The sequence below is a fragment of the Serratia sp. CY52157 genome (assembly GCF_052168495.1).
In the GTDB taxonomy this organism is placed as follows: Bacteria; Pseudomonadota; Gammaproteobacteria; order Enterobacterales; family Enterobacteriaceae; genus Serratia; species Serratia ureilytica.
Map to the genome: position 1 here is coordinate 786,204 of NZ_JBJNMO010000001.1, position 115,343 is coordinate 901,546.

Genomic DNA, 115,343 nt, shown 5'->3' on the forward strand with positions numbered 1-115,343 from the left:
CATTCTGTGGGTTCTCATGGGCGACTTACTCTGCGTTAGAGGAAGCCGCTGTAAATAATGCGGAAAGAATTCGATCTGAAATAGATGCTTCTGCCCAGAAGTTGGAGGAGACAGTAAGGTCAATACAGGACTTACTAAATTTACAGATAACAGCATTCACACAGCAGCGTGACCTAGTCGCAAAAGATTTCGATAGTGTGCTTTTTAAGGCTCTCACAGCAGCAGAATCTAAGTTCTCAATCATAAGTGAAGTGGCTTTGCAGTTGGTAAATTATGGCGTATCAAAAGATCTTAGTTTTACGGCTGATGATGCAGCTCTGCTGTTACGGTTTAATGAAGCAAAAGGGATTATTGCTACAGCTAAAAAACCAGAAAAGGATGTGCTCCCTTTAGACTGGTCATCTAGCTTAGAGATGGCTTTCTTGAACGCATCAGATATAATCTCACTTAGTGTTTCGGATTTTGAAAATAAAGAATCCTATCTCAGAGCCGCTCATTCTAAATTCAAAAGCGAAGAGTACAAGTCCAAAGTAGCGGAGCTTGATAAGCTCAGTTCTAGGATTGAAGCTGGCAAAAAAATAAAAGCAAAAATTGTTAAGCTTAGGAAGCAATTGGACGACACTGCGAAGCAGTATGCGAAAAAGACTATTGGTGATATAGAGCTGTTATTCCATATATATAGTGGAAGACTCATACAGAATTATCAGCGTGGGTTAGGTTTGTTTATAGTGAGCGGTAAAGGAGATATACTCAAATTCAATACTGCGCTGAAGTCTGATCATGATGCAATCCTGTCTATGAGTAGTGGGCAAATCGCATCATTAGGTTTGGCATTTTTCCTAACATTGAATAGGGTATATGCGCTTAATCCATTTATACTGATTGATGATCCAGTACAGTCAATGGATGAGATTAACATTGCTTCATTGAGTGATTTGTTACGGGTAGAGCTTTCAGATCGTCAGATTTTGTTGTCAAACCATGAGATGGAAGTGTCAACATATATGCGGTATAAATTCAAGCGCGCAGGATTGTCTCAAGCATCTGTTTCTATGTTGCCAAGAAATATAACAGAATAAATGTGTTTTAAGAGTGCGCCTTACAATTAATTTTTTGAGGCGCATATAATCGAACTCATTGTGAGTGATGTGTCCCTTGCATGATCCGCCTGGCAGCCTTTGCTGCTTGGACATCGACCCAATACGTGTTTCCCGGTCTACTCGGTAGTGACGTCTAGTAGGCCTGACGACCCGATGGCAGTATCATTGGCGGTGCTAACGGCGAAAGAGAAGGGTATCGACAGATTCCTGGGGGCATCACTTGCTTTTGCATCAGTCCCTGAATGATTGTTTTTAACATAATATACATTATGCGCACCCATGTGGTTATACGTGGATTCTGGCGTCCTGGCTTGATCATGGGGTTTTCTCCTGTGGCCAACCATTTCAACGCACGTTGCTCATGCCGTTGAACGAATTCGTTTTTCAGCTGGTCTTAAGCCGTCGAGTTTTCGCTGCAGGCTTCATTGCCATTGCCGCTTATTGCTGCGCGACACCATGATGTTTGCGCAAAAATCTCTGAACACCCAATGCCTGTCGCCTGTTCACTTCCTGCAGTAAATGCATGCATGTGAGGCATGCGCTTGCCGCTTCCCAGGATTTCGGCACTTGGCATTCCAACGCCGCTTAACCTCCCAGCAAAATTATCAATCGTTGGTTTGGCCGTCAGCCAACTCTGCCGATGTGATGGACTGCCGTTAACACGCCAGCCAATATCTCGCGAAGTTTCAGCTTTATCACGTTCCACCCACTGAGGATCATAGATAAATGCGTTCTGCCATTAATGATGACCGGGCATGCTTATAGCGACACATCTCTGCGGATATTGAGGCGAAATCCCCCCGCTTTTTTGATCGCGCTACGTGAAATCTGATAAAACATGGCTACTGCGACACTGCAGATTTCACCAAAACACGCCATAAAAATGAACAACTTCTGCCTGCCAAATGCGTACTGGCGTTCGTCTTCACCGTTTCCGGTGGCCTTCATGGCGTTGGCTATACTGAATGGGAACATTCTTCCACACTCCAGGACATCCCCATGTTTGACCATGTGAAATTTGGCGTCAGCGACTTTGCTCTGAGCAAAGCGTTTTTCCTTAATGCGCTGGCGCCGCTGGGCGTAAAGATCGTTGCCGAAGGTGACCCCGATTATGGCGTTGAGCTGTGTCCCGATCGGGGTAACGTGTCATTATGCCTGTTTCAGACCGATGAAAAACCGGCGCATCTGCACCTGGCATTTACCGCAAGCAGCCGTGAACAGGTCGATGCGTTCTATCACGCCGCGTTAAGCGCCGGCGGCAAAGACAATGGCGCGCCCGGTTTACGCCCCAATTATCATGCCCACTACTATGCGGCGTTTGTCATTGGTCCGGATGGCCATAATATCGAGGCGGTTTGCCACAACGCAAACGACTAGTTTTTCCCTTTTAAAACAGAAAATTACACAGAGGTAAAGATTCTGAATTTAACATAATGCATAGCGACGGTGTCACTATTAGTTACCCCGTCACGTCAATCCACTCCGCTCCCGTGATGCCGGCCAGCCGCTGTGGCGCAATTCTCACGCCAGAGTTATCGCTGCCGCCTGCCGGAAGCACTTCATCGAAAGCGCGCAGGCTATGATCGCAGTAGATCCTCACCGCCTCCGGTGCGGCAAAGGGACAAACGCCGCCGGGCGGATAGCCGGTTAATGCTTCAACCTCTTCCGCCGGCAGCATACGCGCCTTCACGCCGAAGAATTGCTTGTACTTCTTGTTGTCGATTCTGGCAGTTCCCGCCATCACCAGCAGCACCACTTCGCCGTTAACGCGAAACGAAAGCGTCTTGGCGATCTGCCCGCTCTTCACGCCAAAGGCTTCTGCCGCCAGCGCCACCGTTGCGGTGTTCTTTGCCAGCACCGTCACCGTCGTCTCCGGTGCGTGCTCGGCCAGAAAACGCTGAACGCGTTCTATGCTCATGCCCTGCCTCCTGATATTGCTAAGCCATTGATAATGCCGAAGTGATGGTTTCGGTTTTAACATCGCATGCTAAAAATGAGAATCAAAATTGTTCAAATCGCTGGATCTGAACAAAGCTTTAAGGGGCCAATGGCCTTTTTACCCATCATTTTTCATGGAGATGCCTGCATGACCACGCAAACGACAGCAAGGCCCTCAGCGGCCGCAGTGGCCGTCTATGAATGGCTCAACCCGATACCTTACGGATTTTTCACCGCGGCGCTGATTTTCGACATCATTTATGCCTGTACCGCTAATATTCAGTGGGTCAATGGCGCAAGTTGGCTAATTGCCATCGGCCTGATTTTTGCCATCATTCCCCGCCTGATTAACCTGGTACAGGTATGGTTCGGCAGCGCTCGGCTGCGGGGATCGTCGGTCAAACTCCATTTCTGGCTGAATTTGCTGGCCATCGTTCTCGCCATTATCAACGCTTTCGTGCATAGCCGGGATGCGTATGCCGTGGTGCCCCAAGGCCTGGTGCTGTCTGCGATCGTGGTCGCGCTGCTCAGCCTGGCGAATATTCTGCTGGCCCTTGGCGCCCGCGCAAAATAAGGAGGTTTTCATGAAGCTCTCATCTCTGGCGCTCACCCTTTCCGCCGTTTTGGCCTTGGCCGGCTGCGATAACAGCGCCGTCATTTCGCCAGAGCAACAAATTGGCCCGGACCCGACGTTGCCGGCGGCGCAAGACTTCCTGATCCCGCCGATGCAGGTGCCTAAGGGCATTGGCTGGCAACAAGATCAGACGCCGAAAGTGGCGGAAGGCTTGAAAATCGATAAGGTGGCAGACGATTTGCTTCATCCGCGTCAGTTGCTCACGCTGCCCAATGGCGATGTGTTGGTCGTGGAGGCCAACGGGCCGGGCACGGAAGCGGTGAGCACGCCCAAGCAGCTGATCGCCGGCCTGGTGAAAGGCCAATCCGGTAAAGGCGGCAAAGGGGGCAATCGCATCACCCTGCTGCGCCCGACCGCCGGCGGCAACTGGGAAAAGCACGTCTTCCTCGAGGGGCTCGATTCCCCGTTCGGCGTCCAGTTGATTGGCAATACGCTGTACGTGGCCAATACCGGCAATATCATGCAGTACGCCTATCAGCCAGGCGAAACGCGCATCAGCGATCCGGGCAAAGAACTGGCCGATCTGCCGGACACCATCAACCATCACTGGACCAAGGCCCTGCTGGCCAGCCCTGACGGGAAAAAGCTGTATGTCGGCGTCGGTTCCAACAGCAACATCACCGAAAACGGCCTGGCCGTAGAGTACCGGCGCGCCGCCGTGCTGGAAGTGGACACCGCCTCCGGCGCCAGCCGCATCTTCGCCAGCGGCCTGCGCAACCCGACCGGGCTGCAGTGGGAGCCGCAAAGCGGCAAGCTGTGGGCGATTGTCAACGAGCGTGACGAAATCGGCGCCGATCTGGTGCCGGATTACCTGACCTCGGTGCAAGACGGCGGTTTCTACGGCTGGCCTTACAGTTATTTCGGCCAGCACGTCGATCGACGGGTACAGCCGCCGCGGCCGGATCGGGTGGCGAAAGCCATCAAGCCGGATTACGCGCTCAGCTCGCACGTCGCGCCGCTGGGGCTGCTGTTCTACACCGCGAGCGCTCTGCCGGCCGACTATCGCGGCGGCGCTTTTATCAGCGAGCACGGCAGTTGGGATCGCTCGCCGCTGAACGGCTATCGGGTCAGCTATGTAGCGTTTGAGCAAGGCAAACCGGTCGGCAAGCTCAAAGCGGTGGTCACCGGCTTTGTCTCCGATGATGAGAAGGAACTCTATGGCGCCCCTGTGGGGCTGGCTGTCGACAAGACCGGCGCTTTGCTGGTTGCGGATGACGTCGGCAATACTGTCTGGCGCGTCAGCGCGAAGTAAGGTTACGGGCGGGTTCCGGTGAACTCGCCCGTGACATTGTCACTCACTCCTCTGCGCCAGCCAGATCGTTCTTCCCCCGCAGGCGGGATCTTCCACGATATGGTCGACCACGCGGAAGCCGTTCTCCTGCAATAAACGCCTATACTCTTCCGGCGCCAGGCTGGCGTGAAACAACGGCTGGCCTTCGAAGCTGCCGATCGCCACGCCGTCTGCAGGGCCGCTGGTGAACATCAGTGCGGCATGCGGATTGGCATGCCGTCTGAACAGCGGAAACATGCGGCGCTGATCGTCGCGCGCCAGATGAAAGAAACTGTCCCAGGCCAGCAGGCCGTCGAACCGGGTCGCCAAATCCAGCTGGCGCATATCCATTTGCCGCCACTCCTGCTGTGGAAAACGCTGCCGGCAGCGCGCGATCATCGCCTGCGCACCGTCGATGCCGGTCACCCGATGCCCCTGTTCGATAAAATAGGCGGCGATCGGCGCGCCATTGCCGCAGCCGAGATCCAGCAGCTGCGCGTTGGCCGGGGTAAGCTGCAAAAAGCGGTCGAGCCACGGCCGTTCAAACAGCGTGGTAGGTCTGAGGCGTTCCCAGGCGGCGGCATGTTCGTCATAAAGCGGAATAATCGTGCTCGCCAGTTTTTCCGTCATTAATATTGTCCCCGTCACGTTATTGGCGTAAGAAAATAGCCTTTGGTCAGAATTAAAGCGCTTATCCGATAATATATTCATCAACAGAGCGTTGACCTGAAATAAAAGGTTTTAACATTTCGACATAAACCAGTACAATTCCCTCCCCTGTGTTAACCCTTTTTTAGGTTGATTGTGTCGTTAATTCAGCCCCCTGCATCACGTAACCGGGCCGCCGCCTGGTTAGGGATGTTCGCCATTCTGATGTTGTTCATTGCGCCGGTGGTCTCGCGATCCCTGGAGCATGCGCGCGCCGGAAGTGCTGAAACGACCGTCATGGCGGACTGCGGCATGGCGATGCCGATGCATCATGAGATGCATTCGCCGCCGGCCGCGCCGGAAAAGGCCGCATCGCCGATGATGCAGCACGGCGGCGGCCACCACAACATGGCGATGATGATGGACGACAGCGCCTGCGGCTACTGCGTGCTGTTGCTGCACGCGCCGCTGCTGGACGTGAGCCACGCCCCGCTGTTCTGGTCTCAATCTCTGGCCTCGCGCCCGCCGCCGACTCATTATCTCGTTCCCCTGTTTGCCCACGTCGTTCATACCGAATTACAGCCGCGCGCGCCGCCCGTCTCTTTCCTCTGATTTAACAATACCCCATTGCCGTTTCTGTATTGCCGTTGATCGTTTCAACATGGCGGAATTAATACGCCCAATGGTTATGCATTGAGACGACATTATTAGCCCGGTTATTTCCACGTTGAGGGAATTAACCCCCGTATTTTCCGATGGTGATTTTCACCAGGCATCCCCACGCCTGAATAAATCGCCGGAGAATAATGGAAAAAAGTTAGCTTAAGGAAAGATGATGTTTAAACCCGCTTATAAAAAGCACGCCGTCACCCGCGCAATCACCACCGCCATGCCGCTGTTCCTGCTGGCCGGCCACGCGGCGCAGGCGCATCAGCACCCTGCCAACACACAGGTTAATGATGGCGACGTGATCACCGTCACCGCACCGCTCTACTCTCCGCTGACCATCGTGACGTCACCAAAAACCCCGCGTCAGCCGGTGCCCGCCAGCGACGGTTCGGACTATCTGAAAACCATCCCCGGTTTTTCGCAGATCCGCAACGGCGGCACCAACGGCGATCCGGTATTTCGCGGCATGTTCGGTTCGCGGCTGAAAATTCTCACTGACGGTTCGGAGATGCTCGGCGCCTGCCCATCGAGAATGGATGCGCCCACCTCTTACATCTCGCCGGAAAGCTTCGATCTGCTGACCATCACCAAAGGGCCGCAGACGGTGCTGTGGGGGCCGGGTTCGTCGGCGGGCACGGTGCGTTTCGAACGTGAACGTCCGCGCTTCGACAAACCGGGCATCAAGGGCAACGCCAGCGTGCTGACCGGCTCCAATGGCCGCTGGGACGAGAATATCGACGCCAGCCTCGGCGCCGAACAAGGTTACCTGCGGGTGATGGCCAACAAGTCGCGCGCCAATGATTACCAGGACGGAACGAATACGCGCGTGCCGTCGCGCTGGGACAAATGGAACGGCGATCTGGCGCTCGGCTGGACGCCGGATGCCGACACGCTGCTGGAAGTGACGATGGGGCGCGGCAACGGCGAAGCGCGCTATGCCGGCCGCAGCATGGACGGTTCGCAGTTCAAACGCGAAAGCCTGGGCATGCGGGTGGAGAAATCCAACATCGGCGAGGTGCTGGATAAGTTGGAAGCGCAGGTCTACTACAACTACGCCAACCACGTGATGGACAACGTGACCCTGCGCTCGCCGGGCAGCGGCGGCATGGGCGGCCATGGTGGGCATGGCGGCATGAACATGGGGGGCCACGGCGGGCACATGATGTCTTCCGGCATGACGATGCAGCTCGATCGCCGCACCATCGGCGGCCGCGTGATGGGCACCTGGCAGTGGCAGGACGTGAAGCTTGAAAGCGGCCTGGACACGCAGACCAATACCCACCGCAGCATGAGCCGCGGCAGCTGGGAAAAAGACGCCCAGTTCAACAGCTACGGCGCCTTCGGCGAGCTGACATGGTCCACCAGCGAGCAGGATAAGCTGATCGGCGGCGCGCGTCTCGATCGCACCCTGGTGGAGAACTTCCGCAGCGGCAGCGATGTGGAACGTTCAGACACCCTGCCGAGCGGCTTTATGCGCCTGGAGCATACGCTGGCCGAGCTGCCGCTGATGCTGTATGCCGGCGTCGGCTATACCGAGCGCTTCCCGGATTACTGGGAGCTGTTCTCGCCGAAGCTGGGTCCGAACGGCAGCAAGGATCCGTTCTCCAGCGTCAAGAGCGAGAAAACCACGCAACTCGACATCGGCGCGCAGTACAACGGCAAGCGCTTCAACGGCTGGGTCTCCGCGTATGTGGGCCGCGTCGATGATTTCATCCTGTTCAAATACGATCCGCACAATGCGCGTCTCAGCCAGGCCGATAACGTCAACGCCAACATTATGGGCGGCGAAATGGGCATGGGTTATCAACTGAGCGAGCACTGGAAAACCGACGCCAGCCTGGCCTACTCCTGGGGGAAAAACACCAGCAACGGTCGCCCGCTGCCGCAGATCCCGCCGCTGGAGGCACGCTTGGGGCTGACCTATGAGTACGGCGACTGGAGCGGCACCGGCCTATGGCGTCTGGTCAGCAGCCAACACCGCGTGGCGATCAACGAAGGCAACGTAGTAGGCAAAGACTTTGCCGAAAGCGCCGGCTTCGGCGTGCTCTCCGCCAACGCCGCCTACAAGGTGAATAAAAACGTCAAGCTGAGCGCCGGTCTGGATAATATCCTGAACAAGACCTACAGCGAGCACCTCAACCTGGCGGGCAACAGCGCCTTCGGCTATTCGGCCAACAGCGCGGTGAATGAACCGGGCCGCACCCTGTGGGCTAAGGTTAACGTCACCTTCTAAGCCGTTCACCGGGCGATGGGCAACCGTCGCCCGGTTACGCGATATGCGATCCGGTTCTTAGGATATGAGTTTTAAGTTTTTCCCATTCGGTTTAGCGGCGATTACTATCACTCTCAACGTAATCAACGATCCGGAGGGAATATGCAAAAGCTCACTCGTTTTCTGGCCCTGCTCGGCGAGCTGATGATTGAAAAAGCCGAAGACGCCGCGCCGCAGGCTGCTCAGCCTGACGATCGCGACGACGCGCTGCCACCGCGCCTCGAGCGTGGCGTTGCGCTGGCCGACCGCTTCCTGTTCATGTAATTCCCGCGCTGTTTTTTGTCCCGCACGTTCCGGTATTTCATTACCGGACGCCTGCGTCTATCTTCTTTCGATGGTTCCAGCAGATTCCTTACGCCTGAAACCCCTGTGGAGGAGATAGCAACGCAATGAAGATCAGAACGATAACCCCGCAAGACGCTGAAGCGCTGACGCAGTTATTGAATGAGGTGATCAGAGCCGGCGGCACGACCGCGATAGAAACGCCCCTCACCCCAGCCGAGTTCAGCGAATGGTTCATCAGCGGCGACAATGCGCTGAGTTGCCAGGTCGCGGAGGTGGATGGCGTGTTGGTGGGCTTTCAGTCGCTGAGCGTTGACGATGCACTGCCGCCCGATACCGCAGATATTGCCACCTTTTCCCGCCTGTCGCCGAAGGTACGTGGCGTTGGCAGCGCGCTGTTTCCCGTCACGTTAGCGGCAGCGAAGTCGCACGGTTTCAAGCACATCAACGCCACCATCCGGGCGGATAACGTGGGCGGTCTCGCCTATTATCAAAAATGGGCTTTCGCGATTACGATCGTCTGCTGCAGGTGCCGCTCAGCGATGGCACGCCGGTCGACAGAATCAAAAAGCGCTTTTCCGTTTAATCAGCAGCCCCTGAAAGCGCATCTCGCGCCGGGGCAAGACGGTTTCGGCGTTCACATCAAGTAACCGGATGCGCACTCCCTGGCGCATCCGGGGAGTCTCGTTAATTCAGAGCGGCGAGAAATGCCCGATAGCCCTGCGCGCTGCTGTCCAACTCGTGCTGCTGAACCTGCTCTGCCGTCCCGTCCGAAGCGGCTTCCTTGCCGTAAAAGGCAAAGAACGAAGCATAGTCGGCCCGCACATAATCGGCGGTCACTTCAAACGGCCGGAAGATCTCCTCCAGCGAGTAGCGATAACGCCCTTCACGCGCGTAATCTTCTGCGCGCACGCCCGCCGTGACCGCCAGCGCCAGTTTCTTGTTCTGCATCTTATAGCCACTGCGAGAACCGTAGGCCCAGCCGTAGGTGAGCACGTCGTCCAGCCATTTTTTCAGCAGCGGCGGGCTGCTGAACCAGTAAATCGGGAATTGCAGCACGATGTTGTCATGCGCTTCAATCAACTGCTGTTCCCTGGCGACGTCGATCCGCCAGTCCGGATAGGCCTGATGCAGTTCGTGCACGGTATACAGCGCCGGATAGCGCCGCAGTTCCTCCAGCCAACGTTTGTTGACCACCGAATTCGCCATATCGGGATGTGTCACTACCACCAACGTTTTCATACTGATCTCTCCAGTCAGGTGTTTCGACGCATCTTAGGGTATGCTGACAGAATGTAAAATACGCACACTCACGACACATACTTACCCTGGAGAAAGTGTAAATGACCGCCGAATCCCACTGCAGCCCTACGGGCATCAGCCTTGAAGACACCGGTTATGGCTACACCCTGTCGGTGATCAACGGTAAATACAAAATGATTATTCTCTACTGGCTGGCGTTGTATAAGCCGGTATTGCGGTTCAACGAACTGCAGCGCTGCATCGGCACCATTTCGTACAAGACGCTCAGTTCGACGTTGAAAGAGCTGGAAAAAGACCGTCTGGTGGTGAGAAAGGAGTATCCGCAGATCCCGCCCAAGGTGGAGTACAGCCTGTCCGAGCGCGGGCGTTCGCTGATCCCGGTGATCGACATGATGTGCGACTGGGGGGAGCGGCACCGGCCGGAACAGCCGGCGCCGTGAGGGGTCAGTTGTCCGCCGCCGCTGAGGTTGCCGGAGCCGGCTCATCGTGCTCGACCAACGCGTCCGCCGGCCGGCACTGGCGCAGCGTGCGCACGCTGAAGGCCACCAGCACGCCGAGCACTGCGGCGAATGCGCCAAACGACAGCACGCTCATCAACGGGGTAAATACCCTGCCCAGCACGCCGAGCCCCAGCGCGCCGATCGAATCGCCGGTCACGTCCTGCGCGGTGCCGAGGCTGTTCACCCGCCCCAGCAGATGATCCGGCGTATTGCTCTGGATCAGCATGAACTGCAAGAGCGAGGCGATGGCATTGGCGTAGCCGTAGCACACCAGCGCCAGCAGCGCCGGCGCCAGATGGCTGAACAGCCCCAGTGACGCGATGGCGGTGAACGCGACGATAGCGGCGATCAGGATCAGCACCCCAGGGCGAGAGAAACGCCCCACCCAGCCGCTGGTCAGCGCGCCCAGCATCGCACCGAGCGGCACTGCGGAGTACATCAGGCCGATAGAGGACGCGCCGACGTGGTAAGCGTCCTGCGCCAACGCCGGGAACAGCACCCTGACGGCGCCGACGATGCTCATCAGCATCCCCAGCAGCACCACCGAGCCGACCACCTTATTGCGCCAGACAAACTGGAAGCCGCTGGCGAGCGCGCGCAGCGGGTGTTCCGGCTCCTGCTGCTGCGGCAGCAGCGTCGGCAGGCGCACCAGCGGGACCAGGGTGCCCAGCGTCCCTGCCGCCGCGACGGCGAAAGCGAGACCGACGCCGCCGAACACGATGATGATCCCCCCCAGCGCCGGCGCCAGGATCGCGCCGATGCGCACCGTCACCATGCTCAAGGCCCCCGCCGCCGCCAGGTTTTCGCGCCCGACCAGCAGCGGGATCACCGCCATCAGCGCCGTCATGCCGAGCGCGCCGAAGAACCCGTCCCAGGCAGCCAGCAGGTAGAGCGCCCACAGCGACGGGGCCGGCGCGAAGGCGTTCAGACTCAGGGCGACAAAGCCCAGCCCGCAGGTGCCGCGCGCGAACAGGATCAGCTTGCGGCGATCGTAGCGATCGGCGAGCACCCCGCCCAACATCAGGCCGATAAACATGCCTACGCCGTCCAGCGCCACCGCCACGCCCACCTGCAACGTGGAGCCGGTCATCGCCTGGATCTGAATCGGCACCCCCACCGCCAGCATGCCGAGTGAAAACACCGACAGCATGCGGGCGCAGAAAATCGCACGAAAATGCGCATTGCTTCTCAGCAAACTGAAATCAAGAAAAAAAGAAGGTCTGGCCATAGTGTCCTGCATATCATGTTTTAGTACGGGCCGTGGCGCACGCCCCGGCCCGGTTGCGTTATACCAACCCGTATTGCCGCGTCAGCAGCGAATGCAATAGCGGCCCTAGCGTCTCCAGCGAGGCCGGCGACAGAATGTCCGCGTGCTCGCAACCTTGGTGATGACAGATCAGCCGATCCAGATACGGCGCCCACACGGCGTTGATGTCCATCAATGGCGGCAGCGTCCGATCGGCGACAAACAGCGTCGCCGTGCCGTGGAAACGCTGACTGCGCGCTTGAGAAAGGAGGCGCACCGCGTCACGATAGTTGGCGACGATGCTGTCGAACATCGCCGCCTTCTCCGCCATCAGCGTCGGATCGCCATGATCTTCCGCCATAAACTCGGCCTGTTCCTGCGCCACCTCCTTCTGCGCCTCTTCCTCGGTGGGGCCGGTCCAGTCCTGGCCTTCCGGCGGATAGGTATCCAGCATGCCGAGGAACGCCACCTCTTCACCCTGCTGCTGCAGACGCGCGGCCATCGAATGCGCCAGCGTGCCGCCGAGCGAATAGCCCAGCAGGTAGTAAGGCCCCTGCGGCTGCAGGCGGCGCAAAGTGGCGAGATGACGATCGACCATCTGCTCAATGTCCTCGCAGGTGGCGATGACGCCGTCCGGTCTTGGCGACTGCAGACCGATGATCGGGTAACTCCCCGGCAGATACCGGCTCAGCCCCGAGTACTGCCAGGCGAAACCGGAAGCCGGATGCAGGCAGAACAGCGCCGGGCCTTGGCCCGCCCGCAGCTGCAGGCACTCGCCGACGCCACGGCTCTCGGCCGAGCCGGCGGCCTGCGCGTCATCGAGCAGGTGCGCCATTTTCTCCAGACTGCGGGCGAACATGATCTGCCCGACGCTCAGCGGCCGGGTGACGCGCCGACGCAGCTCCGCCGCCAGGCGCATCGCCAGCAGCGAGTGGCCGCCCAACGCGAAGAAGTCGTCGTCGGCATACACCGTCTCGCGCCCCAGCAGTTCGCTGAACAGCGCCGCCAGCAGGCGCTCGCTGTCGCTGTGCGGCACGCGGCCGCTCTGCGGGCTCAGCTGCGGCCGAGGCAACGCCTTGCGATCCAGCTTGCCGCTGGCGCTGAGCGGGAAGCTGTCGGTCATGACATAGCTGACCGGCATCATGTGCGCCGGCAAACGCGCCTCCAGCGCCTGATGCAGGACGGCGGTATCCAGCGTCACGCCCGGCTGGGCGATCAGCCAGGCGACCAACTGCCGCATATCGGCGCCGCCCAGCCCCGTCGCGCCCTCACCCAGTTCGATGGCGTGCACCGCCGCCTGCGCTACTCCCGGCTGCGCCAGCAGCGCCTGTTCGATTTCGCCCAGTTCGATGCGCTGGCCGCGGATCTTCAGCTGATCGTCGCTGCGCCCCAAATACTCGACGCTGCCGTCTTCCAGCCAGCGGGCGATATCGCCGGTGCGATACATGCGCGCCCCGTTGCCGGCGGGATCGGCGACAAACCGCTGCGCCGTCAATCCCGGCCGATGCAGATAGCCGTCGGCCAGCTGAATGCCGCGCAGGTAGAGATCGCCGGCGCAGCCGACGGGCACCGGCCGCAGCATGGCGTCGAGAATGCTCAGTTGGGTGTTCCAGACCGGTTTGCCGATCGGCACGCCGGCGCCGCTCACCGCCGCCAATGCCTCGCCGGACGCCGGTTGATAGGTGACATCAACCGCCGCCTCCGTCGGGCCATACAGGTTATGCAGCGGCGCGGCGACCAACGCCTGGTAGCGGGATGCCAGTTCACACGACAACGCCTCACCGCTGCAGAACACGCGTTTCAGGCTGGCGGCGGCGCGCTGCGGCGCACGTTCGTTCAGCGCCTCAACCCAGATAGCCAACATGGACGGAACGAAATGCAGCGTGGTTACGCCATAGTCGTCGATCAATGTCGTCAGCGCCTGCGGATCGCGGTGCGCCTCCGGCGGCGCCATCACCAGGCGCGCGCCGACCATCAGCGGCCAGAAGAACTCCCAGACGGAAACGTCGAAGCTGCACGGCGTTTTCTGCAATACCACGTCCTGCGCATCGAGCGAATACTCATGCTGCATCCAGAACAGACGGTTGACGATCGCCCGGTGGTTCACCACCACCCCTTTCGGCCGCCCGGTAGAGCCCGAGGTATACAGGACGTAGGCGGGATAATCGCCGTTCCCCGCCGGTGCGCGCTGCATCGGTTCGCGCCCGCTGTCGTCCAGCGCATCGAACCGCAACGTCGGCGCCAGCGCGGCAAAACGGGCATCCAAGGCGCTCTCGGTGATAATCAGCCGTGGCTTGGCGTCTGCCACCATGTAGGCCAGACGCTCATCCGGGTAACCGGTATCCAGCGGCAGCCAGGCGGCGCCGGTTTGCACAATCGCCGTCAGCGCCAGGCTGAGGCGCACGGAACGCGGCAACGCCACCGCGACGATATCGCCCGGCTGAATGCCCGCCGCCGTCAGCCGTTCGGCCAACAGCGCGGCCTGGCGCTGCATGTCACGGTAGCTGAGGGTGTGCCCGGCATCCAGCAACGCGATGCGTTCCGGCGTGCGCCGAGCTTGATCGGCGATCGCCTGATGCAAGGTGGTGTCCGCTACCGCCTGTGCGGTGCGGTTGACCGCCGCGATCAACGCCTGTTCCTGCGGGGTTTGCAATTGCCAGCGCGGCAACGGCAGATCCGGTTGCGCAATCCATTGTTGCAGCAGCGCCATCAGCCGCGCGGCGAAGCGTTCAGGCTGCGGCACCGAGTCACGGTACTCCATCAGCAGACGCAGACGCTCGCCCGGCAGCACCAGCAACGTCAGCGGATAGTGGGTATAGCCTTTGTTGCGGATGGCGTCGCAGCGCAGGGAACCTGTGCCGCCGAGCAAGGCGTCGTTGTCCGGGTAGTTCTCCACCACCAACAGCGTATCGAACAGCGTGCCCGCGCCGGCCAGGTGCTGGATCTCACCCAATCCCAAATCGTCGTGCTCCAGCAGTTCAATCTGCCGGTGTTGCAGAGCGGTCAGCTGTTCCGTCAACGGCCGGCCGTTTTCCAGCCGTACGCGTACCGGCAGCGTGTTGCTGAACAGGCCAACGTGCTCTTCCACGCCGTCGATCTGGCCAAACCGCCCGGAAACCGGCGAGCCGAACACCACGTCCTGATGGCCGCAACAGCCGGCCAGCTGCAGCGCCCAGATGCCCTGCATCACGGTATTGAGCGTCAGCCCGCGTTCGCGGCACAGGGTCAGCAAACGCTGTTCCTCCGCCGGCGGCAGCGTCATTTCCAGCTCAAACACGCGGTCGTCCTGCGTCTCGCCAAACAGCAGCGTTGGCCGTACGTCCTGCAGCGTCTCGCGCCAGATGCGGCGCGAGGCGTCGGCATCCCGCGCGGCCAGGCGGCGCACGATATCGGCATAGTTCGAACGCAGCGGCGGCAACGCCGTTATCCCTTCACGCAATGCGAGCATCAGATCGTTGAGCACCACCGGCGTCGACCAGCCATCGACGATCAGGTGGTGGGCATTGAGGAACAGCGTGCAGCGTTCGCTCTCGCCGTGTTTGACCCACAGCGCATGCAGCATCGCGCCCGGCTGATTAAACAGATCGCGCCGCAGTTCTTCCTGCTCCAGCTCATTCAGCGCCTGCATTTCTTGTTCGGCGGACAGCGGCGGCAGCCTGTGGCTGTCCAGCGGCCAATGGCTTTCCTGCGGTATCAGCTGCAGCGGTTCGCCCTCGCGGTTGAACCGGGCGGCCAGCTGCGGATGGCGGCGGATCACCGCATCCAGCGCCTGCTGGAGCCGTGGCGCGTCCAGTTCGCCGCAGAGGCTCAGGCGCGTCAGCGAGTTATAACTGCCGCCCTGCTGCGCCGTCTGGGCATGGAACAGCAAGCCGTGCTGCAAGGGCAACAGCGGCAGCGCATCGGCCAACGGCCCATACTCCCGCTCCCAGGCGCGCAGCGTTTCATCGTCGACGTTCGGTTGGGCGATCTCGGCCGCCGTCAACGTTGCCGCTGCGCGTTCGGGATGCCGTTCGGCAAACTCGCACAGCGCACGCACGGCCTGCTCGATGCCCCTATGCAACGCCTCGATGTCGCTCGCGCTGAAAATCCCCTCCAGCCAGCTCCAGTTGATCGCCAGACACGCGCCGTCGCGCCGCTCTTCGACAAAGATGTTCACTTCCAGCCCGTAACACAGCGCCTGCTGCGTATCCTGCGCTACGGCGAAGGCGTCTCGGAAACGGGTCCGGCTGCGCTGCGGCGTCCAGTGTCCCTCATCCTGGCCGAAGCGCCCGAGGTAGTTGAACAAAATCTCCGGCGCATTGCGCTGCGCCAGCGCGGCCAGTTCGTCACGCTGCGGATGCAAATAGCGCAGTTGACCATAGCCGATGCCGCGATCGGCCACCGCACGTGTCACCCGTTTCACCGCGCGCACGGCCTCGTGGTGTTCGGCGTCATGCAGTTCGATGCACAGCGGGTACTCCGCCGTCAGCCAGCCGACGGTGCGCGCCAGATCGAGGCTATCGTCCAGTTCGGCGCGGCCGTGCGACTCCAGCGAAAAGCGCAGCGAAGCGGCCTGGAAATGACGCCGGCAGGCCAGCGCCAGCGCGCACAGCATGATCTCTTCGACCTGAGCGCGGTATCCCTGCGGCAAGGCGCCCAGCAGCGCGGCGGTCAGCCGGCTGTCGAGCAGCGTGCGCCGTTCGCTCACCGAAGCGAGACGATCGGTCTGCGGATCCAGCGCGCGTCGCCCCAAGCGCGGCACGCCGTCCGCCAGCATCTGCCGCCAGAACGGCAGCTCGGTTTCCCGGCGTTCGGCGTCGGCCCGTAAACGCGCGGACCACTCATAGAGCGAGGTTTCCTCCGGCGGCAGCGCGATCGGCTGCCCCTGCATGGCGCTGTCGGCCGCTTGCCGCAGTTCGTCGAGCAGGATGCGCCAGGAAACGCCGTCAACCACCAGGTGGTGGATCGCCAGCACCAGCCCGAGGCTCTGCCCGTCACGCTGCAACAAGATGGCCTGCATCATGTTGCCCTCGGCCGGATTGAGGCGCGCCAGCGCGGCATCAAACGCCTGTTCCGCTACGGTTTCCAGATCGTCGGATACGGGATGACGCTGCATCAATTCACCGGCGGCGGCGGTTTCAACCACCAACTGGCCGTCGCGGATCCGCGCGCCCAGCGCCGGGTGTGCCGTACGCAGCTGTTCCAACGCATAACGCAGCTGTGCCGGTTGCAATTCGGCAGGCACGCGCAGGAAAACGCCGTGCGCGAAGCGACGATGCATGTCGCCCGTCTCGGCAAACCAGTGCAGGATCGGCAGCCCGTCGATCGGCCCTTGCTGCACGCTGCGCGCGGCCTGAGATCCAACGGCCAGCGGATGCATCGCCTGCGCCATGCGCGCGGGGGTGTGCAGCGCGAAGATCTCACGCGGCCGCAGCAGATACCCGTTGCGCCGCAGGGCGGTGCCCAGCCCCATCGCCGAGATGCTGTCGCCGCCGAGCGCGAAGAAATCGTCGTCGGCGCCGACGCGCTCCATCCCCAACAGCTGGGCCATGGCGCGGCAAATCAGCCTTTCCTGCTCGGTGGCCGGCTCGCGCAGGCTTTGCGCCAGCGTCTCCTGCGGTTTGGGCAGCGCCTGACGGTCAATCTTGCCGTTAACGTTAAGCGGCAGCTCCGGCATCACCACCAGGATCGCCGGCACCATGTAATCCGGCAGACGCTGCGCCAACTGCCCCAGCAGCTCGCTCTGCAGCGCGGGTGAGACGCGCCGCGCGTCATCCTGCACTGAGCAGTAACCGATCAGGCGATAGGTGGCGCCGATCCGCTCGGCGATCACCACCGCCCGCCCCACGTCCGGCAAGGCAGCCAGCGCGCTCTCCACTTCACCCAGCTCGACGCGGAAGCCGCGCACCTTGATTTGGTGATCGGTACGGCCAATGAACACCAGCTGGCCGTCCGCGCTCCAACGCATCAGATCGCCGCTGCGGTACATCACCTCGCCGTCGGCGAACGGATTGGCGACAAAGCGCGCTGCCGTCAGATCCGGGCGGCGCAGGTAACCGCGCGCGATGCCCTTGCCTGAAATGTACAGTTCCCCCGCCGCGCCGATCGGCACCGGCTGCAGGCGACTGTCGAGCAGCCAGACTTCGGTATTGGCCAGGGGGCGCCCGATCACCGGCTGGTCTGCGGCCGTGACCGGCGCGCCGAGGGTATCGACGGTGTATTCGGACGGGCCGTAATAGTTATGGATCTCGACTTCCGGATGCTGCCGCATCAGGTTCCACAGCGTCGGCGTCGCCGCCTCGCCGCCGATCATCACAAACGCCGGCAGTGGGAACTGTCCCTTCAGCAGGCCGCAATCCACCAACTGCGAGAGGAACGACGGCGTGATGTCCAGCAGATCGATCGGGGTCTGTTGGGTCTGTTCGAGCAGCGCCCAGGGGTCGCGGCGCAGCTCTTCATCGAAGATAACCAGTTCGCTGCCCATCATCATGCAGAACAGCGGCTCCCAGGAGGAGTCGAAAGAGAACGAAGCGGTATGCCCGGCGCGCAGACGCCGCCCGCGGCGAGCCTGGAATTTTTCGATCGCCGGGCCGAACAGCGAGGCCTGATGTGACAAGAACAGGTTCAGCAGCCCGCGGTGCGTGGACATCACGCCTTTGGGTTTGCCGGTCGAACCGGAGGTGTAAATCATGTAGGCCAGATGCGCCTCGTTCAGCGGCACGCGCCGCTCTTCGTCCGATATCGGCGCGGCCTCGGCGGCCGCACAGCGCGCCCGGCATTGCGCCTCATCGAGGCACATGATCTGCGGCAGATCCGGCATGTTGGCCCGCGTGTCGCTGTGGGTCAGCAGCATCACCGGCCGCGCGTCGTCGCACATCAGCGCCAGACGTTCACGCGGATAATCCAGATCGAGCGGCATATAGGCCGCGCCGCTGGCCAACACGCCAAACAGCGCGACCAGCGTGTCCACCGAGCGCGGAATGCCGATGGCGACCACGTCTTCGGCGCCGATGCCGCTTTCGATCAGCACGCGCCCCAGTTGCATCACCCGTTCACTGAGTTGACGGTAGCTGAGGCGCACATCGCCGCAGGTCACCGCCAACGCCTCGGGCTGTCGCTCAACCTGACGCTGGAAAGCGTCCATGATCGACACCATGCCCGCCGGCGGCGTCAGCTCAGCGCCGCGCCCCCAGGCCGCGAGTTGGCGCAGCTCCCCTTCGCTGACCAGCGCCAGTTGACCGTTCGGCTGATGCGGCCGCCGCGCCAGTTGCTGCAACCAATGGCCAATGCGCTCCGCATGGCCTTGCAAGGTGCGCGGCGCGTATTTGGCAGGGTTGGCCACCAACGACAGCGTCAGCACGCCGCTTCGAAAACCGATCTCAAACTCGAGGTCGTCGACCGGCCCCATCGCCAGCGTATGGGTAACGGCCGCTTGACCGTCGAAGGACAAGTCGCTGTGGTAAACCTTGACGTTGACCACCGGGCCGTACAGCTCCTGATGGCCGCCGATCAGGCCGAGATCGCGTTTGATCTGCTCCGCCTCATAGCGTTGATGGCGCCGCACCTGTTTGATTTGCGCCGCGGTGGCCTGGCAGACGTCCGCCAGCGACATCTCCGGCGTCACGTTCAGCAGCAGCGGCAGCACGTTAACCACCGGGCCGATCGCCGCCAGCGCCTGCGAACCCATGCGGCGCATGAAAGGAAAACCGATGGAGAGCCGGGTTTCGCCGCTCATGCGCGCCAGATACATCGCCAGCGCCGCCGTGACGATATCGGCCGGTTGCAACGACTGCAGCGCCGCATCGCGCAGCGCTTCGTCAAACAGCGACTCCGGCAGCACCAGCGCCTGTTTGAGCGGCCGAGCGCCCGGTTCGACCTCGCGGTTTTCCGTCGCCAATGACAGCGGCGACGGCAGATCGCGCAGATGCTGCCGCCAGAATTCGGCCGCCCGCTGGCGTGCGGCCGACGTTTGCCATTGCTGAAACTCTTCCACCACCTTGCCGAACGGGGTAAACGGCGAGGCCGCCGGCGACAGCCCGTGGCGCAGCGCGCGGTAGATATCGGCGATCCGGCGGGTGATGGCCTCGAAGCTGAAGCCGTCCAGGGTCAGATGATGAAAGCGCTGGTACCAGAACCAGCGATCGGCGCTGATGCGGATCACCGCATGGCGATAGAGCGGGCGCTCGCCGTCCGCGGGCAGATCCTGCGCCAGATCGTCGTGCATCAGCGCCAGCGCCGCCTGCTCGGCGTCTGGCCGCGCGCTGAAGTCAAACCACTCCGGCGCCAGCACCCGCGCGGGATCCGCGTTCAGCGGTAAACGTTGCACCGGCTGGCCGTCCTGCGCCTCAAAGAAGCGCGCCTGAACCGTATCCGCCTCTGCCAGCCCCTGGCGAATCGCGCGCTCCAGCGCCGAACGATCGATATCGCCGTGCAGTTCGGTGTAGTGCGCCACGGCAAAGCTGTTGCGCCGCAGCGCGATTTGGTCGGCAATCCAGATCCCCGGTTGCGCCGCAACCAGCGGATAATCCCGATACTCGACCTGAGTATCCGGCAAAGAAAGCGTTTCTGACATGGTGTCTGTCCTTTTCCTCAAACGGAATGTAGCGATGTGGCTGTGCGGCGATTAACGCGGCGCATCCGCCGCTTTCAACGACGCCGGCCGCATGTCCTGCCAGTGCGCTTCGATATAGTCGATACATTCACCGCGCGACGCCGGCCCCATCAACACGCGCCATCCCGGCGGCGTATCGGCAAACTGCGGCCACAGCGAGTACTGCTGTTGCGCGTTGACCAACACGGAGAAACGGAGACTTTCGTCATCGAACGGGTTTTGTTGTTCCTGAGTCATTTGCCTTACCTGTCTGTCAAAATGTGGAATTACTTCATTGCGGAAAGCAGCCGGCGCACGCCGTCCACCAGACCGCCGCGCCAACAGAGCGCGTCATGTCCGCCGGAATACACGCGGTAGTCGGCACGATGCCCGGCCGCCGTCAGCGCCTGGTGCATCTGGCGATTGACGAATTCGATGTCCGCCTCCCGATCGCCGGCTTGCTGAATCACGGTGAGCGTCGGCGCGGTCGCGCCGCGCTGCCGAACCTGGCGTATCAACCAGCCTTCCTCCAACTCATGGCGTTTTTCGAACTGGGTAACGAATTGCACCGTGGGCCACCAGAAGGAGCCGGACTGGCTCAGCACATGGCCGAAGCGCTCGGGCCAGTGCAGGCCGGCGTATAACGCCGCCAGTCCGCCGTAGCTCTGGCCGGCGACCACGGTGCGCGCCCCCTCTTCGCTGAACGGTTCGCGCCGCTGCGCCTGCGGCAGCAGTTCGTCGATCACCGCCTGCCAAAAGGCGGCGTTGCAAGGCAGCTCGTTTTCCCGGTGTTCGCCATCGATCGCATCGATCAGCAGCCAGCACGCGGGCGGCAGATGCCCTTTTGCGGTCTCGTTCTCAATCACCGGCAGCAATGCGTGCCTTTCGATCCAGTTCTGGCCGTCGAGCAGCAGCACCAGCGGGCGGTTGGCGTTGTCCGCCGCCTCGCCGCCGGCATACAGCCACACGCGCCGCCGGGTGCCCAGCCGTTCGCTGTGCCAGTGAAAAAGCTGTAGCCGCGCTTCATCCAACGGCCGATCGGCGGCCTGCCAAGCGCTTTGGTCGTCCGCGTCCGGCCCCTGAGCCAGGGAAACGGCGCGCGGGCGATAAGCCGGCCCCAGCGAGGTGCGATTCAGCGGATCGGCGATCGCCAACGGAAACAGCGATACCCACCAGGCGCGCTGCTGGCGATCGCGCAACGTTTCGTCGTCGCTGAAGACGGGAGGAAGATCCCGCGCCGTAATCGGGATCAGGCTGTAACTGCCGCGCCAGCGGCGATCGACAACGGCCGCGCCGTACCAAACGTCGGTGCCGGGGAGCCTTTTCAGGCTGCTGGGGGTCGTGCTGTGATGGTCGGTAATGCCGTTGATATCGGCATAGACCCGGCATATCGGCGAGTGCCGCTCGTCGCCGGCAGGATCGCGCCATAGCCAGGTCATTCTGACGTGCTGTTCATCGTGCGCGTCGACGACAGGCGTGCCATGAGCGGCAACCTTCTGCCACCATGCGGGTTGCCCCGCCGCCGCCTCACGCAGCCAGTGCGCCGCCAATCCCTCATGGCCGTGTTCTGGCCTCTTTTCCGGCAAAAACTCCATAGCGCCCCTTACATAACGTGCGTGACTTTTACAAAACCTGACAATCGTATTGATACTCATTATCATTTTCAATACTATTTGTCGGATTTTTGCCGTCGTGCAAACGCGACGTCTCCGCGTCGACGAGGGAAAGCGTATTCATCGGCATTGCGGGGTTTATCAGGGTGGCATTACACACAAAAGTAGGCATGCAGGAGAGATAATGAATATTAGAAACAAAGGGATAGAAAACGATAGCGCAGAGGCGATGTCCGCCAACCGGCTGTTGCTGGGGGCGACGCTGGCGCTACTGCCCTTCGCGCAAAACGCTTTTGCCGCGGCGGACGAGACGATGGTGGTGACTGCCGACGCGCAGAGCAGCGTGACCGCGCCCGTCAAAGGGATCGTCGCCAAAGAGAGCGCCGCCGGCACCAAAACCGCCGCCCCGCTGAGCAAAACCCCGCAGTCCATCTCGGTGGTGACGCGCGAGCAAATGAACGACCAGGAACCGGCGTCGGTCGCCGACGCCTTGAACTACACCAGCGGGGTGATCACCACCTATCGCGGCAATTCCAATCGCAATGACGAAGTGATCAGCCGCGGCTTCCGCTACGCGCCCAAGCTGCTCGACGGCCTGCACTTTGGCCTCTCGAGCCAAAACGGCGGCGCCGGGCAGATCGATCCCTGGTTGCTGGAGCGTGTGGAAATGGTGCACGGCCCGGCCGGCGTGCTTTACGGCCAGGTCAGCCCCGGCGGCGTGGTGGTGATGACCAGCAAACGCCCTACTGCCCAGAGCATTCACGAAGTTAAATTCAGCACCGGCAACCGTCATCTGGCGGAAACGGCGTTCGACTTTGGCGGCAAACTCAACGACGACAACACCCTGTTCTATCGCCTGAACGGTATCGCCAGAACCGAACATGAGTTTGTCAAAGACAGCAAGCAGCAACGGGTGGCCATCGCCCCGGCCTTCACCTGGCTGCCGAACGAAGACACCAGCTTTACGCTGCTGACCAGCTACCAGAACGATCCGAAAGCCGGATCGCGCAACTTCCTGCCGCGCGCCGGCACGCTGTTCCCGACCAGCGCGGGCTATGTGCCCTATGACTTCAACATCAGCGAACCCAGCTTCAACAAGTCGCGGCGCGAGCAGGCGTCGATCGGCTACAGCCTCGAGCACAACTTCAGCGATGCGCTGTCGTTTACCCAGAACCTGCGTTTCACCCACCGTGATGAGGACTATAAATATCTGGTTTATAACGTAAACTCGAAGGTCAACGACCACACCGTCACCCGCATGGCGCAGCATGAAACGCAGATGACCAACGAGTTTGGCGTGGATAACCAGCTGAAGGGCCTGTTCGACACCGGCGAGGTGAAACACACGGTGCTGGGCGGATTGGATTACCGCTACAGCCATATCGATTCGAAGATGTATCGCGATCGCGGCAACGATTACCCGATCGACTGGGCCAACCCGGTTCGCCCCAGCATCGATGGCAGCACGCTGGCGCTGGCTTCCAGCGATTTGAAGACGCTGAATCAGGTCGGGGTGTATCTGCAGGACCAGCTGGCGTGGAATAACTGGAACCTGCTGCTGTCCGGCCGTCAGGACTGGTCGCAGGTCAACACCCGCGATCGCACCAGCGGCGGCAAAGAGCAGACCTACAACGATGCCCAGTTCACCGGCCGTGCGGGCCTGCTCTACGCCTTCGACAACGGCATTTCGCCGTACGTCAGCTACAGCACCTCGTTCGATCCTAACCTGTACCCGAGCGCGCCGGGCGCCGACCCGCTCAAGCCGACCACCGGCAAACAAACCGAGGTGGGCGTAAAGTACCAGATCCCGGGCGGCAACACCCTGCTGACCCTCTCCTGGTTCGACATCACCCAGCGCAATGTGGCGTCTTACAACCGTCTCACCTCCGCCTACGAGCAGATCGGTGAGGTGAAATCCAAAGGGATTGAGGCGGAAGTGCACGCTCAGCCGACGCCGGAGATCAAGCTGATCGCTGCCTACACCTACACCGACGTGGTGACCAAAGACTCTAACGCGGCGGACGAAATCGGCCACAGCCCGGCGGGCATTCCACGCCACGCGGCGTCCGCCTGGGGCAGCTACAGCTTCCTGAGCGGCGCGTTCAACGGCCTGACCGTCGGCAGCGGCGTGCGTTACATCGGCGATGCGCCGGCCGACGCCACCGGCCAGTACGACGTGCCGCACTACACGCTGTACGATGCCATGGTGAAATATGATCTCGGCCAGGCCTCGCCGGCGCTGCGCGGTGCGGCGCTGCAGCTCAACGTGCAGAACCTGACGGACAAGAAATACGTTTCATCCTGCAGCGGCGAGTACGCCTGCTTCTACGGCAGCGGCCGCAGCGTCATCGCTTCGGTGAACTACCGCTGGTAACGAAAAGGGGCGGCCAGCGCCGTAATGCGTGTCAGTTAGCGTTTTTCTGAAGGTATTGGTGACGTATTTCGGTCGATAAATGTGAGATGCACCATGAAACTCATGCGCCTCGACCGAGCAAGGGACCGTAGGCGCGGTCCCTTGCAACCCGCGTCTTTGCCCTATCAGACGGTTGGCTTTGCCAACTGCCCTCTCTCCGCCATACCGCATTGAGGCCGGCTGCGACAGGCGTCCCTGCCTGTCTCACCTGAAACCGCCGTCCATGGCGGTTTCGCCTAATGCGCTATGCCTACGTTCGGCGTCTTCAAGGGCGCCCAACACCGCGCTCATCTCCAACTTCTCTACCACAACCTCATAAGCGACAGATTTCCCGGTAGCTGCCAGCTCATGTGTTGACCTTGGGCGCGCATCACCGGCTGCCGAGCAAGACGGCGTTGTCAGGGGCAACCGGCCAGGGAAGGCCGGTTGAGGCGAGACTAACAGGGACGTTTGTCGCAGCCGACCCGCCCGACAATGCAGACGCGACGAGGGTATCCGCATAGCGGACAGACGGTGTTAAGCGAAGGCGCGGGTGGAGGGGCCGCGCCTTCGGCCCCTCCAATTGCCGTTCATTGTGGTAACAGAGAAATTCGGGGTATTTACGGCAATTTTTCCTGCACGGCGCTGACAGAGACCGGATAAAAAATGCCAGTCAGGTTTACGGCCATCGCCGCCCCTTTCTTCCACCTTTCCCGCCGCGTTTACTCTTGCTTCAATTCCCGCAGATGCTTGTACACCGTAGCGCGCCCCATCGACAACACGTTGGCGATATAGTCCGCCGCGCTTTTGGCCTTGAACGCCCCCTGATGATAGAGATCGCTGACCAGCCGCCGTTTCTGTTCGCGGCTCAGCGCGCCGAGCGCAGCGTTCTCGCGCCGCAGCCAGTCATGCAGGAAGGTATTGATCTTCTCTTGCCAGTCGTCTTTGAACAGCTGTTGCGGCTGCGGCTGCAATCGCGTGACCGACAGGAACATATCCAGCGCGTTGCGGGCGTCCTCGAACATCGCGGTGCTCAGGTTGATGCACAGCAGATAGCTGGGGTTACCCTGCTCGTCGCGCGCGGCGATGCTCACCGAGCGCATCTTTTTGCCGTCCCAGTTCAGCTTTTCGTAGGGGCCGGTCACGTTGGCGCCGCCATCAAACGTGAAATCTTCCAGCCCCGCGTCGTCGCCCGGTTTGCGCTTCGACAGGTTGTTCGCCAGGTAGGCTATCTTGTTGGCGGCCAAATCGTGGATCACCACTTCCGCATTCGGGAAAAACAGGGCCGCGATGCCGTCGGCGACCGACCGCAACAGTTCAAGTTGAGAAGAAGAATTCGCCACGCTGGGGTGTCTCCGTATAGCCCGGTTTGGTTTGTTGTTCAGCCGCTTAGCATACCGCAGTTGCCGCCGCTTGCCGAGCGGATGGCGTTGGTTCCCCCCTCACTACCGGCTGCGCCGCAAGTGACCTTTTATCCCGACGGGGGGGCATGATTTGCCATTGCCGGTCGCCGGCGAAATAACGCCCGCCCCTTCAAAGAGAAAACGGAAATAGGTTAACCACGCCGTTCACATACCGTTTTTTTATTTAAAAACCGCCCCTTTGCCAATGACATTAATAACCGCACCATCGTTATTGAATTATTGCCTCAGGCCGTTGGTAAGTTGATTAGCAAACTCCCTTATGCAAGAAAAATCTCATACAAATCATCATGTTTTGCATAAAGCAAAGCGCCGATTCAGATTATTCCTAATTATTTATTTCAGACATCAGGAATAAATTTAACCTGCAGTACTGCAATAAGGATGCAGCTTAATTTGAGTTGTATAAGCAATTTAATTTAAAGGACTTTTATTATGAATTATGAATCCAAGGCGGTCTGTTCCGCCAACAGCTACATTATTGAAATTTCAAGTTTTAAACTGCCGGCCTCACTCAGCCCTGAAGCGTTTGCCGTATTGGACAAACGCGTTGAAGAGGAATTTATCTCGAACCAAAACGGGTTTATTTCGCGTGACTCGGGCATCAGCGTAGACAATGAGCCTCGCTGGGTGAACATTGTAAAATGGGAGACGCTGTTGGATGCGGATGAAAACATCTACCAATTTACGCAAGCTTCCGCGCCGGCGTCCGTCAAAGAATATCTGGCGAGTATCGGCGCTGAACCGGTGGAATTACAACGCTATCAGCATACCGGCGCCTAATGCGTATCGGATGACCACGCCACCGCGGCGCGGTCTTCTTTAAACGAAACGCTGATTCGCCAAACCAGAACGGGTGGCCGGCCGCTCGCGGTCACCCGTCCGTTTCAGGTGAACACGCTTTTCAGCCCACTCTCTGCCGCAATACAGTAAAACAACCCCGAATCACGCTTCTCGCTGCCCAGGCAAAACGCGGCGGCAGACGGCGTTTTAACAGGATTTTAACGCTGCCGAGGGGAAACGCCATTGTCAACATAGCAGTTAAATAAAATGAAACTTTTTGATCACATTCAAGCTTCTGAAAAATAGATATAAAGGGTTTTTATGCGTTTTATATGCATAAAGTATGCATGTGCCCGCTAACGCCCGGCGAAAAGTAATTAACTATTCATTTACCGCCCTGCAGGCGGCGAAAAACCGTCCGCTGGCCCGATGAGCGGGGGGCTAACAACCGGCATAATTAGTGGTAAATTTAGCGGCGCAAAGTGTTATGCGCTTGCTAATCCACGGTTAAACGAAATAAATACCTCTAAAATATAAAGGTTGGTTATGGAAAAGCTATCCTACGCTTCAGACAGCAGCACCACCGCTTGGGCTACATATCTGCAACAAATCGATCGCGTCGCCCCTTACCTCGGCGACCTCTCACGCTGGGTTGATACGCTGCGTCACCCTAAACGCGCTTTGATTGTCGATATCCCGCTGCAGATGGACGATGGCACCATCCGTCACTTCGAAGGCTTCCGCGTACAGCACAACCTGTCGCGCGGGCCGGGTAAAGGCGGTATCCGCTTCCACCCTGACGTCGATCTGAACGAAGTGATGGCCCTGTCCGCCTGGATGACCATCAAGTGCGCCGCGGTCAACCTGCCGTACGGCGGCGCCAAGGGCGGCATCCGCGTCGATCCGTTCAAACTGTCTGAAGGTGAACTGGAGCGACTGACCCGCCGCTACACCAGCGAAATCGGCTTCATCATCGGGCCACAGAAAGACATTCCTGCGCCGGACGTCGGCACCAACGCCAAAGTGATGGCCTGGATGATGGATACCTACTCCATGAACCACGGCACCACCATCACCGGCGTGGTAACCGGTAAGCCAATCCACCTCGGCGGCTCCCTGGGCCGTGAGAAAGCGACTGGCCGCGGCGTGTTCGTCACCGGCAGCGAAGTGGCCAAGCGTCTGGGCGTGCAGATCGAAGGCGCCAAAGTGGCGGTGCAAGGCTTCGGTAACGTGGGCAGCGAAGCGGCTCGCCTGTTCGTCGGCGTCGGCGCTCGCGTCGTCACCATCCAGGACCACTCTGCAACCCTGTTCAACGCCAACGGCATCGATCTGGCCGCGCTGACCGAATACCAGGCCAAGCACAAGCAGATCGCCGGTTTCCCAGGCGCCAGCGAGATCGAAAGCGAAGCGTTCTGGTCGGTTGACATGGACATCCTGATCCCTGCGGCGCTGGAAGGCCAGATCACCCGTCAGCGCGCCGAAATCCTCAGCGCCAAGCTGGTGCTGGAAGGGGCTAACGGCCCAACCTTCCCAGAAGCGGACGACATTCTGCGTTCCCGTAACATCACCGTGGTTCCGGACGTTATCTGTAACGCCGGCGGCGTAACGGTCAGTTACTTCGAGTGGGTGCAGGACATGGCGAGCTACTTCTGGAGCGAGTCCGAGATCAACGAGCGTATGGACAAGATCATGACCGACGCGATGGTCCACGTCTGGAACAAGGCCGCAGAGAAAGAGTGCAGCCTGCGCACCGCCGCTTATATCGTGGCTTGCGAGCGCATCCTGACCGCACGTAAAGAGCGTGGCATCTACCCAGGTTGATGCCCGTTTCCCGGCCTGCCCCGGCAGGCCGGATTTTCCTCAGCGCAAACAGCGTTTCAACACCTTACCGGTACTGGTCATCGGCAAGCGTTCGACAAACTCGACGATACGCGGATACTTGAACGCCGCCAGCCTCTCCCGGCTCCAGGCGATCAGCGCCTCTTCCTCGATCGGCTCCTCCGTCTCTTTCAACACCACCACCGCTTTGATCTCTTCACCCAGCGAAGGATGCTCGACACCGATCACCGCCACCAACGACACCGCCGGATGGCGAATCAGCGCCTCTTCAATCTCGCGCGGATAGACGTTGAACCCGCCGCGAATGATCATGTCCTTGGCCCGATCGACGATGAAATAGAAGCCGTCGGCATCGCGGCGCGCCAGATCGCCGGTGCGGAACCAGCCGTTTTCCAGCACTTCCGCCGTCGCCTCGGGACGGTTCAGATAGCCTTTCATGATGTTGTAGCCGCGCACCGCGATCTCTCCCACCTGATCGACACCGTCGATCGGTTGTCCGGTGACGTCGAGCAAGCGAACCTCCACGCCCCAGATCGGTTGGCCGATAGAGCCGGGTTTGGTCACGCGGTGCGGATGGTTAAAGGTGGCGACCGGGCTGGTTTCCGACAGCCCATACCCTTCGAGAATGTTGACGCCGAAGCGGCGCGAGAAATCCTCCAGGATCTGCACCGGCAGGCTGGCCCCGCCGGACACCGCCATACGCAGCGTGCTGCGCAGGCGCTCGATATCCGTATGCTCATCCAGTGCATTCAACAACGCCCAATACATGGTCGGCACGCCGGCAAAAAAGGTAATGCCGTGCCGCTGCATCAGCGCGATGGCCTGCGCGGCGTCGAAGCGTTCGACCAGCACCAGGGTGGCGGCGGCGGAAAATCCGGCATTCATCTGCACCGTCGAACCAAACGTGTGGAACAGCGGCAACGTCACCAGATGGCGATCGGGATCCGTTTCCGAGCCGTCGAACAGCCGCACCGATCCCAGCGCGTTAAGCACCAGGTTGGCGTGGGTCAACTCCGCCCCTTTGGCCCGGCCGGTGGTGCCGCTGGTATACAGCACCACCGCCGTGTCGCTTTCGAGCGTCGCGGCCGAAGCGAACTCGGTGGCCTGTTCGGCTATCGCCGTGCTGAAACGTTCGCCTTCGAGCGGCAGCCGATCGCCGATGATAAACACCTCACGGCATTGCTCCGCCTTCGCCGCCGCCCGCAGCGCCTCTTCCCCCAACGGCAGGCCGCTGCTGCCTTCGAAGCAAAACAACGCCACCGCCGCCGAGTCCGCCAGGTAATAGTCGAACTCTGCGCTCTTAAGCAGAATATTGAGCGGCACCACCACCGCGCCGCTTTTGAGAATGCCGTAATAGATAGCCGGAAACTCCGGCCGATTGGGGCAGGCCAGCGCCACTCGCTCACCGGGCTGCACGCCGCGCGCGACCAGTAAATTCGCCACCCGGTTGGCCATTTCATTCAGCGCCCGATAGCTGAGCGGTATATCGTCCTGTATCACCGCCGGCCGTTCCGGCCAGGTGCGCGCACTTTCTTCAAGCAAGGTAGCCAGATTCAGCATCGGGGATCCTCCCTGGGTTGAGCGGCGAGAAAGCGCCGCAGTATCACGAGTATAGATAGGCGCTTTGCGGTTCGCATTCCCAGGGGCGCTGGGCTATACCTTAGGCATTCCCCCTCCTGCAGGAGTTGTGATCATGAGCAAGAAAAAAATCCTGATGCTGGTCGGCGACTACGCCGAAGATTACGAAACCATGGTGCCGTTTCAGGCATTGCAAATGCTTGGCCATTGGGTGGACGCCGTGTGCCCCGACAAAGCCGTCGGCGACTACATCCAGACCGCGATCCACGACTTTGACGGCGCGCAGACCTACAGCGAGAAACCCGGTCATCGTTTCACCCTGAACGCCGACTTTGCCGCCGCCAAAGAAGAACACTATGACGCGCTGTTGATCCCCGGCGGTCGGGCGCCCGAATACCTGCGCCTGAATCCCGACGTGATCGCGCTGGTGCAGGCGTTCGACGCCGCCAAAAAACCGATCGCCGCCGTTTGCCACGGCCCGCAGCTGCTGGCGGCGGCCGGGGTGTTGAAGGGCCGCACCTGCAGCGCCTACCCGGCTTGCGCCCCGGAGGTGCGGCTCGGCGGCGGCCACTATGCGGAGATCGGCATCGATCAGGCGCACGTCGACGGCAACCTGGTCACCGCCCCGGCCTGGCCGGCGCATCCGCAGTGGCTGGCGAAATTCGCCGAGCTGCTGGAGCAGTAACCTGGCGCTAGCGCAATTGCTCGATAAGAAAATGGATGTCGTACAGCCAGCGTTTGGCGCGCGCCGAGCGCACCAGCATCGATACGCACAGCGGCCGGGTGTGTTCTTTACAGGCGGAGGGGGAAAACCAGCGCCCGGTATTGCTCGGCGGCTGGAAATACAGCTCGTGGTTGTAGTTGCTGCTGTCGACGCCGAAGGTATCGAAGTAGCGGCGCATCAGCGTGTTGGAGTCGCTGAACGACAGGTTGAGCGCGGTGTTAATCTCGGTTTCCGGGGTGATGACCGCCCCCTTCTTCTGCCGCCCTGGTGTGTTGAATGCGGCGATAAGCGCGATGACCTGTTGCTGAATGTCTTCTGCCATGACGACCTCGAGCCGATATGAAGAAAAGGTGAATGCAATTATCTGTCTGACTCTGCCCGCCGCGGCGAGTTCGGGCCGCCGCGCGGGTTTTCCGTTTCTTTACACTTTCCATAAGTAAACCGCGCGCCGCCCAATTCGCGGCGCGCGCGGTCGACGGTTAGCGGCTGAGCGCCGCCTTATCGGCGATGACGCCGTCCCCCTGCCGCTCGGCGGCAACCCCGCCGCCCAACACTTTATACAGGGTCGCCTGATTGTCGTACGCGGTCTGCTGTGCGGCGATCAGCGACTGCTGCGCCGTATACAGCGTGCGGTGCGCGTCCAGCAGCGTCAGGTAGCTGTCCACGCCCTGGCGGTAACGCAGTTCGGCCAGGCGATAATATTGCTGCGCCGCCGCCACATAGCCGGTTTGCGCCGCCAACTGTTCCTGCAGCGTGGCTTTGCGCGCCAGCGCGTCGGCGGTTTCCTGAAATGCCGTCTGCACCGCTTTCTCATAGGTGGCGACATACAGGTCTTTCTGCGCCTGGGTGTAGTGGAGCTGAGCCGTGTTATAGCCGCCGCTGAAGATCGGCAGGCTGATGCTCGGGGCGAACGACCAGACGCCGGCGCCGTGGCTGAACAGCGCCGAGAGTTCACCGCTGCCCACGCCGCCGCTGGCGGTCAGGCTGATCGACGGGAAGAACGCCGCACGCGCCGAGCCGATGTTGGCGTTGGCGGATTTCAGATTATGCTCGGCCTGCAGCACATCCGGCCGCGTCAGCAGCACCTGCGAAGACACCCCGGCCGGCAGATTGCGCATGATTTCGCCGAGCGCATCGATACCGTCGGGCAGCAGGTTTTCCGGCACGCTTTGCCCCACCGCCAAATCCAGCGCGTTTTTCGCCTGCGCGGCGAGGGTGGCGTAGCTGGCGGCGTCCGATCGCGCCTGTTGATAAACGGTTTCCGCCGACGCCACGTCGACCAGCGACGAAATGCCGTGCTGTTGATTGTTGCGCGTCACGTCCAGCGAACGTTTGGCGCTTTCCATCGTCTGCTGCGCCACCGCCAGATTGCTGCGCTCGGCCGCCACCGCCACCCAGTCGGTGACGATATCGGCGATCAGCGTCAGACGGGTGCTTTTCGCCGCTTCCAAGTTGGCCAGATAGGTTTCGAACGCCGCCCGCGACAGGCTGGCGTTCTTGCCGAACAGATCCAGCTCGAACGCGCTGACGCCGCCCTGCGCTTCGTAACTCTGGCTGATGGCGGTGGCATTGCCGTTGCCGGTCAGCGAACGCCCGCGGCTGCCGTCGGCGGTGGCGTTGATCGTCGGGAACAGCGCCGAGCGCTGCTCACCGTACAGGGCGCGCGCCGAAGCGATATTGGCGATCGCCTCACGCAGATCGCGGCTGCTGTTCAGCCCCATCGCCACCACCTGCCGCAGCCTGGCGTCCTGCACATAGTCGCGCCAGGCGACGTCCGGGTAGCTCAACGCCTGTTTGCCGGCGGCCTCGCCCTGCGGCAGGTTGGCGGGCACCGGCGCCGCCGGGCGCTGGTAGTGCGGATCCAGCGACAGACACCCGCTCAGCAGCAGCGGTAAAGTTAACATCATGACTCGTTGCAACACGTTATTCTCCTGCCTGCGACGGCGAGTTGGTGGGCCGACGGGTAAACATGCGGCGCACCAACACATAAAACAGCGGTACGAAAAAGATCGCCAAGGCGGTGGCGGTGATCGTGCCGCCGATAATGCCGGTGCCGATGGCGATTCGGCTGTTGGCGCCGGCGCCGCTGGATACCGCCAGCGGCAGCACCCCGGCGGTGAACGCCAGCGAGGTCATCAGGATCGGCCGCAGGCGCATGCGCGCCGCGTGGACCGCCGCGCCAATCAGCGTTTCCCCCCGCTGGTGCATCTCCTCGGCGAACTCGACGATCAAAATGGCGTTCTTCGCCGACAGCCCGATGATGGTGAGCAGCGCCACCTGGAAGTAGATGTCGTTTTCCAGCCCGCGCAGCGTGATCGCCAGCAGTGAGCCCACCACGCCCATCGGCACCACCAACATCACCGCGAACGGAATCGACCAGCTCTCATACAGCGCCGCCAGGCACAGGAACACCACGATGAGCGAAATCGCGTACAGCGACGACGCCTGGCCGCTGGTCAGCCGTTCCTGATAGGACAGCCCGCTCCAGGAGTAGCTGCTGCCGGCGGAGTATTTCGCCGCCAGTTTCTCCATCTCGCTCATTGCCGTACCGGAACTGACACCGGCGGCGCCCTGCCCGGTGATCTCGAACGACGACAGCCCGTTATAGCGCGCCAGGTTCTCCGGCCCGTAGATCCAGTGCGAAGACGCAAAGGCGGAGAACGGCGTCATGCTGCTGGCGCCCGATGCATTGGTGCCGCGCACAAACCAGCGGTCGAGGTCTTCCGGCTTGGCGCGGTACTGCACGTCGCCCTGCATATAGACTTTTTTCACCCGGTTGCGGTCGATAAAGTCGTTGATGTAGGTGCTGCCGAACGCGCTGCTGAGGGTGCTGTTGACGTCCGCGGCGCTCAGGCCGAGTGCCTGCAGTTTGCCGTTGTCGATCGCTACCTGCAGCTGCGGGGTGTCCGGCAAGGTGTTGGCGCGCACCGCCAGCAGCGCCGGGTTGTTGCCGGCGGCGGCGACGATCTGATCGCGCATCGCCTGCAGCTCGGCGCGGGTGGTCGCCCCCTTGGCCTGCAGCTCGAAGGTAAAGCCGTCGGATTGGCCAAAGCCGTCGATCGCCGGCGGGCTCATGGAGAACACCTGGGCGTCGCGCAGCGAGGCAAAGTGCGCCATGGCGCGTTTGGCGATGGCGTCGGCGGTGTTTTCGCTGCCGCCGCGTTGGCTCCAGTCTTTGAGGCTGACGAACGCCATGCCGGCGTTTTGCCCGCTGCCGCTGAAACCGAAGCCGTTGATGGTGAAAATGGTGCTGACGTTGGCCTTTTCCTGGTCGAGAAAATAGGCGGTCACCGCCTCGCTCACCGCCGAGGTGCGCGCGTTGGTGGCGCCGGCCGGCAAGGTGTACTGCACCATCACCGAGCCCTGATCCTCGTTGGGCAGGAAGCCGGTCGGCAAACGCAGATACATTACGGCGGCGGCGATCAACAGCAGGCCGTACAGCAGCAGATAGCGCGTTGGCCGGTGGATCACTGCGCCGACCTTGTCGGCGTACTTCGCCTGCAGCCGGTCATAACCGCGGTTGAATTTGCCCAGCAAGCCTTTGTCGGTCTGCGCGTCGTGCGCGGGTTTCAGCAACGTGGCGCACAAGGCCGGCGCCAGCGTCAACGCCAGCACCACCGACAACACCATCGAGGAGACGACGGTGATCGAAAACTGGCGGTAGATCACCCCGGTGGAGCCGCCGAAGAACGCCATCGGCAGAAACACCGCCGACAGCACCAGCGCGATGCCGACCAGCGCGCCGGTGATTTCGCGCATCGATTTCTCCGTCGCCTCGCGCGGCGGCAGCTTATCCTCGTGCATCACCCGTTCGACGTTTTCCACCACCACAATGGCGTCATCCACCAATAGCCCGATCGCCAACACCATGCCGAACAGCGTCAGGGTATTGATCGAATAGCCGAACGCCGCCAGCACGCCGAAGGTGCCCAGCAACACCACCGGCACGGTAATGGTCGGGATCAGCGTGGTGCGCAGGTTTTGCAGGAACACGAACATCACTACCACCACTAACGCCACCGCTTCAAACAGCGTTTTCACCACCTCTTCGATCGAGATGTTGATGAAGTCGGTGCTGTCTTTCGGGTAGGCCACCTTGTAGCCCTGCGGCATGGCGCTTTGGTATTCCGCCACCTTGGCCTTTACCAGCTTGGCGGTGCTCAGGGCGTTGGCGCCCGCCGCCAGCTTGACCGCGATCCCCGCCGCCGGGTGGCCGTTGAGGTGCGCGCTGGCGGAGTAGTCTTCGTTGCCCAGCTCAACCCGCGCCACGTCGCCCAGCCGCACCAGCGCCCCGTTGCTGTCGCTTTTCAGGATGATATTGCGGAACTGTTCCGGCGTTTGCAGCCGCGACTGCGCCTTCACCGTGGCGGTCAGCTGCTGGTCGGCGGCGGCCGGCAGATCGCCTATCTTGCCGGCGGACACCTGGGTGTTTTGCGCCTCGATCGCCGTCTGCACGTCGGAAGGCATCAGCGAAAAGCTCGCCAGTTTGGTCGGATCCAGCCAGATGCGCATCGCGTATTCCGAGCCGAACACCTGTACGTCCCCGACGCCCTCGATGCGCGACAGCGGATCCTGCAGGTTGCTGACCAGATAGTCGGAGATATCGGCCATCGTCGCCTTGTCGCTTTCGTCATACAGCCCGACGATCAGCAGAAAGCTGCTCTGGGATTTTTTGACCGTCACGCCCTGTGCGGTGACGGCGCTCGGCAGACGACTTTCCGCCTGCTGCACCTTGTTTTGCACCTGCACCTGAGCGATATCCGGATCGGTGCCCTGCTCAAAGGTGACGTTGATGCTGACCGAGCCGCTGGCGCTGCTGGTCGACGAGAAATACAGCAGGCCGTCCAGGCCGGTGAGCTGCTGCTCAATCACCTGGGTGACGCTGTTTTCCAGCGTTTCCGCGTCCGCGCCCGGGTAGGTGGCGGAGATGGCGATCTGCGGCGGTGAGACGTCCGGGTACTGCGAGACGGGCAATGAATTGATCGACATCAGACCGCACAGCATGATGATGATGGCGATCACCCAGGCGAATACCGGACGCCGGATAAAGAACTGCGCCATATCACTGCTCCCCGCGTTGGGTTTTGTCGACCGAGACGTCTACCGGCTTCACCGCAGCGCCGATCGTCACCTTGCTGGTGCCTTCGACGATCAGGCGATCGCCGTCGTTCAGCCCGCTGTCGATCAGCCAGTTACTGCCCACCACCCGTTCGGCGCTGACGGTGCGTTGCGCCACTTTGTTTTGCTCGTTTACCACCAACGCGGTGGCTTCCCCTTTGGCGTTGCGGGTGATGCCCTGCTGCGGCGCCAGGATGGCTTTGGGATCGACGCCGTTATCCACCGTGGCATGGACGTACATGCCGGGCAACAGCTCATGTTCGGGGTTGGGGAACACCGCGCGCAGCGTGACCGAACCGGTGGCCTCATCCACCGCCACCTCGCTCAACTCCAGCTTGCCGGCGTGGGCATAAGACGTGCCGTCCTCCAGCTTGATGGCGACCGGCGTGACCGCACCGCGCTGCAAAGCGGCCTGCTGACGGCGCAGTTTAAGCAACTGGGCGCTGGACTGGGTCAGATCGACATAGATGGGATCCAACGCGCGGATGGTGGCCAACGCATCAGTCTGGCCGGCGGTGACCAGCGCGCCCGGCGTCACCGACGAAATGCCGATGCGGCCGGCGATCGGCGCCCGCACCTGGGTATAGGCGAGATTGATGCGCGCCGTTTCCAGCGCCGCCTGATACTGCGCCACCGACGCCACGGCCTGCAGATACGCGGCTTTGGCGTCGTCTGCGTCCTGTTTGGAAACGCCGTTCTCTTTCACCAGCGCCGCATAGCGCTGCGATTTGAGCCGGGTGGATTGCACCGTGGCCTGAGCGTTTTTCAGCTGGGCGGTGGCCTGATCGTAGCTGGCCTGATAGCTGGCGGGGTCAATTTGATACAAGACCTGCCCGGCTTTCACCTCGGCCCCTTCGGTAAACAGCCGCTGCTTGATGATGCCGTCGACCTGCGGCCGCACGTCGGAGGTCATGGTGGCGTTAACCCGGCCGGTCAACTCGCTGCTCAGGGTTACAGACTGGCCTCGCAACGTGACGACGCCGACCTCCCGTTCACCGCCTGCGCCCGTCGGCGCGCCGGCGTTTTGCCCATCGCAGGCGGCCAGCGACAGCGAAAGCCCCAGCGCCAAAAGCGTTTTCCTCTGCATTGCAATACGATCCTATTGAGAATGACTATTCTCAATATATCGAATGCCGGAATGCGCTTCTGAAAGGGTTGCGTAAGGATTGCGTAAAATCTTTTCGAAGCGGAAAACGGTGGCGCAATCTCGTTCAGCGTGGTTTCAGCACATTGGCGCAGCGGTTTTTAGCCCATGCAATAAAGCGTTCCACTTCAGCCGGGGGCGGCGCCGCTTCAGTTGTATCAGGCTCTTGCTCCCGATGAGCATCGCTCGCCGGCTGCTTGCAGCGATAAACCAGGCCATACAGGGGATGGCGCCCATCGTCGGTTTGATAATAATTGGCCACGCGGGCGAACGAATAGTAATAATAAGGCGTTGAATGTTCTTCGCCCCGATAAACGTTTTGCGTGCCGCCATCGTAGAACGTCACGTTGGCGGTCTTTTCCATCAACCGATCCAGGTCGTCGATCACCTGCTCAGTGCAGCGGTTTAATTCACGCCGATCTTGTTCATTCAATTTATCGGCATAGTCGTCGGCGCAGCGGGTGATATAACCTTCATACTGGAGATTGTCGGCGAGCTTAAGTTCGAAATAACGGTATGAGCGCTCGGCGATCTTCACCCCCTCACGCTCCTGAATCAGCTTCGCATCCTGAATAAGGTACACCGCCGCCGGATCCTGATTCTCGAGCGTAAGCATGGCCGCAGTGGCCCCTCCAACGGGCGTCAAGAGCGCCCCCATAAGCAGGGACAACCGTGTGATTAAACGAAAGTCCATTGTTTTAGCGTCTTGGTCCATCATAAATTTCGTCATCTTATCTCGTCAGCGGCGGCGTACCGAGCGCCGCGTGGGATTTTTAGGGTTTAACCAGTCTAAACACCGTTTTGGTGTGCCAATAGTAGTCGATCGCTGCCGAAACAGTCGGCATCCAGCCGTCCGGCTCATAGGGAACGAAGCCGGAAAAACCCAGCCTGCGGGCAGAGACCTGGAACCCCGCGGCGGAGAAAATACGCGCATAATCGTCCAGAGAACGATCCTGCACCACGGTATGCGTCTGTTCAGCCACCCTTTCGCGCCATTGCGGCCACAGCGGGTTGTCGGTGTGGCAACCGGTCACCGCATAATAAACGCCGCCCGGCTTCAGCACCCGCAGCATATCGGCGGCATGCTGCGCGATATCTTCAATCAGGTAGATGACTTCATGACTGAAGGCGATATCGCAGTGGTTCTCATAACCCGTCAACCGCGTGTCGGTCTGATAAACGATCGGCAGGTTTCCTTTCAGGCGGTTGGCTTGTTCGACGGATTGGCGGGCGATATCAACGCCAATCCCCTCACTAAATGGCCGAATTTGATGCAACAGGCGCAGAAAACCGCCCTGATTGCAGCCGAAGTCCAGCACCCTGACGCCGGACAGTTCGCGTTCCGGCACCAGGCTCAGCAGATGCCGCCAGATGGGCGCATGGCCTGCAGCCATAGCCTGTTCTGCGTGCGGATCGCGATACCAGGTGGGAATGCTCAAGGGTGAGTCGTTCATTATGGCCTCCTTAGGTGACTCTGATCAGCCAACCACACCCGATGATGACAAACAACCGCACGCGCATTTTTTGAACATTCACGGGTCTGGTTTGCCAGGCGCCGGCAGTTGGCTGGTCACGCAGTGAATGCCGCCGCCGCCGGCGGCGATCGCGTCGATCTCCAGTTGCACCACCTTGCGCTGAGGATAGAGCGCCGACAGCAGCGCAAACGCCGCCTTGTCCGCCTGCGGGTCGCCAAACTCCGGGGCGATCACCGCGCCGTTGATAACGAAATAGTTGATGTAGCCCGCCGCGAAATCGGGATTGTGTCGGCTGAAACGGCTGTCGCGCGGTGCCTGCGGCGGCGAGAGCGTATGCACCTGCAGCGTGCGGCCATCGGCGTCGGTCGCCGTCTTGAGGATCGCCAGATGCGTCTGGGTGACCGCATGATCGTAAGAGGTCGGGTCGGTGTCCAGATTGGCCACCACCACGCCCGGCCGCACGAAACGGGCGTAAAAATCGACGTGGGCATCGGTGATGTCTCGGCCTTTAATGCCCGGCAGCCAGATAATTTTACGCAGGCCGAGCATCGCCTTCAGCTCCTGCTCAACCCGATCCCTGCTCCAGCCCGGGTTGCGGTTCGCATTCACCCAACTGCTCTCGGTCATGATGCCGGTGCCGCGCCCATCCACTTCAATGCCGCCGCCTTCGCCTACCAGTGCGCTGCGGCGCGGTTGAGCGACGCCGTATCGCCTGGCGGCAAACCCTGCCAGACGCGCATCCCTGGCATGCTGCTGCTTATCGCCCCAGCCGTTGAAGTTGAAATCCACCGCGCCCAGTTCGCCGGCATCATTGACGACGAAATTGGCGCCGATGTCGCGCATCCAGATATCATCCAGCTCGGTGACGACATAGCTGACGTTGTGACTACCGCAGATGGCCTCGGCTAATTGCCGTTCACGCTCGCGGCAAAAAACCGTCAACGGCTGAAATTCGGCGATGGCGCGGGCGATACGCCCCTGTGCCGCCCGCACGTCCGCCGTGAAGTCGCCCCAAATCGCGCGCTGCGCGCCGAACGCGATAAACGCCCGCTGTTGCGGTTCCCCTTCATCCGGCAAGCGCCAGGCCGGATTAAGCGCAGCTTTTGCGTGACCGCGTAACGAAATACCCAATGATGCCGTCAAGCCGACGCCGGCCACCGCCGAAAGCTGCTTGATAAAGGTGCGGCGCGTTGACATAAACACCCTCTTTTAATTAATTTAAATTCAACTGGTTAACCGGTTTTTTCGCTCTCCGGGAATTGAATCTCATGCTAGTCTTCCCCTGCCGCTGCGACAAACGATATATTTAGTGGATATCTGATTAGACAGGCTTATTGATAATGTTAAAACACTGGCCCCCGTTAAGCGCATTGCGCGGATTTGAAGCGGCGGCGCGTCTGGGCAGTTTTCATCAGGCCGCCGAAGAGCTGCACCTTACCCAGTCGGCGATCAGCCAGCAGATCCGCAGCCTCGAGGCGTTTCTGGAACAGCCGCTGTTTTTCCGCACCGGCCGCAGCGTGACGCTGACCGATGCCGGCCACGATCTGTTCAGCACCGCGCAGGTGATGCTGCAACAATTGGCCGTCGGCATTCGTCGTCTGGACCAATACCGCAAACCCAATCAGTTGATCGTCAACACGACGCCGGCCTTTGCCCGCCACTGGCTGACGCCGCGGCTGGGCGAGTTCAACCAGCGGCATCCGCAGATAGATCTGTGGCTCTTCACCAGCTTCGAGCCACCGGATATGGCGACGGACAGCATCGACTTGGCGATCCGCGACGATCTCAGCGCGCAGGCGGACTGCACCTTTAAGGTTCTCTGCACCGACCGGCTTTATCCCGCCTGCCACCCCAGCCTATTGGCGCTGGCGGCGGAGCAGCGCGTCACGCTGCACGGCGAACGCGAAATGGACTGGAGCCACTGGACGGTGGCGGGCGGCGCGCACGTCGGCCAGCGCGACAGCGGGCTGAATTTCTCCGATCCCGGCCTGCTGCTGGATGCCGCCTGCCAGGGGCTGGGCATCGCGTTGGTCAGTCAGCTGCTGGCGCAGCAAGCGCGTGACGCCGGGTTGCTGCATCCGTTAACCGAGCAACGCGTGCGCGGCGCCAACTGGGCGTGGCTGCTGCATCGCGACAGCGAACACAATCCGCTCGCCCGGCACTTCTGCCAATGGCTGCAATCGACGCTGCCGGCCGACGCATAACGCGCCACATCACGATTTGCTACTCTGGTCAGGCGGCCCCGCCTGACCGCTGCTACTTTCAATAAAGCGCCGCAACAGCCCGAATAAAACGCGCTAACCCGCTGTTTCAAAAATAATTAGTTGAATTCACCTGATAACTGAACATCGCTAAAAGGATCTTCTATGTCTGCCGGTTTATTGAAAACGATAGCTCTGAGCGTGACCCTGGCCTGCACCGTTCCCGCCGCCTTTGCCGCCGATCTGACCGCCGGCGCGGTCGCCGCTCCGGATCAGTATGGCGCAAAAGTCGCCGCGCACATTCTGCAGGCCGGCGGCAACGCGGTTGATGCGGCGGTCGCCACCGCCTTTACCCTGGCGGTCACCTACCCTGAAGCCGGCAATATCGGTGGCGGCGGCTTTATGACGCTGTACGTCGACGGCAAACCCTATTTCCTCGACTACCGCGAAGTGGCGCCCAAGGCCGCCGGCAAAACTATGTATCTGAACGAGAAAGGCGAAGTGATCGAGAATCTCAGCCTGGTGGGCAGTCGCGCCGCCGGCGTGCCGGGCACCGTGCTGGGGCTGTGGGAAGCCCATAAACGCTTCGGCAAGCTGCCGTGGGCCGAGCTGCTGACGCCGGCGATCGGCTACGCCCGGCAAGGTTTCACCGTGGCGGGTCAGCAGTATCAGTACCGCGAAGACGCCAACAAGCTGTTTGCCGGTAAAACCAACTTCGGCGACTATTTCGGCGCCATGAAGCCCGGCACGGTGTTCAAACAGCCGGAGCTGGCCGCCACCCTTGAGCGCATCGCCAAATCGGGCGCCGACGATTTTTATCACGGCGAAACCGCCCGCCTGCTGGTGGCGCAAATGCAGCGCGACAACGGGCTGATCGGCGCGGCGGATTTGGCCGACTATCGGGTGAAATGGCGTGAACCGATGCGCATCAGCTGGCGCGGCAACACCGTGTATACCGCCCCGCTGCCCAGCTCCGGCGGCATCGCGCTGGCGCAGCTGCTGGGGATAAAAGAAGATCGCGCCGCCGACTTCAAGGGCGTGCCGCTGAACTCGGCGCGCTATATCCACCTGCTGGCGGAAATCGAAAAACGCGTGTTCGCCGATCGCGCCGACTACCTCGGCGACCCGGATTTCACTAACGTGCCGGAAGCGCAGCTGATCGCCCCCGACTACCTGCAAAAACGCGCCGCCGAGATCAACCCGACGGCGATCTCGCCGACCGAGCAGGTGCGGCCGGGGCTGGAAAGCCACCAAACCACCCACTTCTCGATCGTCGATGCGGCCGGCAACGCGGTCAGCAACACCTATACGCTTAACTGGGACTTCGGCAGCGGCGTGGTGGTCAAAGGCGCCGGTTTCCTGCTCAACGACGAGATGGACGACTTCAGCGCCAAACCCGGCGTCGCCAACGCCTTTGGCGTGGTGGGCAGCGACGCCAACGCCATCGAGCCGGGCAAACGCATGCTCTCCTCGATGAGCCCGACCATCATCACCCGCGACGGCGACGTCACCCTGGTGATCGGCACGCCGGGCGGATCGCGCATCTTCACCTCGATCTTTCAGGTGATCAACAATCTCTACGATTACCATCTGCCGCTGGCGCAGGCGGTGGCCGCCCAGCGCGTGCATCACCAACTGTTGCCGAAGGACACCGTTTATTACGACAGCTTCGCGCCGCTGACCGGCAAACCGGCGGACGAGCTGAAAGCCATGGGCTACACCCTCGAAGATCAGGGCTGGAACATGGGGGATATTCAGGCTATCCGCATCGATGGCCGCACGCCGGAAACCGCGTCCGATCCGCGCGGCCGCGGCGTGGGGCTGGTGGTGAAAAAGTAACCCTCCGGCGGCCCGCCTCCGATTAGACGGGCCGCCGCTCTCCCCGCACAGATGGCCGCTGTCTCCTTTTTCACTCATCTATACTGAATCGACAGGCCTGCGTTCAACGACGGCGGCGCCTGCGGTCCGTCTTGGACGATAAGGATAATATTCATAGTAAATCAATCACCTGCATTTATCGTAAGCGGTGTCGGAGGCAATCAATAATGGCGAAAAGACGAGCAGTGCCCGGGGTTCATCCCTACGATGGGCCCGCCGGCGGTTGGGGCGCGCTGAAAGCGACGGCCATCGCCGTGCGTACACAGATGGATACCCTGGAGGCGCCGGTAACGCTGATGCGCACCAATCAGCCCGACGGGTTTGATTGCCCGGGATGCGCATGGCCGGATAAAGAACATCGATCCACCTTCCAGTTTTGCGAAAACGGCGCCAAAGCCGTGACTTGGGAAGCGACCAGCAAACGCGTGACGGCCGAATTCCTGGCGCAAAATACCGTGACCTCACTGCTGCGGAAAACCGACTATGAACTGGAGGATTATGGTCGCCTGACCACGCCCCTGTTCTATGACGCCGGGACCGACACGCTGCGCCCGCTGGCCTGGGATGAGGCATTTCAACGCATCGCCGCCGTTTTGCAGACGCTGCCGCCGGAGCAGGTGGAGTTTTATACCTCCGGCCGGGCGTCCAATGAGGCGGCCTATCTGTTCCAGCTGTTTGCGCGGGAATTTGGCAGCAATAACTTCCCCGACTGTTCCAATATGTGCCATGAACCGACCAGCGTTGGCCTGCCCCAGTCGATCGGCATCGGCAAAGGCACCGTGTCCCTGGACGACTTTGACAGCGCGGAGCTGATTATCTCCATCGGGCACAATCCGGGCACCAATCACCCGCGCATGATGGGCACGCTGCATGAGCTGGCGCGCAAAAAAGTGCCGATTATCGTGTTCAATCCGCTGCGCGAGCGGGCGCTCGAGCGTTTCACCGATCCGCAAAACGTCATCGAAATGGCGACCTACAGTTCGACCCCTATCGCCTCCACCTACTATCAGGTCAAAGCCGGCGGCGACGCCGCGGCGCTCAAAGGCATCGCCAAAGCGCTGCTGCAGTTGGATGACGAACATGGCAATGCGCTGGACCACGCCTTTATTGCCGAGCACACGGAAGGTTTTGCGGATTTCGCCGCCGATCTGAAGGCCACCGGTTGGGATGCGATTGAGGCGGAGAGCGGCCTGGCGCGCCGGGATCTGGAACAGGTCGCCGCCGCTTACGCGAAATCCAACGCCACCATCGTGACCTACGGCATGGGCATTACGCAGCACAATAAAGGCACCGCCAACGTACGCCTGATTGCCGATCTGCTGTTGCTGCGCGGCAACATCGGCAAACCGGGCGCCGGCATCTGCCCGCTGCGCGGCCACTCCAACGTGCAGGGCAACCGCACCGTCGGCATCACCGAAAAACCCTCGGCCGATTTTTTGGCGAAGCTGGAAACGGTGTTTGGCTTCACGCCGCCCAAAGCCCACGGTCACGATGCCGTGAAATGCATGCAGGCGATGATCGACGGCGCCTCGAAGGCGTTGATCTGCCTGGGCGGCAACTTCGCCGTGGCGCTGCCGGACCCCGAGCAGAGTTTCCCGGCGATGAAAGCGCTGGAATTAAGCGTGCATATCGGCACCAAACTCAACCGCAGCCATTTGTTGGTGGCGAAAGAAACCCTCATTCTGCCCTGTCTGGGACGTACCGAACTGGACATGCAGGCCGGCGGGCGACAATCGGTGACGGTGGAGGATTCGATGTCGATGGTTCACGCCTCGTCCGGCAAATTAAAACCGGCGTCGGAGCTGTTGCGTTCGGAACCCGCCATTGTGGCCGGCATGGCCAAAGCGGTGATGCCCGCCAGCAAGGTGCCCTGGGATGAACTGATCGAAGATTACGACGTGATCCGCGATTTGATCGAAAAAACCATCCCCGGCTTCGACGATTACAACGCGCGCATTCGCCAACCCGGCGGTTTCCGCATGCCGCTGCCGCCGACTGAGCGCCAGTGGCCGACGGCGACGGGCAAGGCGATGTTTTCCGTATTCAACGGGCTGCATGAGGACGAGACAACGGCAGACAAAGACACGCTGCGGCTGATCACGCTGCGCAGCCACGATCAGTACAACACCACCATCTATGCTCTGGACGATCGCTACCGCGGGGTCTTCGGCCGGCGCGACGTGCTGTTCATGAATGACAGCGATCTGCAACGTTTGGGGCTGGAACATGGCGACGTGGTGGATCTGGAAACGGCGCTGCCCGGCAGCACCCAGCGCCTGGAAGGCATCACGGTGATCGCCTACAACATCTCAGCCGGTTCGGTCGGCGCCTACTACCCGGAGGCCAACGTGCTGGTGCCGCTGCATTATATCGATGAGGAGAGCGGCACGCCTTCGTATAAATCGGTGCCGATCCGCGTGAAGTTGAGATCCAAAGAGGTGCGCGCGGTCGATATCGCTTGACGGAAGCGGTTTGAGCCTTTCTCCGCATGGAGAAAGGCTTCTCCCCCTTTAGACCTGCGCCACCAACACATTAACGTTGGCGGGGAAAACCAAGCCTTCTAATGCGTTACCGCTGTCGGAGGTCACCAGATAATCGACCTCGGGCCATTTGGCCACCAGCGTCATCGCATGCCCGCGCAGCTTATTTTCGTCGGCCAGCACGATGCACTTGCGGCTCTGGGCAATCATTTTGCGCGCGATGGCCGCTTCATTGACGTTCTGATCCATCACGCCGGTCTGCAGATTGACCGCGCCGGCGCCGATGATGGCGTAGTCGGCGAAAAACGCCTCGATATTATTCAATGCGATCGCGCCCAGGCACGCCATTTTGGAGTCGATGAACTGCCCGCCGATCAGCACCACGTCAATGGAGTCATTTTCCAGACAGACGTTGGCGATAAGCGGCGAGTTGGTGATGACCGTCAGTTGATCGATCGTTGCCAACTGCCGGGCAAACTCCAGCGTGGTGGAGCCGAAATCCACGAACACCGTATCGCCCGGTTGGAGCAGCGTCGCCGCTTTCTCCGCGATGGCGCGCTTCTCGGCCTCGGCGATTTTGGCCCGCTCGTTGAATTCATGCTCGAATTTAAACTGGCTGCTCACTGCGCCGCCGTGGATCTTCTTGATCAGCCGATAGTCTTCCAGCTTGTTCAGGTCGCGCCGAATGGTTTCCTGCGAAACCTGGAATTTATCCGCCAGCTCATTCACGTAAACCCGGCCGTTGGCCTGGATCAGCGCCAGTATTTCATTGCGCCTTTCCACGGAATTAGAGATATCCATTCACATTACACTCGCTGCCTTTAGTAAGAGTGACTGCCTCCGCCGAGACTTGCGGCGTTAACTGACGGAATACTACGGGTTTCAGGGCGTTAGACGCAAGCCGTTGCCGTCGTTCATCCTGCGGATTCGATGCTGATGTGCAGCGCATCACGCTCAGCCTCGGCTGGCAAGACGATATTGCGCAGCAGGATCCGCCGTTCAGGCAGGCAACGATGCGTTTTGCGGTACAGCACTTTTTCCCCCAACCGCACCACCACCGAACCGGACACCGCCTGTTCCACGCGCATATTGATCGTGACCGTGGCGGGATTGCCGATCAGCGCCACACGGGCGGGCGCAGTCAGACGTATCCGTTCGTCGTGCCGCACCGGCAGGATTTGCCGCGCCGGCGGCAGCGTGCGCTGCAGCGAATGGGCAACGGCCTCGCCGACGCGCAGCCCTTCCTGATAACACTGATCGCCCATGTCCGCCGGGTGCAACATGTTGCCGACGGCGAAATAGGTGGCGTCGGAACAGCGGCCGAACTGATCGGTCAACGGACAGCCGCTGTCCGGCCGCTGCGCCAGGTGGCTCTGGCGGATCAGCGTATACTCCCCAGTGAAGCGGCCGGTGAAGATCAGGCTGTCGCAGGCGATGCGCCGTTTCTCCCCCTGGCGATTTTCCACTTCTATAGATTCAACCCGATCGCGGCCGGCAATATCGGTCACACGCGAATAGTAGTGGATCGGCACTCCCATCAGACGCGCATAGAGCGCGCTCAGACGCCAGGCGACGGGTCTGCCGCCGCTTTCAATCATGGCGACGGCGCGCACGCCGGCGTTACGCAGCGTCCACAGCGCGGAGAAACTGACCAGCTCGGTGCCGATCACCACCGGCGCCTTGCCCGGCTGCAGCCCGCGCAGATAGACGAACTGCTGCAGTGCACCGGCGGTGAGTACGCCCTGCGGCCGCAGCCCGCTCACCAGACGCGGATGGCGCGGCGTCTCGCGCACGCCGGTCGCCAGGATCACCCGCTGCGCTTTCAAGGTGCTGACGCCGCGGCAGTCCGTGATGGTCAGCTCGCCGTCCGGCTTGATGGCGAGCACCGTCACGCCGGTACGGATCTCCACCTGCCCGGCGCGCGCCAGTATTTTATCGACATAGGTGGATCCCAGCATCGGCCTATAAAACGTTTGCAGCCCAAAGGTGGGGTGCCGACAGTGTCTGGGCACACCGCCCGCCTGCCGTTCCCGTTCCAGGAGCACCACATCCTCGATCCCCGCCTGCCGCAACGCGGTCGCCGCTGCGATCCCGGCCGGCCCGGCACCGACAATCGCCACCTGATACTCAGTTTTCATCAATGCTCCCTACGGCCAGCGTCTGGCCAAAACGATCGCCTACCATTTCCGCCACCCGGCTGCTGCAATAAAAACCGTTGCAGCGCCCCATCATCACGCGCGTGCGGCGCCGCAGCCCGCCGATGCACTCTGGCGGCACGGCGGAATCGAACGCCGCCTCGATCTCCCGCTGGGTCACCAGCTCGCAGTGGCAAACGATGCCGCCGTTGTCCGGGCGCGCGTAATCGCGCAGCGCGTAGTCGGCAAGCATCGGCATTTGCGGCCAATACACGGTCTCCGGCGTTTTTGGCGTGAAGCACGGCGTAAAGTGGTCGCGATAGAGCTGTTCCACATATTGCGCGATGCCCAGCGCCGCCGTCAGGCCGGTGGAGCGAATGCCCGCCACGCAGATCCACTGCCGATCGGGATAGTGCTGAATGCGGTAGTGTTTCTGTTCAGTCGCCGGGCGTAATCCGGCATAGCTGGCGGTCACGCTGTAATTCGCCAGCGTGGGCAGCAGCCGGGTGCCCTGTTCGATCAGCTCGCGCATTTTGGTTTCGTCCACCGTCGCCGTCTCGCGATCCTGCTGTTCTTCGGCGGTCGGCCCGAGCAGCAAATTGCCGAAGATGGTTTTCGACAGCAGCACCCCTTTGGTGATCGCCGTCGGTACCGGCAAGATAATGGCGTTGACCTGCCCGGCGGCGGCCTTGTCGAACACCAGGAACTGCCCTTTGCGCGGGCGAATTTCAAACTCGGGCTGATGGCAGAAACTTTCTACCCGGTCGCCCTGATTGCCGGCGCAGTTGATGACGATTTTGCCGTGAAACTCGCCCCGGTTGCTGGTTAGCCGCCAGCCGGTCGGCAAGCGTTCGGCGCCTGTCACCTCGGTATTGAAGCGATAGTCGCCGCCGTGTTTAACGCCCTGCGTCAGGTAAGCCAGTGGCGTGCTCCAGGGATCGATCACGCTCTCGCCCGGCACCTCTACCGCCGCCAACGCGCCGGGCGCCAGCTGCGGCTCACGGCGATACAGCTCGGCGGCGTCGATCTGCGCCACGTCCAGCACGCCGTTGTCGTGCGCCTGTTGCACAATCGCGGGCAGCGCCGCCAACTGCTGCTCGTCCCAAGCCACGACCAGCGCGCCGGTGGGCAACAGCGGCAGATTCATTCGTTCACGGATGGCGATAAATTCCCGGTACCCGGCCTGCATGCAATGCAGTTCCAGGCTGCCGCTGGGCGCATCGAAGCCGGTATGCAGCAGCGCGCTGTTGGCTTTGCTGGCGCCGGACAGGATATCGCCCCCTTTTTCCAACAGCAGCGTACGGGCGCCCATCAGGCAGAATTTGCGGAATACCGCACACCCGACCACACCGCCGCCAATCACGACAATGTCCCAACCCGTTTGTTCTTCCATCATGCTGATGTCCCGTTTTGATGTGATAACCACAATAAAACCACACAATAACCGCATTTGAAATGACAAAAACAACATAACTCCCAAAAAAAAGCCGCAAAAGGCGGTGATAAGCAAAAAGTATGAGGTCGATCACGCGGGGTTATTTTATCTTGTGATTTATGTTGCTTTTGTGTGTGAAATTGAAGATAGATTATTAAAACAGACACACAACCAACACCAGGCACAATAAAAAAACAAAACCTATAAGAGAGCGAAGCAATGATGAATCAACGTTATGCCGCGATTGATCAGGGGACCACCGGCACCCGGGTCGTGGTGTTCGGCGAAGACGGCAGGCACCATTCACCGGCCAGCATGCCGCACAAGCAGATCACCCCCAATCCGGGCTGGGTGGAACACGACGCCCTGGAGATTTTGGCGAATATCCGCCGCTGTCTCAGCCAGTGCGACATGGTGGATGCCATCGGTTTAGGGCATCAGGGCGAAAGCCTGCTGGCCTGGGACGCCGACAGCGGCCTGCCGCTGTACAACGCCATCGTTTGGCAAGATCAGCGCACCGAGCCGGAGATCCAGCGGCTGAAACGCGAAGGCGTTGAGCCGCTGGTGACGGCGAAAACCGGTCTGCCGCTCGATACCTACTTCTCAGCCAGCAAGATGGGCTGGCTGATGAACAACGCCCCGGGCGCCAGGCAATTGGCGCAACGCGGCCGCCTGCGGCTCGGCACCATGGACGCCTTCTTCCTGTTCCACCTGTGCGGCCGGCATCTTACCGACTATAACTCGGCCTCGCGCACCTCGTTGTTCAACATTCATACCCTGCAGTGGGATGAGGAGCTGTGCCGTTTGTTCGGCGTGCCGATCGACAGCCTGCCCGAGGTCAGAGACAACATCGGCCACTTCGGCGACGTCGCGCTCAACGGCAAACCGGTGCCGCTGACGGCCTGCATCGTCGACCAGTTTGCCGGCACATACGGCCACGGCTGCCATCAACCGGGGCAGATGAAGATCACCTTCGGTACCGGCGCCTTTTTACAGGCGATCACCGGGCCGCGCCCGATCGATGCCGGCGAGTCCGGCCTGTTGCCCACGCTGTGCTGGAAGCTGCCCGACAGCGAGCCGGTGTATGGCCTGGACGGCGGCGTTTATAACGCCGCCTCCGCCATTAACTGGGCGAGAAAGATAGGCCTGTTCAACGATTTCGATGAATTCGGCGACTTCCCCTCTCAGCCGGCCATCGCGCGCGGCCTGGCCTTTGTGCCCGCGCTCTCCGGACTGGCTTGCCCGTACTGGGACCGCTCCGCCGCCGGGATGTGGGCCGGGCTGTCGCTGGAGACCGAGCGCAAGGATCTGCTGCAGTCGATCCTCGAAGGCATCGCCATGCGTTCCGCCGAGGTGATCAACGCCATGGATAAACTGAAACCGATCGGCGACAGCATTTCGGTGGACGGCGGCCTGTCCGCCAACCGCTATTTCACGCAGTTTCTCGCCAACCTGATCCAAAAGCGCATCGTCTCTCCCGCCAATAAGGAGATCACCGCCCAAGGCGTTGCGTTGTTGGCGCGTAAAGGACTGGGGGTGGAACATCCGCTCAAGGTGCTCAACCGCTATGAAGTGACGGAACCCGCCGAGGTCGATATGGCGGGCTGGTTTGCCCGCTATCAGGAAATCATCGCGCGCTCGCGCGGCTTACGTTCATCGCAGGAGGAACACCATGGCTGAGTTCGGTAATTTCATCATCTATATCATCATGGCCGGCACTCTGATCGGTGCGCTGGCGTCGATCGCCAAACCGGAAGGCGAGCTGGGACGCGAATTCGTCAACGGCATTCACGCCATCGGCCCGGTGTTTCTCGCCCAGGCTGGCATCATGGCCGCAATCCCGATCATCTCTTACCTGATCATGTACAGCATCGGCCCCTTCTTCTCGGCGCTCGGCTCCGACGCCTCGATCGCGGCGCTGGCGGTGATCGCCGTGGACATGGGCGGCTATCAGCTGGCCGACGCCATTGCCGCCAACCGCGATATGTGGATCGTCGCCATGTTGGTGGGCTACACCTCGGGTGCCAGCATCGTGTACCTGATCCCGGTCGGGCTTATCATGCTGAACCGCGACGACCATAAATATCTGGCGCTGGGTGCCATGGCAGGCCTGATCAGCATTCCGTTCGCCGTGCTGATCGCCCTGGTGACCATCACCTTCAATAACCTGCCGGTCAGGGAGATTATCTCCACCACGTCACCTGCCGCGCACTATCTGCAGCTGGACTTGCTGCAGGCGCTGCGGCTGCTCTCCCCGCTGTTCGCCCTGTGCTTCCTGCTGGCGCTGGGGCTGAAGCTGCGGCCGGCGGCGATGGTGAAAGGATTCCTGATCTTCGGCAAGGCGGCGGATGCCTTTATCAAGCTGGTGTTGGCGCTGTGCATCATCGAGCATTTTACCGGTGTATTTAAAAAGGTGTTCGGCGGCTGGGTATTCGATCCGTTATTTGCCGACAAAGACGAATTATTCCGCGCTATCGAGATCGCCGGTTATATCGGCATTATGTTGGCGGGCACATTCCCCATTTGTTATTTATTCCAGCGCTATTGCCGCAAGCCGATGCATTTCATCGGTAAAAAGCTCGGTTTATCGGATACCGGCGCGCTGGGCTTTATTATGGTATTGGCCAATATCATCGCCGTTTATCACCTGTTCAAAGGCATGCGCGCCCGCGATAAGGTGCTGTGCGTGGCCTTCGGCATCTGCGCACAGGCCACGTTGGGCGATCACCTGGCGTTTACCGCCAACTTCCAACCTTCGCTGGTGTTGCCGATCATGATGGGCAAATTCCTCGGTGGCATGATCGCCGTGCTGATCGCCATAAAAATTTCGGTGCCGGAGGCTGAATTGCTGGAAAAAGAACAGACGCAAAGGCAATCGACGGCCATCGCCGCCGCCGCTCGTTAAATTTACCCCTAAGCCATAAAAATAAACGGGGCGCCGCCTCACGGTGAAGCTGCGCCCTTTTTTCGTCCCTGACAACAATTATTGAGAGAACAAACGCTAATGAGAAAAATATTTTTAGCCTGCCCCTACAGCCACACCGACGCCAACGTCGTGCAGCAACGCTTTATCGCCTGCAACGACGTCGCCGCCGCTATCGTGCGAGCCGGCAACGCCGTTTTTAGCCAGGTCAGCATGTCGCATCCGATCAACCAGTGTTTGCAAGAGCTAGACAAAACCGCCATCGGCAAGCTGTGGGCGCCGATCGACGCCCTGTTCATGGCGGCGATGGATGAATTGATCGTGCTCGACTTGCCGGGTTGGCAAGAGAGCGGCGGCATCAAGCGCGAGATGGACGCTTTCGCGGCGCGCGGTTGCCGCGTCAGCCTGTGGTCCGAGGTCGCAGGCGAGTTCAACTGAGGCGTGCGCCCCGCCGCTTGGCGCGACGGGGCATCGGCTTATTTGCCGTTGGCCAATTCACCGTACACCACCTGGCCGCGGAAACCGCGCCGCACCTGCTGGAACAGCTCGCGGAACGCCGGGTAATCCTGCGCCTGGCACAGCGCTTCCTTGCCGCGAATGGCGTTCACCTGCAGGCGGTGATTGACGGTCACCTGCTGCCCGTCGCGCCGCCACTCGACGCGATAGTCGCCCGCCGCATTGCGGAATTGCCGATCTTTCGGAATAGCGATGATCGGCACGTTGGCCGGCAGCTGCAGACGGTAGGTTTCGTCGTAGCGCTGCGCGGTGCAGTAGAACGGCGTTTCGTTGCCCGGCGCCGCCGTGGTGGTATACAGCGTGCGGAACGATTTGCCGCCGGGCGGGTTGGGCAACGTCATGCCGCCCACCACGCCGAAATCGACGTAGTCGTCCGCCTTGAAGCGGAAGCGATAGCCGAACTGCTTTTTGAGATCCAGCGGATCGCTGTTCATCGCCACTTCGCCGTTGCCGTCGATGCCGGAAGCGGACATGATTGTCGCTTCGGCCTGCGCCCGATTCTGACGGTTGATCTGCGAGAAGTAGCCCCGCAGGTCAATTTCTTCCACTTCGCTCAGCCGGCGCTCGGTCTGTCCGCGCAGATTGCCCGCCTTGTCGAACACGAAATCGACGTTCAGCGCGCTCTTGACCGGCTGCTCATCGCTGCCCGGCGTGCGCGCCAGCCTGGCGTCGCGCGTCAGCAGCACCGGCGCGCCCAAATCGCCCTCCGGCAGTTGCCCGAAACGCGCCCAGGGATTGGTGGAATCGAGGTACAGTTTGAATTCCGGCACGTAGGTGATGGCGTGATTGAAGCGGCCAAGCAGCGGCACTTTAGGCAGTATCGGGCCTTCATCCATGCCGATCAGCACCGGCGAGCTTTCAATGCCTTTGGCGGCGAGCAGCGCCTCCAGGATCACCACGTGATCCTTACAGTCGCCGTAATGGTTATCGAGAATGCTCTGCGCCGAATTCGGCTCCAGCCCGCCGTTGCCCAGGTACACCGCCACGTAGCGAATGTTTTGCGCCACCCAGCGATAGAGGGCCTCCGCCTGCTCGCGCCGATCGCTGATACCGGCGGTGATATTGTCCGCCAGCGCCTGAATGCCCGGCGTCACCTTCGCCGCCGCGCCGGCCTTCAGCTGGTAGGCCTTGGCCAACTGCGGCCACTCGCGGTAGGTGCTGGCCATGATGGTCGGGCTGAAGGTCCAGCTGTCCGCCGCCCAGTTTTGCGCCTTCATCGGCGCGCTGCGCGAATAATGCCAGCGCCAGTGCGCCTGGCCGTTGCGGATCTGCGGTTGGTCCCCGCCCTCGACGCCGCGCGTGAAGATATGCATCGGCAGCTTGGCCGGCGCCTGCAGGGTCACTTCGGCGTCGTCGAACTGATCGAAAACGCTGAAGGTCTCCCACAGGCCGAAATAGTCAGGGAAATACGGGGTGTTCTGCGTGCGGCGCAGTTCGTACACCACGCGCGAGCCCGGCGCCAGATTGGAGAACACGATGACGCGCACCTTGCGATCGGCATACAGCGGCGCCGTGGCGCTGGAATAGCTTTCCTGGGTATAGATGCGATCGGGCGCCACATCGTGGCGCTGGCCGTCGGCGGTCAGCGTATAGGCGGCGACCACCTCCAGCGTTTCCATTTTCTCGCTGTAGCTCAGGCGGATCTGGCTGAATTTTTCGACCGCCGCCTTGGTTTTCAGCAACACTTCGTAGCTTTCCGTCTTCACGTTAGTGGCGTTGGCGTTAACGCGATAATCCGCGCGATAACGCACGAAGCTGAAATCGTTGTTGGCCGTGTCGTTCTGGCCCTGATCCGCCGCGGCGGGCGGTGCAGCGGCCAACACGGTGGCCGGGTGCGTCGCCGTCAAACCGGCGAGTAACAGTATGGAAGGAATAGCGATTTTCATCTTCGGTCCTTGAAGGGCAACAAACGGCGACGCCGGGCTACGCGCCTGCCCCGGCGTCAAAACAGGCGGGCACACTAATATAATTGAGAATCATTTTCAATAAACGAACCGTCAACGCCGTGCTAGCCCTGCTCGATCAGCATCACAGCGGTGGTCTCCGGCTCCAGGGCCTCGAAAACGTGCTCGCGATCGGCGGAGTAACTGATGTAATCCCCGGCGCTCAGCTCCAGCGGCTGATCCGCCGGCCCGAGGCGCGCCCGTCCACTGCTGATGATCACATGCTCGACGGTGCCCGGCGGATGCGGCCGGGAAAGTTTGACTTCGCCGGGCTGCACCCGCAGCCGGTAAATGTCGCGCTGCGCGCCCGGTGGACAAGTGGCCAGCAACGTGGCGGCGTAGTTGCCCTGCTCTGACACCGCCGCGGTCCCCTCATGAGCGCGGATCACTTGCACCTGCCTGCTGGGTTGCGAAATCAGTCGGCTGACCGGCACATCCAGCGCCATCGCCAACGCCCACAGCGTTTCCAGACTGGGATTACCGCTGCCGGCTTCGAGCTGCGACAACGTGGACTTGGCGATACCCGCGCGCTTCGCCAGTTCGGTGACGGACAGGTTCAATCGCTCCCGCTCACGGCGGATTGCCGCCGACAAGAGGCCGATCGGCGTGATGTTCTGCATTAGGCTCTCGCTCATTGTTCGTTATACCATTCATTTGTTCGACTTGACGAACGCCGTCAACCATGTTCATCATAATGTTCGATTGTTCATTTTAATGATTAAGCGACTTCACCACAAGTACGGTCAGGCCGCGAGGGAAACGACATGAAAACGAAAACGCGCGGCGCAGTGCAAATGATCCTCGCCATGACGATCTCCGGCACCGTCGGTTGGCCGGTGATCGTGTTAGGGCAGCCGCCCGCCACGGTGGTGTTTTGGCGCTGCGCGTTCGGCGCGCTGGCGATGCTGGCCACCTGCGCCGCGCTTGGGCAACTGAAATCAGGCGCCATCAACCGGCGGCAGCTGGCTTTCGCCGTCCTGGGGGGCCTCGCGCTGGTGCTCAACTGGATGCTATTGTTTGCCGCCTATGCGCATGCCTCGATCGCTGTCGCCACCGTGACCTACCATGTTCAACCGTTTATGTTGGTGGCGCTGGGAGCGCTGCTGTTCGGCGAAAAACTGACGGCTAATCGGCTGGGCTGGCTTCTGCTGGCGTTCGCCGGGATGGTGTTGATCGTCACCGGCCGGCAGAGCGGTGGCGGCGATGGCGACTATCTGCTGGGCGTAGCGCTGGCGCTCGGTGCGGCCCTGATGTACGCCCTGGCGGCGGCGATTGTCAAACAGCTGGCCGCGTTGCCGCCGCAGCTCATCGTGTTGATTCAACTGACCGTCGGCGCGCTGGCGATGGCGCCGTTCGCCGGTCTGGCCCGCCTTCCCGCAGAACCGTTCGACTGGCTGCTGCTGGCGACCCTCGGCCTGGTGCATACCGGGGTGATGTCCACGTTGCTCTATGGCGCTATCCAGAAAATCCCCACCGCTCTGGTTGGCGCGCTGTCGTTTATCTACCCGGCAGTGGCGATCGTGGTGGACTGGGCGGCGTTCGGGCACCGTCTCAGCCTGTTGCAGTTGCTGGGCACGCTGGCCATTCTCGGCGCGGCCGCGGGCATGAACTTCGGCTGGCGATGGGCGCCCGCCGCGCACCGGGCCGGTAAAATCGGTTAATCCCGTCCGACGGGCAAGCTATGCACAATAAGGCATTCGCCTTGTGTTCGGCGCGGTGCTATTTATTTAAACCGTGTAGGGTAGAAGGAGTGTTCTATGTGGCATCACCGCCTGCAACGGCGCATCCGTTTCAGTTACTGGAACGAACTGTGCGTCATAAAAAAATAAGGGAAGGCGCAAGCCTTCCCTTTTGTCATTCACCGTTCAGCTCAGAAGCGATCGGTTTTCACCACCTCGTCGAACGGCAGCTTGCCGATGCGCGGGTAAGGTTGCCCCGCCGCCTTGCCGATAGCGACCATCAGCGCGATCTGATAATGCGCCGGCTTATTGATAATCTCGCCCACCGCGTCGAAATCAAAACCGTCCATCGGGCAAGAGTCGTAGCCCTGCGCCTTGGCCGCCAGCATCAGCGTCTGGGCGAAGATGCCGCTGCTGCGCATCACTTCGTCGCGCTGCACCTGCGGCTTACCGCGATAATACTGATCGACGGCCGGGATCATGAATTGCTGCACCGGCTCCGCCGCGTCGGCCCAAACGGTTTTTACTTTCGATTCCCAACTCGACAGATCGCCGCACAGCACGACCAGCATCGACGCGTCGGTCACCTGCGCCTGCCCCCACGCCGCCTCGCGAATTTTCTCGCGCTGCGCGCGATCTTCGATCAGCAGCAGGCGCCAGTGCTGCAGGTTAAACGCGCTGGGAGCGCCCTGCAGCGCAATGTTCAACAGCGCTTTTTTCTCTTCGAGCGTCATCACGTGCTGCGTATCGAACTGCTTGGTGGCGCGGCGTTGGCGGATCGCGTCTAACGTATTCATTTTACTGCCTCTGTCCATGTGAAAAGGTCTATTGTCGTCAACGCGGCGCGGCTGTCCAGCCCCAGGCGGCTATTTCTGCGCGGTTTCGGCGCGCAAACGGCTGACCTGCGCCGCCAAGTCCGGCCACGGCGCCTGACCGGCGTAATGCTGCCGCAGGTAGTTGAGCAGGATGGCGATCTGCGCGTCATTCAGGTTATGGCGAAAGCCCGGCATATAGCCCAGCTCGGCGTTCGCCGGCCGCTGTATGCCGTCCAGCACCACGCGAATGGCGTTGTCCGGCGCGTCGGCGAACAGGTTGGTGTTCAGCGCCAGAGACGGCCGCACCCCCGCCATCTGCGCGCCTTTTTCCTGCGCATGGCAAGCCATGCAGGCGCCGGAAAACAGCCGCGCCCCTGCCGAACTCAAAGGCTCCACCTGCCGTTCCGCCTGAGCGTTTAACGTTGTCGCCGCAGCGCCCGCCGCCGTTTCAGGATGATAGCTGCGCAGATAGACGGCGATCGCCTGCAGATCGGCCTGCGGCAAGCGCGACAGCCCTTCTTCGATCACCGGCGCCATCGGGCCGGCGGCGACGCCGTGGTTGGCCGAGTAGCCGGTGCGCATGAAATCGACCAGATCCTGCTGCGTCCACGCGAGCGGCGCGGGCGAGCGGCCGGTCAACGCCGGCGCCGTCCATCCCTCCGCCACGCCGCCGGCCAGGTGCACGCCGCCGGTTTTCTCGCCGAACAGCACGTTGCGCGGCGAGTGGCAGGCGCTGCAGTGCCCCAGCCCTTCGACCAGGTACGCGCCGCGGTTCCAGTCGGCGCTTTGGGTCGTCTGTTCCGGCATCGCGCCCGGCGTCAGGAACAGCAGGTTCCAGGCAAAGATGCCCTGGCGAATGTTGAACGGAAAGTGCAGATCGGTGGTCGGCGGCCGGTACTTGACCGGCGGCTGCGACATCAGATAGGCATACAGCGCCTGCAGATCGTCGTCGCGGGTGCGGGTAAAGGCGGTATAGGGAAACGCCGGATAGAGATAGCGGCCCTGGCGATCGACGCCGTGGCGCATGGCGCGTTCGAACGCCGCGTAGCTCCAGCTGCCGATGCCGGTTTCCACGTCCGGCGTGATGTTGGTGGTGTAAATGGTGCCGAAGGGGATCTCCATCGCCAACCCGCCGGTGTTGCGCTCGCCGCCCGCACGGGTGTGGCACACGGCGCAGTCGCCGAGATCGGCCAACGTTTTGCCACGCGCGATCTGCGCCTCGCTGAAACTGTGGGTCGCATCGGCGGCGAGCGGCGCAATCTCCGGCTGCCAACTGGCGACCACGCCGGCGACCACAACGGCGATCACCGTGACGCCGCCCCACCCGACGATTTTTTTCATCTTACTCATCTTTGCTGTCCTTGTTCGTAACGGGGGGTTAATGGCCGGCCTGAGCGCGCAGCGCGGCGAGCACCCGCGCCGGTGTGAACGGCACCTCGCGCAGGCGCACGCCGAGGGCGTCAAACAGCGCGTTGCCGATCGCCGCCGCACTCGGCACCGAGGCGGACTCTCCTGCGCCCATCGGCGCTTCGTCCGGGCGGTCGATCAGTTGGATATCGATCTGCGGCAATTCGTCAAAGCGCAGGATCGGATAGCCGCCCCAGTCTAATGACGTCACGCCCGACGCGTTGAAGGTCACAAACTCTTTCAGCACCCGGCTGGCGGATTGGATAATGTTGCCGTGCACCTGATGGCGCACCCCGGCCGGATTGATCATCCGGCCGCAATCATGCGCCACGAAGATTTTATTGAGCGTGATCTGCCCGGAAAGGCGATTGACGCTGAGATCGCACACCCAGGCCGCCCAGGCGGCGCCGAAGCCGGGGAATTTGCTGTGGAAATAGCGCGCATAGGCGAAGCCGCGGCCGCTCACCACTTCGGCCCCGGCGGCGCGCGAGCGGTGCGCCGGGCCGTCTTGCCAGTTAGCCTGGCGCTTCAGGGCCTCAATCAAGGCCACCGCGCGCGGATCGTTCAGGTAACGCAGGCGAAACGCGATCGGATCCTCGCCGGCGCGCCAGGCCAGCTCGTCGATCCAGGATTCATGGGCGAACACGTTGGGCAGCGCCGAAACGCCGCGCATCCACGACGCGCGCACGATCGGCGCGGCGTCCTGACAGATCACCCGCATGTGCGGATACGCGTATTGCGGAATGGCGGTGCGATCGCCCATCTGTTGCACGTCAGCCCGGTTGGCCACCTTGCCGGTCAACACCAGCGGCAAGGTCACCGCATTGTTGGAGGGATAGCTGGTTTTCAACTCGTAAGCCGCCACCCGATTTTGCGCGTCGAGGCCGCCGCGCACCCGGATCAGTTGGCCGGTGCCCTTCGGCTCCCAGCCGGATTCCTGTTCACGCATCAGCTGCACCCGCACCGGGCGGCCGGTGGCCCGCGCCAACAGTGCCGCGTCCGCCGAGACGTCGTCGGCGCAGTTGCGGCCATAGCAGCCGGAGGCTTCCATGCGGGTGATGTGCACCTGCTCAGACGGCAGCTCGAGCAGCCTGGCGATATCTTTGCGCAGATCGTGCGGGTTTTGCGTGCCGGACCACACCTGCGCCCGCCCGTCTTTGACCTCCGCTACCGCGCAGGAGGGGCCGATCGAGGCGTGCTGATGGTAAGGCCAGACATAGTCCGCCCGCACTTCGGTATGCAGCAATGCCAACGCCTCGTCCGTGCCCGCATCATCGCGCAGCACGCGGTCGGTTTTCGGGTTGGCTTCCAGCGCGGCGGGCAGCGCCTCCGGCGACAGGTCCGGCAGGCCGGCCCAGGGTTTCCATTCGGTTTTCAGCCGGCGCATGGCGGCGATCGCCTGCTCTTCGCGCTCGGCCACAATGCCGATGAAATCGTTGATCACCACCAGTTTCACGATGCCCGGCAGGTGCGCGATCGAACTTTCATCCACCGACAACAGGCCGCCGCCCAGCGGCGCGCTGCTGTCGGCGCCTGCGTAAGGCGGGCGCACCACCCGGCCATGCAGCATGCCGGGCAAGCGCAGGTCGTGCACGTAGGTCAGCCCCCCGCTGACCTTGGCCGGAATATCGACCCGGGCGACGGCGCGGCCGACATAGCGGCCCTGCTGTTCACCGTTCAGCGGCACGTTTTTATCCAGCGTCACATGCAGATTTTGCCCGCTCGCCAGCTGCGCATAGCTCAAGGAACGCCCCGGGTGCTTGGTCACAAACACCTGTCCCGCCGCCGCCGTCAGCTGGTCGGCCGGCAGTTCGAAGGCTTTGGCCGCCAGCGCCGTCAGCATATGTCGCACCTGCGCCGCCGCCTGCCGCAGCGGCACCGACGTGACCTGGATGGTGGCGCTGGCGATGGTCGGCCCCTGATCCGGCGTGCGTTGCGTATCGCCGAGGATCATCGTGACGTGCTCGAACGGCACGCAAATTTCGTCGGCGACGATCTGCGCCAGCGCGGTGCGAATGCCGGTGCCGAGATCGACATGGCCATTGAAGGCCGTCACCCGGCCGTCGGCGGTGAGGCTGATAAAGCTGTTCACCCGATCCAGCGGCAGAGCGGCAGGCGATGCAACCGTCTCGGCGGCGAAGGCGTTAAACGGCGCGGGCAGCAGACTGCTGACCATCACCACACCGCCGGCTTGCAGCAACTGTCGGCGGGTCAGTTCGAGGCGGCTCATGCTTGCCTCCGCGCAGCCAGCAGATCGCGGGCGCGCTCGGCGGCGCGCAAGATCTCAAGGTGGGTGCCGCAGCGGCACAGGTTGTAGGCCAGCTTTTTCTTGATGGTTTGTTCATCTGCATCCGGCTCGCGTTCGAACAACGCGACCAGCGTCATGATCATGCCGTTGGCGCAGTAACCGCACTGCGCCGCCTGCTCATCGATAAACCCCTGCTGAACCGGATGCAGCGCCTCCGGCGTGCCCAAGCCTTCCAGCGTGGTGACGGACTTGCTTCCTACGGCGGCCAGCGGCATTGAGCAAGAACGCGCGGCGACGCCGTCGATCAGCACCGTGCAGGCGCCGCACTCCCCCAGGCCGCAGCCATATTTGGGGCCATTCAAGTGCAGATCGTTGCGTAAAACGTACAGCAGCGGCGTGTCGGGCGCGAGATTGCCGAGTGGAACCACCCGGCCATTAACGTTGATTTCCATGGTGAAACTATCCCTTAAACAAACGGATTTAATCCGTAACATCACTGCGGTGAATAATTGCGCAGCGTGCTAATAATTACCATCAAAATACTTGACGATGTTAAGGGAATGTAGCCGCCATGGCTTTAACGAAAAGTGGGTATTTTCTATAAATTTCCGATAGATAAGCGCGCTTTTATGATTGCCGCCCGTGATTATTGTCGATCGCCAGTCCGGCCTCGGCGCCGTCGACCAACAGCCGCACCCCGGCTTCGAACAGCGCATCCGCGCCCTTCTCCTGCAATGTTTCCCAGCCTTGGCACAGCAGCGGGTAACGGCGGCGGTCGGCGTCATTGAGCGGATCGTCAGGCTGCATTTGCTGTTCCTCCAGCACCCAGCCCACCACGAAACGCCCGACGGCGAACAGCAGGTTTACCGCGCGCTCCGGCGTCAACCCCGCCCGGCACAGCAGCGCCACCTTGGCCTCAATGACGGCGAATTGCGGCTCCTGCGGCCGGGTGCCGGCATGCAGACGCGCGCCGTCGCGGTAAGCCAGCAACGCCCGACGAAAGTTGCCGGCATTGGTGACAACCCAATCCTGCCAGGGCATGTCGGCGGGCACCTCCTCACGGTGATCCAGCATGATGGTTTCCGCCATCGCCTTCAGCAGCTCGGCCTTGTTCTTGAAATGCCAATAGAGCGTGGGAGATTGCACGCCCAAATGTTGCGCCAGGCGGCGGGTGCTCAGGGCATCGATGCCGATGTCGTTCAGCAACGCCAGCGCCCCGCGCAGGACGGTTTCTCGCGTTAAACGTGTCGCAGTATTTTTTTCACTCATCTCTCTATCACTGATAGGGTAACTGTGGAATACTCAATACTCTATCACTGTTAGAGTCACAATTTTGAAAAAAACCATACTGGTTATTTTGTTGACGGTGTTGCTGGATGCGGTGGGCATCGGTCTGATCATGCCGATTCTGCCGGCGTTGTTGCGTTCGCTGGGCGGTCTTGACGCCGGCAGCCTGCACTACGGCGCCCTGCTGGCGGCCTATGCGTTAATGCAATTTCTGTTCTCGCCGATCCTCGGCGCGCTGAGCGATCGTTTCGGCCGGCGGCCGGTGCTGCTCATCTCGCTCGCCGGCGCGGCGGCCGACTATCTGCTGATGGCGTTCGCGCCGACGCTGGCCTGGCTCTATCTGGGCCGGTTGCTGGCGGGCATCACCGGCGCCAACATGGCGGTCGCCACCGCTTACGTCACCGACATTACGCCGGCCGGTCAACGCGCGCGGCGTTTCGGCCTGGTGGGCGCGGTATTCGGCGTCGGTTTTATCGTCGGCCCGCTGCTCGGCGGTTCGCTGGGCGAGTGGCATCTGCATGCGCCCTTCCTGGCGGCGGCGGCGATGAACGCCGTCAACCTGGCGATGGCGTTTTTCCTGCTGCCGGAATCGCGTAAACCCCGCGCCCGCGCCGCCGAGAAAATCCGCCTCAATCCCTTTTCGTCATTGCGCCGGCTGCACGGCAAGCCTGGCCTGATGCCGCTGGCCGGCATTTACCTGATCATGGCGCTGGTTTCGCAGGCGCCGGCCACATTGTGGATTTTATACGGTCAGGATCGTTTCGGCTGGAGCATGATGGTGGCGGGCCTGTCGCTGGCCGGTTACGGCGCCTGCCACGCGCTGTCGCAGGCCTTCGCCATCGGCCCGCTGGTCGCGCGGCTCGGCGAACGCAAGGCGCTGCTGATCGGCCTGGCCGCCGACGCAATGGGCCTGGCGCTGCTGTCGATCGCCACGCGCGGCTGGGCACCTTTCGCCTTGCTGCCGTTCTTCGCGGCGGGCGGTATGGCGCTGCCCGCGCTGCAGGCGTTAATGGCGCAAAAGGTGGACGACGATCATCAGGGCGAGCTGCAAGGGACGCTGGCCAGCATGGGCAGCCTGATCGGCGTCGCGGGGCCGCTGGTGGCGACGGCGCTGTACGCCGCCACGCGCGATGTCTGGCCGGGCCTGGTCTGGGCGTTGGCCGCCGCCCTCTATCTGTTGGTTCCGCTGTTGCTGGCGCGTTCGCGCGAGCGTGACGCGGCATAACGTCGAGCTCACCCTCTCCCGCTTAAGCTGATTTATGGCTAAGCAAGGCATTATTCAGCATAAGCGGGCGCTTTACACGCCACTGCGCCGCTCATTATCATCGCCCTTATCCCGCCGCAGGAAAATTTAAATGTCGTTTCATGGCGTTACGCCCAGCGCGTCATCGCTACCGTTCACTTCGCCTATCGGAAAATCAGGATGAGAAAACTCACAACGCCGCTGATCGCCGCCCTGCTGCTCGGCCTGTTTAGCCTGCCGGCCGGCGCGCAGGAGAAACCGCAACAAATCACCATCGGTTACCAGAAAGCCAACATTTTTGCGCTGCTGAAATACCGCGGCACGCTGGAGAAAACCCTGGAGCCGCAGGGCGTCAAGGTTCGCTGGATAGAATTCCCCGCCGGCCCGCAGATGTTGGAAGGGTTGAACGTCGGCAGCATCGATCTGGCGGCGACCGGCGACGCCCCGCCGGCCTTCGCGCAAGCCGCCAAGGCCGATCTGGTTTATTTGGCGCATTCGCCGCCCAGCCCGAAAACCGAAGCCATCGTGGTGCCGCAGGATTCGGCGATCCGCTCCGTGGCCGATCTGAAAGGCAAACGCGTGGCGTTGAACAAAGGGTCTGACGTCAATTACCTGCTGGTGAGCGCGCTGGAACAGGCCGGCTTGAGCTACAAGGACATCACGCCGGTCTATCTGCCGCCGAGCGATGCCCGCGCCGCCTTCCAGCGCGGCAGCGTCGACGCCTGGGTGATTTGGGATCCCTACTACGCCGAGGTGGAAACCCATGCCAACGCCCGCCGGCTGAAAGACGCGGAAGGCCTGGTGCCGCACTACACCTTCTATCTCGCCAGCCGCCGCTTTGCCGAAACCTACCCGGACAGCGCCAAGCAGGTGATTCAACAGCTCGGCGCGCTGAGCGACTGGGCCAACGGCCATCCGCAGGAAGCGGCGGCGATCCTCGCTCAGAGCACCGGCCTGGATCAGGCGATTTGGGCCAAAGCCATCGCCCGCATGCCGTTCGGCAGCCAGCGCATGTCGCCGGAGGTGTTCAGACAGCAGCAGCAGTTGGCGGATAAATTCACCGCCATCGGACTGCTGCCGGGTAAGGTGGACGTCAACGCCGCCCGCTGGTCCGAAGATAAGCCCGAGGCGCCGTAGCCTTTGCCGCGCTTTGGCTTTAGAAAGCAGAAACCGGCATTTTGCCGCCGGAGTAAGCTGACCTATGCTAACCCTGTGTGATGAAACGCGTTTTCATGGCATGTCTTCCGGAACGTTTTGCTTTATTTGTTCGTCGTGAACCCTGGGCCGCCCCTGACTGGTGCGGCTTTTCTTTTTTGTTCGGCAGTGCCAGCAGCGGGGAATTTTGCTATGTTAACCCGCAGATACGCTTCCCGTTTTCAGCCGCCGGATCGACTCATGTTTACCCACAAAGCAATCGCCGCGCTCAACGCCCTGGAGCTGATGGTTTATAACTACGTCAGCAAACACAAGAATCAAGTGATGTACATGACCATCCGCGAACTGGCCGAGGCCGCCGGCGTGTCCACCACCACCGTGCTGCGATTTTGCAAAAAAATGGGGTGTGACGGCTATTCGGAATTTCGCATCCGTTTCAAACTGTACCTGGAGCAAACCGATGCGCCGCCGGTCGATTCCGGCATCGGCGAAATTCTCAGTTTTTTTAAAAGCGTCAGCAACGATGAATTTAATCAGCTGCTCGATGAAGCGGTGCGGCATATCGCCGCCGCCGAGCGAATTATTTTCGTCGGCATCAGCACCTCCGGCGCCCTGGGGAAATATGGCGCGCGTTTCTTTTCCAACGTTGGAAAATTCAGCACCCATATCGACGATCCTTATTATCCCGTCAACAGCGATATGTATAAAAGCGCGGTGGCGATCATGTTGTCGGTTTCCGGCGAAACCGAAGAGATCCTGCGGCTGGCCAGCCAGTTCAGCCTGCACCACTGTAAAATCATCAGCATCACCAACAACGAAACCTCTTCGCTGGCGCGGCTGGCGGACTTCAATCTGTCTTATCACGTCCCGCAACACTTGATCGGCGATCATCATAATATTACTACGCAAATCCCCGTGCTTTATATTATTGAAACCATCGGCAAGCGCCTGGGAAGAATGAACGCGATAAAATAAAACAGGCTGTTTTTTTATTGTGACAAATCACGTTTTACGGCGATTTGTTATATCGTGACATTTCTTTCGGTCTTGTTACTCTATTGGCAACGCGAACGTTATTACCCTTCATTAAATAAGATGAGACATTGACGATGAAACAGTTGCCGAAAGATTTTCTGTGGGGAGGCGCGGTCGCCGCGCACCAGGTTGAAGGCGGTTGGGATCAGGGCGGCAAAGGGCCAAGCATCGCCGACGTGTTGTCCGGCGGTTCGCACGGAGTGGATCGCGTGATGACCGACGGCGTGCTCGACGGCTATCGCTATCCCAACCACGAAGCGGTGGACTTCTACGGCCGCTACAAGCAGGACGTGGCGCTGTTCGCCGAGATGGGCTTCAAGTGTTTTCGTACCTCGATCGCCTGGACGCGCATTTTCCCGAACGGCGACGAAGCAACGCCGAACGAAGCCGGCCTGCAGTTTTACGACGACCTGTTCGACGAATTGCTGAAATACGGCATCCAGCCGGTGATCACCCTGTCCCACTTCGAAATGCCTTACCATTTGGTAAAAGCCTACGGCGGCTGGAAAAATCGCCGGGTGGTGGAGTTCTTCGTGCGCTTTAGCGAAGTGGTGATGCGCCGCTACCGCGAAAAAGTGAAGTACTGGATGACCTTCAACGAAATCAACAACCAGAGCAACTACCGCTACCCGCTGTTCGGCTACTGCTGTTCCGGCGTGGACTACACCCAGGAAGACAACCCCGAGCAGACGCTGTACCAGGTGTTGCACCACCAGTTCGTCGCCAGCGCGCAGGTGGTCAAACTCGGCCATCAGATCAACCCGGAATTCAAGATCGGCTGCATGCTGGCCTGCGTGCCGTTCTACCCTTATTCCTGCAAGCCGGACGACGTGATGTACGCCGTGGAAGCGATGCACCAGCGCTATCTGTATACCGACGTGCAGATGCGCGGCTACTACCCCAGCTACCTGCTGCGTGACTGGGAACGCAAAGGGCTGAAGATCGAGATGCAGCCGCAGGACGCGCAGATCCTGCGCGAGGGCTGCACCGATTACATCGGCTTCAGCTATTACATGAGCAATGCGCTGCAGGCCAACGCGGTGGACGGCAGCGACGGCATGTTCGGCTTCCCGGGCAACGTGCCGAACCCGCACGTCAAAGCCTCCGACTGGGGCTGGCAGATCGATCCGGTCGGGCTGCGCTATTCGCTGAACGTGCTGTATGAACGTTACCAGAAGCCGCTGTTTATCGTGGAAAACGGCTTCGGCGCCTTCGACAAGGTGGAAGCGAATGGCCAGATCAACGATGACTATCGCATCGACTATCTGCGCGCCCATATCGAAGAGATGAAAAAAGCGGTGATTGAAGACGGCGTAGACCTGATCGGCTATACGCCGTGGGGCTGCATCGACTGCGTGTCGTTCACTACCGGCGAGTACAGCAAGCGTTACGGCTTCATCTACGTCGATAAACACGACGACGGCACCGGCACGCTGGAACGGTCGCGCAAGAAAAGCTTCGACTGGTATCGTCGGGTGATCGCCAGCAACGGCGAACAGCTGTAACCGCCGCAGTTCAGGGGCGGTGACGCCCCTTCTCGCCCATGCCGCCCGGCATGGGCGTTTTCGCTTATATCGCCGGGAATGGCGCACCGACATAATTTTCCGCCAGCATCGTCATGGCGCTGCGCGATTTCACCGTGTACTGCAACTCTGAGAGTTGCAGCCGGTGTTCGAAAGGCGTGTCTTCCCGCCGGGTATGCAGCATGTGGGTCATCCACCAGGAAAAATGCTCGGCGCGCCAGACCCGCTGCAAGGCGGTGTCGCTGTAATCGTCCAGCCGTTGCCAGTCGCCTCGCCGGTAAAACGTCTCCAGCGCCTGGGACAACAGGCAAACATCGGCCATGGCCAGATTCAACCCTTTGGCGCCGGTCGGCGGCACGATATGCGCCGCGTCGCCCGCCAACAGCAGGCGCCGGTAGCGCATCGGTTCGGTAACGAAGCTGCGCATGCCCACCACGTTTTTCTGAAATATGCGGCCCTTTTTCAGCGTCCAGCCTTCATGGTTTTCCAGCCGCTGCTCCAACTCGCGCCAGATACGATCGTCCGACCATTGATCGACCTGTTCCGCAGGATCGCACTGAAAATACATGCGCTGCACGCCGGGCGAGCGGGTGCTGATCAACGCAAAACCGCGCGGATGGCAGGCGTAGATCAGCTCTTCGCTGGACGGCGGCGCTTCGACCAGAATGCCGAACCAGCCGAACGGATAGGTGCGGGTGTAATCCTGCCGCAGCCCGCCGGGCATCGCCGCGCGGCTGATGCCGTGGAATCCGTCGCATCCGATGACAAAGTCGCAGCGCAGCCGGCGCGGCTGGTCGCCATGACGGTAGTGAACCTCGGGCTGCGCGCTGTCCAGCGCCTTCAATTCAACCTGCTCCACCTCGAAAAACAGATGGCCCTGCGCCGCCAGACGCGCGGCGATCAGGTCTTTCAAGACTTCGTGCTGGGCATAAACGGTGACGGCGCGCTCGGTCAATCCGGCCAGATCGATGCGGTGCTGCCGGCCGCCGAACGCCAAGCGGATCCCCTGATGCCGCGCCCCTTCCCGCCGCATCCGCTCCCCCAATCCGGTCTGCTCGAGCAGATCGACGGTCCCCTGTTCGAGCACCCCGGCGCGAATGGTCGATTCCACCGCCTCCCGGCTGCGCGTTTCCAACACCACCGATTCCACACCTTGCAGGTGCAGCAGATGGGACAACATCAAACCGGCCGGACCGGCGCCGATGATCACAACCTGTGTGCGCATAGCATGACTCCCTCATAGCATTTTGTTGAGCGGCGCCGGCAGCGCCGGGTAGCCGCCGGAAAGGTGTTTGGCGAGCAGCGCCAGCGCCGCGATCAGCGCCGGGATGGCCAACAGCGTGAAAATGGTGCTGAACGACAGCTGCATCTGCATCAACACGCCACCGCTCATCGCCCCCAGAATGCCGCCAAAACGCCCGAGACCGAGCATCCAGGCCACGCCGGTCGCCCGGCTCTGGGTGGGATAGAACCCGGCCGCCAGGGCCGGCATGGATGACTGGGCGCCGTTCATGCAGGTGCCGGCGATGAACACCGTGAGCGCCATCAGCAGCGGAGAGGTATAGACATAGCCGATGATGCCGACGAACAAACCGGTCAGCAAATAGCCGACGGCCACCACCTTGTGCGGGTTCATGCGATCCATCAACCAACCGATAATCAATACGCCGAGCCCCCCGCCGAGCGGAAACAGCGCGGTGATCAGCGACGCCTGCGTAACGGAGGCGCCGGTTTCACGGATCAGCAGCGGCAGCCAACTGGTCAGCAGATAGAAGATCATCAATCCCATGAAGTAAGTCAGACACAGCATCAACGTGCCCAGCAGATAGCGACGCGAAAAGATCATGCCCAGCGGCGACGCTGCCTTTACCAGCCCCTCTTCCTGCAACATGAAGCGCGGCGGCGGCGTCATTCGGATCGGCGCAATGCGCTTCAGCACCTTGGCGATGCGCTCTGCGGCATAGCCGCGCGCGACCATGAAGCGCACGGATTCAGGCAAGGCGGCGATCAGGACCAGCGCCAGCAGCAACGGCATGACGCCGCCCAGCACCAGCACGCTCTGCCAGCCGAAATGCGGGATCAGCCAGGCGGAAGAAAAACCGCCCAGCGACGAACCGAGAGGGAAACCGCAAAACATCAGATTCACCATCAGGGCTCGGCAGCGCTGAGGGGCATATTCCGACATCAGCGTGGCGGCGTTCGGCATGGCCGCCCCCAGTCCCAGCCCGGTCAAAAAACGCAGCAGCGTCAGCGTCGAAAGCGAGCCGGCGAAGGCGGTCAGCAGGCTGAAGCCGCCGAACAGCAGCAGCGAAATCACCAGCACTTTCTTGCGGCCGATGCGATCCGCCAACGGGCCGGCGGCCAACGCGCCTACCGCCAGACCGACCAGCGCGGCGCTCATTACCGGCCCCAACGCGGTTTTGTCTATTCCCCACTCCTGCACCAGCGACGTGGCGATGAAGCCGATAATGGCGGTATCGAAACCGTCCAGCGCGACCGCCCAAAAACACAAAACCAGTATCAACCACTGGTAGCGAGAAAATGGCTGGTTATCGATAAACCCTCGAATTTCTACGTTGTTATCATGCGGCATGGCTTGCTCCTCAGAGAGTGCGGCAAACCTCACCGCACGGAACAGCCGGCTGCGAGCCGGCGAGAGGGTTAATTTGTGCGATTATCGGAATATAGTTCGTTAATCGACAATCAAATCAAACCACCCCACGGCGAATGCTTCAATATTGTTAAAAAAATAAGCGTGCGATAAACGAACATCAGAAAACGGTAAATAAAATAATTTCATTTACTATTAATTGGATATGGAGATTTAAGCCGTGACTACGGCGTGGGGAGTTGTGATTTTGTTAACATTTTACAAACATCATGAGCGCCCGGTCTGACGTTGACCCTGGGCCGGAGGGAACCGGCGCTTGTCAAACCGCGCTCGCCGCCTAAAAACAGGAAGCGAGCGCAAGCCTCGGCGCTATTGACTCACGGCGCCGTTTGCGCGGCGGCGAGGTATTTCGCCATTTCCGCCGTCGGCACCATGCCGCCGCCGGTCGCCCATACCAGATGCGTCGCCTGGGCCAGGCTCTCCGCGCTCACGCCCTGCTCGCTGAGCTGCCGCGCATGAGCGGTAACGCGCCACGGCCCGGCCATGCCGGCCAGGGCGGAGGGTTCCAGCTGGATATGCTCGTGCCTGTCCAACAATCCGAGCAGCGCGAACATCTCTTCGTCGCTCAGGGTGTAAAACGCGCTTAGCAGGCGCTCCATCGCCCGGCCGACAAAACCGGAGGCGCGCCCCACCGCCAGTCCGTCCGCCGCCGTGCGGTTGTCGATGCCGAGATCTTGCACCGCAATGCCGTCATGCAACCCGCTGTAGACGCCGAGCAGCATGCAAGGGGAATGGGTCGGTTCGGCGAAAATGCAGTGAACATGATCGCCGAACGCCAGCTTGAGGCCAAAGGCGACTCCGCCCGGCCCGCCGCCGACGCCGCACGGCAGATAAACGAACAGCGGATGCTGCGCGTCCACCACGATGCCCTGTTCGGCAAACTGCCGCTTCAGGCGGCCGCCGGCCACCGCGTAGCCGAGGAACAGGGTTTGCGAGTTTTCATCATCGATAAAGAAGCAACTCGGATCGTCCGCCGCCTGTTTGCGCCCTTGTTCGACCGCCACGCCGTAATCGTCGGCGTACTCCACCACCGTCACGCCATTGTCGCGCAGCTTCTGTTTTTTCCACGCCCGCGCGTCCGCCGACATGTGCACGCTAACGTCAAACCCCAACCGGGCGCTGATGATGCCGATGGATAATCCCAGATTGCCGGTCGAACCGACGGCGATGCGGTACTGGCTGAAGAATTGACGGAACTCGTCGGAAAACAGCCGGGCGTAGTCGTCGCCGGTGTGCAGCAGCCCCGCCTCCAGCGCCAGCTTTTCCGCGTGCGTCAGCACCTCATAGATGCCGCCGCGCGCCTTGATTGAGCCGGAAATCGGCAGATGGCTGTCCTTTTTCAACAGCAGGCACCCGCCCAACGTCTGCCCATAGCGCCGATCCAACGCGAGCTGCATGGCCGGGATCGCCACCAGCTCGGATTCGATGATCCCCTTTGTCGGTTGGGTTTCCGGGAAGGCCGCGGCAAGATAAGGCGCGAAACGCGCCAGGCGCTGCTCCGCGTCGGCGACGTCGGCGGCGGTCAACCCGACGTGGGGCAACCCTGCGGCCAGCGTTGTCGCGCGCGGATTGAACCAGGTGATCGGCTCTAGCGCGACCATGCGTTGCAACAGCGGATGCTGGGCGACCCACGATAGGATCTGTGATTTCTGCATAAGTGTCCCTGACTGATGTTGGCGTTGCCGTCACCTTGCCGCGAACGCCGGCGGCTGACAAATGATAAATTCTGAGCTTGAGGTGCAATAGATTGATGCAAGCGCGACGTTAGCCGGCCGTCACGCCAAACAGCAGGCCGACGCCGGAAGAAACCGCCATCGCCAGTGCGCTCCAGATGAGGATGCGCGCCACGCCCGGCAAGATCGGCGCCCCGCCGGTTTTCGCGGCGATGCCGCCGAGAACGCCGAGGGAAATCAGCGCCGACGCCACCAGCGCCGGCCGCGTCCAGGCGACCGGTACCCACATCGCCACCAGCAGCGGCAACAGCGCGCCGAGGGAGAAACTCAGGGCCGACGCCAACGCAGCCTGCAGCGGCCGGGCGCGGGTGGCGGAGGAAATGCCCAGTTCGTCGCGCGCGTGCGCCTCCAACGCATCATGCGCCATCAGCTTTTCCGCCACCTGCCGGGCCAGCGCCGGATCCAGACCGCGATGCACGTAGATTGACGTCAGTTCGCGAAACTCCCCCGGGTAGTCTTCAAGCAGCTCCGCCTGCTCTTCCGCCAGCGCGGCCTTTTCGGTATCCGCCTGCGACGAGACCGACACATACTCGCCGGTGGCCATCGACATCGCGCCGGCCACCCACCCGGCGACGCCGGCGATCATCAGCGCGGAATGCGAGGCGTTGGCCGCCGCGACGCCCAGCAGCAGGCTGGCCGTTGAAACGATGCCGTCGTTGGCGCCGAGCACCGCCGCCCGCAGCCAGCCGATGCGTTCAATACTGTGCCGTTCTCGGTGCATCCGTTCTCTCCCTCTGTGAGCGTTGCGCTACTCGCGCGCCGCCGCTTCCAGCCCGGCGATGTCGATTTTGCCCATCAGAAGCATCGCTTCCGTTACCCGCCGCACGCGGGCGGCGTCGGGATCGTTCATCAACTCCGTCAGGCGCCGCGGCACAATTTGCCAGCACAGCCCCCAGCGATCGCGCAGCCAGCCGCACTGCTCCGCCTCGCCGCCCTCGCTCAACGCATCCCACAGCCTGTCGACTTCCGCCTGATCGTCACATTCCACCATCACGGAGAAACTGTGATTGAACGGATCCAGCGGCCCGGCTTCGATCGCCGCGTAGCGCTGGTCCCCCAGCGTGAAGGCGGCCAGCTTCACGCTGCCGGCCGGGCCGCTCGGCGTATCCGCCGGCAGGTCGGAAAACCAGTTCACGGATGATCCGGGGATCAGCGCGACATAGCAATTCAGCGCCGCTTCCATGTCTTTTTCAAACCACAGATGTTGCGTAATTCTGGCCATCTGCGCCTCCTTTACGCATCGAGGATCGGCGCGAAACCGCCGAAGATCATGCGTTTGCCGTCGAACGGCATCTCGCCCAGCGCTTTCATGCGCGGATCGTTCATCATTTTCTCATTGGCGGCGTCGCGCACCGCTTTGGAGGGGTACTCTATCCAGCTGAACACCACCACTTCGTCTTCCTGGGCTTTCACCGCGCCGCGAAAGTCGGTGAGCTTGCCATCGGGCACGTCATCGCCCCAGCACTCCACGATGCGCGTGGCGCCAAACTCTTTGAACAGCGGCGCTGCCGCCGCCGCCAACCGGTGATAAGCCTCCTTATTGGCGGCCGGCACCGCCACCACAAACCCGTCTACGTATTTCATTCTGGCATCCTCTTGTCTGATTAAGGACAGTCGGTTCGGCGCAGGCGGAAATGCCCGCGTCCCTTACCAGTTTAGACCGCAGGCACGCAGCGCGGATCGGAAGTTCAGCGGCCGTGACAGGCCGGCGGAGACGATTCCGGTGTGGCGACCCGGTTGCGGCCGGCGTTTTTCGCTTTGTACACCGCCAGATCCGCCAGCTTCAGCAGATCCGCCAGGCTTTGGCCGGAACCGCCCGGGCAGGTCACCATGCCGATGCTGACGGTGATCTGCAGCGGATGCCCGGCCGGCATGAGGATAGACTCCGTTTCGATGCGTTGCCGCAGGCGTTCGGCCAATTGCCATCCCTGCTGCGGCTGGCCGAGCGTCGAAACGATGGCGAACTCTTCGCCCCCCATGCGGCCGAACAGGTCACCGACGCTCAGATCGGCGGCGATCGCGCGGGTAAAGGCCATCAGCGCCTGATCGCCGCCGGCATGGCCGAAACGGTCATTAATCGATTTGAAATAGTCGATATCGAGCATCATGACGCACACCAGCTCGCCCTTTTGGTCTATCAACCGTTCGCCGCGTTGCATAAACGCATTGCGCGTCAGCACGTGCGTCAACGCATCGTGATTCGCCACGTGCTCCAGCGTGCGCAGCAGCGCATTGCGCGCATAGTTCATGCTGGCCACGGCGATGGGCCCCAGCGCCAGCAGCGCGATGCCCAAACGCATCGATACCGCGTTTTGCAACACCTTCATGTCGAGCGTCGAACTCAACAGCCCGAAATCGATAGCCAGATGGCACCACAGCACATAGATCAGCACCGCAATCATGGTGCAGAACAGTGAGAAGGACATCGCCAGCCACAGCAGCACCGGCATGGGAAAGATCACCGCCCCGGGGCCGCCGATCAGCACGCTACACACCGCCGCCAGCAACAGCAGCGCCAACACCGTGAGTTTTCGCCCCGCCCGCGGCCATTGGCTGCGCTGGGTGAACATGGCGCCGGCCGCCGCAAGGCGACGTCGCCAATCGCCGGGAAACGCCAGAATAAACGGCATCAGCGTGACGTAATTGGTGAATTCGGACGAGAACCACAGCGCCAGCGAGGTCAGATAGGGTCTGCCGAACAGCCACTGCGAAGTTACGGCGCCCACCGCGCCGGTCGCGGCGGCGGCGGCCAGGCAGATGCCGAACAGGTACATGCTGGACGTGCCGCGTTGCAACATGCGCGCCGGCGGCGACAGCCGCATGAACAACAGATACCCCACCACGACGCCGGTCAGATTGGCGACATTCAGCAGCAGCGTCTTTTGCAGCGAACTGCCGGTCAACAGATCCGCCGCCAGATAGCCCAGCACCGCCATGCCCCAGCCGGCTCGCGTAGCCCACTGTGGCCGACGCACCAAAACGGCCAGCAGTACGGCGTTCACCGGCCAGAATATCGCCAGAAAGCTGCCGGGGCGACTCACGATGCCCAGCAGACACAGGGTGAACACCAACAAAAAAATGATGAGCGCGGGCCAGATTTTCCGGGTATCGGACAACGAGGTGGTTTGCATCTTGGATCCAGAGACTTCCGCTAGCATAAAGTGACAGTCTGTTCGCGTCACAACCGTCGGCGGCGAGGCGAAGATAAACGGCCGACCCGCCTATTATTGCCAGTTTTGCCTGCCCGGACACCTGTTTATTCATCAAGGGAAAATATATTTGTGTATCAATATATTGACAGGAATCACCCTTCCGACGAACAAACTGCCGCGTCCCTCCCGTCACTGCGATCGTTATTGCCATCCATCCGAATTTTTACCGGCAAAATCGCCGTCTTTTTCCCTAATGACAAAATTAAATCGTGCAATGAAGGGATACCGGCATTCCCCTCTATTCAAAACCTATAAATGATAATTATAATGATAATCGTTACTATTTATTATTTTTTCATGGAATTATATGCACCAGTCAGTTCTTCGCTACCCCACTAAAAGAAATAAAAATCACGTTCTTCGCACGCTGCCCCTGATTGCCGGTTTGTTCCCCGCGCTGGCGATCGCCGCCGCGCCCGGCGCAAAAACGGAGGAATCCATTACGGTGACCGCCGCGACCCAGCCTTCCGGCAGCTATAGCGCCGACACTGCCTCGACCGCCGGCAAGACCGCCGCGCCGCTCGCCGAGGTGCCGCAATCGGTCAGCGTCGTCACCTCTCAGGTCATTGACGACTTCCAGGTCAAAAGCGTCAATGAGGCGATGAAGTTCGTCAGCGGCGTCACCCAGGGCAACACGCTCGGCGGCACGGAGGATGGCTTCGTCAAACGCGGGTTCGGGGTTAACTCCGACGGCTCGGTCTTCATCGACGGCGTGCGCAGCAACCAAGGGCTGAGCATGGACGCCACCACCGATCGCGTCGAGGTCCTGAAAGGTTCCGCGTCGCTGCTGTATGGCATCCTCAGCCCCGGCGGCGTCATCAATCTGATCAGCAAAAAACCGCAGTATGACTGGAACACCCGCATCAGCGGCGCCACCAACAGTTTTGGCGGCGGCAGCGGCAGCGTCGATGTGACCGGCCCGCTGGGCGGCGGCTTCGCCTTTCGCCTGATCGCCGAACGCCAGCACGCAGATTACTGGCGCAATTTCGGCAGCGACGAACATACGCTGATCGCCCCCTCGCTCAGTTGGTTCGGCGACCAGGCTTCCTTTAACATCGCCTACAGCGAATACAAGTACGACATTCCTTACGATCGCGGCACCGCATTTATCGACGGCAAACCGGTCGATGTGCCCTATAACCGCCGCCTGGATGACTACGCGAACCATGCCTGGGGCAAGAACAAACGTCTGAACGCCCATTATGAGTACGCGCTCGATCCGATCTGGACGACCCACTTCAACTACGCCTGGCTGCAACGCCGTTACGACAGCAACGAAGTGCGCGCCACCGCGGTCGACACCACGACCGGCATCGTCTCGCGCCGCGCCGACGCCAACCGCGGTTTCAATCATCAAACCCACTATTACTCCTGGGATCTGACCGGTTCGCCGCAGCTGTTCGGCATGCAGCACGATCTGCTGCTGGGCGTGGACTACGAGAAAAATCAGACCTACAAGGCCTATTCCTACCGCGGCAAGGTCTCGAAGACCTTCAACATGTACGATCCGGTGTATGGCGAAACGCCGGTCACCGACAGCACCACCTACAGCGACGCGTCAAGCAACCTGCGCGCCACGCTGTTCAGCCGTTCCCTGTACGCCAAGGACAGCATTCATCTTACCGATCAATGGATCGCGGTGCTGGGCGCGCGCTATCAGTCGTATTACCAGAACAACAGCAACGGTTTCCAGAAACCGAAAAATACGCTCAATGACAAAGACGACCAGTTTTTGCCGCAGGCGGGGTTGGTGTATAAGCTGACGCCGAGCCTGTCGCTGTACGGCAATTACAGCCGTTCGTTCACGCCGTCCACCGCCATCGACGACAATGGCGACGTCGCCACGCCGGAAACCGGCACCACCTATGAGGTGGGCGGAAAATGGCAGATCACCCCGGCGTTTGACGCCACGCTGGCGCTCTATCGCATTGATGAAAGCAACATGTCGATCTTTATCAACGGCGTGACCCGCAGCATCCCCAAAGCGCGCTCCACCGGCGTCGAACTGGAGTTGAACGGGGAAGTGGCGCGCAACTGGGATCTCACCGCCAACTACAGCTACGACAAGACCGAAATTGTCGAAGACAACCTCAACCCGGACAACGTCGGCAATCGGCTGGTCAACGCCCCAACCAACATGGGCGGCCTGTACCTCAGCCGCCGCATGACATTGCCGGTGGTGCCCGGCGAGATGCGCATTGGCGGCGGCGCGCGCTACGTCGGTCGCCGCGCCGGCGATCCGGAGAACAGTTTCACCATGCCGGCCTATACCGTGGCGGATGCCTTTGTCGCCTGGGACAGCAAGCTGCTTGGGAAACATACCCAGCTGAAACTGAATGTGAAAAACCTGTTCAACCGCGAGTACTATGCCTCCAGCGCCGGTAATTTACGCGTGATTGAGGGTGAACCGCGCAGCCTGAGCCTGCAGGCGACGGTCGATTTCTAACCTGTCATGCCTTGGGCGCCGTTTGGCGCCCGTTTTCTTTGCGCCGGCCGCGGCACATCACATCGGCGAGAAAATCCAGCAACGCGCGGTTGAACAGCGCGGGCCGCTGCAGCGGCGCGAAATGGCTGACGCCCGGCAGCGTCGTCAAACGGGCGCCGGGAATGCTGCGGCTCAGGTAGGCGGCATGTTCGGCGCGGATAAATTCATCGTATTCGCTGTGAACGATCGTCACCGGCACGCGAATGGCCGCCAAATCCTGTGCGCGGTAGTCCGGCTGGCTGCTCATCATCAGGCTCACGGCGGCGACGAACGCCTCGAAATCGTCCGGCGTCGGCGACAAGGCGGCATAGTCCTGCGCATGGCGCGCAAAACAGCGCTCGACGATCGGGCTGGGCGCCAACGGTTTAACGCCGCTGGCGTCCATATTGCAGCCGAAGAAAAAAACGCCGTCCACCTGCCCGGGCGCCTGATGGGCGGCGATGAGCGCGACGCAAGCGCCGTCGCTCCAGCCCGCCAGCGCGGCGTGGGGTATTTGCAGCGCCGCCATCACCGCCAACAGATCATCGGCCATCCGATCGTAACGATACGGCCGGGCGTCGCGCGTGCTGCGCCCGTGCCCGCGGCTATCGATGAGCAACACCCCGTACCCGGCGGCCAGCAATGCCGGCAGCTGATACCCCCAGTTGCCGCTGTGGCCCAGGCCGCCGTGCAACAGGATCACCGCCGGTCCGTCGCCATAGGCGGCATACCAAATACGCGCGCCGTCGTGGTCAATATAACCCTGCCGGGCTCCCGGCGGTAAGGGCGGCGCCCCTAACGCGGCAAAGCGCGTCAAATCGTCGTCGATGTGCATCTTTCCCCCCTCGTTCGCCGGCGCGGTGCGGCGAAACGGCATCCAAGGAGTATAGATCGCACTGGCGGGCGGTAGCGTTCGCTTTCCCGACATATACTTAAAGGAGGAATCGCAATGGAGGACGGAGAGATGAAAAAGATAACGCTGGTGCTTTTGACGTTGTTGCTGAGCGGCTGTATCGGCGGCGGCGGCCCGTCGAATGCGCCGCCGGCGTCGCCGAATGAGCCCTACACCTGCAGCAACTCCGGCGCCAACAGCGACTGTTCGCAGTCCGTGGAGCCGTCGATGTACTAACCGCGTTCGGCGGGCCGTTGATGAACGACCCGCCGCCTCATGGCAGAACTAGGAAGAGTGTTCCTCTTCGTTAGCCTGATATCGCGTCGCCTGCTGCTTCATGAACACCACCTCCTGCGGGCTGGACAGGCTCACTTCCTGAGCGCGCAACAGCTTGAGGATGTTAAACAGCAGTTCACTCTTGGTGGCGCCGACCATGCGCGGGCTCGGCACATAGCCGGTCACGCTCAGGATAATGCCGTCCGGCCCCAACTGGCTGAAGCGCACATAAGGCGCCGGCGTCTCCAGAATGGTTTCGTACTCGTTGTAAGCGCTCAGCAGGATATTGCGCACCTGCTCCGGATCGATCGAGGTCGGGAACGTCAGCGCAATGGTCACCACGCCTTGCGCGTTGCCCATGGTGGCGTTACGCACGTTCTGTGAGATCAGCTGCGAGTTCGGTACGATCATGGTGGAGCGGTCGCTGAGCTGAATTTCGGTGGCGCGTACGTTGATGCGCCGCACGTCGCCTTCCACGCCGCCGATGCCGATCATATCCCCGACCTTCACCGGGCGTTCGGTCAGCAGGATCAGGCCGGAAATAAAGTTCTTCACAATCTCCTGCAAACCGAAACCGATACCGACCGACAGGGCGCTGACGATCCACGCCAGGTTGCTCCACTGGATGCCCAGCGCCGCCAGGGTGATCAGAATGACCAGCACATAGCCGATATTGCTGAACAGCGTCACCAGCGAGGCGCGAATGCCGACGTCCGAAATGGTCTTCGGCAGCAGCTCAGAGCCCAGCCAGCGCCGCACCGCGCGCAGGATGTAGATGCCGATCGCCAGGCAGATCACGGCGTTGAGCAGGTTGCCTGGCACGATGTTGAAACGCTGCAACCCTTCGCCGGTCAGGATCGAGACGATTTTCTCCATCAGCGAGCCCGGCGTGGTGCTGCCGAACGAGCCGTTGAACAACGCGACGATCATCAACAGCAACAGTGAACATTTGGCCAGCGCGGTGGTGATGATCGCCACCTGCTCCAGATGGCGATCCTTGAAGCTGAGCGTTTTCTTCAGCATCTTGCCGCTGACGGTCTGCGGCGAAAACAGCGCGGCGCACAGGTCAGTGGCGAACAGCACCATGAAGTAGAACGCCATCAGCACCAGCACCACCCAGATGAGCTGGTAGGTCAGGAAGCGGGCGAAAGCGATATAGCCCACGAGCAGTGAAAGCAGGATCACCACCGAACACACCAGGGTGACGATATGCACCAGCCCGCCGACCAGCGTGCGTTTTTCCAGGTGCGCGCCCTGCTGCTCCAGACGGCGACGAATGCGCTGGCCGCGCAGCGGCGCCGCCAGCAGCACCATGCCGATCAGCCCCGCCACCAGGCCGTTACCGAAGATGGTGGTGGCCAATGAGGCGCTGACGACGTTGTTGATCAGCTCCACGGTGCCGAACGCCAGCGCCAGGCCGGCCAGCAGCGGCGAGAAGTAACGCAGCCCGGCGGCCACTTCATTGTCCAGCGAAGCCAAACGCCAGGACGGGCGATTCAGCGACAGCGCCGCACGCCCCAGCCCGGCGATCAGCGCGCAGAAAATCCCCAGACGGTTAAAGCCTTCGGCGAAGTCTTCCAACATGACCGGCAGCGGCTGCACGCGGATAAAGACGTAATACAGCAGGTTCAGCGCAATCGAGGTGGTGATCACCGTCACCGCCACGGTGATGATGGCCATAAAGCTGCGGCGCAGGCGCCCGTCCGGCAGGAAGCGAATGCTGACCCAGGCGAGGAAACGCTCGGACAAATAGCGCCCCCAGGACCAGACGATCACCGCCAGCGCCAGCAACGCCAGGGTGCCGTACCGCCATTCGTCCTGCCAACTGGCGTCCCAGGCCGCTTTCATCTCGGCGTTGAACTGGTCCAGCCGCTGCACGTCATCCGCTGACGGCTGCACGACCGGCGTCCAGAATTTGACGCCCAAAATGCTGCCGGTGTTCAGCGCCAGTTGGGTTTTGAACGCCACCCGACGCAGATCGCTGATCTGCTGGCCCAGGTCGAAGGCGCTGGTCTTGATGGCCTGCGCGCGTTTTACCGCATCGTCCAACTGCTTCTTGCTGCTGTTCAGCGCATTGCGCTGCTGGGCGACGGCCGGGGTTTCCGGCAGCGCGCCGGCCGCCGGGGCCGGCCCCAGCACGTCCAGCTGCGCCTGCAGTTTTTCCTGCACCGGCTGCAGATCGGCGGACAATTTATCCATGCTGGCGACCAGATCGTCCGTCGCCAACCGCAGCTTGCTGAGCTGGGTGTCGGTCGTCGCTTTGGAAACCAGCTGCTTCATGCTGTCCAACTGCTTTTGCGCGGCTTTCAACTGCGTAGCGGGATCGGGCGCGCTTTCGGCGGCGGGATCATCCTGGGTGGCGGCGACGGCGGCGAACGGCGTCAGTTGCATACCCAACAGCAATAATAACAACAGCAGGAACGGGCGAGGCTTTAACATAAATTCAGTGCTCAGCATCATTATCTGATAGACAGACGAACAGGCGGCGGATGAACCGTCGCTTAACCATAAACGCTAATTATAATAGCTGCTTAATGTCGGCCGAAATACAGTAATTATTCCCATTGTGTGCCACGCGCCCGCGCTCGCCTTAGCTTGCTGATTATTCGGGCGCTTTTACACTGGCGATACGGCATGAAGCGCTCTATAATCCAGCCACCGATTAACCTGCAACCAATAAAAGGAGACTTACTATGCTGACGTGTGAATTGGTTTTTCACTCACACTTCTTTGGTAATCGTCGCCGCTCAAGCATTACCGGTATCGCGCTGCGATAACCCAGCTTGAGCGAAGCTTACTAAAATCCAGGATCTTCCCTCCGGCTTACCGGGTTATCGTCAGCAATGTTTGACGATTAGGCATTGTCATGCCTGTAACTCTTGAGTAAGCAATGAGCACATTACTGTCTGCACAATCTGTCGGTTACGACAACGCGTTCGGCGTCCTGCTGAGCGAGATTTCCTTCAGCCTGAAAAAAGGCGACCGCATCGGTTTGATCGGCGATAACGGCTGCGGCAAAAGCACCCTGCTGCAAATTCTCAGCGGCGACCTGCCTGCGCACACCGGATCGGTGACATTGTCACATCAATGTCTGATGGCGCGCATCGAGCAGCACCTGCCGCCGGAACTGCACGCCAGCACCCTGCTGGATGCGGTTCTGGCGCGGCTGCCTGCGGGCCAACACCTCAGCGAACGCTGGCGCTGCGAAGCGCTACTGGCCGAGCTGGGGTTTGAACCGGCGAGCTGGATGCTGACCGCCGGCACCCTCAGCGGCGGCCAGCATACGCGGCTGCTGTTGGCGCGCGCGCTGATCCGCCAGCCCGATCTGCTGCTGCTCGACGAACCCAGCAACCACCTGGACCTGCCCACGCTGCTGTGGCTGGAACAGTTCTTGCGTAACTGGACCGGCAGCTTCGTGCTGGTGTCGCACGATCGCTATCTGCTCGACCAGGTAACCAACTGCACCTGGATCCTGCGCGACAAAACGCTGCAGTTCTTCCGTTTGCCCTGCTCTGCGGCGCGCACCGCGCTGGCGGAACAGGACGCCGCGGACGAACAGCGGCGCCACGCCGAGCAAAAGGAAATCGACCGGGTGGAAAAAAGCGCCAAGCGCCTGGCGACCTGGGGCAAGGTCTACGACAACGAAGATCTGGCGCGCAAGGCCAAGCAAATGGAGAAGCGCGTCGATCGGTTGAAGGAAGAACAGACCACCCTGACCGCCGGCAGTCCATGGCGGCTGCGGCTGCAGGGAGAAGCGCTGGACGCCGATCGCCTGCTGGCGCTGCCGCACTGGGCGGTGCGCCCGGCGCCGGATGCGCCGGTGCTGTTCAGCCTGGAACATCTGCGCGTGAAAAGCGGCGATCGCATCGCCATCGTCGGGCGCAACGGCTGCGGAAAATCGTCGCTGTTGCGCCTGCTGTGGCGCGAGTATCAGCAACAAACGCAGCGCCCGGCGCTGTTCCATCCGCGCGTGCGTATCGGCTATTACGATCAGAGCCTGCAACAGCTGCGCGATGAAGACACGTTGAGCGAAGCGCTGGCGCAGTTTGCGCCGCTGACCGAGGAACAGCGGAAAATGGCGCTGATCGGCGCCGGGTTCCCTTACCTGCGCCACCATCAGCAGATCCGTTCGTTGAGCGGCGGCGAGCGTTCACGGCTGCTGTTTGTCGGCCTGACGCTGGCCAACCATTCGTTGCTGCTGCTGGACGAGCCCACCAACCACCTGGATATGGCGGGCAAAGAGGAGCTGGCGGAAACGCTGCGTCAGTTCCCCGGCGCCGTCATGCTGGTCACCCACGATCGGATGCTGATCGAACAGAGCTGCAACCGCTTTTGGCTGATAGACCAACAAAAACTGGAGGAGTGGCACGATCTGGCGCCGGTGTACCAGCGTCTGGCGGGCGAAACGCCGGCGCTGCCGACGGCGCACGAGGCCAACGCAGACGCCCCGACGCCAAACCCGCAGTTGGAAGGCGAAGAGGCGTTGCTGACCGCCCTGTTTGCCCTCGAAAGCAAACTGGAGGCCGACCTGGCGCGTAAACCGAAGCATCAAAAACCGGAGCTTCAGGCGCGTTGGCGCCGCGAGATTGCCGACATCACCGCCCGGTTGCATCTGGGCTAATCCCACAGGCCGCCCGGCGGCCTGTCAGGCTATTGACAAAGAGGGGAAAAAGCGTGGTTTTTCCCCTCTTTGTGGTGATCAGTCGAAAATCAATAAATTGATTTTCCTTGTTTTTTATTCGGTGCTCTCTGCCAACCCGGCAAGGGTATAAGGTTTGTCATCAATCTCACAGGCCGCCCGGCGGCCTGTTTTTTCCTCTTTGTAAAACCGCGTGCCGCCGGCGGCTTGAGGCGCGACACGCAGCGCTTTTGTTATCCGCAGCGCTGAGCGACACATTACTTTCATCATTCTCTGGCAGGCTACGGCCATTCCTTTTTTTCGTTATCAGGCACTGCATGACGTCACTCTCTCCACGGGACATCGAGGCGCGCTACCGCTTCGCGCGTGAGATCGCCCGCGCCGCCGCCGATCTCGCCTTCAGCTTTTACCAACGCCGGCAAAGTCTGGCCGTCGAGTTTAAACAGGGCCTGCAGGACGTGGTCAGCGAGGCCGACCGCCGCGTCGAGGCGCTGATCCGCCGCATGATTAACCGGCGCTTTCCTCTGGATGGGTTTCTCGGCGAAGAGAGCGGCGGCACCAACGATAGCGCGGCCTGCCTTTGGGTCGTCGATCCGATCGACGGCACCGCCTGCTTCCTGAACGGGCTGCATACCTGGTGTATCGCGATAAGCGTGGTGATCGACGGTGAGCCGACGATCGGCGTGGTTTACGATCCCAATCACCGCGAGATGTTCCGCGCCTGCCGCGGCCAAGGCGCTTTCCTCAACGGGGAACCGATCGGCGTGCATGCCGGGCGCAGCGTCGCGGATGGCGTGATGGGCCTCGGGGTATCACCGCGCGCCTCGGCGGCGGAATTCAGCGGTTTTCTCTGTCGCCTGCTGCAGGCGGGCGGCATGTTTGTGCGCAGCGGCTCCGGCGCGTTGATGACCGCCCAGGTGGCCGCCGGTCGGCTGCTGGGCTATTACGAACCGCACATGAATGCCTGGGACAGCCTGCCAGGGCTGGTGCTGACGCGCGAAGCCGGCGGCGTGGCGAATGACTTTATGCATCACAACGGGCTGCGACGCGGCAACCCGCTGCTGCTGGCCAACGCGGCGCTCTATCCGCAATTGGCCGAGCTGATTCAAACGCCGGGCTTGATCGGCTCGACGTGCCCTATCGCGCGTGAGATGGCCGGATAAAGCGCGCGCAGCCGCCGCTCGACCCGATCGACCGCATCGTGCGCCGCGGCGATGGTTACCGCCGGCGACACCCGGCAGTGGAAGTTGACGATGATGCCGCCGTCGGTTCTGCGCGCCCGGATGTTGTGCACGTCTTGCACCTTATCCCCCTGCTCCAGCGCCGACTGCAAAATCAGCCGGATATCGGCCAGCTCGGCGGCGGAAACATCCTCGCTGGCCAGCCAGTGCGGCGTCTGCGGCTCCAGATGTGTCTCTATCTCGGTGTCCTCGCCGATCGCCTGACGCAGGATCCCTTCTATCTCCGTGGCGATATCATGCGCCTGCGCCACGCTGGCGTTGGCCGGCACCGCCAGATCCATGCCGATCGCCATGTGCGTCGGCAACTGCTGCAAAGTGACGTTCTGCACCTGCGCGCCGTGATTGGCGGCGATCGCCCGAATGCGCGTCGCCATGTCTTCGTCGCTGCGGGTCTGCGGCACCGCGATGACGGTAAACTCCGCCTTGGCATACTGCTGCCGCAGCCGTTCGACGATTTCTCGCTTCAACGCATCGATGCGCTCCAGCGGCAAGGTGCGGCACACCGCCACCGTGATCTCGACAAACAGTACGGCGCCGGCGTTGCGAATACGCACGCTGTCGCAGGCCAGCACCGCCGGGAAGCTGTCCAGCGTGGCGCGAATCGCCTCGGTGGCCCCGGCGGGCGCGGCATCCATCAGCGAGTCGAAGGAACGTTTACCCAGTTTGATTGCCGCGACAAAGATAAAACCGGCGACGATCAGCGCGGCGATGGCGTCCGCACGGCCAAAGCCCAGCAGCACAAACACCATGCCCAGCAGCACCACGCCGGACGAAAGCATGTCGGAGAAGAAATGCAGCGCATCCGCCTCCAGCGCCGCGCTGTCGGTCGCCTTGGCGACGCGGCTGAGCGCCCGCACGCGGAAAAAATCGACGCAGATGGAAATCAGCAGCACCGCGATCACCGCCGGCGCCGCGACTATCTCATGCGGTTGTCCAAGCAGGCTGCCGCCCGCCTCGTAGACGATCCAACCGGCGGCGCCGAGCAACAGCAACACCTCGAACAGCGCCGCCAGGTTTTCCACCTTGCCGTGGCCGAAGTGGTGATCGTCATCGGCGGGTTTATCGCTGATGCGCACCGCCAGCCAGGTGATGCTGGTGGCGATAAAATCGGTGAAAGAGTGGATCCCTTCGGATATCAGGCCAATACTGCCGGTAAAAATGCCGGCGACGAATTTGCCCGTGGCCAGTAACCCGCTGGCGATCATCGAGTTTCTGGCCACGGCCTGTTTTTCATTTTGCATTATGCTGCTCACATTCGGACAGTGATTTATTTTTTTACTTTAGAGGATAATTGCCAGACAAAGGCGATCAGCAGCATACTGCCAGAGAAAGTCAGCATGAGGCTAGTAAGAAAATTGGATTTTCCGGTGGAATAAAAATAAATCTCATTCACCCCCACCGAAATCATTAAAATGGCGTAGAGCAATCCCAGAATAAGAATCGTCATTATTATCAACTCCCGTATCAGGCCGCGCGTTCAGCGCGCCGCTAAATCCTCCCCATAATAAATAGCGGTTACGGGGAGGATGCATCTAGGCGGATCTTTAGCGTTCATCAATCATCCCATTTGGTGCTCATATAGGCCGCCAACAGGCCCAGTGAGCTGATCATTGCCAGGAATCCCATAAAAATAGTCATGTTTCCCATTGTTTTGTCCTCAGGTTAAATGTTATCGATAAAATCCCCTTGCGTTAAATATCGGGGTTGGTCGGTATCCATGGTTTTTTAACGTCCTCCTCTTTTTTGCAACATTCCCGCGCTTTCAAGCGCGGGACCCGTTTAAATTCCCAGGACGTGCTGGGCAATTTTGAAATAGATAATCAGGCCGGTGCCATCGATAAAGGTGGCGATAAACGGCGCCGACACCACCGCCGGATCGATACCGAGCCGTTTCAGCAGCATCGGAATGATCGACGAAACAATGGCGCTCCATACGGTGATCGCCACCAGCGACAGGCTGACCACCAGCGTCACCTCCATGCCGACGCCCATGATCCAGGCGCGCACCCAGGCCGCCAGACCAATGGTGACGGCGATCAGCAGCGAGGTCGTGACCTCTTTGCGGATCACCGCGCCCAGATTGCGCAGGCTGACCTCGCCCAGCGCCATGGCGCGCACCAGCGTCGAGGTGATCTGGGTGCCGCTGTTGCCGCCGGTGCCGATCAGCAGCGGGATGAAGAACGCCAGTGCAATCGCCGCTTCGAGCTGATCTTCAAACGCTTTCAGCACGTTGCCGGTGTAAGCTTCGGCCACGAACAGCATCAGCAGCCACACCGAGCGTTTGCGCCACAGCGCCCACGGGCTGGTCTCCAGATAAGGCTTGTCCAGCGGCAGGCTCGCGCCCTGACGCTGCGCGTCTTCGGTGTTTTCATCTTCGACCAGCCGAGCGATCTCGCGCTCGCCCAGCACGCCGACCAGCGTGTTGTTCGCCACGACCGGCACCACGTCCAAACCGCCTTTGCCCAGCAGATGCGCCACGTCGTTGCGATCGTCGTCGGGTGAAACCTGGAAATAGCTGTAATCCATCATTACCCCGACCGCTTTATCCTGTTCTTCGCACTGCAGCAGTTTTTTCACCGACAGCGTGCCGCGCAAATGATAATCGTCTGCGGTAATAAAGACCCGGGTAGGAATTTCGTCCGTTTTTAGCTGTGAAAGTAAATATTCCCGGGCATGCGTGACCGTCATCGTCGCGGGAACGGTAATAAAATCGGCGTTCATATAACCGGCGACCGAAGTTTCATCGAGAGTTTCAGTCGCGCGCAGCGCCGGAGAAGAAGAGTATTGATGTGACTTGATCATTTTGTCAGTCCCTATTTCTGTTGTGAACTTCAACAGCGAATCGCATAGGGGCGTAACCACAGAGGGAGTGCAGACTGCCTATCTCCGCGTCCAGGTTTTAGCACTATACAACGTATCCGAATTGTTGCTCGGAAGTTACTTTGGGCTGAACCTTAATCCGATAAAGCCTGTCTTAACCTTGGGCATCTCTCGATGTCGTCAGATCAGTAACCTGTGTTTGTATAGGAGCCTCGCCAAACGAGATACTGCATATAAACTACCGGCGCAGTATAGGCGTTGTTTTATCCGGCGGGAAGAAAAGATTGCCCGTCGTTTATGGAGTATTTAGGATATTTTTATTAAACGCGAATCTATAAAAACGGCTGATATAAATCAGCCGTTTTTTTATTTATCAGTGCGCGAGAATGTAGACGTTTTTATCGTATAGGGCGCCCTGTCGGGTGAAGTCGATCCCCTTGACGTAGGGTTTGATGAGCGTGGCGTTGGCTTCGTAGTACACCGGCGCGACCGGCGTATCGACGGCCAGCACCGCCTCGGCCTGCTGGAAATACTGCTGCACCTGCTGCGGTGTCGGCGCCGCCGTCGCCTGATGCAGAATGCGATCGTATTCCGGGTTACGGTATTTGGGGCTGTTCTCGCTGCTGTCGGCGCGGAACACATTCAGGAAGGTAGAAGGATCGTCGTAATCCGCCAGCCAGCGGGTAAAGGCTACGCTGTACTGGCCGCGGTTGATATTATCCAGCGTCACTTTACGCTCCTGGCTTTGCATGCCGGCCTCCACTCCGAGGTTCTTTTTCCACATGGCGGCGGCGGCGATGACGATCTTCTTGATGGTGGCGTCATTGCTGTACAACACGGTAAAGCGCAGCGGATGCTCGGCGTTGAAACCGGCCTCCGCCAACAACTGTCTCGCCTGGGCGTGGCGTTGTTCCGGCGTCAAACCGGCCGCAGCGCCGGCCTGCAGGCGATAGCCGCCCGCCCCCGTTGGGGTAAAGGTCCAGGCCGGCTGCTGGCCGTATCCCAGCACCTTGCCGGCGATAATCTCTTTGTCCAGCGCCAGGTTCAGCGCCTGGCGCACCCGCACGTCGTTAAACGGCGTCTGCCGGTTATTGAAGGCGAAATAGCTGGTGGAGAGCAGCGGATAGGTCACCAGCTGTTGATCCCCGAGCGTTTTTTTCAGCTGCTGATACAGTTCCGGCGGCGTGGTATAGCCCAACTCCACCTCGCCGGCGCGGAAACGCGCCACCTCCGGGAACCCCTGAATCGGCAGGAAGGTCACCTTGTTGAGCACGGTGTTGGCGTTATCCCAATACTGCGGATTGCGTTCCACCACCACTTTTTCGTTCACCACCCACTCGCTGAGACGAAACGCGCCGTTGCCGACAAAATGCGCCGGTTGAGTCCAGTTTTTGCCGTATTGCTCAACCACCTTGCGGTTGACCGGCAGAACCGGAAAATGCACCAGTTGTTTGAGCAGGTAGGCGTTGGGCTCAGACAGCGTCACCTGCAAGGTGTGCGCGTCCAGCGCTTTAACGCCCAGCTCGCTCGGCGGTTTGCTGCCGGCGTTGATCGCCGCCGCATTCAGCACATAGGCCGAGGCCAGATAGCTGCCGTACGGCGACGCGGTTTTCGGATCGGTGAGGCGCCGCCAGCTGTAAACGAAATCGTCGGCGGTCACCGGATCGCCGTTCGACCATTTGGCCTGCGGCCGCAGATGGAAAGTCCAGACGTTGCCCTGGTGCTCCCATTTCTGCGCCAGCGCCGGGATCACTTCGCCCTCTTTTCCGACTCGCAGCAGACCTTCGAACAGATCGTTGAAGATGTAGAACTCCACATTGCTCTCGGCCAGGTTCGGATCCAGCGTCGCCGGTTCATACCCGTTGGCGCGCACCAATTCCTGTACCGGCGCCAGTTTAGCGCCCGCCGGCACCTCCGCCGCGTGAGCGATCGTAGCGTTTAAAGTCAGGAGGATTAAACCAGCCATTTTCTTGCCATTGAATGAATATTTCACGTCGATATCCCTGATGAGTGTTTTATCGCGTTCAATATGCAATGTGGCAGTGGAATAAATTAAATCATTAATCGCTATGAGTCATAACCAAAAGCGGTGTTGAATTTCTTTCATTATCAAAGAAGTACTGGATAAAGGATGGCGATAAGCAACAGAGCGGGTGCAAGGGCCGGCATGGCCGAACCAACATCTTGAAAGCAGAGAGAGAAATAATGCGGGCAATCAGTACAGATTATTCCAGCCGAAGCTTAACGTATCCTTAGGGCAATTCATTTTGTGAGCGATCGTCAAAAATAATTTAATACGAATCGTTTTCACTATCATTATGGATGTTCTTGGCTAAAATCGGGCTGCTTGCGCTTGCCAGGCGATATTCGTTTTCCTCATTCGAACGCTAAAAAGGATAACTGCATGAAGCTGCGTATTTCATCCCTCGGCCCCGTGGCCCTGCTCGCCTCCTCGATGATGCTGGCCTTCGGCGCTCAGGCGGCTCCCGCCGACCAAGGCATCGTTATTTACAACGCCCAGCACGAAAATCTGGTGAAATCCTGGGTCGACGGTTTTACCAAAGACACCGGCATCAAAGTCACGCTGCGCAACGGCGGCGACAGCGAACTGGGCAATCAGCTGGTGCAGGAAGGCAGCGCATCGCCTGCCGACGTGTTCCTGACGGAAAACTCCCCGGCGATGGTGTTGGTGGATAACGCCAAGCTGTTCGCCCCGCTCGACGCCGCCACGCTGGCCCAGGTAGAGCCGCAATATCGCCCAAGCCACGGCCGCTGGATCGGCATCGCCGCCCGCTCTACCGTATTCGTCTATAACCCGGCCAAACTGACCGACGCGCAGTTGCCGAAGTCGCTGCTGGATCTGGCCAAGCCGGAATGGAAAGGCCGCTGGGCCGCTTCGCCATCGGGCGCCGATTTCCAGGCGATCGTCAGCGCGCTGCTGGCGCTGAAAGGCGAGAAAGCAACGCTGGACTGGCTGAAAGCGATGAAAACCAACTTTACCGCCTATAAAGGCAACAGCACGGTGATGAAAGCGGTCAATGCCGGCCAGATCGACAGCGGCGTGATCTATCATTACTACCCGTTCGTCGACGGCGCTAAAACCGGCGAGAACAGCAAAAACATCAAGCTGTACTACTTCAAACATCAGGATCCGGGCGCATTCGTCAGCATCTCCGGCGGCGGCGTGCTGGCTTCCAGCAAGCATCAGCAGCAGGCGCAGGCGTTCATCAAGTGGATCACCGGCAAACAGGGCCAGGAGATCTTGCGCACCAATAATGCCTTCGAATACGCCGTCGGCGTCGGTGCGGCTTCCAACCCGAAACTGGTGCCGCTGAAAGATCTGGACGCGCCGAAGGTAGACGCCGCGCAGTTGAACAGTAAGAAAGTTGTCGAACTGATGACAGAGGCCGGCCTGCTGTAAGGCCCGCCGGCAAACCGAGAGTTTTTGATCGTTATGTCAAACCTGAGTACCCACGCCGCGCAGACCGCGCGGCGTTATTCCACTATCCCTCGTCACCCGCGGCCGGGGCCGATCGTGGTGGCCTGCGCCGTGTTGCTGTCGTTGCTGGCGCTGCTGCCGCTGGGATTCGTTATCGGCGTGGCGTTTGAAACCGGCTGGCAAACGGTCAAAGCTCTGGTTTTCCGCCCGCGCGTGGCGGAACTGCTGTTGAATACCCTGCTGTTGGTGGTGCTGACGCTGCCGATCTGCGCCGTGCTGGGGGTGGCCCTGGCCTGGTTGACCGAACGCACCACGCTGCCGGGCCGCCGTCTCTGGGCGGTATTGGCGACCGCGCCGCTGGCTGTGCCGGCCTTTGTGCAAAGCTATGCCTGGATCAGTCTGGTGCCGTCGATGCACGGCCTGGGCGCCGGCGTTTTCATCTCGGTGCTCGCCTATTTTCCGTTTATCTACCTGCCGGCCGCCGCGGTCTTGCGCCGTCTGGATCCCGGTATCGAAGACGTCGCCACCTCGCTCGGCTCCCGGCCGCCGGCGGTGTTTTTCCGCGTGGTGTTGCCGCAGCTGAAGCTGGCGGTCTGGGGCGGTTCGCTGCTGATCGCGCTGCACCTGCTGGCGGAGTACGGCCTGTACGCCATGATCCGTTTCGATACCTTCACCACCGCCATCTTCGATCAGTTCCAGTCGACCTTCAACGGCCCGGCGGCCAACATGCTGGCCGGCGTATTGGTGCTGTGCTGCCTGGGGCTGCTGTTGCTTGAGGCGATAAGCCGCGGCCGCGCGCGCTATGCCCGCGTCGGTTCCGGCAGCGCCCGCAGCCAAACGCCGCGTCGCCTGTCAGCGCCGCTCGCCGCGCTGGCGCTGCTGCTGCCGATCGCGCTGACCGCGCTGGCGCTGGGCGTGCCTTTCATCACCCTGGTCCGCTGGCTGTGGCTGGGCGGCCTCGACGTATGGCGCAACGCCGATCTGTGGCCCGCGCTGTGGCAAACGCTGTCGCTGTCCGCCTCTGGCGCGCTGCTGATTACGCTGTGCGCCATTCCGATGGCCTGGCTGTCGGTGCGCTATCCGGCCCGCCTGTACCGGGTGCTGGAAGGCTGCAACTACGTGACCAGTTCGCTGCCCGGCATCGTGGTGGCGCTGGCGCTGGTGACCATCACCATTCACAGCTTCCGGCCGATTTACCAAACCGAAATCACCCTGCTGCTGGCGTATCTGCTGATGTTTATGCCGCGAGCGTTGATCAACCTGCGCGCCGGCATCGCGCAGGCGCCGGTGGAATTGGAAAACGTGGCGCGCAGCCTGGGCAAGTCGCCGGCGCAGGCGCTGTGGAGCACCACGTTGCGGCTGGCGGCACCGGGCGCCGCCGCAGGCGCCGCGCTGGTGTTCCTGGCGATCGCCAATGAATTGACCGCCACGCTGCTGCTGGCGCCGAACGGCACCCGCACGCTGGCCACCGGTTTCTGGGCGCTGACCAGCGAGATAGACTATGTCGCCGCCGCGCCTTATGCGCTGATTATGGTGGCGCTGTCGCTGCCGCTCACCTGGCTTCTTTACTCTCAATCTAAACGTACGGCGGGACTATGAGCACGCTCGAACTGCACGGTATCGGAAAATCTTACAATGCCATCAGGGTGCTGGAACACATCGACCTGCAGGTTGCCGCCGGCAGCCGCACAGCGATCGTCGGCCCTTCCGGCTCCGGCAAAACCACCCTGCTGCGCATCATCGCCGGTTTTGAAATCCCCGACGGCGGACAAATTCTGCTGCAGGGGCAAGCGATGGGCAACGGCGGCGGCTGGGTGCCGGCGCACCTGCGCGGCATCGGCTTCGTCCCGCAGGATGGCGCGCTGTTCCCGCACTTTACCGTCGCCGGCAACATCGGTTTTGGCCTCAAAGGCAGCAAGCGCGAGAAACAGCGTCGCATCGAGGCGCTGATGGAAATGGTGGCGCTGGATCGTCGCCTGGCCGCCCTGTGGCCGCACGAGCTGTCCGGCGGACAGCAACAGCGGGTCGCATTGGCGCGCGCCTTGTCGCAGCAACCGCGGCTGATGTTGCTGGATGAGCCGTTCTCGGCACTGGATACCGGCCTGCGCGCCGCCACCCGCAAAGCGGTGGCCGAACTGCTGACGGAGGCCAAAGTCGCGTCGATCCTGGTCACCCACGATCAGAGCGAGGCGCTGTCGTTCGCCGATCAGGTGGCGGTCATGCGCAACGGTCGGCTGGCGCAGGTGGGCGCGCCGCAGGATCTTTATCTACGCCCGGTCGATGAACCGACCGCCAGTTTCCTTGGCGAAACGCTGGTGCTGACCGCCGAGCTGGCGCACGGCTGGGCCGACTGCGCATTGGGGCGCATCGCCGTCGACGATCGCCAACGCAGCGGCTCGGCGCGCATCATGCTGCGTCCGGAGCAGATTCAAATCGGTTTGTCCGATCCGGCGCAGCGTGGCCAGGCGGTGATCACCGGCATCGATTTCGCCGGCTTCGTCTCCACCCTCAATCTGCAAATGGCCGCCGACGGCGCGCAGCTCGAGATCAAAACCGTCAGCCGCGAAGGCCTGCGGCCCGGGGCGCAGGTCAGTCTCAACGTGATGGGGCAAGCGCATATTTTCACCGGCTGAGAGTGTGGGGAGCGACCCTTGACGTTCCCCTCGCCACCGCGCATTATCAATGGCATGAATCGCATCGCGCACGCCCTCACCACCACCACCGCAACCGCCACGCAATGGCGGGCTGCACGGGTGCGCAACAGCTAACGACGTATCCCCAAGCCCCGCCAGCCATGGCCGGGGTTTTTTATTTCTCCGTGCCCGCCGGCAATTTCATTACGGAGAAGACCTATGCCAACTATCCCCGCACCGCGCAGCGCCCTGCTGGTTATCGACATGCAAGTCGGCCTGTTCGCCTCGCCGGACGATCCCCCGTTCGCCGCCGAAACCCTTCTGGCGAAGACCCATGCGTTGATACGCGCCGCACGCGTGGCGAATGCGCTCGTGGTGTTTATTCGCCACACCGGCCCGGCAGGTTCACCTATCGCCGTAAACAGTCCGCTGTGGCAAGTTCACCCCGATCTCGACACCGATGCGCAAGCCGACTGGTTCATCGATAAAACCCATCCCAGCTGTTTTTACCGGACTGGCCTGGCGGAGCGGCTTAAGCAAGCCGGCATCGGTCGGTTGGTGATTTCGGGAATGAAAACGCAATACTGCGTAGACACCGCGTGTCGGCGCGGCGCGGAGTTGGGATTTGACCTGGTGTTGGCCGCCGATGCCCATAGCTGTTCGGACACGGCGGCGCTCGGCGCCGACGCCATTATTCGTCACCATAACCAGACCCTGTCGGGGCCGTTCGTGACGCTGGCGCTGGCGGAAGAGGTGAAATTCTAAAACACGCGCGATTTGCCTGTCAGGCCGGGCCAACGCCCGGCCTCCTCAGCGGCAAACCTTGTCGCGGCGCGGCTTTTTCGGCGCCAGCAGATACTCCACCACGCTTTCGTCGACGCAGCTGTCGATGCCGTTCAGCGCCAACGTATGTCCGTCGCGTTCGCGGGTGATCAGCGGGCTTTTAAAGGCCGAGGCCATCACCTGGGCATTGCGGTACGGCGTGGTTGGATCGTAGCGCTGGGCGACGAACAGCAGCGGCGGCAGCGCGGCGGACGCCACCGGCATGTGCGGCCGATCTTTGCCGCGGTACGGCCACAGATCGCACATTTCCAGCGGATACTCGTGCAGCGGCAGATAGTGGGCATATAAAGCGGCGGTATTGATCTCCTGCCGCTGCCTGCGCAACAGCTGCGGATCGGCCGTTGGGTTGGCGACGTCGGCGCAGGTGATGACGTTCAGGGCATCATCGGCATCCGGAGAATAGCTTTCGTCGATCAGATCGGAAACCTGTTGCCCGGCGATGCCGGCATCGAGCTGACGCAGTACGGTGGCCAGTTCATGCCAGCGCTCCGGCCACAACAGCAGCGAACGCGTCACCGTCAGCACATCGTCGGCGGAGATCTCATAGCCCGCCGCAGTGACGAACGGCTGCTCATGCAGCTTGCGCAGCAAAGCGTGATAACGCTGAAGCGCCTGATTGGCGCCGCCGCCAAGCTGGCAGCTGTCGGTTTTTCCGCAATAGGCGGCGAAACGCAGGAAACTTTGCTGGAAGCCTCGCTCCTGATTCATGCGCTGGGTGAAATCGTCCTCCGCCAGATCCACCACCCCGTCCAGCACCAGCGCGCGCGTTTTCTTCGGAAAACGTTCGGCATACAGCGCCGCCACCTTGGTGCCGTACGAGTACGCCACCGCCGTCAGCCCCGGTTCGCCCAGCGCATGGCGGATCGCGTTCAGATCGTTGACCGCCTCGTCGGTGCCGATGTGTTGCAGCACGTCCGCGCCGGTCTGTTTGATGCAGGCGGCGATCAGGGTGCGCGTCTGGTTCTCCGCGCCGGCCACGTCGTTGTCGTCCGGTTCAGGGAGTTCGTCACCTTCGGCCACCTGGCAGGAAATTTTTGGCGTCGATTGACCGACGCCGCGCGGATCGTAACCGATGATGTCGTAGGATTTACGCAGTTTGGCGACGTGGGCGTCGTTGCCGAGATAAGGATTGATCCCCGGCAGGCCCGGCCCGCCGCTGATCACCACGACGCTGCCCTTTTTCGGCCCGGTGGCGGGCAGCAGGGTCAGCGCCAGACGCACGGTCGGTTCCCCCGCCTGCGCCGAATGGGCGGGAGGCGTAGCGTAAACCAACGGCACGTCGAGGTAGCCGCAGCGCAGCCCCGCCGGCGGCGCTTCATCGAACCAACGCTGAAAGCCGCTGTTGAGACAAGATTGCCAACGAACGCCGTTCTCGGGCGCCGCGCCGTGAGCCGCAGGTTTGGCCTGGGCGGGCAACGCGGCGGCGGTCGCGGCGAGCAGCGCCAGAATACGCAGTACTGACATGGGGAGTCCTTTCAACTCAACGAATCGGTCAAAGGGTAACGATACTCGGTTAAACCGCTAGCCAATAGAACATAAAAAAACGCGCGGGTGAAGCCGACGCCGTGCGTATGGAAAGACTTTTCTTTGCTCGGATTGATCTTATAACGCACAGAATGCTGCAAAAAACGCCGTTCACCTGCTAGGCTTAGAGTTCGTTAACCCACAAGGAACAGGAGAGCAGCATGTTTGGTAAAGCGGAAGACAAAGCCAATGAAGCCGCAGGCGCGGTAGAAGAAGCGTTTGGTAAAGCCGTCGATTCGCCGGAGCATCAGGTACGCGGCGCGGCGCGCAAGTACGCCTCCCAGGCCAGCTATGCCGCCCGTGACGCAGCGGACAGCGTAAGAACGCAGGTGGAAGCCAACCCGCTGGCCGGCGTGGCCGTTGCGGCGGCAGTCGGCATCGTTTTCGGCTTCCTGCTGGGACGCAAATAAGCGGCGGATGCGCCGTTCGACAATAGGCCCGTTACGGGCCTTTTTTTCGCCCTTTTCTGCGCCGGCGCCGTTGTGCGTGCAAACTTTCATCTATCACAACCATCGCTTAAAAAAACCAACGCCTTCAACTACGATTAGTTTGTGACCAGAGCAAGGCTCTGCGATCCGGCGGATAACCCTATGAGGATTATCATCATTATCCATGCTGTTTAAGCCGCTCTCCTTCACGCGGCTAAGAAAGGTTGATTATGGCTCGCACCACCCCTATCGAACGTTACCGCAATATCGGCATCTCCGCGCATATCGATGCCGGCAAGACCACCACCACCGAGCGGATTCTGTTTTACACCGGGGTCAGCCACAAGCTGGGCGAAGTGCATGACGGCGCGGCGACCATGGACTGGATGGCGCAGGAACAAGAGCGCGGCATCACCATCACCTCGGCGGCCACTACCTGCTTCTGGAACGGCATGCAGCATAATTATCCGCAGCACCGCATCAATATCATCGACACCCCCGGGCACGTCGATTTCACCATTGAAGTGGAGCGCTCGATGCGCGTGCTGGACGGCGCCGTCATGGTCTATGACTCGGTGGGCGGCGTCCAGCCGCAGTCGGAAACCGTCTGGCGCCAGGCCAACAAATACAAAGTGCCGCGGCTGGCGTTCGTCAACAAGATGGACCGCATCGGCGCGGACTTTTTCCGCGTGCGCAAAATGATGATCGAGCGCCTCAAAGCCAACCCGGTGCCGATCGTTATTCCTATCGGCGCCGAAGACCGCTTCAGCGGCGTGGTGGACCTGGTGCGGATGAAAGCCATTCTGTGGGACGAAGCCTCGCAGGGCATGAACTTCAGCTTCGAAGAGATCCCGGCCGACCTGCGCGAATCGGCGCAGGAGTGGCGTGAAAACATGATTGAAGCGGCCGCCGAAGCGTCGGAAGAACTGATGGAGAAATACCTCAATCAGGTGCCGCTGAGCGAAGAGGAGATCGTTCACGGGCTGCGGGTGCGCACCGTCGCCGGCGAAATCCAGCCGATGCTGTGCGGATCGGCGTTCCGCAACAAAGGCGTGCAGCGCATGCTGGACGCGGTGATTGAGCTGATGCCCTCGCCGCTCGACGTGCCGCCGATGGAGGGCCACGGCGAACACGATGAAATCATCACTCGCAAAGCCGACGACAACGAAAAATTCTCGGCGCTGGCGTTTAAGCTGATGACCGACCCGTTCGTCGGCCAACTCACCTTCGTGCGCGTCTATTCCGGGGTGCTGGCCAAAGGCAGCAGCGTTTATAACCCAATCAAGGGCAAAAAGGAGCGCATCGGCCGCATCGTGCAGATGCACGCCAACGATCGTAAGGACATCGACGAACTGCACGCCGGCGACATTGCCGCCTGCGTCGGCCTGAAGGACGTCACCACCGGCGATACGCTGTGCGATCCCGGCGCCATCATTACGCTGGAGCGCATGACCTTCCCCGAGCCGGTGATCGCCCAGGCGATCGAGCCGAAGACCAAGGGCGATCAGGAGAAAATGGGCATCGCGCTGCAGCGGCTCTCTTCGGAAGATCCGTCGTTCCGCGTGCGCACCGATGAAGAATCCGGCCAAACCATTATCTACGGCATGGGCGAGCTGCACCTGGAGATTATCGTCGATCGCATGCGCCGCGAGTTCGGGGTGGAGACCACCACCGGCAAACCGCAGGTGTCTTACCGCGAAACCATCCGCAAACGGGTGGCCGACGTGGAAGGCAAGTTCGTGCGCCAATCCGGCGGTAAAGGGCAATACGGCCACGTGGTGCTGACCGTCGAGCCGAACGAACCCGGCAAAGGCTTCGAGTTCTTCGATGAGATCAAGGGCGGCGTCATTCCCGGCGAGTTTATCCCGGCGGTGAAAAAAGGCGTGCTTGAGGCGCTGAATAACGGCGTGCTGGCCGGTTATCAGGTGGTGGACGTCAAGGTGCACCTGACCTTCGGTTCTTACCATGACGTCGACTCGTCGGAACAGGCGTTCCGCATGGCGGCGATCTTCGGCTTCAAGGACGCCTGCCGCCTGGCGGATCCGGTGATCCTCGAGCCGATCATGTCGGTGGAAGTGGAAACGCCGGAGGATTACGCCGGCAACGTGATGGGCGATCTCTCCTCACGCCGCGGTCTGGTGCAGGGCATGGAAGAGATCCCGGGCGGCGGCGGCAAGGAAATTCGCGCCAAGGTGCCGCTGTCCGAGATGTTCGGCTACTCGACCACCCTGCGTTCGATGTCGCAGGGCCGCGCCACCTACACCATGGAATTCAGCCACTACGCCGAAACGCCGCGCAACGTGGCCGAAGAGATCATTCACCACAGCAAGCGTTAACCCTTACGCCCGCCGCCACGGCGGGCGTCACCTCGGCTTGTCCTCCAGCGCCACCACCACCGGCTGCGGCTTGATGCGCATGGCGTACACCACGCCGGCGATCAGACAGACGATGCCCGCCAGCGTCAGCAGCGGCGGCCAGGCCTGGCGCAACAGAAAGGTATACGCCAGCCCCGCCAGAATTTCGAACACGATGAGCGGCCCCACCAACACCGTCGGCAGCCGCTGGCTGGCTTCGTTCCAGCACAGCGCCCCCAGCCAGGAGCAGAACACGCCGATGATCAGCATCAGAGGGATAAACACCTCAGGGCGCGGGCCGAACGGCAAGGCGAACGCCGGCTCACTCAACGCCAACTGACCGCAGACCGCCAGATAGCCCAGCAGCGCCAGCGGCAGCGTCACCAGCCCTTGGGCCGTGGCCCAGGTGGCCGGACGCTGCGTCGGATTCTCCCGCAGCCAGCGTGAATTGCGCAGCGGGAACCAGGTCCAGCACGCCACCGCCAACACGGCCAGCCCAAGACCGCTGAGATAGCGCCAGCCGTCGATCGGCACCGCATTGCCGCGCAGCTCGGCGACGTTCACGCACACCAATCCACAGACGATCAACAGCAGTGCGGGCGCCAGTTTGCTCCAGGCCAGGCGCCCGTCGTGCCGGCCGTAAAACAGATTGGCGCAAATGGCGATCACTACCGGCAAGGTGCCGATGATCATGGTCGACACCGGCGCACCGGTGCGCTGAATGGCGCTGGCCAGGCACAGGTAGTACAGCAGATTGCCGATAGCCGTCAGCTTGAGCGCTTCCCACCAATCCTGGCGCCGCAGCTTATGCAGGCGGCGGCGATCGAACCACGCCAGCGGCAAGGCGATCAGCCCAAAGGCCAGATAGCGCCCGGTGGACTGCAGCGCGGCGGGATAGTCCGGCACCAGCAACGGACCGACGAAAATCAATCCCCACATCAGCCCGGCGGCCAGGGCAAACACAACGCCAATGAACATAACGACTCCGACAAACGGCCGGTGCGGCCAACCCGCCCGACAAGACAGCGGCAGAGTAACGAAAACGCGGGGAGGAATTATTGTAGCAGGTTGCTGTTTTAGCCCAATTTCACCTGTTTCTGGAAACGCACTGGCGTGACGCCGTAACGGTTGGCGAAGGCGCGCGTCAGGTGCGCCTGATCGGTCAGCCCCGCCGCCGCCGCCACCTGTGCGGCGGGCATGCCGCGCTCCAGCATGCGTTTGGCCTGCGACAGCCGGATCGCCATCAGCATCTGCTGCGGCGAGACGTGATATTCGGCCTTAAACTTGCGCAGGAAATGGTACGGGCTGAGCGACACCAGCTCGGCCAGTTGGTTGAGCGTTATGGCCTCGGCGAAGTTATCGTGCAGGTAGCTTTTCACCACCTCGAAACGGTGCGCCGCCTCGGCTTTCTCCCGGCGCCCTGTGCGGATGTGCGGTTGCAGCAACGCCACCGCTTCCAAAAGCAGGCCGTCGAGCATAAGCGGATCGTCGGTTTGCCACAGCGCGGCGAGAATGGCGGACAGGCGCTGCGCCGCCCGCGGATCGTGGCGCACCGCATCAGTAAACCACTGGCTCCGATCGCCGGACAGCTGCTCCAGCGCCTCGGGCGCCAGATAGAGCATGCGGTAACACCAACCGCCCGGCGTTTCGGCTTCGCCGGTGTGCAGCTCGTCCGGGTTCATCAGTACCAGCGCGCCCGGCGCCGCTAAATGCTGCGCCCCGCGATAGCGAAAACGCTCCGCCCCGGTATCCACGGTGCCGATGGCGAAGGCGTCATGGGTATGCGGCTCGAAGGCATAGCGCTCAATGTGCGCCTGATAGAGTTCGACGCCGGGCAGATGCGACAAATGCCGGAACTGCGCGCAATCCTTCTCGAACGGAAACTGTTGTGGAACCCCTTGCACCCGACCTCCTCATCCGTGCTGACAATCTGCTCAGCATAGCCAAAACATCGCCGATTGAGTAGCCGCCCTGGTCCTTTCGTGCCCCTCGCCTGGACGATCGGCGCCATTCGGCGTAGGGTTAAGGTCCCTGTCCCTTTCAGACGGGCCGCATCGCGAAGCTCATCGGCCCCTGACACTCCGCAAACAAGAGGCAACAATGTATCCGGATACTCAACTGTATATCGATGGACAATGGCGCAGCGCGCTGGCCGGAAAAACCCTGCCGGTCTCCAACCCCGCTACCGACGAGATCATCGGTCAAGTGGCGCACGCCGCCGCAGAGGATCTCGATCTGGCGCTGGCCGCCACCGAACGCGGGTTTAACGTTTGGCGAAACACCGCCGCACACCAGCGCGCCAACCTGATGCGCAAAGCCGCTGCGCTGCTGCGCGAACGCGCCGACGCCATCGCCGCCATCATGACGCAGGAACAGGGTAAGCCGGTGGCGCAGGCCAAAATCGAAATTCTCAACGCCGCCGACGTGATCGAGTGGTTCGCCGGCGAAGCCACCCGCACCTACGGGCAGATTATTCCGTCCCGCGCTCGCGACGTGCAGCAGCAAACCCTGAAATTGCCGGTCGGCCCGGTGGCCGCCTTCACGCCGTGGAACTTCCCGATCAACCAGATCGTGCGCAAGCTGTCCGCCGCGCTGGCGGCGGGTTGTTCAATCATCGTCAAAGGCCCGGAAGAAACGCCGGCCTCACCGGCTGAGCTGATCAAAGCCTTCGCCGACGCCGGCATTCCGGCCGGGGTGATCGCGCTGGTGTACGGCACCCCGGCGGAAATCTCGGAATACCTGATCCCGCATCCGACCATTCGCAAGATCTCCTTCACCGGCTCCACCCGCGTGGGCAAGCACCTGGCTGCGCTGGCCGGCCAGCATATGAAAAAGGCCACCATGGAGCTGGGTGGCCACGCGCCGGTGCTGATCTTCGACGACGCCGATCTCGACGCGGCGGCCAAAGAGCTGGCGCAATCCAAGTTCCGCAACGCCGGCCAGGTCTGTATCGCCCCGACCCGCTTCCTGATCCAGCAAGGCGTTTATGAGGCCTTCGTGGAGAAATTCACCGCCGCGGTGCGTGAACTCAAGCTCGGCAACGGGCTGGAAGACGGCGTGACGATGGGGCCGATGGTGCTGGGCCGCAGCGTCGACAATATCGAGGCGCTGGTGCAGGACGCTATCGCCCACGGGGCGAAGGCCAGCACCGGCGGCAAACGCGTGGCGGGCAAAGGCAACTTCTTCGAGCCGACGGTGCTGCGTGACGTGCCGCTGAGCGCGCGCGCCATGTCGGAAGAGCCGTTTGGCCCGGTCGCCCTGCTGCGCCCGTTCACCACCTACGATGAGGCGATCGCCGAAGCCAATCGCCTGCCGTACGGGCTGGCCGCCTACGCTTACAGCCGCAACATCGCCACCGTCAATGCGCTGGGGCGCGACGTGGAGAGCGGCATGCTGAGCATCAACCACATCGGTTTCGGCCTGCCGGAAACGCCGTTTGGCGGCGTGAAGGACTCCGGCCACGGCACCGAAGGCGGCAGCGAAGCGATCGAATCCTACCTGGAAACGCGCTTTGTCACCGTCGCCGGCCGTTAATCGCACGTCGGATGAATAGCCAGAAGCCCCGCAATGCGGGTAATCCTGGTTAGTTAGCGTTTTTCTGAACGTATTTGTGCAGTTTTCGGTCGATAAAGGTGAGATGCGCCATGAAGCTCATACGCTTCGACCGAGCCAGGGGCCGAAGGCGCGGCCCCTGGCAACCCGCGCCTTTGCCCTATCAGACGGTTGGCTTTGCCAACTTCCCTCTCTCCGCCATACCGCATTGAGGCCGGTTGCGACAGGCGTCCCTGCCTGTCTCACCTGAAACCGCCGTCCATGGCGGTTTCTCCTAATGCGCTATGCCTGCGTTCGGCGTCTTCAAGGGCGCCCAACACCCTGCTTATCTCACTATTTTCATTGCCTTTCATAACACAACATCAAACGAATGGGATAAGAATGGTTCATCGCGTCTTAGCGTGAACTTTTTACTCGCGAGCCAGCTCGAACAGGCGCCGCGCCGCCGGGGTCAGCCCCAACATGTGAATGCAGGCATGCACCATGCCCGACAACCGTTCACAGCGTACCGCCACACCCGCTTCACGCAGCCGCTGCGCATACAGTTCGGCCTCATCGCGCAGCGGATCATATTCGCAGCTCAGGATAGTGGCCGGCGGCAATCCGCGCAGCGTGGCGGCGTGCAGCGGCTCGGCGCTCGGATCGCGTCGCTGGGCCAGGTACTGCTGCCAACAAAACACCATCGCGTCGCGCGTCAAAAAATGCCCCTCGGCGAATTCGCGATAGCTCTTCGTCGCCATTTCGCGGCTGAGCGCCGGGTACAGCAGCAGTTGACGTTCAATGTGCGGGCCCCCGCGATCCCGCGCCAACAGCGCGACCGCCGCCGCCAGATTGCCCCCGGCGCTGTCGCCGCCCACCGCCAGACGGTCAGCGTCAATCCCTAACTGCGGCGCCTGTTGCGCCGCCCAACAGAGCGCCTGATAGACATCTTCCAGCGGCTGTGGAAAAGGAAACTCCGGCGCCAGTCGATAATCGACCGACAGGATCACCCGATCGGTGGCGTTAGCCAGCGCCTGACAGGGCTGGTCATACAGCGACAGCGAACCGAGGCACCAGCCGCCGCCGTGGGCGAACAGCATCGCCGGTTGTGCGTTTGCGCGGTTTTCCCCTGCCGGTAAATAAGTACGCAGCGCAATCCTGTGTCCATCGGCGGCGACCACCGTATAGTCCCTGACGCCGCCGCTCGGTTCCGCCTCGCCCTGCAGCCGGCGTAAACCGGTTTCCGTGGCCGCGCGCATTTCCGCCAGCGACGCGGGGGGCGACGCATCGGCCGACGCCGTCAAAAAGGCGGCGATGTGTTCATCAAGCGACATGTTGCTCTCCTGCCAGGAACGGCGTAATCAGGGCAATAAATTCCTCATGACACTCCTCGGTAATGAAATGCCCGCAGCCGGCGACCGTTTCGCCCCGCAGATCGTGCGCATTGCCCCGCAGCGTCGTCAGCGGCGCGTCGCCGGTGGCGTGCTCCGCTCCCACCGTCAACACCGGCATCGTCAACGGCGTGGCGGCGCGCAGCCGGTTCTGGCGAACGGTCTCCGGGATCGCCCGGTAATAGTCGAATCCGGCGCGCAGGCCGCCCGGCGCCGAATAGGCGGCGATATAGACCTCAGCCGCCACCCGATCGCGCCGATAAGACCAGCGGTTGAAGATATAGCCAAGATACTCCCGCTCGCGCCCCTGGGTCAGGGTCTCCGGCAAATCCGCCAGCTGGTTGAACATGAAATGCCACAGGAAGATATTCTCCTCCGGCGCGACGAAAATCGGCGGCGGCGGCGCCAGACCGGGGATCACCGCCTCCGTCAGCACCAGACGCTCCACCGCCTGCGGGAAATCGCTCGCCATGGCGTAACCGATCCACATGCCGATATCGTGGCCGACCAGTTGGTAACGTTGATGGCCCAGCTGCGCCATCATCGCGTGCAACGCCGCACCGATGCTGCCGGTGTCGTAGCCGCCAGCGGGCTTGTCAGAGTCGCCGATGCCCGGCGGATCGACGGCGATTGCCTGAAAACCGGCCGCCGCCAAGGCGCGCATCACATAACGCCAGGTGTACCAGGTTTGCGGCCAGCCGGGGATCAGCAGCACCGGCCGCCCTTCGCCGGCCACCACGCAGTGAAGGCGCCGGCCGTTGACCTGGGTATAGACGTGTTCCGCCGCGAGATCCTGCAACAGGATCTCGTTTTGACTGTGTTTCATGGGGTTAACTCCCTGTGGGGTCAGGCTCAGCGAATGCCGAGCAAGGCATTGATCTGCTGAGGATTGACCGGCGCGCCGGCGAAGTCGTCGAACACTTTATCAGTGACGCGGATAATGCGATCGCGAATGAAGGCCGCGCCTTCGCGAGCGCCGTCCTGCGGATTTTTCAGGCAGCATTCCCACTCCAGCGTCGCCCAGCCCTGATAGCCATACTGCGTCAAACGGGAGAAAATGCCGTTGAAATCGACCTGGCCGTCGCCCAGCGAGCGGAAACGGCCGGCGCGATCGATCCAGGACTGATAACCGCCGTATATGCCCTGACGACCGGTCGGATTGAACTCGGCGTCCTTAACGTGGAACATGCCGATAACGTCCTTATAGATATCGATAAACTCCAGATAATTAAGCTGCTGCAGCACCATGTGGCTCGGATCGAACAACACCCGGCAACGCGGATGGTTGCCAACGCGCTGCAGAAACATCTCAAACGTCACGCCGTCGTGCAGGTCCTCACTCGGGTGAATTTCATAACACAGATTGATGCCCTGCTCCTCGCAGGCGTCGAGCACCGGCAGCCAGCGTTTGGCGAGCTCGTTGAACGCGGTGTCGATCAATCCTTCAGGGCGCTGCGGGAACGGGAACAGATAGGGCCAGGCCAGCGAACCGGAAAAGGTGCCCAGTTCGCTGAGCCCCAGCCGCGCCGACGCCTTCACCGCCAACAGCATTTGCTGCCGCGCCCACTCGCCGCGGGCCTTGGGATCGCCCTGCAGCGCCGGCGGCGCAAAGCTGTCGCACAGCGCATCGTAAGCCGGGTGCACCGCCATCAGCTGGCCGAAGATATGGCTGGTCAGTTCGCTGACCACCAACCCCTGCTCCGCCAACATGCCGGTCAAATCGTCGCAGTAGGTTTGGCTTTCCGCAGCGGTGGCCACGTCGAATAAACGCCGATCCCAGGCCGGGATCTGCAAGGCGGTAAAACCGGTCCGCGCCGCCCACTCGGCAATGGCGGGCAAGCTGTTGAACGGCGCCGCGTCATCGCTGAATTGCGCGAGATGCAGGCTTGGACCTTTGAGGGTTTTCATCGTAAACTCCTATTGGTTGTCGATTGACAAACAATAGGAGCAAAGCGCGGCGACCGCAAGCGAAATTTATAAAGGCATTGGTATTCCCGTCGATTTAAGCGATCCTATGTCGCTGAATGGCAGGTAAATTGGAGCAGCGAATGGCAGGCAGACCGCGCGAGTTCGATCGCGAACAGGCGCTATTGAAGGCGCGAAACTTATTCTGGCGGCAAGGTTACGAAGGCACTTCGATGTCGGATCTGGTGGCGGAGTTGGGCATCGCTTCCGCGCGCATCTACAAAGCGTTCGGCTCCAAAGAGCAGCTGTTTCGCGAGGCGATTGCCTGTTATGAAACCGCCGAAGGGGGCTTCGCCGATCGCGCCTTCGCGACGGAAAGCGGCATTCGCCCGGCGCTCAAACGCCTGCTGGAAGACGCCGTGCGGCTCTATAGTCGGCCCGATCTGCCGCAAGGCTGCATGGTGGTCTCCGCCGCCGCCAGCGTCAGCGCGGAAAACGACGGGCTCAAAGCCTGGCTGGCAGAGCATCGGCTGCAGCGCACGCAGCAGATCGTCGAACGGCTGCGGCAGGCGGTGCAAACCGGCGAATTGCCGGCCGACACCGACGCCGACAGCCTGGGTGACTATTTCGCCGTCTTCCTGCACGGCCTGTCGATTCAGGCGCGTGACGGCGTCACCGAGGCGCGGTTATTGGCGGCGGTAAACGTGGCGCTGACGGCGTTAGGCGACGCTTAATCCTCCGGCAAATCGACAATCACCAGCGTACCTTCGCTGCCCGGCAACACGCGGTGCGGCACGCCGGCCGCGGCCTGATACAGCTGACCGGCCCGCACCACCACTTCTTCCCCCGCCACCTGCAGCCGCAGGTGGCCGCTGATCACCAGCAACCCTTCGCTGTAATCATGCACTTCATCCGCAATGCTGCGCGCGTCCATGCGCAGCACTTTGATATTGGCCGCACCGACGCGGCCCAGCACGGCAGAGCGCCAGGCCTCAGGCAGTTCGGCCGCCTGCTGGTTTAAATCGAACAGCATCGGAATCCCCCAGGTGCATGAAAAAACGCACTCTAGCCTGATTCTGCGCCGCAGGGAAAGACGCTTTGGTTGCAGGTTATGACCGTTGGTTCTGAGGCGAGACGCGCCGGATGAACGCTTAAGGCAGCAGCGCCGCGGCCTCCCGATCGGCGATAATCAACAGGTCCGGATGCAGCATCAAAATGCTGGCGGGCACCCTGCTCTCCACCGGCCCGCTGACAATGCGCCGCAAAATGTCCGCTTTGTGCGAACCGTTGACGAGCAGCACCAGCTTTTTGGCGGCCATCACGCTTGCAGGCCCCAGGGTGATGTAATGATCGGGCAACCATTCAGTGCGGCCGCCCACCTCTTTGAGCAAAATGTCCGCCATATCCGGCCTGGCGGAAACCGGCACCCGACAGGTGTGGTCTTCGAAGGCGGTGGTGCCCGGCAGATTGCCGCAGAAATGCCCGTCTGCTCCGACGCCCATCACGATCGCATCCAGCCCGCCATCTTCGGCGATACGCCGATCGTGCTGGAGGTAGTTGTCCGAATTCAAGACGTGCAGTTGCCGCTCGGGGATCGCCGCCGGGCCAAAGAACATACGGTGCAGATTCTCCATGGTGACGCCATAGCCCGATCGGCCAGCGTAAGGAATTTCATCGAAATTATAGTAATGCGCGTTGGCGAATTCCGCGTGGCCCTTGACGCGCGGAGCCAACAACTCATACATCCGTTTAGGCGTCGAGCCGGCGGTGATAGCCAGATTGACGCGCTGCGGGCGCAGCATGTAACTCAACAACAGGCTGGCGGCCAGCTCACTCATTTCCTGGTAATCATTAGCGACGACAAGTTTCATTCCCTTCTCCTTTTTGCAAAAAAAAAACCTAACCGCCCATCCGGCCATGTTCGATGCCGGGAGAGAAGTTAGGTTTTGCCTGATCGCGTCAGTAACAATCCGTTTCTTGTCAGGTTATGGCGGCCAGGAATGAAATGCAAACCGCGTTGTGTGATGCAAGCCGCAATTGCGGCGATGCCTTTTTCGCGCCCTATACAGGCACGCGGCGGCTAATCTCCACCACCTGATCGCTGGGCAGGTAGTAATAATCCGTGACGTGCATGCCGTTGCGCACCATCAGCGCGAACAGGTTGCGCTGCCAGGATGGCAACCGGTCGTTCGCTTCGCGGCGCACCACGGTCTCGTGCCCGAGATAGTAGGTCGCCTCGTCGAAGTTCAGACCGGATTTCTGCGCCTCGACGTGCTGCAACAGCTGCGGGATGTTAGGCCGCTCCATAAAGCCATAGCTGGCCACGCCGCACCAAAAGCCCGGCGACAGCTCGCGCATCACCAAACGTTCAGCATTCGAGACCCGCGGCTCATTGACGATGGCAATGGTGAGCGCCAGCACGTTGGCGTGCAGCGAACCGTTACGCTTGACCTGCCATTTCATCACCGGCGGCGTCCCCTGCAGGCTGCGAGTCAGAAATACCGCGGTGCCCGGCACGCGCGGCACGGATTCGCTGCGGATTTTCTCCAGGAAATCCTCTACCGGCACTGTCGTTTCACCGAGGGTGCGCGCGGCCGCCAGCACCCCGCGATGCCAGACCAGCATCACGGTATAGACCGCGGCGGCCAACAGCAGCGGGATATAACCGCCCTGCAGCACTTTAGTCATGTTGGCCGTCAGGAAGCTCAAATCGACCACGAAGAAACCGCCCGCCACCAACAGGCTGGCGATCGGCCCCCAGCGCCACACCTCGCGCATGGCGACGAACAGCAGGCCGGTGGTCATGATCATGGTCAATGAGACGGCGATGCCGTAGGCGGCGGCCAGATTGTCCGACGATTTAAAGAACACGGTCAGGAACAGCGTCACCACCATCAGCAACCAGTTGATGGCGCCAATGTAGATCTGCCCGTAACTTTCCTCGGTGGTTTGCCTGACCCGCAGCCGCGGCAGCCACCCCAGTTGGATCGCCTGCCGGGTCATGGAAAACGCACCGCTGATGATCGCCTGGCTGGCGATGATCGTCGCCAGCGTAGCCAGGATCACCAGCGGGATCAGCATCGCCGGCGGGCATAAACGGAAGAAGATGTTCTGCGTGACATCGGCGCCGCTCAGGATCAGCGCGGCCTGACCGGCGTAGTTAAGCAACAGGCTGGGAAAAACGATGCCGAACCAGGCCAGCCAAATCGGCCGTTTGCCGAAATGCCCCATGTCGGCATACAGCGCTTCGGCGCCGGTGACGCACAAAAACACGCCGCCTAGCACCAGGAAGCTGGTCAGTCCGTTGGAGAACAGGAAGTGAATGCCATAGAGCGGGTTCAGCGCCAGCAAAACCGCCGGATGCTGGATGATACCCCACACGCCCAACGCAGCGATCGACAGGAACCACAGCGCCATGATCGGCCCGAACACGCGGCCGATGCGCGCGGTACCCAGCGGCTGAATGGCGAACAGACTGAGCAAAATCACCACCGCCGCCGGCAGAATATAGGGCTGCGACGCCGGCAGCACGATGTTCAGCCCTTCGAGGGCCGAGAGCACCGAGATGGCCGGCGTGATGGCGCCGTCGCCGTAAATGAGCGCGGCGCCGAACAGGCCGGCGAACAACACCAGCGGCCGGGATTTTCGCTTGCTGACCAGCAGCGACATCAGCGCCATGATGCCGCCCTCGCCGCGGTTGCCGATGCGCATGGCGAACATGGCGTATTTGAGAGAAGTGACGATCACCAGCGTCCAGAATATCAGCGACAGCAGGCCAAGGATCACCGGCGCTGAAGGCGCGTCGCCGGAGAGAAACAGCACGGTTTTCAGGGTGTACAGCGGGCTGGTGCCGATATCGCCGAACACCACGCCCAATGCGCCCAACGCCAGCGGCGCCAGCCCCGTCTTATTCACGGTTTCCGTATCATTGCCGACAGACATCTGCTCGCTCCTTGACGTTGCGCTGAGAGTGGGAATTATTGTCACTTTGTGGCCGTCGCGCCACGTGATCGGCAAGTTAAGCATAGCCGTCATCTTCGCCAGTGACAGCATCGCGCGTTGAAGCTTCAGCAATCATCGCCGGTGAGCAACGGTTTAAAAACGCCCACCCCGGAGGGCCTATTACTTTCCTGTTGGCGTGGCGTGCGTCGTGGGAAGGTGAAATGAACGTCCGGCTCCCCCCTGTTTCCGCCCGGCGTTACGCGAGCCGGCTGTCATCGGCTTCGCGGCGCAGCCACTGCCGCAGATTTTCGCCTTCCTGCGACAGCTCGCTATCCAGTCGAGCGCACAGGTAATAATCGCGTCCGTCGTCGATCGGCAGATCGAACATTTTGATCAATTCACCGCTTTCAAGATACTGGGCGATTAACGGTTCACGCATCAACGCGCACCCTAACCCCGCCTGTACCGCCGCCAACGTCAACAATCCGTCCTCAAACATCGGGCCGATACTGCGCAGCGGGCGCTTGACGCCGGCCTGCTGAAACCATTGCATCCAGGTATTGCGTTCCTCGTCGTGCAGCAGCGGCAGCGTCGCCAGCTGCTCCGGCGTATCGAGCAAACCATGCAGTTTACTGAATGCCCGGCTGCACACCGGCACCATTTTGCCGGACATCAGCTTCTCGCTGCGATAGCCGGTCCACTGCCCGACCCCGAAGCGGATCGACAGGTCAGCGGCGTCGCTCAGGTAATTGCGGTGGTTGGCGTAGACCACATTGATGTCGATATCCGGATTTTCGCGCAGGAAACCACGCAGCCGCGGAATGAACCAACCCATGCCGAACAGCGGGATCAGGCTGATGGTCACCTGCCGCGACGCGGATTGCTCGCGCACGTGTTCGGTCGCCTGGCGCAGCACGTTGAACGCCGAGCGAATCGAACGGTAATACTCCCGCCCCTCGCTGCGCAGCACCAGGTTACGCCCCTGCCGTTCGGTCAACGGCATCTGCAAAAATGCCTCCAGCGTTTTGAGTTGATGACTGACCGCCGAAGGCGAAATCATCAGCTCGTTAGCCGCCGCGCTGATGCCCCCCAGGCGCGCGATGGCTTCGAACGCCCGCACGGCGCGCAGCGGCGGATCGTTCGGCAGCATCGGCAATGGCTCATCGTACTGTTCTGTTTTTTTCATATATTGACTGTTTTTGGGAAATCGACACTGAAGGAATGGATTCAATATACATAAAAATCAACGCATTAAAATCACTCGTTTTTTGTATAAGAAAGTATTTTTCCGTATTTTACAATTTTTTTAAATTCTCTACTGTGACCCTCCTGACTCATTATCTCCGGACTCTCTCTATGGATACGCTGGTACAGCAAACCGTCAACGGTTTGATGCTCGGCAGCATCTATGCGCTGATCGCGCTCGGTTACACCATGGTGTACGGCATCCTGCGCATCATCAATTTCGCGCACGGCGACGTGCTGATGGTCGGTGCGCTGAGCGCGTTGTCGGCGATAAGCGTGTTGCAACACCACTTTCCCGCGTTACCGTCCTACGCCACGCTGCTGCTGGCGGCCCTGTTCGCCATGGCGGTCTGCGCCATCACCTCGATGGCGATCGAGCGTCTCGCCTACCGCCGGTTGCGCAATGCACCGCGCCTGGCCCCGCTGATCAGCGGTATCGGCGTCTCGCTGCTGCTGCAAACCCTGGCGATGCTGATCTGGTCACGCAATCCCCTGATGTTTCCTCAGCTGCTGCCAATGACCCCCATCGCCCTGACCGTAGGCAGCGGCGGGCATGCGCCGGCGGTGATCACCGGCACGGCGATCGTCACGCTGGCGGTGGCCGTCGCGGTCATGGCCGGCTTATGGCTGCTGGTCGAACACAGCCGTTTCGGCCGCGCCATGCGCGCCACGGCGGAAAACCCGCAGGTCGCCGGCCTGATGGGCATCAGTCCTGACCGCATCATCGTTCTGACCTTCGCGCTCGGCGGCGCGCTGGCGGCGGTGGCCGGCATCATGATGGCCAGCAACTACGGCAACGCCGGTTTCTCGATGGGCTTTCTGCCGGGCATCAAGGCGTTTACCGCCGCCGTGCTTGGCGGCATCGGCAACCTGCGCGGCGCGATGCTCGGCGGATTGCTGCTGGGCCTGTTCGAATCGCTGGGCACCGGCTATCTCGGCGAGCTGACCGGCGGCGTGTTCGGCAGCAACTACCAGGACGTGTTCGCGTTTCTGGTGCTGATCGCCGTGCTGGTCTTCCGCCCCTCCGGGCTCTTGGGCGAACGCATCGCCACGCGCGCATAAGGACATCACCATGACCGTTTTGACTCCTCCCGTTCCTCTGGCCACGCCGCGCCGCGCCAGGCTGGGGCTGACGCTGTTCATTCTCGCGCTGCTGCTGGCGCCCTGGGTGGCGGGCGCCGCCGGGGGCAACTACTGGGTGCGGGTCGTCGATTTCGCCCTGCTGTACCTGATGCTGGCGCTCGGGCTGAACATCGTGGTGGGCATGACCGGGTTGCTGGACATGGGCTTTATCGCCTTTTACGCCGTCGGCGCCTATTTGGCCGCGCTGCTGTCGTCACCGCATCTGACACAGCAATTCCCGCTGCTGCTGCAGTGGTTCCCCGACGGGCTGCACCTGTCGATGCTGGGTCTGATCCCGCTGGCGGCGCTGCTGGCGGCGGCGTGCGGCATCCTGCTCGGCGCGCCGACGCTGCGGCTGCGCGGCGATTATCTGGCGATCGTCACGCTCGGTTTCGGCGAAATCGTGCGCATTCTGATGCGCAATCTCGACCGCCCGGTCAACCTCACCAACGGCCCCAAAGGCATTTCCGGCATCGATCCGGTCAGCCTGTTCGGCCTGAAGTTTTCCGGCATGCATGAGTGGTTCGGCGTACGTTTTTCCGGCCTGTACCTGTATTACTACCTGTTCGCCGCCCTGCTGCTGGCGATCCTGTTTATCAGCCTGCGGCTGCAGAACTCGCGCATCGGCCGCGCGTGGACGGCGATCCGCGAAGACGAGGACGCCGCGCGGGCGATGGGCATCAACACCCGCAACTTCAAGCTGCTGGCCTTCGCCATCGGCGCCACCTTTGGCGGCGTGGCCGGCGCGCTGTTCGCCGCGTTTCAGGGCTTCGTGTCGCCGGAATCGTTCACCCTGCAGGAATCGATCGCCGTACTGGCGATGGTGGTGCTCGGCGGCATGGGGCACATCCCCGGCGTGATTCTGGGCGCGCTGCTGCTGGCCGCCCTGCCGGAGCTGCTGCGCAGCAGCATGGGGCCGCTGCAGCAGGCGCTGTTCGGCCAAGTGCTGATCGACCCGGAAATCATCCGCCAACTGTTTTACGGCCTGGCGCTGATCCTGGTGATGCTGTATCGCCCGGCGGGCCTGTGGCCGGCCCGCCACGCACGGGGGAACGCCGCATGACGCCGCTGCTCGCTTTACACCATATCAGCAAACGCTTCGGCGGCCTGACGGCGGTGGATGACGTCAGCATGAGCATCCGCCAGGGGGAAATCTACGGCCTGATTGGGCCGAACGGCGCCGGTAAGACCACCTGCTTCAACCTGATCACCGGCCTGTATCGCGCCGACGCGGGCGAGTTCCGCCTGGCGGGCCAGCGCTATAAGCCCCAGGCGATCGACAAAGTGGCGCAGGCCGGCATTGCCCGCACCTTCCAAAACCTGCGGTTGTTCAATGAAATGAGCGTGCTGGAAAACGTGATGGTCGGCTGCCACGTGCGCACCCGCAACGGCCTGTGGGCGGCGATCGCCCGGCACCGTCGCGCCAGGGAGGAGGAACAGGCGGTGCGCGATAAATCTCATGCGCTGCTGGAGTACGTCGGCATCAGCCAATTCGCCCATTACCGCGCCGGCGATCTCGCCTACGGCCATCAGCGGCGGCTGGAGATCGCCCGCGCGCTGGCGACCGAGCCCCGGTTGCTGGCGCTGGACGAACCGGCGGCCGGCATGAACGCCGGAGAAAAAGTGGCGCTGCGCGAACTGCTGCTGCGCATCCGCGACAGCGGCAAAACTCTGCTGCTGATCGAACACGACGTCAAGCTGGTGATGGGTCTGTGCGATCGGCTGACGGTGCTGGATTACGGCAAAGCGATCGCCGAAGGCGAACCGGCGCAGGTGCGGCGCGAGCCGGCGGTCATTCAAGCCTATCTGGGAGGCGGCGCGCATGTCTGAAGCCCTGCTGAGCGTTAAACGACTCAAAGTGTCTTATGGCGGCATTCATGCGGTCAAAGGCATCGATTTCATGGTGAACGCCGGCGAACAGGTGACGCTGATCGGCGCCAATGGCGCGGGCAAAACCTCGAGCCTGCGGGCGCTGACCGGCCTGCAGCCGTTTGAGGGCGACATTCTGTTCGACGGCCGTTCGATTCGCGGAATGCCGCCGCACCGCTTGCTGCAACAAGGGCTGGTGATGGTGCCGGAGGGACGCGGCATTTTCACCCGCCTGACGGTGCGAGAAAACCTGCAGCTGGGTGCCTATGCGCGGCGTGACGCATCGGCGGTGCGGCAAGATTTTGAACGCGTGTGCGCCACCTTCCCACGGCTGAGCGAGCGCCTGCATCAACCGGCCGGGCTGCTTTCCGGCGGTGAACAACAGATGGTGGCGATGGGCCGCGCGCTGCTCAGCCGCCCGCGGCTGCTGATATTGGACGAACCGTCGATGGGGCTGGCGCCGATTGTGGTGGAGGCCATTTTCTCGGTCATCAAGCAGTTAGCCCGTGACGGCGTCACGCTGCTGTTGGTCGAGCAGAACGCCCGCCTGGCGCTGGCGTCCACCGATCGCGCCTACGTATTGGACAGCGGCAGCCTGAGCCACAGCGGCCGCTCCGCCGACATGCTGGACGATGAAAAAATCAAACGGATCTATTTGGGTGAATAACCGTTGTTACCTTTAACCGCACCAGGAGTATGACATGCAGCAGAACATTCGCATCAAGCCGTTGGCGCTGGCCGCCATGACAATGATCCTGAGCCTCCCGGCGCTGGCGGACGACACCGTGTTGATCGGTCTTGCCGGGCCGCTGACCGGCCCTTCCGCGCGCATCGGCAAAGATCTCGAAAACGGCGCACGGCTGGCGATCGCCGATGCTAACGCACAGAAACCGACGCTGAACGGCAAACCGGTCACCTTCAAGCTGGTGTCCGAGGACGATCAGTCCGACCCGCGCACCGCCGTGGCCGTGGCGCAGCGTTTGGTCGACGAAGGCGTCGCCGGCGTGGTCGGCCACTGGAACACCGGCACCAGCATCCCGGCGGCGCGCATCTATCACGACGCCGGCATCGCTCAGGTGGCGCCGGTGGCGACCGGTCACGGCTACACGCAGCAAGGTTTTGACACCAGCTTTCGCGTGATGGGCCACGACGACGACGGCGGCAACTACGCCGGGCAATATGCGGTGAAGACGCTGAAAGCCAAGCGCATCGCAGTGATAGACGATCACACCGCTTTCGGCCAGGGGCTGGCGGACGAGTTTATCAAATCGCTGCAGGCCCAGGGCGTGCAGCCGGTCACCCGTGAGTATGTGGATGACAAGACCGTTGATTTCAGCGCCGTACTGACCACCGTCCGCAGTAAAAACGCCGATCTGATCTTCTTCGGCGGCGTGGATTCGCAGGCGGCGCCGCTGGCGCGCAAACTGAAACAGCTGGGCATGAACGCGCAGCTGATGGGCGCCGGCGGCTTCGTCAGCCAAACCTTCCTGACGCTGGCGCAGCGGGAAGGCGAAGGCGTCGTCGCGCTGGAGCCGGGGCTGCCGCTGGAACAGATGCCGGGCGGCAAGGCGTTTGAACAAGCCTACCGCGATCGTTATCACACCCACATCGAACTGCATGCGCCCTTCGCCTACGACGCCACCCGGGTGCTGATCGCCGCCATTGAGCAAGCCGATTCGGCCAATCCGGCCGATTATCTGCCGAAACTGCGCGCCATACATTACCAGGGCGTCACCGGCGACATCGCCTTCGATGCGCAAGGCAACCTGCAACAGCCGAGCTTCACCCTGTACCGGGTGGTTGACGGCAAATGGCAGCCGCAAACCGTGTTGGGCGGCGCCAAGTCACAATAAATCAAGAGGAGCAAGGCGATGAGCTGTGCAAAAAACGAATTGGGCATTTTGGCCCGCAGAAAGATCGAGGCGGAGATCATCAAGCCGATCTACCAGATTCTGGTGCGTGAAATCGGCAAGGCGCGCGCTCAGGCGGTAATCGGCGAAGCCATCGAGAATGCCGCCATCGAGGCGGGCAAACAGTTCGCCGCCCAGGAACCGAACGGCGCGGATCTGCGCAGCTTCGCCGCCTTGCAGTACCTGTGGGAAAAAGACGATGCGCTGCGCGTCGAGGTGATCAATCAGGACGCGCAGCACTTCGACTATAACGTCACCCGCTGCCGCTACGCCGAGATGTATCACGAGATGGGGCTGGGGGAGATCGGCCACCTGCTCTCCTGCGCTCGCGACAGTCAGTTTATCGTTGGCTATGCCCCTGACGTCGACCTGCAGCGCAGCCAGACCATCATGTCCGGCGCCCCCTGCTGCGATTTCCGCTACACCGCTAAAACGCCGGGAGAAGATCAATGACGTATCGAGTCAACGGCGAGCGCCTGTGGCAAAGCCTGCAGACGATGGCGCAGTTCGGCGCCATCGCCAATAACGGCGTCACCCGGCTGGCGCTGAGTGAAGAAGATCGGCAAGCGCGCGATCAGCTGCGCGCCTGGGCGCTGGAGGCGGGTTGCACCGTACGCGTCGACAAAATGGGCAACATGTTCCTGCGGCGTGAAGGCGCTCGCCCCGAGCTGGCGCCGGTCGTCACCGGCTCGCACGGTGATTCGCAGCCCCGCGGCGGCCGTTTCGACGGCATCTACGGCGTGCTGGCCGGATTAGAGGTTATTCGTACCCTTAACGATCGGCAGATCGTCACCGAACGCCCGATTGAAGTGATCAACTGGACCAACGAAGAAGGCGCGCGCTTCGCGCCGGCGATGATCGCCTCGGGCGTGTTCGCC

The 115,343-nt window shown here is 61.4% G+C and carries 95 protein-coding genes and 1 riboswitch (2 of these 96 cut by a window edge); of the genes, 43 read left to right on the forward strand and 52 right to left on the reverse strand.

Translation table 11 applies throughout. From position 1 onward, the window contains the following. Window positions 1-1,079: the 3' end of an AAA family ATPase gene (locus ACJ8IP_RS03820; protein ID WP_273974195.1), read on the forward strand. Its footprint begins 1,249 nt before the window's first position; only the last 1,079 of its 2,328 coding nucleotides appear in the window; its start codon lies beyond the left edge, outside the window; its stop codon occupies window positions 1,077-1,079. 415 nt (window positions 1,080-1,494) lie between these two features. Here the strand turns inward: ACJ8IP_RS03820 and ACJ8IP_RS03825 are convergent, their stop codons facing one another. Both ACJ8IP_RS03825 and ACJ8IP_RS03830 read right to left on the reverse strand, forming a co-directional pair. Beyond that, window positions 1,495-1,806: a hypothetical protein gene (locus ACJ8IP_RS03825; RefSeq protein WP_442524310.1), complete on the reverse strand. Its 312-nt coding sequence runs from the start codon at window positions 1,804-1,806 to the stop codon at window positions 1,495-1,497. Window positions 1,807-1,859: 53 nt separating this feature from the next. Further along, window positions 1,860-2,075, reverse strand: coding sequence for a hypothetical protein (locus tag ACJ8IP_RS03830; protein WP_442524311.1), 216 nt, complete (start codon window positions 2,073-2,075; stop codon window positions 1,860-1,862). Between the two features lie 24 nt (window positions 2,076-2,099). On the opposite strand from ACJ8IP_RS03830, the gene ACJ8IP_RS03835 reads away from it, so the two are divergent. Then, window positions 2,100-2,477 carry a VOC family protein gene (locus tag ACJ8IP_RS03835; RefSeq protein WP_182074142.1) on the forward strand — a complete coding sequence of 126 codons (378 nt, stop codon included), beginning with the start codon at window positions 2,100-2,102 and terminating at the stop codon, window positions 2,475-2,477. A gap of 82 nt (window positions 2,478-2,559) precedes the next feature. Here the strand turns inward: ACJ8IP_RS03835 and ACJ8IP_RS03840 are convergent, their stop codons facing one another. Next, the gene (locus tag ACJ8IP_RS03840) at window positions 2,560-3,018 is read right to left on the reverse strand and encodes a YbaK/EbsC family protein (RefSeq protein WP_442524312.1); all 459 of its coding nucleotides are present in this window, start codon (window positions 3,016-3,018) and stop codon (window positions 2,560-2,562) included. Between the two features lie 168 nt (window positions 3,019-3,186). On the opposite strand from ACJ8IP_RS03840, the gene ACJ8IP_RS03845 reads away from it, so the two are divergent. Then, window positions 3,187-3,612 (forward strand): DUF2231 domain-containing protein, encoded by a 426-nt coding sequence (locus tag ACJ8IP_RS03845; RefSeq protein ID WP_033650381.1) that lies wholly within the window; start codon window positions 3,187-3,189, stop codon window positions 3,610-3,612. 10 nt (window positions 3,613-3,622) lie between these two features. After that, window positions 3,623-4,924 (forward strand): PQQ-dependent sugar dehydrogenase, encoded by a 1,302-nt coding sequence (locus ACJ8IP_RS03850; protein WP_442524313.1) that lies wholly within the window; start codon window positions 3,623-3,625, stop codon window positions 4,922-4,924. A 39-nt stretch (window positions 4,925-4,963) separates the two neighbouring features. Here ACJ8IP_RS03850 and ACJ8IP_RS03855 read toward each other — a convergent pair whose 3' ends face one another. Further along, window positions 4,964-5,572 carry a class I SAM-dependent DNA methyltransferase gene (locus tag ACJ8IP_RS03855; RefSeq protein ID WP_149542438.1) on the reverse strand — a complete coding sequence of 203 codons (609 nt, stop codon included), beginning with the start codon at window positions 5,570-5,572 and terminating at the stop codon, window positions 4,964-4,966. Window positions 5,573-5,800: 228 nt separating this feature from the next. Between ACJ8IP_RS03855 and ACJ8IP_RS03860 the strand changes: the two genes are divergently transcribed. The 4 genes from ACJ8IP_RS03860 to ACJ8IP_RS03875 all read left to right on the forward strand — a co-directional run bounded on the left by ACJ8IP_RS03860 (window position 5,801) and on the right by ACJ8IP_RS03875 (window position 9,463). Beyond that, window positions 5,801-6,202: a DUF2946 domain-containing protein gene (locus tag ACJ8IP_RS03860; protein WP_071845141.1), complete on the forward strand. Its 402-nt coding sequence runs from the start codon at window positions 5,801-5,803 to the stop codon at window positions 6,200-6,202. Between the two features lie 277 nt (window positions 6,203-6,479). Further along, window positions 6,480-8,492 carry a TonB-dependent copper receptor gene (locus ACJ8IP_RS03865; protein ID WP_342205016.1) on the forward strand — a complete coding sequence of 671 codons (2,013 nt, stop codon included), beginning with the start codon at window positions 6,480-6,482 and terminating at the stop codon, window positions 8,490-8,492. 141 nt (window positions 8,493-8,633) lie between these two features. Continuing rightward, the gene (locus ACJ8IP_RS03870; protein WP_182074138.1) at window positions 8,634-8,795 is read left to right on the forward strand and encodes a hypothetical protein; all 162 of its coding nucleotides are present in this window, start codon (window positions 8,634-8,636) and stop codon (window positions 8,793-8,795) included. Window positions 8,796-8,920: 125 nt separating this feature from the next. Continuing rightward, entirely contained in the window at window positions 8,921-9,463 is a 543-nt protein-coding gene (locus tag ACJ8IP_RS03875) for a GNAT family N-acetyltransferase (RefSeq protein WP_442524314.1), read from the forward strand. Between the two features lie 37 nt (window positions 9,464-9,500). Here ACJ8IP_RS03875 and ACJ8IP_RS03880 read toward each other — a convergent pair whose 3' ends face one another. After that, entirely contained in the window at window positions 9,501-10,055 is a 555-nt protein-coding gene (locus ACJ8IP_RS03880; RefSeq protein ID WP_072627639.1) for an NAD(P)H-dependent oxidoreductase, read from the reverse strand. Window positions 10,056-10,156: 101 nt separating this feature from the next. Here ACJ8IP_RS03880 and ACJ8IP_RS03885 point away from each other — a divergent pair, with 101 nt between their 5' ends. Continuing rightward, complete coding sequence (locus ACJ8IP_RS03885; RefSeq protein ID WP_033643111.1) at window positions 10,157-10,516, forward strand: winged helix-turn-helix transcriptional regulator; 360 nt, start codon at window positions 10,157-10,159, stop codon at window positions 10,514-10,516. 4 nt (window positions 10,517-10,520) lie between these two features. Here ACJ8IP_RS03885 and entS read toward each other — a convergent pair whose 3' ends face one another. From entS to fes, 4 genes are read right to left on the reverse strand one after another with little or no spacing between them, the layout of a single operon-like run. After that, a complete protein-coding gene (gene entS / locus ACJ8IP_RS03890; protein WP_033640276.1) occupies window positions 10,521-11,804 on the reverse strand; it encodes an enterobactin transporter EntS in 1,284 nt (427 codons plus the stop codon). Window positions 11,805-11,862: 58 nt separating this feature from the next. Then, window positions 11,863-20,373, reverse strand: a complete 8,511-nt coding sequence (locus ACJ8IP_RS03895; RefSeq protein WP_442524315.1) for an amino acid adenylation domain-containing protein — start codon at window positions 20,371-20,373, stop codon at window positions 11,863-11,865. A gap of 51 nt (window positions 20,374-20,424) precedes the next feature. Beyond that, a complete protein-coding gene (locus ACJ8IP_RS03900) occupies window positions 20,425-20,649 on the reverse strand; it encodes an MbtH family protein (RefSeq protein WP_033643114.1) in 225 nt (74 codons plus the stop codon). A gap of 29 nt (window positions 20,650-20,678) precedes the next feature. After that, on the reverse strand, window positions 20,679-21,986 hold the full coding sequence (gene fes, locus ACJ8IP_RS03905) for an enterochelin esterase (protein ID WP_404757867.1): 1,308 nt from the start codon (window positions 21,984-21,986) through the stop codon (window positions 20,679-20,681). 202 nt (window positions 21,987-22,188) lie between these two features. Between fes and ACJ8IP_RS03910 the strand changes: the two genes are divergently transcribed. Then, the gene (locus tag ACJ8IP_RS03910) at window positions 22,189-24,378 is read left to right on the forward strand and encodes a TonB-dependent siderophore receptor (protein WP_442524316.1); all 2,190 of its coding nucleotides are present in this window, start codon (window positions 22,189-22,191) and stop codon (window positions 24,376-24,378) included. A 740-nt stretch (window positions 24,379-25,118) separates the two neighbouring features. Here the strand turns inward: ACJ8IP_RS03910 and ACJ8IP_RS03915 are convergent. Beyond that, entirely contained in the window at window positions 25,119-25,739 is a 621-nt protein-coding gene (locus tag ACJ8IP_RS03915; protein WP_042784528.1) for a helix-turn-helix transcriptional regulator, read from the reverse strand. Between the two features lie 513 nt (window positions 25,740-26,252). On the opposite strand from ACJ8IP_RS03915, the gene ACJ8IP_RS03920 reads away from it, so the two are divergent. Then, window positions 26,253-26,600 (forward strand): antibiotic biosynthesis monooxygenase family protein, encoded by a 348-nt coding sequence (locus ACJ8IP_RS03920; RefSeq protein ID WP_042784531.1) that lies wholly within the window; start codon window positions 26,253-26,255, stop codon window positions 26,598-26,600. Window positions 26,601-27,146: 546 nt separating this feature from the next. Continuing rightward, entirely contained in the window at window positions 27,147-28,421 is a 1,275-nt protein-coding gene (locus tag ACJ8IP_RS03925; protein ID WP_033643119.1) for a Glu/Leu/Phe/Val family dehydrogenase, read from the forward strand. Window positions 28,422-28,460: 39 nt separating this feature from the next. On the opposite strand, the gene ACJ8IP_RS03930 is transcribed toward ACJ8IP_RS03925, so the two are convergent. Further along, the gene (locus ACJ8IP_RS03930) at window positions 28,461-29,999 is read right to left on the reverse strand and encodes a long-chain-fatty-acid--CoA ligase (RefSeq protein WP_047026093.1); all 1,539 of its coding nucleotides are present in this window, start codon (window positions 29,997-29,999) and stop codon (window positions 28,461-28,463) included. A 133-nt stretch (window positions 30,000-30,132) separates the two neighbouring features. Here ACJ8IP_RS03930 and ACJ8IP_RS03935 point away from each other — a divergent pair, with 133 nt between their 5' ends. Continuing rightward, a complete protein-coding gene (locus ACJ8IP_RS03935; protein ID WP_033643121.1) occupies window positions 30,133-30,702 on the forward strand; it encodes a DJ-1/PfpI family protein in 570 nt (189 codons plus the stop codon). A 7-nt stretch (window positions 30,703-30,709) separates the two neighbouring features. Here ACJ8IP_RS03935 and ACJ8IP_RS03940 read toward each other — a convergent pair whose 3' ends face one another. The 7 genes from ACJ8IP_RS03940 to ACJ8IP_RS03970 form a co-directional block, all read right to left on the reverse strand. Then, window positions 30,710-31,063, reverse strand: a complete 354-nt coding sequence (locus tag ACJ8IP_RS03940) for a DUF1493 family protein (protein ID WP_047026092.1) — start codon at window positions 31,061-31,063, stop codon at window positions 30,710-30,712. Window positions 31,064-31,220: 157 nt separating this feature from the next. Further along, complete coding sequence (locus ACJ8IP_RS03945) at window positions 31,221-32,663, reverse strand: efflux transporter outer membrane subunit (protein WP_164106250.1); 1,443 nt, start codon at window positions 32,661-32,663, stop codon at window positions 31,221-31,223. Between the two features lies 1 nt (window position 32,664). Further along, window positions 32,665-35,802 (reverse strand): efflux RND transporter permease subunit, encoded by a 3,138-nt coding sequence (locus ACJ8IP_RS03950; RefSeq protein ID WP_108680754.1) that lies wholly within the window; start codon window positions 35,800-35,802, stop codon window positions 32,665-32,667. 1 nt (window position 35,803) lies between these two features. Next, on the reverse strand, window positions 35,804-36,946 hold the full coding sequence (locus ACJ8IP_RS03955; RefSeq protein WP_442524317.1) for an efflux RND transporter periplasmic adaptor subunit: 1,143 nt from the start codon (window positions 36,944-36,946) through the stop codon (window positions 35,804-35,806). A 124-nt stretch (window positions 36,947-37,070) separates the two neighbouring features. After that, window positions 37,071-37,733 (reverse strand): hypothetical protein, encoded by a 663-nt coding sequence (locus ACJ8IP_RS03960; RefSeq protein ID WP_159085278.1) that lies wholly within the window; start codon window positions 37,731-37,733, stop codon window positions 37,071-37,073. Between the two features lie 43 nt (window positions 37,734-37,776). Then, window positions 37,777-38,457, reverse strand: a complete 681-nt coding sequence (locus ACJ8IP_RS03965) for a class I SAM-dependent methyltransferase (RefSeq protein ID WP_108680760.1) — start codon at window positions 38,455-38,457, stop codon at window positions 37,777-37,779. A 78-nt stretch (window positions 38,458-38,535) separates the two neighbouring features. Beyond that, the gene (locus tag ACJ8IP_RS03970; protein WP_108680762.1) at window positions 38,536-39,675 is read right to left on the reverse strand and encodes an agmatine deiminase family protein; all 1,140 of its coding nucleotides are present in this window, start codon (window positions 39,673-39,675) and stop codon (window positions 38,536-38,538) included. A 143-nt stretch (window positions 39,676-39,818) separates the two neighbouring features. Here ACJ8IP_RS03970 and ACJ8IP_RS03975 point away from each other — a divergent pair, with 143 nt between their 5' ends. The 3 genes from ACJ8IP_RS03975 (at window position 39,819) to ACJ8IP_RS03985 (ending at window position 45,019) form a co-directional block, all read left to right on the forward strand. Continuing rightward, window positions 39,819-40,682 carry a LysR substrate-binding domain-containing protein gene (locus ACJ8IP_RS03975; RefSeq protein WP_033650363.1) on the forward strand — a complete coding sequence of 288 codons (864 nt, stop codon included), beginning with the start codon at window positions 39,819-39,821 and terminating at the stop codon, window positions 40,680-40,682. A 162-nt stretch (window positions 40,683-40,844) separates the two neighbouring features. Further along, window positions 40,845-42,518, forward strand: coding sequence for a gamma-glutamyltransferase (gene ggt, locus ACJ8IP_RS03980; RefSeq protein WP_042784540.1), 1,674 nt, complete (start codon window positions 40,845-40,847; stop codon window positions 42,516-42,518). A gap of 203 nt (window positions 42,519-42,721) precedes the next feature. After that, on the forward strand, window positions 42,722-45,019 hold the full coding sequence (locus ACJ8IP_RS03985; protein ID WP_164106382.1) for an FdhF/YdeP family oxidoreductase: 2,298 nt from the start codon (window positions 42,722-42,724) through the stop codon (window positions 45,017-45,019). Window positions 45,020-45,067: 48 nt separating this feature from the next. Here the strand turns inward: ACJ8IP_RS03985 and ACJ8IP_RS03990 are convergent, their stop codons facing one another. From ACJ8IP_RS03990 to ACJ8IP_RS04000, 3 genes are all read right to left on the reverse strand, one after another. Continuing rightward, window positions 45,068-45,838 carry a DeoR/GlpR family DNA-binding transcription regulator gene (locus tag ACJ8IP_RS03990; protein WP_033643131.1) on the reverse strand — a complete coding sequence of 257 codons (771 nt, stop codon included), beginning with the start codon at window positions 45,836-45,838 and terminating at the stop codon, window positions 45,068-45,070. 113 nt (window positions 45,839-45,951) lie between these two features. Then, the gene (locus tag ACJ8IP_RS03995) at window positions 45,952-47,175 is read right to left on the reverse strand and encodes an FAD-dependent oxidoreductase (RefSeq protein ID WP_164106249.1); all 1,224 of its coding nucleotides are present in this window, start codon (window positions 47,173-47,175) and stop codon (window positions 45,952-45,954) included. Continuing rightward, the gene (locus ACJ8IP_RS04000) at window positions 47,165-48,568 is read right to left on the reverse strand and encodes an NAD(P)/FAD-dependent oxidoreductase (protein WP_164106248.1); all 1,404 of its coding nucleotides are present in this window, start codon (window positions 48,566-48,568) and stop codon (window positions 47,165-47,167) included. The genes ACJ8IP_RS03995 and ACJ8IP_RS04000 overlap by 11 nt, the downstream gene beginning before the upstream one ends. 258 nt (window positions 48,569-48,826) lie before the next feature. On the opposite strand from ACJ8IP_RS04000, the gene ACJ8IP_RS04005 reads away from it, so the two are divergent. The 3 genes from ACJ8IP_RS04005 to ACJ8IP_RS04015 all read left to right on the forward strand — a co-directional run bounded on the left by ACJ8IP_RS04005 (window position 48,827) and on the right by ACJ8IP_RS04015 (window position 51,968). After that, window positions 48,827-50,287 (forward strand): FGGY-family carbohydrate kinase, encoded by a 1,461-nt coding sequence (locus tag ACJ8IP_RS04005; protein WP_042784544.1) that lies wholly within the window; start codon window positions 48,827-48,829, stop codon window positions 50,285-50,287. Then, window positions 50,280-51,512: an ethanolamine utilization protein EutH gene (gene eutH / locus ACJ8IP_RS04010; protein ID WP_147880491.1), complete on the forward strand. Its 1,233-nt coding sequence runs from the start codon at window positions 50,280-50,282 to the stop codon at window positions 51,510-51,512. The genes ACJ8IP_RS04005 and eutH overlap by 8 nt, the downstream gene beginning before the upstream one ends. 99 nt (window positions 51,513-51,611) lie before the next feature. Continuing rightward, window positions 51,612-51,968 (forward strand): DUF1937 family protein, encoded by a 357-nt coding sequence (locus tag ACJ8IP_RS04015; protein ID WP_147880490.1) that lies wholly within the window; start codon window positions 51,612-51,614, stop codon window positions 51,966-51,968. Between the two features lie 38 nt (window positions 51,969-52,006). Here ACJ8IP_RS04015 and ACJ8IP_RS04020 read toward each other — a convergent pair whose 3' ends face one another. Together ACJ8IP_RS04020 and ACJ8IP_RS04025 are read right to left on the reverse strand one after the other, a co-directional pair. Next, window positions 52,007-53,932, reverse strand: a complete 1,926-nt coding sequence (locus tag ACJ8IP_RS04020) for a DUF3857 domain-containing protein (RefSeq protein ID WP_033650356.1) — start codon at window positions 53,930-53,932, stop codon at window positions 52,007-52,009. 122 nt (window positions 53,933-54,054) lie between these two features. Further along, on the reverse strand, window positions 54,055-54,624 hold the full coding sequence (locus ACJ8IP_RS04025) for a helix-turn-helix domain-containing protein (protein ID WP_072627621.1): 570 nt from the start codon (window positions 54,622-54,624) through the stop codon (window positions 54,055-54,057). Window positions 54,625-54,753: 129 nt separating this feature from the next. Between ACJ8IP_RS04025 and ACJ8IP_RS04030 the strand changes: the two genes are divergently transcribed. Next, window positions 54,754-55,650 (forward strand): DMT family transporter, encoded by an 897-nt coding sequence (locus ACJ8IP_RS04030; protein ID WP_164106247.1) that lies wholly within the window; start codon window positions 54,754-54,756, stop codon window positions 55,648-55,650. Window positions 55,651-55,859: 209 nt separating this feature from the next. Here the strand turns inward: ACJ8IP_RS04030 and ACJ8IP_RS04035 are convergent, their stop codons facing one another. The 5 genes from ACJ8IP_RS04035 to tetR form a co-directional block, all read right to left on the reverse strand. Further along, complete coding sequence (locus tag ACJ8IP_RS04035) at window positions 55,860-56,465, reverse strand: nitroreductase family protein (protein ID WP_147837945.1); 606 nt, start codon at window positions 56,463-56,465, stop codon at window positions 55,860-55,862. A gap of 69 nt (window positions 56,466-56,534) precedes the next feature. Continuing rightward, window positions 56,535-57,833, reverse strand: a complete 1,299-nt coding sequence (locus ACJ8IP_RS04040) for a c-type cytochrome (protein ID WP_442524318.1) — start codon at window positions 57,831-57,833, stop codon at window positions 56,535-56,537. Window positions 57,834-57,861: 28 nt separating this feature from the next. Next, entirely contained in the window at window positions 57,862-60,120 is a 2,259-nt protein-coding gene (locus ACJ8IP_RS04045) for a xanthine dehydrogenase family protein molybdopterin-binding subunit (RefSeq protein WP_108680774.1), read from the reverse strand. Continuing rightward, complete coding sequence (locus tag ACJ8IP_RS04050) at window positions 60,117-60,590, reverse strand: (2Fe-2S)-binding protein (RefSeq protein WP_108680776.1); 474 nt, start codon at window positions 60,588-60,590, stop codon at window positions 60,117-60,119. Before ACJ8IP_RS04050 ends, ACJ8IP_RS04045 begins: the two co-directional genes overlap by 4 nt. 175 nt (window positions 60,591-60,765) lie before the next feature. Continuing rightward, a complete protein-coding gene (tetR, locus tag ACJ8IP_RS04055) occupies window positions 60,766-61,407 on the reverse strand; it encodes a tetracycline resistance transcriptional repressor TetR (RefSeq protein ID WP_033643144.1) in 642 nt (213 codons plus the stop codon). 64 nt (window positions 61,408-61,471) lie between these two features. Between tetR and tet(41) the strand changes: the two genes are divergently transcribed. The 4 genes from tet(41) to ACJ8IP_RS04075 all read left to right on the forward strand — a co-directional run bounded on the left by tet(41) (window position 61,472) and on the right by ACJ8IP_RS04075 (window position 66,363). Next, window positions 61,472-62,650 carry a tetracycline efflux MFS transporter Tet(41) gene (tet(41), locus tag ACJ8IP_RS04060; protein WP_108680778.1) on the forward strand — a complete coding sequence of 393 codons (1,179 nt, stop codon included), beginning with the start codon at window positions 61,472-61,474 and terminating at the stop codon, window positions 62,648-62,650. A 198-nt stretch (window positions 62,651-62,848) separates the two neighbouring features. Then, window positions 62,849-63,805, forward strand: a complete 957-nt coding sequence (locus ACJ8IP_RS04065) for a sulfonate ABC transporter substrate-binding protein (protein WP_164106245.1) — start codon at window positions 62,849-62,851, stop codon at window positions 63,803-63,805. Between the two features lie 258 nt (window positions 63,806-64,063). Continuing rightward, window positions 64,064-64,798 carry a MurR/RpiR family transcriptional regulator gene (locus ACJ8IP_RS04070; RefSeq protein WP_033643147.1) on the forward strand — a complete coding sequence of 245 codons (735 nt, stop codon included), beginning with the start codon at window positions 64,064-64,066 and terminating at the stop codon, window positions 64,796-64,798. A gap of 128 nt (window positions 64,799-64,926) precedes the next feature. After that, window positions 64,927-66,363, forward strand: coding sequence for a 6-phospho-beta-glucosidase (locus ACJ8IP_RS04075; protein ID WP_089197083.1), 1,437 nt, complete (start codon window positions 64,927-64,929; stop codon window positions 66,361-66,363). Window positions 66,364-66,427: 64 nt separating this feature from the next. Here ACJ8IP_RS04075 and ACJ8IP_RS04080 read toward each other — a convergent pair whose 3' ends face one another. From ACJ8IP_RS04080 to ACJ8IP_RS04110, 7 genes are all read right to left on the reverse strand, one after another. Beyond that, a complete protein-coding gene (locus ACJ8IP_RS04080) occupies window positions 66,428-67,606 on the reverse strand; it encodes a 4-hydroxybenzoate 3-monooxygenase (protein WP_016927657.1) in 1,179 nt (392 codons plus the stop codon). A gap of 12 nt (window positions 67,607-67,618) precedes the next feature. Next, on the reverse strand, window positions 67,619-68,974 hold the full coding sequence (locus ACJ8IP_RS04085; RefSeq protein WP_164106244.1) for an aromatic acid/H+ symport family MFS transporter: 1,356 nt from the start codon (window positions 68,972-68,974) through the stop codon (window positions 67,619-67,621). 395 nt (window positions 68,975-69,369) lie between these two features. Further along, the gene (locus ACJ8IP_RS04090) at window positions 69,370-70,707 is read right to left on the reverse strand and encodes a D-serine ammonia-lyase (protein ID WP_164106243.1); all 1,338 of its coding nucleotides are present in this window, start codon (window positions 70,705-70,707) and stop codon (window positions 69,370-69,372) included. Between the two features lie 109 nt (window positions 70,708-70,816). Then, a complete protein-coding gene (locus ACJ8IP_RS04095) occupies window positions 70,817-71,506 on the reverse strand; it encodes a VIT1/CCC1 transporter family protein (RefSeq protein WP_042784570.1) in 690 nt (229 codons plus the stop codon). Window positions 71,507-71,533: 27 nt separating this feature from the next. Beyond that, window positions 71,534-72,007: a VOC family protein gene (locus tag ACJ8IP_RS04100; RefSeq protein ID WP_042784572.1), complete on the reverse strand. Its 474-nt coding sequence runs from the start codon at window positions 72,005-72,007 to the stop codon at window positions 71,534-71,536. A gap of 11 nt (window positions 72,008-72,018) precedes the next feature. After that, window positions 72,019-72,369, reverse strand: a complete 351-nt coding sequence (locus ACJ8IP_RS04105) for a DUF1428 domain-containing protein (protein WP_025302905.1) — start codon at window positions 72,367-72,369, stop codon at window positions 72,019-72,021. Between the two features lie 104 nt (window positions 72,370-72,473). Next, window positions 72,474-73,916: a GGDEF domain-containing protein gene (locus tag ACJ8IP_RS04110; RefSeq protein WP_033650342.1), complete on the reverse strand. Its 1,443-nt coding sequence runs from the start codon at window positions 73,914-73,916 to the stop codon at window positions 72,474-72,476. Window positions 73,917-74,304: 388 nt separating this feature from the next. Here ACJ8IP_RS04110 and ACJ8IP_RS04115 point away from each other — a divergent pair, with 388 nt between their 5' ends. Then, a complete protein-coding gene (locus tag ACJ8IP_RS04115; RefSeq protein ID WP_439332682.1) occupies window positions 74,305-76,443 on the forward strand; it encodes a TonB-dependent siderophore receptor in 2,139 nt (712 codons plus the stop codon). A 4-nt stretch (window positions 76,444-76,447) separates the two neighbouring features. Here ACJ8IP_RS04115 and ACJ8IP_RS04120 read toward each other — a convergent pair whose 3' ends face one another. After that, a complete protein-coding gene (locus tag ACJ8IP_RS04120) occupies window positions 76,448-77,296 on the reverse strand; it encodes an alpha/beta fold hydrolase (RefSeq protein ID WP_147837953.1) in 849 nt (282 codons plus the stop codon). Between the two features lie 129 nt (window positions 77,297-77,425). Between ACJ8IP_RS04120 and ACJ8IP_RS04125 the strand changes: the two genes are divergently transcribed. Continuing rightward, the gene (locus ACJ8IP_RS04125; RefSeq protein WP_176445936.1) at window positions 77,426-77,590 is read left to right on the forward strand and encodes a hypothetical protein; all 165 of its coding nucleotides are present in this window, start codon (window positions 77,426-77,428) and stop codon (window positions 77,588-77,590) included. Between the two features lie 48 nt (window positions 77,591-77,638). Here ACJ8IP_RS04125 and ACJ8IP_RS04130 read toward each other — a convergent pair whose 3' ends face one another. After that, complete coding sequence (locus ACJ8IP_RS04130) at window positions 77,639-80,068, reverse strand: DUF3772 domain-containing protein (protein ID WP_169539598.1); 2,430 nt, start codon at window positions 80,066-80,068, stop codon at window positions 77,639-77,641. Between the two features lie 451 nt (window positions 80,069-80,519). Here ACJ8IP_RS04130 and ACJ8IP_RS04135 point away from each other — a divergent pair, with 451 nt between their 5' ends. Continuing rightward, window positions 80,520-82,250 carry an ABC-F family ATP-binding cassette domain-containing protein gene (locus tag ACJ8IP_RS04135; RefSeq protein WP_164106242.1) on the forward strand — a complete coding sequence of 577 codons (1,731 nt, stop codon included), beginning with the start codon at window positions 80,520-80,522 and terminating at the stop codon, window positions 82,248-82,250. Between the two features lie 335 nt (window positions 82,251-82,585). Continuing rightward, window positions 82,586-83,431: an inositol monophosphatase family protein gene (locus tag ACJ8IP_RS04140; protein ID WP_164106240.1), complete on the forward strand. Its 846-nt coding sequence runs from the start codon at window positions 82,586-82,588 to the stop codon at window positions 83,429-83,431. On the opposite strand, the gene ACJ8IP_RS04145 is transcribed toward ACJ8IP_RS04140, so the two are convergent. The 5 genes from ACJ8IP_RS04145 to ACJ8IP_RS04165 all read right to left on the reverse strand — a co-directional run bounded on the left by ACJ8IP_RS04145 (window position 83,374) and on the right by ACJ8IP_RS04165 (window position 88,295). Beyond that, window positions 83,374-84,750, reverse strand: coding sequence for a cation diffusion facilitator family transporter (locus ACJ8IP_RS04145; protein ID WP_089197088.1), 1,377 nt, complete (start codon window positions 84,748-84,750; stop codon window positions 83,374-83,376). The two genes, ACJ8IP_RS04140 and ACJ8IP_RS04145, sit on opposite strands and share 58 nt — an antisense overlap. A gap of 26 nt (window positions 84,751-84,776) precedes the next feature. After that, the gene (locus tag ACJ8IP_RS04150; protein ID WP_004938106.1) at window positions 84,777-84,956 is read right to left on the reverse strand and encodes a hypothetical protein; all 180 of its coding nucleotides are present in this window, start codon (window positions 84,954-84,956) and stop codon (window positions 84,777-84,779) included. 107 nt (window positions 84,957-85,063) lie between these two features. Continuing rightward, window positions 85,064-85,156, reverse strand: coding sequence for a protein MgtS (gene mgtS, locus ACJ8IP_RS04155; protein WP_004938109.1), 93 nt, complete (start codon window positions 85,154-85,156; stop codon window positions 85,064-85,066). A 132-nt stretch (window positions 85,157-85,288) separates the two neighbouring features. Continuing rightward, window positions 85,289-86,311 (reverse strand): magnesium transporter, encoded by a 1,023-nt coding sequence (locus tag ACJ8IP_RS04160; protein ID WP_033643160.1) that lies wholly within the window; start codon window positions 86,309-86,311, stop codon window positions 85,289-85,291. 75 nt (window positions 86,312-86,386) lie between these two features. Continuing rightward, a riboswitch (M-box (ykoK) riboswitch) is annotated at window positions 86,387-86,560 on the reverse strand. Between the two features lie 142 nt (window positions 86,561-86,702). After that, window positions 86,703-88,295, reverse strand: a complete 1,593-nt coding sequence (locus tag ACJ8IP_RS04165) for an ABC transporter substrate-binding protein (protein WP_442524319.1) — start codon at window positions 88,293-88,295, stop codon at window positions 86,703-86,705. A 438-nt stretch (window positions 88,296-88,733) separates the two neighbouring features. Here ACJ8IP_RS04165 and ACJ8IP_RS04170 point away from each other — a divergent pair, with 438 nt between their 5' ends. The 4 genes from ACJ8IP_RS04170 (at window position 88,734) to ACJ8IP_RS04185 (ending at window position 93,166) form a co-directional block, all read left to right on the forward strand. Continuing rightward, the gene (locus tag ACJ8IP_RS04170) at window positions 88,734-89,750 is read left to right on the forward strand and encodes an iron ABC transporter substrate-binding protein (protein WP_033650336.1); all 1,017 of its coding nucleotides are present in this window, start codon (window positions 88,734-88,736) and stop codon (window positions 89,748-89,750) included. Between the two features lie 33 nt (window positions 89,751-89,783). Continuing rightward, window positions 89,784-91,367: an ABC transporter permease gene (locus tag ACJ8IP_RS04175; protein WP_033643166.1), complete on the forward strand. Its 1,584-nt coding sequence runs from the start codon at window positions 89,784-89,786 to the stop codon at window positions 91,365-91,367. Next, complete coding sequence (locus tag ACJ8IP_RS04180) at window positions 91,364-92,401, forward strand: ABC transporter ATP-binding protein (RefSeq protein WP_047575113.1); 1,038 nt, start codon at window positions 91,364-91,366, stop codon at window positions 92,399-92,401. The genes ACJ8IP_RS04175 and ACJ8IP_RS04180 overlap by 4 nt, the downstream gene beginning before the upstream one ends. Before the next feature lie 219 nt (window positions 92,402-92,620). Then, complete coding sequence (locus ACJ8IP_RS04185) at window positions 92,621-93,166, forward strand: cysteine hydrolase family protein (RefSeq protein WP_033650334.1); 546 nt, start codon at window positions 92,621-92,623, stop codon at window positions 93,164-93,166. Window positions 93,167-93,211: 45 nt separating this feature from the next. Here ACJ8IP_RS04185 and ACJ8IP_RS04190 read toward each other — a convergent pair whose 3' ends face one another. Continuing rightward, on the reverse strand, window positions 93,212-94,708 hold the full coding sequence (locus tag ACJ8IP_RS04190) for an alpha/beta hydrolase (protein WP_089191801.1): 1,497 nt from the start codon (window positions 94,706-94,708) through the stop codon (window positions 93,212-93,214). Window positions 94,709-94,929: 221 nt separating this feature from the next. Between ACJ8IP_RS04190 and ACJ8IP_RS04195 the strand changes: the two genes are divergently transcribed. Together ACJ8IP_RS04195 and fusA are read left to right on the forward strand one after the other, a co-directional pair. After that, window positions 94,930-95,178 (forward strand): glycine zipper domain-containing protein, encoded by a 249-nt coding sequence (locus ACJ8IP_RS04195; protein ID WP_004938127.1) that lies wholly within the window; start codon window positions 94,930-94,932, stop codon window positions 95,176-95,178. A gap of 248 nt (window positions 95,179-95,426) precedes the next feature. After that, window positions 95,427-97,532 carry an elongation factor G gene (gene fusA / locus ACJ8IP_RS04200; protein ID WP_164106238.1) on the forward strand — a complete coding sequence of 702 codons (2,106 nt, stop codon included), beginning with the start codon at window positions 95,427-95,429 and terminating at the stop codon, window positions 97,530-97,532. A gap of 27 nt (window positions 97,533-97,559) precedes the next feature. On the opposite strand, the gene ACJ8IP_RS04205 is transcribed toward fusA, so the two are convergent. After that, window positions 97,560-98,528: a DMT family transporter gene (locus ACJ8IP_RS04205; protein ID WP_089194789.1), complete on the reverse strand. Its 969-nt coding sequence runs from the start codon at window positions 98,526-98,528 to the stop codon at window positions 97,560-97,562. Between the two features lie 98 nt (window positions 98,529-98,626). Further along, window positions 98,627-99,454 (reverse strand): AraC family transcriptional regulator, encoded by an 828-nt coding sequence (locus ACJ8IP_RS04210; protein WP_046687100.1) that lies wholly within the window; start codon window positions 99,452-99,454, stop codon window positions 98,627-98,629. A gap of 196 nt (window positions 99,455-99,650) precedes the next feature. On the opposite strand from ACJ8IP_RS04210, the gene ACJ8IP_RS04215 reads away from it, so the two are divergent. Next, the gene (locus tag ACJ8IP_RS04215) at window positions 99,651-101,084 is read left to right on the forward strand and encodes an NAD-dependent succinate-semialdehyde dehydrogenase (protein ID WP_164106237.1); all 1,434 of its coding nucleotides are present in this window, start codon (window positions 99,651-99,653) and stop codon (window positions 101,082-101,084) included. Between the two features lie 428 nt (window positions 101,085-101,512). On the opposite strand, the gene ACJ8IP_RS04220 is transcribed toward ACJ8IP_RS04215, so the two are convergent. The 3 genes from ACJ8IP_RS04220 to ACJ8IP_RS04230 are packed head-to-tail and all read right to left on the reverse strand — an operon-like array spanning window position 101,513 to window position 104,380. Further along, entirely contained in the window at window positions 101,513-102,415 is a 903-nt protein-coding gene (locus ACJ8IP_RS04220; protein ID WP_164106236.1) for an alpha/beta hydrolase, read from the reverse strand. Further along, on the reverse strand, window positions 102,405-103,298 hold the full coding sequence (locus ACJ8IP_RS04225) for an alpha/beta fold hydrolase (protein WP_108680795.1): 894 nt from the start codon (window positions 103,296-103,298) through the stop codon (window positions 102,405-102,407). Before ACJ8IP_RS04225 ends, ACJ8IP_RS04220 begins: the two co-directional genes overlap by 11 nt. 26 nt (window positions 103,299-103,324) lie before the next feature. After that, a complete protein-coding gene (locus ACJ8IP_RS04230; RefSeq protein WP_164106235.1) occupies window positions 103,325-104,380 on the reverse strand; it encodes a sugar phosphate isomerase/epimerase family protein in 1,056 nt (351 codons plus the stop codon). A 140-nt stretch (window positions 104,381-104,520) separates the two neighbouring features. Between ACJ8IP_RS04230 and ACJ8IP_RS04235 the strand changes: the two genes are divergently transcribed. After that, window positions 104,521-105,111, forward strand: a complete 591-nt coding sequence (locus ACJ8IP_RS04235) for a TetR/AcrR family transcriptional regulator (protein ID WP_033650324.1) — start codon at window positions 104,521-104,523, stop codon at window positions 105,109-105,111. Here the strand turns inward: ACJ8IP_RS04235 and ACJ8IP_RS04240 are convergent. The 4 genes from ACJ8IP_RS04240 to ACJ8IP_RS04255 form a co-directional block, all read right to left on the reverse strand. Further along, window positions 105,108-105,410 carry a cupin domain-containing protein gene (locus ACJ8IP_RS04240; protein ID WP_047026060.1) on the reverse strand — a complete coding sequence of 101 codons (303 nt, stop codon included), beginning with the start codon at window positions 105,408-105,410 and terminating at the stop codon, window positions 105,108-105,110. The two genes, ACJ8IP_RS04235 and ACJ8IP_RS04240, sit on opposite strands and share 4 nt — an antisense overlap. A gap of 118 nt (window positions 105,411-105,528) precedes the next feature. Beyond that, complete coding sequence (locus ACJ8IP_RS04245; protein WP_108680797.1) at window positions 105,529-106,248, reverse strand: glucosamine-6-phosphate deaminase; 720 nt, start codon at window positions 106,246-106,248, stop codon at window positions 105,529-105,531. Between the two features lie 190 nt (window positions 106,249-106,438). Continuing rightward, the gene (locus tag ACJ8IP_RS04250; RefSeq protein WP_164106234.1) at window positions 106,439-108,319 is read right to left on the reverse strand and encodes a potassium transporter Kup; all 1,881 of its coding nucleotides are present in this window, start codon (window positions 108,317-108,319) and stop codon (window positions 106,439-106,441) included. 256 nt (window positions 108,320-108,575) lie between these two features. After that, window positions 108,576-109,505 carry a LysR substrate-binding domain-containing protein gene (locus tag ACJ8IP_RS04255; RefSeq protein ID WP_047575096.1) on the reverse strand — a complete coding sequence of 310 codons (930 nt, stop codon included), beginning with the start codon at window positions 109,503-109,505 and terminating at the stop codon, window positions 108,576-108,578. Window positions 109,506-109,675: 170 nt separating this feature from the next. On the opposite strand from ACJ8IP_RS04255, the gene ACJ8IP_RS04260 reads away from it, so the two are divergent. The 7 genes from ACJ8IP_RS04260 to ACJ8IP_RS04290 all read left to right on the forward strand — a co-directional run. Beyond that, window positions 109,676-110,626, forward strand: coding sequence for a branched-chain amino acid ABC transporter permease (locus ACJ8IP_RS04260; protein ID WP_164106233.1), 951 nt, complete (start codon window positions 109,676-109,678; stop codon window positions 110,624-110,626). A 10-nt stretch (window positions 110,627-110,636) separates the two neighbouring features. Next, window positions 110,637-111,749, forward strand: coding sequence for an ABC transporter permease subunit (locus tag ACJ8IP_RS04265; RefSeq protein ID WP_033643184.1), 1,113 nt, complete (start codon window positions 110,637-110,639; stop codon window positions 111,747-111,749). Beyond that, a complete protein-coding gene (locus tag ACJ8IP_RS04270) occupies window positions 111,746-112,516 on the forward strand; it encodes an ABC transporter ATP-binding protein (protein WP_033643185.1) in 771 nt (256 codons plus the stop codon). Before ACJ8IP_RS04265 ends, ACJ8IP_RS04270 begins: the two co-directional genes overlap by 4 nt. Further along, the gene (locus ACJ8IP_RS04275; protein ID WP_042784608.1) at window positions 112,509-113,222 is read left to right on the forward strand and encodes an ABC transporter ATP-binding protein; all 714 of its coding nucleotides are present in this window, start codon (window positions 112,509-112,511) and stop codon (window positions 113,220-113,222) included. The genes ACJ8IP_RS04270 and ACJ8IP_RS04275 overlap by 8 nt, the downstream gene beginning before the upstream one ends. Window positions 113,223-113,298: 76 nt before the next feature. Next, on the forward strand, window positions 113,299-114,408 hold the full coding sequence (locus tag ACJ8IP_RS04280) for a branched-chain amino acid ABC transporter substrate-binding protein (protein WP_442524381.1): 1,110 nt from the start codon (window positions 113,299-113,301) through the stop codon (window positions 114,406-114,408). Between the two features lie 18 nt (window positions 114,409-114,426). After that, window positions 114,427-114,918 carry an L-2-amino-thiazoline-4-carboxylic acid hydrolase gene (locus tag ACJ8IP_RS04285; protein ID WP_033643188.1) on the forward strand — a complete coding sequence of 164 codons (492 nt, stop codon included), beginning with the start codon at window positions 114,427-114,429 and terminating at the stop codon, window positions 114,916-114,918. Further along, window positions 114,915-115,343: the 5' end (the start) of a Zn-dependent hydrolase gene (locus tag ACJ8IP_RS04290; protein ID WP_108680803.1), read on the forward strand. It continues 798 nt past the right edge of the window; only the first 429 of its 1,227 coding nucleotides appear in the window; its start codon is at window positions 114,915-114,917; the stop codon falls past the right edge of the window. The genes ACJ8IP_RS04285 and ACJ8IP_RS04290 overlap by 4 nt, the downstream gene beginning before the upstream one ends.

Excerpts from the sequence above, each read along its gene's own strand:
- ACJ8IP_RS03830 (WP_442524311.1), bottom strand. The coding sequence starts at position 2,075 with ATGTTCCCATTCAGTATAGCCAACGCCATGAAGGCCACCGGAAACGGT.
- ACJ8IP_RS03835 (WP_182074142.1), top strand. The coding sequence starts at position 2,100 with ATGTTTGACCATGTGAAATTTGGCGTCAGCGACTTTGCTCTGAGCAAA.
- ACJ8IP_RS03840 (WP_442524312.1), bottom strand. The coding sequence starts at position 3,018 with ATGAGCATAGAACGCGTTCAGCGTTTTCTGGCCGAGCACGCACCGGAG.
- ACJ8IP_RS03845 (WP_033650381.1), top strand. The coding sequence starts at position 3,187 with ATGACCACGCAAACGACAGCAAGGCCCTCAGCGGCCGCAGTGGCCGTC.
- ACJ8IP_RS03850 (WP_442524313.1), top strand. The coding sequence starts at position 3,623 with ATGAAGCTCTCATCTCTGGCGCTCACCCTTTCCGCCGTTTTGGCCTTG.
- ACJ8IP_RS03855 (WP_149542438.1), bottom strand. The coding sequence starts at position 5,572 with ATGACGGAAAAACTGGCGAGCACGATTATTCCGCTTTATGACGAACAT.
- ACJ8IP_RS03860 (WP_071845141.1), top strand. The coding sequence starts at position 5,801 with ATGTTCGCCATTCTGATGTTGTTCATTGCGCCGGTGGTCTCGCGATCC.
- ACJ8IP_RS03865 (WP_342205016.1), top strand. The coding sequence starts at position 6,480 with ATGCCGCTGTTCCTGCTGGCCGGCCACGCGGCGCAGGCGCATCAGCAC.
- ACJ8IP_RS03870 (WP_182074138.1), top strand. The coding sequence starts at position 8,634 with ATGCAAAAGCTCACTCGTTTTCTGGCCCTGCTCGGCGAGCTGATGATT.
- ACJ8IP_RS03875 (WP_442524314.1), top strand. The coding sequence starts at position 8,921 with ATGAAGATCAGAACGATAACCCCGCAAGACGCTGAAGCGCTGACGCAG.
- ACJ8IP_RS03880 (WP_072627639.1), bottom strand. The coding sequence starts at position 10,055 with ATGAAAACGTTGGTGGTAGTGACACATCCCGATATGGCGAATTCGGTG.
- ACJ8IP_RS03885 (WP_033643111.1), top strand. The coding sequence starts at position 10,157 with ATGACCGCCGAATCCCACTGCAGCCCTACGGGCATCAGCCTTGAAGAC.
- entS (WP_033640276.1), bottom strand. The coding sequence starts at position 11,804 with ATGGCCAGACCTTCTTTTTTTCTTGATTTCAGTTTGCTGAGAAGCAAT.
- ACJ8IP_RS03895 (WP_442524315.1), bottom strand. The coding sequence starts at position 20,373 with ATGTCAGAAACGCTTTCTTTGCCGGATACTCAGGTCGAGTATCGGGAT.
- ACJ8IP_RS03900 (WP_033643114.1), bottom strand. The coding sequence starts at position 20,649 with ATGACTCAGGAACAACAAAACCCGTTCGATGACGAAAGTCTCCGTTTC.
- fes (WP_404757867.1), bottom strand. The coding sequence starts at position 21,986 with ATGGAGTTTTTGCCGGAAAAGAGGCCAGAACACGGCCATGAGGGATTG.
- ACJ8IP_RS03910 (WP_442524316.1), top strand. The coding sequence starts at position 22,189 with ATGAATATTAGAAACAAAGGGATAGAAAACGATAGCGCAGAGGCGATG.
- ACJ8IP_RS03920 (WP_042784531.1), top strand. The coding sequence starts at position 26,253 with ATGAATTATGAATCCAAGGCGGTCTGTTCCGCCAACAGCTACATTATT.
- ACJ8IP_RS03925 (WP_033643119.1), top strand. The coding sequence starts at position 27,147 with ATGGAAAAGCTATCCTACGCTTCAGACAGCAGCACCACCGCTTGGGCT.
- ACJ8IP_RS03930 (WP_047026093.1), bottom strand. The coding sequence starts at position 29,999 with ATGCTGAATCTGGCTACCTTGCTTGAAGAAAGTGCGCGCACCTGGCCG.
- ACJ8IP_RS03935 (WP_033643121.1), top strand. The coding sequence starts at position 30,133 with ATGAGCAAGAAAAAAATCCTGATGCTGGTCGGCGACTACGCCGAAGAT.
- ACJ8IP_RS03940 (WP_047026092.1), bottom strand. The coding sequence starts at position 31,063 with ATGGCAGAAGACATTCAGCAACAGGTCATCGCGCTTATCGCCGCATTC.
- ACJ8IP_RS03950 (WP_108680754.1), bottom strand. The coding sequence starts at position 35,802 with ATGGCGCAGTTCTTTATCCGGCGTCCGGTATTCGCCTGGGTGATCGCC.
- ACJ8IP_RS03955 (WP_442524317.1), bottom strand. The coding sequence starts at position 36,946 with ATGCAGAGGAAAACGCTTTTGGCGCTGGGGCTTTCGCTGTCGCTGGCC.
- ACJ8IP_RS03960 (WP_159085278.1), bottom strand. The coding sequence starts at position 37,733 with ATGACGAAATTTATGATGGACCAAGACGCTAAAACAATGGACTTTCGT.
- ACJ8IP_RS03965 (WP_108680760.1), bottom strand. The coding sequence starts at position 38,457 with ATGAACGACTCACCCTTGAGCATTCCCACCTGGTATCGCGATCCGCAC.
- ACJ8IP_RS03970 (WP_108680762.1), bottom strand. The coding sequence starts at position 39,675 with ATGTCAACGCGCCGCACCTTTATCAAGCAGCTTTCGGCGGTGGCCGGC.
- ACJ8IP_RS03975 (WP_033650363.1), top strand. The coding sequence starts at position 39,819 with ATGTTAAAACACTGGCCCCCGTTAAGCGCATTGCGCGGATTTGAAGCG.
- ggt (WP_042784540.1), top strand. The coding sequence starts at position 40,845 with ATGTCTGCCGGTTTATTGAAAACGATAGCTCTGAGCGTGACCCTGGCC.
- ACJ8IP_RS03990 (WP_033643131.1), bottom strand. The coding sequence starts at position 45,838 with ATGGATATCTCTAATTCCGTGGAAAGGCGCAATGAAATACTGGCGCTG.
- ACJ8IP_RS03995 (WP_164106249.1), bottom strand. The coding sequence starts at position 47,175 with ATGAAAACTGAGTATCAGGTGGCGATTGTCGGTGCCGGGCCGGCCGGG.
- ACJ8IP_RS04000 (WP_164106248.1), bottom strand. The coding sequence starts at position 48,568 with ATGATGGAAGAACAAACGGGTTGGGACATTGTCGTGATTGGCGGCGGT.
- ACJ8IP_RS04005 (WP_042784544.1), top strand. The coding sequence starts at position 48,827 with ATGATGAATCAACGTTATGCCGCGATTGATCAGGGGACCACCGGCACC.
- eutH (WP_147880491.1), top strand. The coding sequence starts at position 50,280 with ATGGCTGAGTTCGGTAATTTCATCATCTATATCATCATGGCCGGCACT.
- ACJ8IP_RS04015 (WP_147880490.1), top strand. The coding sequence starts at position 51,612 with ATGAGAAAAATATTTTTAGCCTGCCCCTACAGCCACACCGACGCCAAC.
- ACJ8IP_RS04020 (WP_033650356.1), bottom strand. The coding sequence starts at position 53,932 with ATGAAAATCGCTATTCCTTCCATACTGTTACTCGCCGGTTTGACGGCG.
- ACJ8IP_RS04025 (WP_072627621.1), bottom strand. The coding sequence starts at position 54,624 with ATGAGCGAGAGCCTAATGCAGAACATCACGCCGATCGGCCTCTTGTCG.
- ACJ8IP_RS04030 (WP_164106247.1), top strand. The coding sequence starts at position 54,754 with ATGAAAACGAAAACGCGCGGCGCAGTGCAAATGATCCTCGCCATGACG.
- ACJ8IP_RS04035 (WP_147837945.1), bottom strand. The coding sequence starts at position 56,465 with ATGAATACGTTAGACGCGATCCGCCAACGCCGCGCCACCAAGCAGTTC.
- ACJ8IP_RS04040 (WP_442524318.1), bottom strand. The coding sequence starts at position 57,833 with ATGAGTAAGATGAAAAAAATCGTCGGGTGGGGCGGCGTCACGGTGATC.
- ACJ8IP_RS04045 (WP_108680774.1), bottom strand. The coding sequence starts at position 60,120 with ATGAGCCGCCTCGAACTGACCCGCCGACAGTTGCTGCAAGCCGGCGGT.
- ACJ8IP_RS04050 (WP_108680776.1), bottom strand. The coding sequence starts at position 60,590 with ATGGAAATCAACGTTAATGGCCGGGTGGTTCCACTCGGCAATCTCGCG.
- tetR (WP_033643144.1), bottom strand. The coding sequence starts at position 61,407 with ATGAGTGAAAAAAATACTGCGACACGTTTAACGCGAGAAACCGTCCTG.
- ACJ8IP_RS04065 (WP_164106245.1), top strand. The coding sequence starts at position 62,849 with ATGAGAAAACTCACAACGCCGCTGATCGCCGCCCTGCTGCTCGGCCTG.
- ACJ8IP_RS04070 (WP_033643147.1), top strand. The coding sequence starts at position 64,064 with ATGTTTACCCACAAAGCAATCGCCGCGCTCAACGCCCTGGAGCTGATG.
- ACJ8IP_RS04080 (WP_016927657.1), bottom strand. The coding sequence starts at position 67,606 with ATGCGCACACAGGTTGTGATCATCGGCGCCGGTCCGGCCGGTTTGATG.
- ACJ8IP_RS04085 (WP_164106244.1), bottom strand. The coding sequence starts at position 68,974 with ATGCCGCATGATAACAACGTAGAAATTCGAGGGTTTATCGATAACCAG.
- ACJ8IP_RS04090 (WP_164106243.1), bottom strand. The coding sequence starts at position 70,707 with ATGCAGAAATCACAGATCCTATCGTGGGTCGCCCAGCATCCGCTGTTG.
- ACJ8IP_RS04095 (WP_042784570.1), bottom strand. The coding sequence starts at position 71,506 with ATGCACCGAGAACGGCACAGTATTGAACGCATCGGCTGGCTGCGGGCG.
- ACJ8IP_RS04100 (WP_042784572.1), bottom strand. The coding sequence starts at position 72,007 with ATGGCCAGAATTACGCAACATCTGTGGTTTGAAAAAGACATGGAAGCG.
- ACJ8IP_RS04105 (WP_025302905.1), bottom strand. The coding sequence starts at position 72,369 with ATGAAATACGTAGACGGGTTTGTGGTGGCGGTGCCGGCCGCCAATAAG.
- ACJ8IP_RS04110 (WP_033650342.1), bottom strand. The coding sequence starts at position 73,916 with ATGCAAACCACCTCGTTGTCCGATACCCGGAAAATCTGGCCCGCGCTC.
- ACJ8IP_RS04115 (WP_439332682.1), top strand. The coding sequence starts at position 74,305 with ATGCACCAGTCAGTTCTTCGCTACCCCACTAAAAGAAATAAAAATCAC.
- ACJ8IP_RS04120 (WP_147837953.1), bottom strand. The coding sequence starts at position 77,296 with ATGCACATCGACGACGATTTGACGCGCTTTGCCGCGTTAGGGGCGCCG.
- ACJ8IP_RS04125 (WP_176445936.1), top strand. The coding sequence starts at position 77,426 with ATGAAAAAGATAACGCTGGTGCTTTTGACGTTGTTGCTGAGCGGCTGT.
- ACJ8IP_RS04130 (WP_169539598.1), bottom strand. The coding sequence starts at position 80,068 with ATGTTAAAGCCTCGCCCGTTCCTGCTGTTGTTATTATTGCTGTTGGGT.
- ACJ8IP_RS04135 (WP_164106242.1), top strand. The coding sequence starts at position 80,520 with ATGAGCACATTACTGTCTGCACAATCTGTCGGTTACGACAACGCGTTC.
- ACJ8IP_RS04140 (WP_164106240.1), top strand. The coding sequence starts at position 82,586 with ATGACGTCACTCTCTCCACGGGACATCGAGGCGCGCTACCGCTTCGCG.
- ACJ8IP_RS04145 (WP_089197088.1), bottom strand. The coding sequence starts at position 84,750 with ATGCAAAATGAAAAACAGGCCGTGGCCAGAAACTCGATGATCGCCAGC.
- ACJ8IP_RS04150 (WP_004938106.1), bottom strand. The coding sequence starts at position 84,956 with ATGACGATTCTTATTCTGGGATTGCTCTACGCCATTTTAATGATTTCG.
- mgtS (WP_004938109.1), bottom strand. The coding sequence starts at position 85,156 with ATGGGAAACATGACTATTTTTATGGGATTCCTGGCAATGATCAGCTCA.
- ACJ8IP_RS04160 (WP_033643160.1), bottom strand. The coding sequence starts at position 86,311 with ATGATCAAGTCACATCAATACTCTTCTTCTCCGGCGCTGCGCGCGACT.
- ACJ8IP_RS04165 (WP_442524319.1), bottom strand. The coding sequence starts at position 88,295 with ATGGCTGGTTTAATCCTCCTGACTTTAAACGCTACGATCGCTCACGCG.
- ACJ8IP_RS04170 (WP_033650336.1), top strand. The coding sequence starts at position 88,734 with ATGAAGCTGCGTATTTCATCCCTCGGCCCCGTGGCCCTGCTCGCCTCC.
- ACJ8IP_RS04175 (WP_033643166.1), top strand. The coding sequence starts at position 89,784 with ATGTCAAACCTGAGTACCCACGCCGCGCAGACCGCGCGGCGTTATTCC.
- ACJ8IP_RS04180 (WP_047575113.1), top strand. The coding sequence starts at position 91,364 with ATGAGCACGCTCGAACTGCACGGTATCGGAAAATCTTACAATGCCATC.
- ACJ8IP_RS04185 (WP_033650334.1), top strand. The coding sequence starts at position 92,621 with ATGCCAACTATCCCCGCACCGCGCAGCGCCCTGCTGGTTATCGACATG.
- ACJ8IP_RS04190 (WP_089191801.1), bottom strand. The coding sequence starts at position 94,708 with ATGTCAGTACTGCGTATTCTGGCGCTGCTCGCCGCGACCGCCGCCGCG.
- ACJ8IP_RS04195 (WP_004938127.1), top strand. The coding sequence starts at position 94,930 with ATGTTTGGTAAAGCGGAAGACAAAGCCAATGAAGCCGCAGGCGCGGTA.
- fusA (WP_164106238.1), top strand. The coding sequence starts at position 95,427 with ATGGCTCGCACCACCCCTATCGAACGTTACCGCAATATCGGCATCTCC.
- ACJ8IP_RS04205 (WP_089194789.1), bottom strand. The coding sequence starts at position 98,528 with ATGTTCATTGGCGTTGTGTTTGCCCTGGCCGCCGGGCTGATGTGGGGA.
- ACJ8IP_RS04215 (WP_164106237.1), top strand. The coding sequence starts at position 99,651 with ATGTATCCGGATACTCAACTGTATATCGATGGACAATGGCGCAGCGCG.
- ACJ8IP_RS04220 (WP_164106236.1), bottom strand. The coding sequence starts at position 102,415 with ATGTCGCTTGATGAACACATCGCCGCCTTTTTGACGGCGTCGGCCGAT.
- ACJ8IP_RS04225 (WP_108680795.1), bottom strand. The coding sequence starts at position 103,298 with ATGAAACACAGTCAAAACGAGATCCTGTTGCAGGATCTCGCGGCGGAA.
- ACJ8IP_RS04230 (WP_164106235.1), bottom strand. The coding sequence starts at position 104,380 with ATGAAAACCCTCAAAGGTCCAAGCCTGCATCTCGCGCAATTCAGCGAT.
- ACJ8IP_RS04235 (WP_033650324.1), top strand. The coding sequence starts at position 104,521 with ATGGCAGGCAGACCGCGCGAGTTCGATCGCGAACAGGCGCTATTGAAG.
- ACJ8IP_RS04240 (WP_047026060.1), bottom strand. The coding sequence starts at position 105,410 with ATGCTGTTCGATTTAAACCAGCAGGCGGCCGAACTGCCTGAGGCCTGG.
- ACJ8IP_RS04245 (WP_108680797.1), bottom strand. The coding sequence starts at position 106,248 with ATGAAACTTGTCGTCGCTAATGATTACCAGGAAATGAGTGAGCTGGCC.
- ACJ8IP_RS04250 (WP_164106234.1), bottom strand. The coding sequence starts at position 108,319 with ATGTCTGTCGGCAATGATACGGAAACCGTGAATAAGACGGGGCTGGCG.
- ACJ8IP_RS04255 (WP_047575096.1), bottom strand. The coding sequence starts at position 109,505 with ATGAAAAAAACAGAACAGTACGATGAGCCATTGCCGATGCTGCCGAAC.
- ACJ8IP_RS04260 (WP_164106233.1), top strand. The coding sequence starts at position 109,676 with ATGGATACGCTGGTACAGCAAACCGTCAACGGTTTGATGCTCGGCAGC.
- ACJ8IP_RS04265 (WP_033643184.1), top strand. The coding sequence starts at position 110,637 with ATGACCGTTTTGACTCCTCCCGTTCCTCTGGCCACGCCGCGCCGCGCC.
- ACJ8IP_RS04270 (WP_033643185.1), top strand. The coding sequence starts at position 111,746 with ATGACGCCGCTGCTCGCTTTACACCATATCAGCAAACGCTTCGGCGGC.
- ACJ8IP_RS04275 (WP_042784608.1), top strand. The coding sequence starts at position 112,509 with ATGTCTGAAGCCCTGCTGAGCGTTAAACGACTCAAAGTGTCTTATGGC.
- ACJ8IP_RS04280 (WP_442524381.1), top strand. The coding sequence starts at position 113,299 with ATGACAATGATCCTGAGCCTCCCGGCGCTGGCGGACGACACCGTGTTG.
- ACJ8IP_RS04285 (WP_033643188.1), top strand. The coding sequence starts at position 114,427 with ATGAGCTGTGCAAAAAACGAATTGGGCATTTTGGCCCGCAGAAAGATC.